This is a genomic window from Pseudomonas sp. SCA2728.1_7 (assembly GCF_018138145.1).
GTDB lineage: Bacteria > Pseudomonadota > Gammaproteobacteria > Pseudomonadales > Pseudomonadaceae > Aquipseudomonas > Aquipseudomonas koreensis_A.
In genome coordinates this window covers 2,683,587-2,794,409 of the sequence record NZ_CP073104.1, presented here as the reverse complement: position 1 = coordinate 2,794,409, position 110,823 = coordinate 2,683,587, and the positions used below count along the sequence as shown (strand labels likewise).

At 59.1% G+C, this 110,823-nt stretch carries 123 protein-coding genes and 2 tRNA genes (2 of these 125 running past the window's edge); 81 read left to right on the top strand and 44 right to left on the bottom strand.

The genetic code is table 11. The features are described 5' to 3' along the window. The 7 genes from fghA to rpoS all read left to right on the top strand — a co-directional run. Window positions 1-532: the 3' portion of an S-formylglutathione hydrolase gene (gene fghA / locus KBP52_RS12580; protein ID WP_176091695.1), read on the top strand. The gene continues 320 nt to the left of window position 1, outside the view; 532 of the gene's 852 nt are visible here — the last part of the coding sequence; its start codon lies off the left edge, out of view; its stop codon occupies window positions 530-532. Between the two features lie 45 nt (window positions 533-577). Beyond that, window positions 578-1,051, top strand: a complete 474-nt coding sequence (gene ispF, locus KBP52_RS12575) for a 2-C-methyl-D-erythritol 2,4-cyclodiphosphate synthase (RefSeq protein WP_034149878.1) — start codon at window positions 578-580, stop codon at window positions 1,049-1,051. Then, complete coding sequence (gene truD / locus KBP52_RS12570) at window positions 1,048-2,106, top strand: tRNA pseudouridine(13) synthase TruD (RefSeq protein WP_212622869.1); 1,059 nt, start codon at window positions 1,048-1,050, stop codon at window positions 2,104-2,106. Before ispF ends, truD begins: the two co-directional genes overlap by 4 nt. Beyond that, window positions 2,094-2,843, top strand: a complete 750-nt coding sequence (gene surE / locus KBP52_RS12565) for a 5'/3'-nucleotidase SurE (protein ID WP_212622868.1) — start codon at window positions 2,094-2,096, stop codon at window positions 2,841-2,843. Before truD ends, surE begins: the two co-directional genes overlap by 13 nt. Before the next feature lie 41 nt (window positions 2,844-2,884). Further along, entirely contained in the window at window positions 2,885-3,520 is a 636-nt protein-coding gene (locus tag KBP52_RS12560) for a protein-L-isoaspartate(D-aspartate) O-methyltransferase (RefSeq protein WP_171057346.1), read from the top strand. 212 nt (window positions 3,521-3,732) lie between these two features. After that, a complete protein-coding gene (locus KBP52_RS12555) occupies window positions 3,733-4,614 on the top strand; it encodes a peptidoglycan DD-metalloendopeptidase family protein (protein WP_116028752.1) in 882 nt (293 codons plus the stop codon). 106 nt (window positions 4,615-4,720) lie between these two features. Continuing rightward, window positions 4,721-5,731, top strand: a complete 1,011-nt coding sequence (rpoS, locus tag KBP52_RS12550) for an RNA polymerase sigma factor RpoS (protein WP_038357938.1) — start codon at window positions 4,721-4,723, stop codon at window positions 5,729-5,731. 527 nt (window positions 5,732-6,258) lie between these two features. Here rpoS and fdxA read toward each other — a convergent pair. Next, on the bottom strand, window positions 6,259-6,582 hold the full coding sequence (fdxA, locus tag KBP52_RS12545) for a ferredoxin FdxA (protein ID WP_008077096.1): 324 nt from the start codon (window positions 6,580-6,582) through the stop codon (window positions 6,259-6,261). Window positions 6,583-6,745: 163 nt separating this feature from the next. Beyond that, window positions 6,746-9,316, bottom strand: coding sequence for a DNA mismatch repair protein MutS (gene mutS, locus KBP52_RS12540; protein ID WP_176091696.1), 2,571 nt, complete (start codon window positions 9,314-9,316; stop codon window positions 6,746-6,748). Between the two features lie 251 nt (window positions 9,317-9,567). On the opposite strand from mutS, the gene KBP52_RS12535 reads away from it, so the two are divergent. The 49 genes from KBP52_RS12535 to recX all read left to right on the top strand — a co-directional run bounded on the left by KBP52_RS12535 (window position 9,568) and on the right by recX (window position 46,703). Then, complete coding sequence (locus KBP52_RS12535) at window positions 9,568-10,326, top strand: DNA-binding protein (RefSeq protein WP_212622867.1); 759 nt, start codon at window positions 9,568-9,570, stop codon at window positions 10,324-10,326. Beyond that, on the top strand, window positions 10,293-10,784 hold the full coding sequence (locus KBP52_RS12530) for a hypothetical protein (RefSeq protein WP_123594879.1): 492 nt from the start codon (window positions 10,293-10,295) through the stop codon (window positions 10,782-10,784). Before KBP52_RS12535 ends, KBP52_RS12530 begins: the two co-directional genes overlap by 34 nt. Before the next feature lie 197 nt (window positions 10,785-10,981). Beyond that, on the top strand, window positions 10,982-11,338 hold the full coding sequence (locus tag KBP52_RS12525) for a hypothetical protein (protein WP_212622866.1): 357 nt from the start codon (window positions 10,982-10,984) through the stop codon (window positions 11,336-11,338). Next, window positions 11,338-11,718 (top strand): DUF1090 family protein, encoded by a 381-nt coding sequence (locus KBP52_RS12520; RefSeq protein ID WP_212622865.1) that lies wholly within the window; start codon window positions 11,338-11,340, stop codon window positions 11,716-11,718. The genes KBP52_RS12525 and KBP52_RS12520 overlap by 1 nt, the downstream gene beginning before the upstream one ends. A 90-nt stretch (window positions 11,719-11,808) precedes the next feature. Further along, window positions 11,809-11,991 (top strand): hypothetical protein, encoded by a 183-nt coding sequence (locus KBP52_RS12515; protein WP_077571335.1) that lies wholly within the window; start codon window positions 11,809-11,811, stop codon window positions 11,989-11,991. 138 nt (window positions 11,992-12,129) lie between these two features. After that, window positions 12,130-12,864, top strand: a complete 735-nt coding sequence (locus tag KBP52_RS12510; protein ID WP_007908821.1) for an XRE family transcriptional regulator — start codon at window positions 12,130-12,132, stop codon at window positions 12,862-12,864. A 524-nt stretch (window positions 12,865-13,388) separates the two neighbouring features. Further along, window positions 13,389-13,817, top strand: a complete 429-nt coding sequence (locus KBP52_RS12505; protein WP_137217528.1) for a tail fiber assembly protein — start codon at window positions 13,389-13,391, stop codon at window positions 13,815-13,817. A gap of 132 nt (window positions 13,818-13,949) precedes the next feature. Then, window positions 13,950-14,288, top strand: a complete 339-nt coding sequence (locus KBP52_RS12500) for a phage holin family protein (RefSeq protein WP_077571337.1) — start codon at window positions 13,950-13,952, stop codon at window positions 14,286-14,288. A 70-nt stretch (window positions 14,289-14,358) separates the two neighbouring features. Then, entirely contained in the window at window positions 14,359-14,880 is a 522-nt protein-coding gene (locus KBP52_RS12495; RefSeq protein ID WP_137217529.1) for a hypothetical protein, read from the top strand. Window positions 14,881-14,882: 2 nt separating this feature from the next. Next, complete coding sequence (locus tag KBP52_RS12490; RefSeq protein ID WP_077571339.1) at window positions 14,883-15,491, top strand: phage baseplate assembly protein V; 609 nt, start codon at window positions 14,883-14,885, stop codon at window positions 15,489-15,491. 14 nt (window positions 15,492-15,505) lie between these two features. After that, the gene (locus tag KBP52_RS12485) at window positions 15,506-15,838 is read left to right on the top strand and encodes a phage baseplate protein (RefSeq protein ID WP_007908814.1); all 333 of its coding nucleotides are present in this window, start codon (window positions 15,506-15,508) and stop codon (window positions 15,836-15,838) included. Further along, the gene (locus KBP52_RS12480) at window positions 15,835-16,830 is read left to right on the top strand and encodes a baseplate J/gp47 family protein (protein ID WP_212622864.1); all 996 of its coding nucleotides are present in this window, start codon (window positions 15,835-15,837) and stop codon (window positions 16,828-16,830) included. Before KBP52_RS12485 ends, KBP52_RS12480 begins: the two co-directional genes overlap by 4 nt. After that, a complete protein-coding gene (locus tag KBP52_RS12475) occupies window positions 16,827-17,462 on the top strand; it encodes a phage tail protein I (RefSeq protein WP_137217532.1) in 636 nt (211 codons plus the stop codon). The genes KBP52_RS12480 and KBP52_RS12475 overlap by 4 nt, the downstream gene beginning before the upstream one ends. Next, entirely contained in the window at window positions 17,463-19,418 is a 1,956-nt protein-coding gene (locus KBP52_RS30535; RefSeq protein ID WP_249122272.1) for a phage tail protein, read from the top strand. A 15-nt stretch (window positions 19,419-19,433) separates the two neighbouring features. Further along, window positions 19,434-19,958 (top strand): DUF4376 domain-containing protein, encoded by a 525-nt coding sequence (locus KBP52_RS12465; RefSeq protein WP_240049773.1) that lies wholly within the window; start codon window positions 19,434-19,436, stop codon window positions 19,956-19,958. Between the two features lie 118 nt (window positions 19,959-20,076). Continuing rightward, on the top strand, window positions 20,077-20,499 hold the full coding sequence (locus KBP52_RS12460; protein WP_077571342.1) for a phage tail protein: 423 nt from the start codon (window positions 20,077-20,079) through the stop codon (window positions 20,497-20,499). An 84-nt stretch (window positions 20,500-20,583) separates the two neighbouring features. Then, a complete protein-coding gene (locus KBP52_RS12455; protein WP_007908808.1) occupies window positions 20,584-20,769 on the top strand; it encodes a hypothetical protein in 186 nt (61 codons plus the stop codon). Window positions 20,770-20,771: 2 nt separating this feature from the next. Further along, window positions 20,772-21,938 (top strand): phage tail protein, encoded by a 1,167-nt coding sequence (locus KBP52_RS12450; protein WP_212622863.1) that lies wholly within the window; start codon window positions 20,772-20,774, stop codon window positions 21,936-21,938. Next, a complete protein-coding gene (locus KBP52_RS12445) occupies window positions 21,938-22,444 on the top strand; it encodes a phage major tail tube protein (RefSeq protein WP_016985055.1) in 507 nt (168 codons plus the stop codon). The genes KBP52_RS12450 and KBP52_RS12445 overlap by 1 nt, the downstream gene beginning before the upstream one ends. 158 nt (window positions 22,445-22,602) lie before the next feature. Further along, on the top strand, window positions 22,603-23,184 hold the full coding sequence (locus KBP52_RS12440; protein WP_212622862.1) for a phage tail assembly protein: 582 nt from the start codon (window positions 22,603-22,605) through the stop codon (window positions 23,182-23,184). A gap of 129 nt (window positions 23,185-23,313) precedes the next feature. Then, a complete protein-coding gene (locus KBP52_RS12435) occupies window positions 23,314-25,575 on the top strand; it encodes a phage tail tape measure protein (protein WP_212622861.1) in 2,262 nt (753 codons plus the stop codon). Further along, a complete protein-coding gene (locus KBP52_RS12430) occupies window positions 25,575-25,958 on the top strand; it encodes a phage tail protein (protein WP_116254554.1) in 384 nt (127 codons plus the stop codon). Before KBP52_RS12435 ends, KBP52_RS12430 begins: the two co-directional genes overlap by 1 nt. After that, window positions 25,951-26,163 (top strand): tail protein X, encoded by a 213-nt coding sequence (locus KBP52_RS12425; protein ID WP_064393145.1) that lies wholly within the window; start codon window positions 25,951-25,953, stop codon window positions 26,161-26,163. The genes KBP52_RS12430 and KBP52_RS12425 overlap by 8 nt, the downstream gene beginning before the upstream one ends. A gap of 9 nt (window positions 26,164-26,172) precedes the next feature. Beyond that, complete coding sequence (locus KBP52_RS12420; RefSeq protein ID WP_123594866.1) at window positions 26,173-27,198, top strand: phage late control D family protein; 1,026 nt, start codon at window positions 26,173-26,175, stop codon at window positions 27,196-27,198. Between the two features lie 150 nt (window positions 27,199-27,348). Beyond that, window positions 27,349-27,933 (top strand): hypothetical protein, encoded by a 585-nt coding sequence (locus tag KBP52_RS12415; RefSeq protein ID WP_212622860.1) that lies wholly within the window; start codon window positions 27,349-27,351, stop codon window positions 27,931-27,933. Further along, window positions 27,930-28,109, top strand: coding sequence for a DUF2635 domain-containing protein (locus KBP52_RS12410; protein ID WP_034154909.1), 180 nt, complete (start codon window positions 27,930-27,932; stop codon window positions 28,107-28,109). The genes KBP52_RS12415 and KBP52_RS12410 overlap by 4 nt, the downstream gene beginning before the upstream one ends. Continuing rightward, on the top strand, window positions 28,109-29,605 hold the full coding sequence (locus tag KBP52_RS12405) for a phage tail sheath subtilisin-like domain-containing protein (RefSeq protein ID WP_212622859.1): 1,497 nt from the start codon (window positions 28,109-28,111) through the stop codon (window positions 29,603-29,605). Before KBP52_RS12410 ends, KBP52_RS12405 begins: the two co-directional genes overlap by 1 nt. A gap of 67 nt (window positions 29,606-29,672) precedes the next feature. Then, the gene (locus KBP52_RS12400) at window positions 29,673-30,020 is read left to right on the top strand and encodes a phage tail tube protein (protein ID WP_007908779.1); all 348 of its coding nucleotides are present in this window, start codon (window positions 29,673-29,675) and stop codon (window positions 30,018-30,020) included. Next, window positions 30,017-30,313 (top strand): phage tail assembly protein, encoded by a 297-nt coding sequence (locus tag KBP52_RS12395; protein ID WP_007908778.1) that lies wholly within the window; start codon window positions 30,017-30,019, stop codon window positions 30,311-30,313. The genes KBP52_RS12400 and KBP52_RS12395 overlap by 4 nt, the downstream gene beginning before the upstream one ends. A gap of 130 nt (window positions 30,314-30,443) precedes the next feature. Next, window positions 30,444-32,216: a phage tail protein gene (locus KBP52_RS12390; protein WP_212622858.1), complete on the top strand. Its 1,773-nt coding sequence runs from the start codon at window positions 30,444-30,446 to the stop codon at window positions 32,214-32,216. Then, the gene (locus KBP52_RS12385; protein WP_212622857.1) at window positions 32,203-33,438 is read left to right on the top strand and encodes a DNA circularization N-terminal domain-containing protein; all 1,236 of its coding nucleotides are present in this window, start codon (window positions 32,203-32,205) and stop codon (window positions 33,436-33,438) included. Before KBP52_RS12390 ends, KBP52_RS12385 begins: the two co-directional genes overlap by 14 nt. A gap of 3 nt (window positions 33,439-33,441) precedes the next feature. Next, window positions 33,442-34,491, top strand: coding sequence for a phage baseplate assembly protein (locus KBP52_RS12380; RefSeq protein ID WP_077571353.1), 1,050 nt, complete (start codon window positions 33,442-33,444; stop codon window positions 34,489-34,491). A 137-nt stretch (window positions 34,492-34,628) separates the two neighbouring features. After that, window positions 34,629-35,138 (top strand): phage baseplate assembly protein V, encoded by a 510-nt coding sequence (locus KBP52_RS12375; protein WP_110720163.1) that lies wholly within the window; start codon window positions 34,629-34,631, stop codon window positions 35,136-35,138. Then, window positions 35,138-35,536, top strand: a complete 399-nt coding sequence (locus KBP52_RS12370) for a phage GP46 family protein (protein WP_077571355.1) — start codon at window positions 35,138-35,140, stop codon at window positions 35,534-35,536. Before KBP52_RS12375 ends, KBP52_RS12370 begins: the two co-directional genes overlap by 1 nt. Beyond that, window positions 35,526-36,572 carry a baseplate J/gp47 family protein gene (locus tag KBP52_RS12365; protein WP_116028772.1) on the top strand — a complete coding sequence of 349 codons (1,047 nt, stop codon included), beginning with the start codon at window positions 35,526-35,528 and terminating at the stop codon, window positions 36,570-36,572. Before KBP52_RS12370 ends, KBP52_RS12365 begins: the two co-directional genes overlap by 11 nt. Further along, window positions 36,560-37,159, top strand: a complete 600-nt coding sequence (locus KBP52_RS12360) for a putative phage tail protein (protein WP_212622856.1) — start codon at window positions 36,560-36,562, stop codon at window positions 37,157-37,159. Before KBP52_RS12365 ends, KBP52_RS12360 begins: the two co-directional genes overlap by 13 nt. Window positions 37,160-37,172: 13 nt before the next feature. Continuing rightward, on the top strand, window positions 37,173-38,324 hold the full coding sequence (locus KBP52_RS12355; protein ID WP_077571358.1) for a phage tail protein: 1,152 nt from the start codon (window positions 37,173-37,175) through the stop codon (window positions 38,322-38,324). After that, window positions 38,321-38,836, top strand: coding sequence for a phage tail protein (locus KBP52_RS12350; protein ID WP_212622855.1), 516 nt, complete (start codon window positions 38,321-38,323; stop codon window positions 38,834-38,836). Before KBP52_RS12355 ends, KBP52_RS12350 begins: the two co-directional genes overlap by 4 nt. 139 nt (window positions 38,837-38,975) lie before the next feature. After that, complete coding sequence (locus tag KBP52_RS12345; RefSeq protein WP_212622854.1) at window positions 38,976-40,013, top strand: phage tail protein; 1,038 nt, start codon at window positions 38,976-38,978, stop codon at window positions 40,011-40,013. Between the two features lie 44 nt (window positions 40,014-40,057). Further along, window positions 40,058-40,642 carry a tail fiber assembly protein gene (locus KBP52_RS12340; protein WP_212622853.1) on the top strand — a complete coding sequence of 195 codons (585 nt, stop codon included), beginning with the start codon at window positions 40,058-40,060 and terminating at the stop codon, window positions 40,640-40,642. Window positions 40,643-40,815: 173 nt separating this feature from the next. After that, on the top strand, window positions 40,816-41,556 hold the full coding sequence (locus KBP52_RS12335) for a hypothetical protein (protein WP_212622852.1): 741 nt from the start codon (window positions 40,816-40,818) through the stop codon (window positions 41,554-41,556). 2 nt (window positions 41,557-41,558) lie between these two features. Further along, window positions 41,559-41,990 (top strand): phage tail assembly chaperone, encoded by a 432-nt coding sequence (locus KBP52_RS12330; RefSeq protein WP_212622851.1) that lies wholly within the window; start codon window positions 41,559-41,561, stop codon window positions 41,988-41,990. A gap of 9 nt (window positions 41,991-41,999) precedes the next feature. Next, window positions 42,000-43,160, top strand: coding sequence for a hypothetical protein (locus KBP52_RS12325; RefSeq protein WP_212622850.1), 1,161 nt, complete (start codon window positions 42,000-42,002; stop codon window positions 43,158-43,160). Further along, entirely contained in the window at window positions 43,160-43,414 is a 255-nt protein-coding gene (locus tag KBP52_RS12320) for a hypothetical protein (RefSeq protein WP_108225240.1), read from the top strand. Before KBP52_RS12325 ends, KBP52_RS12320 begins: the two co-directional genes overlap by 1 nt. A 36-nt stretch (window positions 43,415-43,450) precedes the next feature. Continuing rightward, complete coding sequence (locus KBP52_RS12315; RefSeq protein WP_212622849.1) at window positions 43,451-44,017, top strand: glycoside hydrolase family 19 protein; 567 nt, start codon at window positions 43,451-43,453, stop codon at window positions 44,015-44,017. After that, entirely contained in the window at window positions 43,996-44,514 is a 519-nt protein-coding gene (locus tag KBP52_RS12310; protein WP_212622848.1) for a lysis system i-spanin subunit Rz, read from the top strand. Before KBP52_RS12315 ends, KBP52_RS12310 begins: the two co-directional genes overlap by 22 nt. 67 nt (window positions 44,515-44,581) lie before the next feature. After that, window positions 44,582-45,082, top strand: a complete 501-nt coding sequence (locus KBP52_RS12305; protein WP_212622847.1) for a CinA family protein — start codon at window positions 44,582-44,584, stop codon at window positions 45,080-45,082. A gap of 83 nt (window positions 45,083-45,165) precedes the next feature. Continuing rightward, the gene (recA, locus tag KBP52_RS12300) at window positions 45,166-46,224 is read left to right on the top strand and encodes a recombinase RecA (RefSeq protein WP_077571370.1); all 1,059 of its coding nucleotides are present in this window, start codon (window positions 45,166-45,168) and stop codon (window positions 46,222-46,224) included. 8 nt (window positions 46,225-46,232) lie between these two features. After that, window positions 46,233-46,703, top strand: a complete 471-nt coding sequence (gene recX, locus KBP52_RS12295) for a recombination regulator RecX (protein WP_116028780.1) — start codon at window positions 46,233-46,235, stop codon at window positions 46,701-46,703. Window positions 46,704-46,758: 55 nt separating this feature from the next. Here the strand turns inward: recX and KBP52_RS12290 are convergent, their stop codons facing one another. Next, on the bottom strand, window positions 46,759-47,877 hold the full coding sequence (locus KBP52_RS12290; protein ID WP_116028781.1) for a TIGR00730 family Rossman fold protein: 1,119 nt from the start codon (window positions 47,875-47,877) through the stop codon (window positions 46,759-46,761). Window positions 47,878-48,227: 350 nt separating this feature from the next. Between KBP52_RS12290 and KBP52_RS12285 the strand changes: the two genes are divergently transcribed. Then, window positions 48,228-48,422 carry a hypothetical protein gene (locus KBP52_RS12285; protein WP_077571372.1) on the top strand — a complete coding sequence of 65 codons (195 nt, stop codon included), beginning with the start codon at window positions 48,228-48,230 and terminating at the stop codon, window positions 48,420-48,422. Here KBP52_RS12285 and KBP52_RS12280 read toward each other — a convergent pair whose 3' ends face one another. Further along, the gene (locus tag KBP52_RS12280; protein WP_008077172.1) at window positions 48,423-48,848 is read right to left on the bottom strand and encodes a PA3611 family quorum-sensing-regulated virulence factor; all 426 of its coding nucleotides are present in this window, start codon (window positions 48,846-48,848) and stop codon (window positions 48,423-48,425) included. It lies immediately after the preceding gene. Between the two features lie 189 nt (window positions 48,849-49,037). On the opposite strand from KBP52_RS12280, the gene KBP52_RS12275 reads away from it, so the two are divergent. Then, entirely contained in the window at window positions 49,038-49,784 is a 747-nt protein-coding gene (locus KBP52_RS12275) for a tRNA-uridine aminocarboxypropyltransferase (RefSeq protein WP_212622846.1), read from the top strand. A gap of 72 nt (window positions 49,785-49,856) precedes the next feature. On the opposite strand, the gene KBP52_RS12270 is transcribed toward KBP52_RS12275, so the two are convergent. Continuing rightward, window positions 49,857-50,015, bottom strand: coding sequence for a hypothetical protein (locus KBP52_RS12270; protein WP_155740694.1), 159 nt, complete (start codon window positions 50,013-50,015; stop codon window positions 49,857-49,859). Here KBP52_RS12270 and erdR point away from each other — a divergent pair. Then, the gene (gene erdR, locus KBP52_RS12265) at window positions 50,008-50,658 is read left to right on the top strand and encodes a response regulator transcription factor ErdR (RefSeq protein WP_016985724.1); all 651 of its coding nucleotides are present in this window, start codon (window positions 50,008-50,010) and stop codon (window positions 50,656-50,658) included. The two genes, KBP52_RS12270 and erdR, sit on opposite strands and share 8 nt — an antisense overlap. Window positions 50,659-50,732: 74 nt before the next feature. Next, entirely contained in the window at window positions 50,733-51,095 is a 363-nt protein-coding gene (locus KBP52_RS12260) for a diacylglycerol kinase (RefSeq protein WP_042557932.1), read from the top strand. Here KBP52_RS12260 and KBP52_RS12255 read toward each other — a convergent pair. After that, window positions 51,092-52,018 (bottom strand): LysR family transcriptional regulator, encoded by a 927-nt coding sequence (locus tag KBP52_RS12255; RefSeq protein ID WP_064393117.1) that lies wholly within the window; start codon window positions 52,016-52,018, stop codon window positions 51,092-51,094. The genes KBP52_RS12260 and KBP52_RS12255 overlap by 4 nt on opposite strands. 133 nt (window positions 52,019-52,151) lie before the next feature. On the opposite strand from KBP52_RS12255, the gene fpr reads away from it, so the two are divergent. Continuing rightward, window positions 52,152-52,931 (top strand): ferredoxin-NADP reductase, encoded by a 780-nt coding sequence (gene fpr / locus KBP52_RS12250; protein ID WP_007908723.1) that lies wholly within the window; start codon window positions 52,152-52,154, stop codon window positions 52,929-52,931. Between the two features lie 159 nt (window positions 52,932-53,090). Here fpr and tsaA read toward each other — a convergent pair whose 3' ends face one another. The 6 genes from tsaA to rimO form a co-directional block, all read right to left on the bottom strand. After that, window positions 53,091-53,798 (bottom strand): tRNA (N6-threonylcarbamoyladenosine(37)-N6)-methyltransferase TrmO, encoded by a 708-nt coding sequence (gene tsaA, locus KBP52_RS12245; RefSeq protein WP_212622845.1) that lies wholly within the window; start codon window positions 53,796-53,798, stop codon window positions 53,091-53,093. A gap of 158 nt (window positions 53,799-53,956) precedes the next feature. Next, the gene (locus KBP52_RS12240) at window positions 53,957-54,727 is read right to left on the bottom strand and encodes an SDR family oxidoreductase (protein ID WP_212622844.1); all 771 of its coding nucleotides are present in this window, start codon (window positions 54,725-54,727) and stop codon (window positions 53,957-53,959) included. A gap of 168 nt (window positions 54,728-54,895) precedes the next feature. Then, window positions 54,896-55,363 (bottom strand): DUF1456 family protein, encoded by a 468-nt coding sequence (locus KBP52_RS12235; RefSeq protein WP_034154940.1) that lies wholly within the window; start codon window positions 55,361-55,363, stop codon window positions 54,896-54,898. Between the two features lie 72 nt (window positions 55,364-55,435). Beyond that, window positions 55,436-56,146, bottom strand: a complete 711-nt coding sequence (locus tag KBP52_RS12230; RefSeq protein ID WP_212622843.1) for an rRNA pseudouridine synthase — start codon at window positions 56,144-56,146, stop codon at window positions 55,436-55,438. A gap of 186 nt (window positions 56,147-56,332) precedes the next feature. Further along, on the bottom strand, window positions 56,333-56,806 hold the full coding sequence (locus KBP52_RS12225; protein ID WP_116028784.1) for a GNAT family N-acetyltransferase: 474 nt from the start codon (window positions 56,804-56,806) through the stop codon (window positions 56,333-56,335). Between the two features lie 461 nt (window positions 56,807-57,267). After that, a complete protein-coding gene (rimO, locus tag KBP52_RS12220) occupies window positions 57,268-58,605 on the bottom strand; it encodes a 30S ribosomal protein S12 methylthiotransferase RimO (protein WP_212622842.1) in 1,338 nt (445 codons plus the stop codon). A gap of 289 nt (window positions 58,606-58,894) precedes the next feature. Here rimO and KBP52_RS12215 point away from each other — a divergent pair, with 289 nt between their 5' ends. Beyond that, window positions 58,895-60,796, top strand: a complete 1,902-nt coding sequence (locus KBP52_RS12215; protein WP_095112451.1) for a potassium transporter Kup — start codon at window positions 58,895-58,897, stop codon at window positions 60,794-60,796. Window positions 60,797-60,993: 197 nt separating this feature from the next. On the opposite strand, the gene KBP52_RS12210 is transcribed toward KBP52_RS12215, so the two are convergent. Continuing rightward, window positions 60,994-61,320, bottom strand: coding sequence for a DUF3077 domain-containing protein (locus KBP52_RS12210; protein ID WP_212622841.1), 327 nt, complete (start codon window positions 61,318-61,320; stop codon window positions 60,994-60,996). Window positions 61,321-61,706: 386 nt separating this feature from the next. On the opposite strand from KBP52_RS12210, the gene KBP52_RS12205 reads away from it, so the two are divergent. From KBP52_RS12205 to KBP52_RS12190, 4 genes are read left to right on the top strand one after another with little or no spacing between them, the layout of a single operon-like run. Beyond that, window positions 61,707-61,910 (top strand): hypothetical protein, encoded by a 204-nt coding sequence (locus tag KBP52_RS12205; protein ID WP_080750712.1) that lies wholly within the window; start codon window positions 61,707-61,709, stop codon window positions 61,908-61,910. A gap of 50 nt (window positions 61,911-61,960) precedes the next feature. Beyond that, window positions 61,961-62,728 carry a MarR family transcriptional regulator gene (locus KBP52_RS12200; protein WP_212622840.1) on the top strand — a complete coding sequence of 256 codons (768 nt, stop codon included), beginning with the start codon at window positions 61,961-61,963 and terminating at the stop codon, window positions 62,726-62,728. Window position 62,729: 1 nt separating this feature from the next. Then, entirely contained in the window at window positions 62,730-63,428 is a 699-nt protein-coding gene (locus KBP52_RS12195; protein ID WP_212622839.1) for a hypothetical protein, read from the top strand. Beyond that, window positions 63,425-64,108 carry a serine/threonine protein phosphatase gene (locus tag KBP52_RS12190; RefSeq protein ID WP_212622838.1) on the top strand — a complete coding sequence of 228 codons (684 nt, stop codon included), beginning with the start codon at window positions 63,425-63,427 and terminating at the stop codon, window positions 64,106-64,108. The genes KBP52_RS12195 and KBP52_RS12190 overlap by 4 nt, the downstream gene beginning before the upstream one ends. A 198-nt stretch (window positions 64,109-64,306) precedes the next feature. Here KBP52_RS12190 and KBP52_RS12185 read toward each other — a convergent pair whose 3' ends face one another. The 4 genes from KBP52_RS12185 to KBP52_RS12170 all read right to left on the bottom strand — a co-directional run bounded on the left by KBP52_RS12185 (window position 64,307) and on the right by KBP52_RS12170 (window position 68,896). Then, entirely contained in the window at window positions 64,307-65,602 is a 1,296-nt protein-coding gene (locus KBP52_RS12185; RefSeq protein ID WP_123594846.1) for an AcvB/VirJ family lysyl-phosphatidylglycerol hydrolase, read from the bottom strand. Next, entirely contained in the window at window positions 65,602-68,241 is a 2,640-nt protein-coding gene (mprF, locus tag KBP52_RS12180) for a bifunctional lysylphosphatidylglycerol flippase/synthetase MprF (RefSeq protein ID WP_077571382.1), read from the bottom strand. The genes KBP52_RS12185 and mprF overlap by 1 nt, the downstream gene beginning before the upstream one ends. Before the next feature lie 279 nt (window positions 68,242-68,520). After that, window positions 68,521-68,597: transfer RNA gene (locus tag KBP52_RS12175), tRNA-Met, on the bottom strand. A 222-nt stretch (window positions 68,598-68,819) separates the two neighbouring features. After that, window positions 68,820-68,896 (bottom strand) — tRNA-Met (locus KBP52_RS12170). A gap of 280 nt (window positions 68,897-69,176) precedes the next feature. Between KBP52_RS12170 and dinB the strand changes: the two genes are divergently transcribed. After that, window positions 69,177-70,238: a DNA polymerase IV gene (gene dinB / locus KBP52_RS12165; protein WP_064120804.1), complete on the top strand. Its 1,062-nt coding sequence runs from the start codon at window positions 69,177-69,179 to the stop codon at window positions 70,236-70,238. 93 nt (window positions 70,239-70,331) lie between these two features. Here the strand turns inward: dinB and KBP52_RS12160 are convergent, their stop codons facing one another. From KBP52_RS12160 to KBP52_RS12145, 4 genes are all read right to left on the bottom strand, one after another. Further along, a complete protein-coding gene (locus KBP52_RS12160; protein WP_077571384.1) occupies window positions 70,332-71,285 on the bottom strand; it encodes a hypothetical protein in 954 nt (317 codons plus the stop codon). A gap of 17 nt (window positions 71,286-71,302) precedes the next feature. Beyond that, window positions 71,303-73,018 carry a proline--tRNA ligase gene (locus KBP52_RS12155; RefSeq protein WP_034154951.1) on the bottom strand — a complete coding sequence of 572 codons (1,716 nt, stop codon included), beginning with the start codon at window positions 73,016-73,018 and terminating at the stop codon, window positions 71,303-71,305. Between the two features lie 129 nt (window positions 73,019-73,147). Next, window positions 73,148-74,707, bottom strand: coding sequence for an AmpG family muropeptide MFS transporter (locus KBP52_RS12150; RefSeq protein ID WP_077571386.1), 1,560 nt, complete (start codon window positions 74,705-74,707; stop codon window positions 73,148-73,150). A gap of 43 nt (window positions 74,708-74,750) precedes the next feature. Further along, window positions 74,751-75,104, bottom strand: a complete 354-nt coding sequence (locus KBP52_RS12145) for an MGMT family protein (protein ID WP_016985281.1) — start codon at window positions 75,102-75,104, stop codon at window positions 74,751-74,753. 164 nt (window positions 75,105-75,268) lie between these two features. Between KBP52_RS12145 and KBP52_RS12140 the strand changes: the two genes are divergently transcribed. Beyond that, a complete protein-coding gene (locus tag KBP52_RS12140; protein ID WP_212622837.1) occupies window positions 75,269-76,276 on the top strand; it encodes a DUF481 domain-containing protein in 1,008 nt (335 codons plus the stop codon). 116 nt (window positions 76,277-76,392) lie between these two features. On the opposite strand, the gene KBP52_RS12135 is transcribed toward KBP52_RS12140, so the two are convergent. Then, on the bottom strand, window positions 76,393-76,602 hold the full coding sequence (locus tag KBP52_RS12135; protein WP_002554837.1) for a cold-shock protein: 210 nt from the start codon (window positions 76,600-76,602) through the stop codon (window positions 76,393-76,395). Window positions 76,603-76,957: 355 nt separating this feature from the next. Here KBP52_RS12135 and dcd point away from each other — a divergent pair, with 355 nt between their 5' ends. Together dcd and KBP52_RS12125 are read left to right on the top strand one after the other, a co-directional pair. Next, window positions 76,958-77,524, top strand: a complete 567-nt coding sequence (gene dcd, locus KBP52_RS12130; protein WP_007918616.1) for a dCTP deaminase — start codon at window positions 76,958-76,960, stop codon at window positions 77,522-77,524. A 107-nt stretch (window positions 77,525-77,631) separates the two neighbouring features. Next, on the top strand, window positions 77,632-77,841 hold the full coding sequence (locus tag KBP52_RS12125) for a hypothetical protein (RefSeq protein WP_007918615.1): 210 nt from the start codon (window positions 77,632-77,634) through the stop codon (window positions 77,839-77,841). Window positions 77,842-77,887: 46 nt separating this feature from the next. Here KBP52_RS12125 and pdeM read toward each other — a convergent pair whose 3' ends face one another. From pdeM to KBP52_RS12070, 11 genes are all read right to left on the bottom strand, one after another. After that, the gene (pdeM, locus tag KBP52_RS12120; RefSeq protein WP_077571388.1) at window positions 77,888-78,544 is read right to left on the bottom strand and encodes a ligase-associated DNA damage response endonuclease PdeM; all 657 of its coding nucleotides are present in this window, start codon (window positions 78,542-78,544) and stop codon (window positions 77,888-77,890) included. Then, window positions 78,541-81,030, bottom strand: a complete 2,490-nt coding sequence (locus tag KBP52_RS12115; protein WP_212622836.1) for a ligase-associated DNA damage response DEXH box helicase — start codon at window positions 81,028-81,030, stop codon at window positions 78,541-78,543. The genes pdeM and KBP52_RS12115 overlap by 4 nt, the downstream gene beginning before the upstream one ends. Before the next feature lie 191 nt (window positions 81,031-81,221). Continuing rightward, entirely contained in the window at window positions 81,222-81,986 is a 765-nt protein-coding gene (locus tag KBP52_RS12110) for an ATP-binding cassette domain-containing protein (protein ID WP_034154958.1), read from the bottom strand. Window positions 81,987-81,999: 13 nt separating this feature from the next. Next, on the bottom strand, window positions 82,000-83,118 hold the full coding sequence (locus KBP52_RS12105) for a succinylglutamate desuccinylase/aspartoacylase family protein (RefSeq protein ID WP_077571390.1): 1,119 nt from the start codon (window positions 83,116-83,118) through the stop codon (window positions 82,000-82,002). Between the two features lie 13 nt (window positions 83,119-83,131). Next, window positions 83,132-83,842 carry an ABC transporter permease gene (locus KBP52_RS12100; protein ID WP_034154960.1) on the bottom strand — a complete coding sequence of 237 codons (711 nt, stop codon included), beginning with the start codon at window positions 83,840-83,842 and terminating at the stop codon, window positions 83,132-83,134. Continuing rightward, on the bottom strand, window positions 83,839-84,567 hold the full coding sequence (locus KBP52_RS12095; RefSeq protein ID WP_212622835.1) for an ABC transporter permease: 729 nt from the start codon (window positions 84,565-84,567) through the stop codon (window positions 83,839-83,841). The genes KBP52_RS12100 and KBP52_RS12095 overlap by 4 nt, the downstream gene beginning before the upstream one ends. 56 nt (window positions 84,568-84,623) lie before the next feature. Further along, complete coding sequence (locus KBP52_RS12090) at window positions 84,624-85,406, bottom strand: transporter substrate-binding domain-containing protein (protein WP_008083900.1); 783 nt, start codon at window positions 85,404-85,406, stop codon at window positions 84,624-84,626. 351 nt (window positions 85,407-85,757) lie between these two features. Further along, the gene (locus KBP52_RS12085; protein WP_212622834.1) at window positions 85,758-87,446 is read right to left on the bottom strand and encodes an ATP-dependent DNA ligase; all 1,689 of its coding nucleotides are present in this window, start codon (window positions 87,444-87,446) and stop codon (window positions 85,758-85,760) included. Next, the gene (locus KBP52_RS12080; RefSeq protein WP_212622833.1) at window positions 87,443-88,477 is read right to left on the bottom strand and encodes a ligase-associated DNA damage response exonuclease; all 1,035 of its coding nucleotides are present in this window, start codon (window positions 88,475-88,477) and stop codon (window positions 87,443-87,445) included. Before KBP52_RS12080 ends, KBP52_RS12085 begins: the two co-directional genes overlap by 4 nt. Before the next feature lie 1,092 nt (window positions 88,478-89,569). After that, window positions 89,570-92,020: a penicillin acylase family protein gene (locus KBP52_RS12075; RefSeq protein WP_212622832.1), complete on the bottom strand. Its 2,451-nt coding sequence runs from the start codon at window positions 92,018-92,020 to the stop codon at window positions 89,570-89,572. 191 nt (window positions 92,021-92,211) lie between these two features. Continuing rightward, window positions 92,212-92,856: a glutathione binding-like protein gene (locus tag KBP52_RS12070; protein WP_212622831.1), complete on the bottom strand. Its 645-nt coding sequence runs from the start codon at window positions 92,854-92,856 to the stop codon at window positions 92,212-92,214. Window positions 92,857-93,002: 146 nt separating this feature from the next. On the opposite strand from KBP52_RS12070, the gene KBP52_RS12065 reads away from it, so the two are divergent. After that, window positions 93,003-93,560, top strand: coding sequence for a cysteine hydrolase family protein (locus KBP52_RS12065; RefSeq protein ID WP_212623127.1), 558 nt, complete (start codon window positions 93,003-93,005; stop codon window positions 93,558-93,560). A gap of 522 nt (window positions 93,561-94,082) precedes the next feature. Here KBP52_RS12065 and KBP52_RS12060 read toward each other — a convergent pair. From KBP52_RS12060 to KBP52_RS12045, 4 genes are all read right to left on the bottom strand, one after another. Continuing rightward, window positions 94,083-94,286, bottom strand: coding sequence for an SEC-C metal-binding domain-containing protein (locus KBP52_RS12060; protein ID WP_034154967.1), 204 nt, complete (start codon window positions 94,284-94,286; stop codon window positions 94,083-94,085). Next, entirely contained in the window at window positions 94,283-94,777 is a 495-nt protein-coding gene (locus KBP52_RS12055) for an LEA type 2 family protein (RefSeq protein WP_212622830.1), read from the bottom strand. The genes KBP52_RS12060 and KBP52_RS12055 overlap by 4 nt, the downstream gene beginning before the upstream one ends. Before the next feature lie 115 nt (window positions 94,778-94,892). Next, window positions 94,893-95,369, bottom strand: coding sequence for a YchJ family protein (locus KBP52_RS12050; RefSeq protein ID WP_116028800.1), 477 nt, complete (start codon window positions 95,367-95,369; stop codon window positions 94,893-94,895). A gap of 4 nt (window positions 95,370-95,373) precedes the next feature. Further along, the gene (locus tag KBP52_RS12045) at window positions 95,374-95,871 is read right to left on the bottom strand and encodes a DUF6231 family protein (protein WP_160056369.1); all 498 of its coding nucleotides are present in this window, start codon (window positions 95,869-95,871) and stop codon (window positions 95,374-95,376) included. 199 nt (window positions 95,872-96,070) lie between these two features. Between KBP52_RS12045 and KBP52_RS12040 the strand changes: the two genes are divergently transcribed. From KBP52_RS12040 to KBP52_RS12025, 4 genes are all read left to right on the top strand, one after another. Beyond that, window positions 96,071-96,766 carry an OmpA family protein gene (locus KBP52_RS12040; RefSeq protein ID WP_007918596.1) on the top strand — a complete coding sequence of 232 codons (696 nt, stop codon included), beginning with the start codon at window positions 96,071-96,073 and terminating at the stop codon, window positions 96,764-96,766. A gap of 91 nt (window positions 96,767-96,857) precedes the next feature. Next, a complete protein-coding gene (locus tag KBP52_RS12035) occupies window positions 96,858-97,580 on the top strand; it encodes an OmpA family protein (protein ID WP_212622829.1) in 723 nt (240 codons plus the stop codon). Window positions 97,581-97,742: 162 nt separating this feature from the next. Beyond that, window positions 97,743-98,024 (top strand): DUF1145 domain-containing protein, encoded by a 282-nt coding sequence (locus tag KBP52_RS12030; RefSeq protein WP_077571401.1) that lies wholly within the window; start codon window positions 97,743-97,745, stop codon window positions 98,022-98,024. After that, window positions 98,017-98,775, top strand: a complete 759-nt coding sequence (locus KBP52_RS12025; RefSeq protein WP_077571402.1) for a collagen-like triple helix repeat-containing protein — start codon at window positions 98,017-98,019, stop codon at window positions 98,773-98,775. Before KBP52_RS12030 ends, KBP52_RS12025 begins: the two co-directional genes overlap by 8 nt. Before the next feature lie 234 nt (window positions 98,776-99,009). Here KBP52_RS12025 and KBP52_RS12020 read toward each other — a convergent pair whose 3' ends face one another. Then, on the bottom strand, window positions 99,010-99,474 hold the full coding sequence (locus tag KBP52_RS12020; protein WP_212622828.1) for a DUF2269 family protein: 465 nt from the start codon (window positions 99,472-99,474) through the stop codon (window positions 99,010-99,012). Between the two features lie 99 nt (window positions 99,475-99,573). Between KBP52_RS12020 and dinG the strand changes: the two genes are divergently transcribed. The 5 genes from dinG (at window position 99,574) to pdxH (ending at window position 107,558) form a co-directional block, all read left to right on the top strand. Beyond that, on the top strand, window positions 99,574-101,718 hold the full coding sequence (dinG, locus tag KBP52_RS12015; RefSeq protein WP_034154974.1) for an ATP-dependent DNA helicase DinG: 2,145 nt from the start codon (window positions 99,574-99,576) through the stop codon (window positions 101,716-101,718). 95 nt (window positions 101,719-101,813) lie between these two features. Further along, window positions 101,814-104,294: a beta-galactosidase gene (locus KBP52_RS12010; RefSeq protein ID WP_212622827.1), complete on the top strand. Its 2,481-nt coding sequence runs from the start codon at window positions 101,814-101,816 to the stop codon at window positions 104,292-104,294. 232 nt (window positions 104,295-104,526) lie between these two features. Next, entirely contained in the window at window positions 104,527-105,672 is a 1,146-nt protein-coding gene (locus KBP52_RS12005) for a serine hydrolase domain-containing protein (protein ID WP_212622826.1), read from the top strand. A 113-nt stretch (window positions 105,673-105,785) separates the two neighbouring features. Further along, window positions 105,786-106,886, top strand: a complete 1,101-nt coding sequence (locus KBP52_RS12000; protein WP_123594831.1) for an OmpA family protein — start codon at window positions 105,786-105,788, stop codon at window positions 106,884-106,886. Window positions 106,887-106,910: 24 nt separating this feature from the next. Continuing rightward, on the top strand, window positions 106,911-107,558 hold the full coding sequence (gene pdxH / locus KBP52_RS11995; RefSeq protein ID WP_212622825.1) for a pyridoxamine 5'-phosphate oxidase: 648 nt from the start codon (window positions 106,911-106,913) through the stop codon (window positions 107,556-107,558). 5 nt (window positions 107,559-107,563) lie between these two features. Here pdxH and KBP52_RS11990 read toward each other — a convergent pair whose 3' ends face one another. Next, window positions 107,564-107,800, bottom strand: coding sequence for a hypothetical protein (locus tag KBP52_RS11990; protein ID WP_077571408.1), 237 nt, complete (start codon window positions 107,798-107,800; stop codon window positions 107,564-107,566). A 179-nt stretch (window positions 107,801-107,979) separates the two neighbouring features. Between KBP52_RS11990 and KBP52_RS11985 the strand changes: the two genes are divergently transcribed. Continuing rightward, the gene (locus tag KBP52_RS11985) at window positions 107,980-108,444 is read left to right on the top strand and encodes a glycine zipper 2TM domain-containing protein (RefSeq protein ID WP_016771369.1); all 465 of its coding nucleotides are present in this window, start codon (window positions 107,980-107,982) and stop codon (window positions 108,442-108,444) included. A gap of 62 nt (window positions 108,445-108,506) precedes the next feature. Here the strand turns inward: KBP52_RS11985 and KBP52_RS11980 are convergent, their stop codons facing one another. The 5 genes from KBP52_RS11980 to nhaA all read right to left on the bottom strand — a co-directional run. Further along, the gene (locus tag KBP52_RS11980; protein ID WP_249122271.1) at window positions 108,507-108,764 is read right to left on the bottom strand and encodes a hypothetical protein; all 258 of its coding nucleotides are present in this window, start codon (window positions 108,762-108,764) and stop codon (window positions 108,507-108,509) included. After that, window positions 108,761-108,991, bottom strand: coding sequence for a hypothetical protein (locus KBP52_RS11975; protein WP_212622824.1), 231 nt, complete (start codon window positions 108,989-108,991; stop codon window positions 108,761-108,763). The genes KBP52_RS11980 and KBP52_RS11975 overlap by 4 nt, the downstream gene beginning before the upstream one ends. Beyond that, window positions 108,988-110,175 (bottom strand): colicin E3/pyocin S6 family cytotoxin, encoded by a 1,188-nt coding sequence (locus tag KBP52_RS11970; protein ID WP_212622823.1) that lies wholly within the window; start codon window positions 110,173-110,175, stop codon window positions 108,988-108,990. Before KBP52_RS11970 ends, KBP52_RS11975 begins: the two co-directional genes overlap by 4 nt. A gap of 208 nt (window positions 110,176-110,383) precedes the next feature. Then, a complete protein-coding gene (locus tag KBP52_RS11965; protein WP_064119791.1) occupies window positions 110,384-110,653 on the bottom strand; it encodes a hypothetical protein in 270 nt (89 codons plus the stop codon). Between the two features lie 81 nt (window positions 110,654-110,734). Beyond that, window positions 110,735-110,823, bottom strand: partial view of a Na+/H+ antiporter NhaA gene (nhaA, locus tag KBP52_RS11960; protein WP_212622822.1) — the final stretch only. 1,099 nt of this gene lie beyond the right edge of the window; only the last 89 of its 1,188 coding nucleotides appear in the window; the start codon falls outside the window, past its right edge; it ends in the stop codon at window positions 110,735-110,737.

Here is a 110,823-nt window from a genome sequence, read left to right as displayed (position 1 = left end):
CGGGTTTTATCTGAATGCCACGCAGGAACCTTGGTCGCGCCACTATCGGATGCATGACTATGTCGTGCAGGAATTGCCTTCACTGGTTGAAGCGCATTTCCCTGCTTCGGATAAACGCAGCATCAGCGGCCACTCCATGGGCGGTCACGGTGCGTTGGTCTGCGCACTGCGAAACCCAGGTCGCTATCAATCGGTGTCGGCGTTCTCGCCGATCAACAACCCGATGGATTGCCCATGGGGGCAAAAGGCGTTCTCCCGTTACTTGGGCGAAGACCGTTCGAAGTGGAAAGAGTGGGATGCCTGCGCACTGATCGCCGAAGCGCATGAAAAACTGCCGCTGCTGGTCGATCAAGGCGATCGCGATGACTTCCTCGCTACCCAGCTCAAACCCGAAGCCTTGCAACAAGCGGTAAAACAAGCGGGCCATCCGCTGACGTTGCGCCTGCAACCGGGCTACGACCACAGCTATTTCTTCATCTCAAGCTTTATAGACGACCACTTGCAGCATCATGCACGCGCCCTCAAGGGTTAATGCAGGTAGAATCACGCCCTGACAAAAATCGGGGCGTTTTTTTTTATGCGTATTGGCCACGGCTATGATGTGCACCGTTTCGCTGAAGGCGATTTCATTACTCTGGGCGGCGTGCGCATTGCACACAGCTTCGGGCTGCTCGCTCATTCCGACGGTGACGTCCTGCTGCACGCCTTGAGCGATGCCTTGCTCGGCGCTGCGGCGCTGGGTGATATCGGCAAACACTTCCCGGACACCGACCCGCAATTCAAGGGTGCCGACAGCCGTGCGCTGCTGCGGCACGTGGTCGCGCTGATCCATGCCAAAGGCTGGAAAGTCGGCAACGTCGACAACACCATCGTTGCCCAGGCACCGAAAATGGCCCCGCATATCGAATCGATGCGCGCGCTGATCGCGGCGGATCTTCAAGTTGAGTTGGATCAAGTGAACGTGAAAGCTACCACCACCGAAAAGCTTGGCTTTGTCGGTCGCGAAGAAGGCATTGCCGTGCACTCCGTTGCCTTGTTGCTGCGCGCATGAATGAACTGCAATTGCTCGGCCCGCGCGCCTATGGCGAACCCCTCGGCAGTGCGGTACTGAAAGCCATCGCTGAAGATTTTCAGGTCGATGAAGTCCTCGATATCCCGTTCAGCGGCGACGGTGAACACCTGTGGATCTGGGTCGAGAAACGCGGCCTCAACACTGAAGAAGCTGCGCGGCGTATCGCCAAGGCTGCCGGCGTGCCGTTGCGCACGGTGAGCTATGCCGGCCTCAAGGATCGTCAGGCGCTGACCCGCCAGTGGTTCAGCGTGCAATTGCCGGGCAAGGCCGATCCGGACCTGTCGGCGGCGGAAAACAACACGCTGAAGATTCTCAAGACCACTCGCCATAAACGCAAGCTGCAACGCGGCGCGCATTCGGCCAATGGTTTCACCTTGCGCCTGACTCAGTTCACTGGCGACAAAGACGCGATTGAACAGCGTCTGCAACTGATCGCCAAGCAAGGCATCCCCAATTATTTCGGCGCCCAGCGTTTCGGCCATGACGGCGGCAACGTCGTTGATGCGCGTGCGTGGGCCGCGCGCAAAGCGTTGCCTGAGCAACGTAATGTGCGTTCGCGCCTGCTCTCGACCGCGCGCAGTTTTCTGTTCAATCAGGTGCTCGCTGCACGGGTCGCCGATGGCACCTGGCAAAAAGCCCAGGTCGGCGATCTGCTGGCCTTTACCGACAGCCGCAGTTTTTTCCCGGCCGGTGAGGCCGAGTGCAGCGACCCGCGTCTGGCGATTCTTGACCTGCATCCGACCGGCCCGCAGTGGGGCGAAGGTGACTCGCCGACTGCAGGCGTTGTCCATGAACTGGAGCAGGGGATTGCCGCCGATGAAGCGGATCTGCGCGATTGGTTGATCAACGCCGGTATGAGTCACGAACGTCGCATCCTGCGGCTGCCCATTGGCGGGTTGACGTGGCATTATCCCCAGCCTGACATTCTGCAACTGGAATTCGTCCTCCCGGCCGGATGCTTCGCCACTGTATTGGTGCGCGAACTCGTTGATCTGGTGCCGGTGGGGCAGACGGACAGCCCATGCGTATTCTGATTTCTAACGACGATGGGGTAACCGCACCCGGTCTTGCCGCGCTTTATGCTGCGCTGGCGGATTACACCGAGTGCGTGGTTATCGCCCCGGAGCAGGACAAAAGTGGCGCCAGCAGTTCGCTGACGCTCGACCGTCCGCTGCACCCGCAATACCTGGCCAACGGCTTTATCAGCCTTAATGGCACACCGACCGACTGCGTGCACCTGGGCCTGAACGGCTTGCTGGAGCGCGAGGCGGACATGGTGGTTTCCGGCATCAACCTCGGCGCCAACCTTGGCGACGATGTGCTGTATTCCGGGACAGTGGCGGCCGCTCTCGAGGGACGTTTTCTCGAGCGTCCCTCGTTCGCTTTTTCGCTGGTCTCGCGGCAGGTGGATAATCTGCCGACGGCGGCGTACTTTGCGCGCAAACTGGTCGAGGCCCATGCCGGGCTCGATCTGCCGCCGCGCACGGTGCTCAACGTGAACATCCCCAACCTGCCCATCGACCATATCCGTGGCATCCAGCTGACCCGACTGGGCCATCGCGCCCGCGCGGCGGCGCCGATGAAAGTGGTCGATCCGCGTGGCAAGGTCGGTTACTGGATTGCCGCTGCCGGCGATGCCGAAGATGGCGGTCCGGGTACGGACTTTCACGCGGTGATGCAGGGCTACGTTTCCATCACGCCGTTGCAACTCGATCGCACCTTTAACGATGCGTTCAGAAGCCTCGACGGCTGGCTTGAGGGACTGCGCTGATGGCCCGTGAACACGAAGACCGGCTGCGCAGCGGCATCGGCATGACCTCGCAGCGTACCCGCGAGCGTCTTATCCAGCGCCTGTACGAAGAAGGCGTGTCCAACGCCAAGGTGCTGGAAGTGATTCGGCGTACACCGCGTCACCTGTTCGTCGACGAGGCACTGGCACACCGCGCTTACGAAGACACCGCGCTGCCGATCGGCAATAACCAGACCATTTCCCAACCTTATATGGTGGCGCGCATGAGCGAGCTGCTGTTGGAGGCGGGGCCGCTGGATAAAGTGCTGGAGATCGGCACCGGGTCCGGTTACCAGACTGCGGTGTTGTCGCAACTGGTCGAGCGAGTGTTCTCGGTCGAGCGCATCAAGGTGCTGCAGGACCGTGCCAAGGAACGTCTGGTCGAACTGAATCTGCGCAACGTGGTGTTCCGTTGGGGCGATGGCTGGGAAGGCTGGCCGGCGCTGGCGCCGTATAACGGCATCATCGTGACCGCCGTGGCCACGGATGTACCGCAAGCCTTGCTCGATCAATTGGCTCCGGGCGGGCGCATGGTGATTCCCGTGGGCTCGGGAGAAGTGCAGCAATTGTTGCTGATCGTGCGTGAGGAAAACGGTTTTTCCCGACACGTTCTGGGGGCTGTTCGTTTCGTGCCGTTGCTCAATGGGCCGCTGGCCTGAGCATTTGTTTGCGTGTGCTGAATTCCTTTCGTTCGCCTGTGTCTTACTTCGGCGACGATGGTTTAAACGCAGCAGATTGTCAGCTGGCAAACGTGTGCGCGAAGCGATTTCGCTTCATTAAAGGTAAAGCCGATCCGGCCCGTTATACTTGCGACACCTCATGCCGACATCCGGCATTTCACATTTTTCAGCCACCACAAAGGGAGCGGCGGGTGAGTCTCACAGTCATTGCGCAGCGTATGGGTAACACGAGCTTTCAGCGCCTGGTGACTGGCCTTGTCTTGAGCACCTTGCTGGTCGGTTGCTCCAGCACCAAATCGAGCAATGTGCGGGTGGTCGATCGCAACAATGCGGTGGCCCAGCGTCCTACCGTGACGACCGGACAGTATGTAGTCCGTCCGGGCGATACGATGTTTTCGATCGCGTTTCGCTACGGCTGGGACTACAAAGCCCTCGCGGCCCGGAACAATATTCCTACGCCGTACACGATCCATCCGGGTCAGACGATTCGCTTCGATGGCCGCACCGGTTCTACGCCGACGGCGGTGGTGAGCAACAGCAGTTCTTCGCCTTCTTCGTCGAGCAAAACTACGGTAATCCGGCGCCAGGCAAATGGCACGACGACCACCACAACCACCGGTTCTACGGGTGGTTCTGCTGGCGTTGCACCGTCCGTCGCCAACAAGCAAGCACCCGCTCCACTGCCTCCGGCAGGCCCGGCCCCGACCGGCTGGGGATGGCCATCTAATGGCATTCTGATTGGAAAATTCTCTTCAAACGGTAGTTTGAATAAAGGAATTGATATCGCCGGGGATTTGGGACAGCCTGTTTTAGCTGCGTCTGATGGGACGGTGGTATACGCCGGGAGTGGCTTAAGGGGCTACGGCGAATTAGTCATCATCAAACACAGCGAAACCTACGTCAGTGCCTACGGACATAACCGCAGGCTGTTGGTTCGGGAGGGACAGCAGGTCAAGGTCGGACAGACAATTGCCGAAATGGGGTCAACGGGTACAGACCGGGTGAAACTGCATTTTGAGATTCGCCGCCAAGGTAAACCTGTAGATCCGCTGCAGTTCCTGCCAAGACGTTGATTTGTAAGCCAGCCTGTTCCGTCACGTAGAGGGGACAGGCTCCAGCGCTGCCAAGGATAAAGGCGCCGCTTGAGCTTGGGGTCGAACTCACCAAAGGACTATAACAATGGCTCTCAGTAAAGAAGTGCCGGAGTTTGACATCGACGATGAGGTTCTCCTTATGGAGACCGGCATCGATTCGGAATCTTCGATGTCGAATGATGAAGGGGCTGCTCCACCTTCCGTTCGTTCCAAATCCAAACACTCCGCTTCACTTAAACAACATAAGTACATCGACTACACGCGGGCACTTGATGCCACGCAGTTGTATCTCAACGAAATCGGCTTTTCCCCATTGCTCTCCCCGGAGGAAGAAGTTCATTTTGCGCGCTTGTCGCAAAGTGGCGATCCGGCCGGGCGCAAGCGCATGATTGAAAGTAACCTGCGGCTGGTGGTGAAAATCGCCCGGCGTTACGTCAATCGGGGGCTGTCGCTGCTGGATCTGATCGAAGAGGGCAACCTCGGGCTGATCCGCGCGGTGGAAAAGTTCGATCCCGAACGCGGCTTCCGCTTCTCGACCTACGCGACATGGTGGATTCGTCAGACCATCGAGCGCGCGATCATGAATCAGACCCGGACCATCCGGTTGCCGATTCATGTGGTCAAGGAACTCAATGTGTACCTGCGGGCTGCACGGGAGCTGACGCAAAAGCTCGACCACGAACCTTCACCCGAAGAAATTGCCAACCTGCTGGAAAAACCGGTGGGCGAGGTCAAGCGCATGCTGGGCCTGAACGAACGGGTTTCTTCGGTCGACGTCTCGCTGGGTCCGGATTCGGATAAAACCCTGCTGGACACCCTCACTGATGATCGTCCAACCGATCCTTGTGAATTGCTGCAGGATGACGACCTGTCGCAGAGCATCGATCAATGGCTGTCGGAGTTGACCGACAAGCAGCGCGAGGTGGTTGTACGCCGCTTCGGTCTGCGCGGCCACGAGAGCAGCACGCTGGAAGATGTAGGCCTGGAGATCGGCCTGACCCGGGAACGGGTGCGGCAGATCCAGGTGGAAGGCCTCAAGCGCCTTCGTGAAATCCTCGAGAAGAATGGCCTGTCGAGCGAGTCGCTGTTCCAGTAAGCGCCTCACACGCTCGCCCGCAAGAAGCCCCGACTGGTTCGGGGTTTTTTGTTGGCCTCGATTTAATGCTCATCTCGCAAGCCTTTTTCATTGTCAGACGTACGGTTGGCATTTCCATCGTTTGTAGTCTCGCGGTGTAAGCCTTGGCTTACTCTTTCGTAAGTGTTCACTATCTTTACAAGACGGCAGACGTCGATCGCTCTCCATGTCGCTGCATAACATATTGATTTGTATATTTATTTTTTAGTATGAAGTGCTTATTACAGCGCTTTCCCAGACTCAGGGCCGATTGCTCTCGCCGGGGAATTCTCTAGTATCTGGGTTGTGTCAACGGACAGACACGCCCTTCAAGGAAGAGGGGAACGGACATCGCAGGAAGCGATTCATCAGGACGATGAAAAGGAATACAGGGAATAGGGAAAAAATGTGGGCGGGTCATACCGCCCCTTTTTTTTGCCCGTAGAAAAGTAAAAGACAGAAAAGCAAAAAGGCCCGCAAGGGGCCTTTTCATTCGAGCGCGCGACAGATCAGCGTTCGAGATCTTTGATCTTGCCTTTGACGCCATCCCACTCTTCAGCATCTGGCAGCGATTCTTTCTTCTCGGTGATGTTCGGCCAGATTTCAGCCAGATCAACGTTCAGTTGAATGAACTCCTGCATCTCTTCCGGAACTTCGTCCTCGGAGAAGATGGCTACAGCCGGACATTCCGGTTCGCACAGGGCGCAGTCGATGCACTCATCCGGGTGAATCACCAGGAAGTTCGGGCCTTCGTAAAAGCAGTCCACCGGACACACTTCTACGCAGTCGGTGTACTTGCACTTGATGCAGTTGTCGGTGACGACGAAGGTCATTTCTAATTTTCTCCTCAGGCGGCGGCAGCGTTGCCCCTTCACGGTTGGGGTCGCCAGGTTCGGGAGCGATACCTGCTGGCCAGGCTATTAGCCAGCAGCATCCCAAACCGCGCGAGATTCTAACAGCTTGAAGCCGTTTGCGTTATATCCGCTTCTTCAGTGCTTATATCCGGTTCTTCAATGCATAGAGCATTTCGAGTGCACGGCGCGGGGTCAGGTCATCCAGATCCAGTTTAGCCAGCTCATCGAGTACCGGATGCGGCAGGCTGGCGAACATGTCGCTTTGCTGTGGCGTCGCCGGTTTGCCCTTGGCGACCGGTTTCGGCGCTTCATGCGGCAAAGCGGTTTCTTCCAGTCGGCTCAAGTGCTCGCGGGCACGCACGATCACTTCGCTCGGCACACCGGCCAATTGCGCCACTGCCAGGCCATAGCTTTGGCTGGCAGGGCCAGGCAGCACGTGGTGCAGGAACACGATGCGTTCGTTGTGCTCGGTGGCGTTGAGGTGGACGTTGGCCACCAGTGGCTCGGCTTCCGGCAACACAGTCAGTTCGAAGTAGTGCGTAGCGAACAGCGTATAGGCGCGCAAATGAGCCAGACGCTCGGCCGCCGCCCATGCCAGCGACAGACCGTCGAAGGTGCTGGTGCCGCGACCGACTTCGTCCATCAACACCAGGCTGCGCTCGGTGGCGTTGTGCAGGATGTTCGCGGTTTCGCTCATTTCGACCATGAAGGTCGAACGACCACCGGCCAGGTCATCACTGGAGCCGATGCGGGTGAAGATGCGGTCGACCAGCGACAGTTCGCAACTGGCCGCCGGTACGAAGCTGCCGATATGCGCCAGCAGCACGATCAATGCGGTTTGACGCATGTAGGTGGATTTACCGCCCATGTTCGGGCCGGTGATCACCAACATGCGCGTGTTGTCGTCCAGGCTCAGGTCGTTGGCCACGAACGGCGTGGTCAGCACCTGCTCGACCACCGGGTGACGACCCTGGGTGATGCGCATGCACGGCTCGCTGACGAAGCGCGGGCAGTTCAGGTCGAGGTTCAGCGCACGCTCGGCGAGGTTGCTCAACACGTCCAGTTCCGCCAGCGCGCCGGCGGTGTCCTGCAACGGTGGCAACTGGCTGATCAGATCTTCCAGCAGCGCTTCGTAGAGCATCTTCTCGCGGGCTAGAGCACGGCTCTTGGCCGATAGCGCCTTGTCTTCGAACTCTTTCAGTTCAGGCGTGATGAAACGCTCGGCACCTTTCAGCGTCTGGCGACGGATGTAATCCGCCGGGGCGGATTCGGCCTGCTTGCTCGGCAACTCGATGAAGTAGCCGTGAATGCGGTTGTAGCCGACTTTCAGGTGGCTCAGGCCGGTACGGGCCTTCTCGCGTGCTTCCAGGTCGATAAGGAATTGGCCGGCGTTTTCGCTCAGCGATTGCAGCTCGTCGAGCTCGCTGTCGTAACCGGTTTTCAACACGCCGCCGTCACGGATCACCGCCGGCGGGTTGTCGATGATGGCTTTATCCAGCAACGCCGCCAGTTCCGGGTAGGTGCTGGTGATGGTCGCCAGACCTTGCAGGTGCGGCGCTTCCAGATCGGTCATTGCCACTTGCAGTTCAGGCAGTGCGCCAAGGGCGTCACGCAGGCGCGCCAAGTCACGAGGACGCGCGTTGCGCAGGCCGATCCGCGCAAGAATCCGCTCGATGTCGCCGATTTCCTTGAGCTGCGGCTGCAGCTTTTCGAAGCGGTAGCGATCGAGCAGGCAAGTGATCGAAGTCTGGCGCGCCAGCAATACCGTCAGATCGCGCAACGGGCGATTCAGCCAGCGAGTCAGCAAACGGCTGCCCATGGCGGTCTGGCAGCGATCGACCACCGATTGCAGGGTGTTGTCGCGACCACCGGCCAGGTTGGTGTCGAGTTCAAGGTTGCGACGGCTCGCACCGTCCAGCACCACGGTGTCATCCAGACGTTCGTGGCGCAGGCTGCGCAGGTGGGGCAGGGCGGTGCGCTGGGTTTCCTTGGCGTAGGCCAACAGGCAACCGGCAGCGCCGATGGCCAGGGTGAGGTTCTCGCAGCCAAAGCCCTTCAGGTCTTGGGTAGAGAACTGCTGGCAAAGGCTTTTCAGTGCTGAATCACGCTCGAAATCCCACGGTGCGCGACGACTGACGCCACGGCGTTTTTCCGCTGGCAGATCCCTTGGCCAGTCATCCGGGATCAGCAATTCAACCGGATTGATCCGCTCCAGTTCCGCCAGCAGGTTCTCCCAGCCTTTGATTTCCGACACGCTGAAACTGCCGCTGGTGATGTCCAGCACGGCAAGGCCGAACAGACGCTCGTCACCCAGCAGTGCAGCGATCAGGTTGTCGCGGCGCTCGTCGAGCAGCGCCTCGTCACTGACCGTCCCCGGCGTGAGGATCCGCACGACCTGACGCTCCACCGGGCCTTTGCTGGTCGCTGGGTCGCCGACTTGCTCGCAGATCACCACCGATTCGCCAAGCTTCACCAGTTTCGCCAGATAGCCTTCCGCTGCGTGGTAAGGAATGCCACACATCGGAATCGCCTGCCCCGCCGACTGTCCGCGCGCGGTCAGGGTGATGTCGAGCAACTTGGCCGCCTTCTTCGCGTCTTCGTAGAAGATCTCGTAGAAGTCGCCCATGCGGTAGAACATCAGCTGATCTGGATGCTGATTCTTCAGTCGCCAGTACTGCTGCATCATTGGGGTGTGGGAGGACAGGTCTGAAATAGCTTTATTCATCAGGGGTTTAGCTTTACCGGAAAAAGTGACAAGGCAAAAACGGGGTCGTTTGCATCTACGAAATGGCGAGTGTTTGCCAGCGATGCGGCCCGTGGGTTGATTCAGTGGGGCTGAGTATGAAGTTTTTTTGAGGTGGATGCAGCAACGCGCGGCCGCTCGGGTTGGCATTGTGTCCTATAGTGCCGAAAAGCTATCGAATGATCGGAATTCGAGGATTGCAGATCAGTTGAGGGCGCAGCTTGGAACAGTCAGAGGGCATCGGTTCAGGAGCATCAGCGAGCGATTGTTACTACGATGCGGAAAAAATGACCCTCAGCCGGGCGCGGCAGGCAGCGGTGCTGGGCAGCAATGAAAGTGACCTGCTGCTGGCGCTGATAGCCGGCGTGACCGACAAGGAACAGCTTATCTCCCGAGTCTGGGGGGAACGCGGCCTGGTGATTTCCGACAGCAGTTATTACAAGACCCTGCACATGCTCCGCGCGCATTTCGCTGAGGTTGGTTTGCCGCGGGACAGTCTCAAGACTTTGCCACGCCGTGGCGTGGTGCTGTTGTGTGAAATCCGGTTGCTCAGCGCGCAGACTCAAGCCTCTGAGTCGCCGCCAGCGCTGGTAAATGATGCTGAACCCTTCATCGTCGACGCTCCTACGGTGAAAAAGCCATTCAGTCATTACTGGCGCTTCCTTTTGCCGGCAATCCTGGTGCCGGCAATTGCTCTTCCGGTCTTTTACGCTTATCTGGTGTTTAAAAAACCAGCCGATCTGGAAGAGTGGAAGCTCATCTGGCAAGAGGGCGAGGCGAAGTTGTATGTAGAAGAAAGTGAAAGGATGTCCAAAGAGGATATTGTCCAAGCGCTCAGTGAGTTCGAACCACCTATTGTATTGTCCGATATTAACTACTATGTGCGAAAACCGCTCTCCCAGTTACTGGTCAAGTGCATCAAGCCGGAAAGCAAGGGGGAGGCCATATGCGTGAACTACCAACTCGTTGGAAAAAAATAATCGTAGTGATTGCCGCGTTGTCTGTATTCATCTTCGGTGCTCTGGTCATAAAGCATTTTTATTTGATCAATCGCGATATTCCACGCGCACCCTGTTTTGCATCCATAGACTTTGTCCATACGCAGGATCACAAAGTTCGTTGGCATGGCGTTGGAGAAATGACCATCGACCCAACGGAAGGCGCTCTCTATGTGCACTACGTCGTTAAAACACCTGAAGGCAAAGTCTATACCTATGATCGCAAGTTCGAGATTGCCTTAACCCATCTGGATACTTCCAGGTTTCTGTTCAAGACGCGTTCGATTGTAAAGTTTGATGCGGACACCGCCGGCGATGAACTTCCGTTCATGGAAAGAGGTTTTCAAGGCGGTATGGTGACGTTCAATTACTTCTCCGATACCGAGTACTACTACAACATCAATAACCTGATCAACGGCGTCTGCCACGTCCCGCGTTAGCGAGACCCCCGGGCTGTAAGGCCTCGGGCGACTAAGTAAGATTGAGTAAGACGCCAGTAAGGCCTCGACGCTCCTGCATTGTTAATGTGATTCGAGTCAAGCCAACAGCGCCTGCGACTGCCGGAGAGTCAACGCAGGCGGCTGTTTGCTTGCCTTGAATAACATGATGATGTTTAGGCTGTTGAGGAACGTTATAAATGCTCTGGTTTTGCGTGCGCAGTGCTAATGGGGCCAAGTCTCCCGCCTGGAAGCGATCAATTGCAATAAACCGGGAAGGTATTGTGTTTGTGCCGGCGGTTATTGCCGGAAAAGAAAAGGATGTGAGTATTTCCACATTGTTTGATCGCACTCCTGTTTTGCTGTGTTTCGATCATGTTTACGTACCAGTGGCGTGGATGGTCGAACACTTCCCGATGTGTAGAGTTCGTTGTTGCGAAATGCTGAAGGCAGCACTTCTTGGTATAAGAGAAACGTTAGGTAGTTGCGAAGCATGGTCTCGTGTGAGCTACTTTCATAGGCGCGCTGGAGAAAACAACTATCTGGGGTTTGTCTGATGAGATCAAGTCTGTTGTGGAATCTGTCCCTGCTGATTGGCAGCGTTTTGATCATCGATAGTTCAAGGGCTGACTCGCGGGAAAGTTGCGCGCAGCGCCGCGCTGAACTTGTGTTGCAAATTGAGCGCGCCGATAAGACGGACAATGTATATCGCAAGTCCGGTCTGGAGCGGGCGCTGGCCAATGTCGAGCGTTATTGCCAAGAACCCTCCGCGCAAGATGACCGTTCTAGCTCCATCCAAAAGGCCGAAGCCGAAGTGCGACGCAGACAGAACTATCTGGAGGCCGCGCGTCAGTACGGCGATGTGAAAGTCATCAAGAAACAGGAAGCCAGGCTCGAACGAGCTCAGACAAAACTGCAAAAGCTCATGGATGAGTAAAGGGTCAACCACGGCGAACACGCCGCAGCAGGTTTTCTTTTTTCAACTCTGTAATTCAACAGGCTCATCAGTGACACCGGGGAACCGAATATGAAAAATATCCTTATCTTTGCTTCAGTCATTACTTCTGCTGTGCTGATCTCTGGCTGCACCGCCACTGACTGGGTGCACGCTGCCGGGGGAATCATGGGCGCCAAGGACGATTACGACAGAAAGGCCAGAACCGATCGACTTAAAAAAGCCAATGCTGCCGCGCGTCGCGTCAAAGGCTGACCGCACGTTGGAACCGGGCCGTTATTCGATGCAAAATGATGGCTTTGCAATATCATTTTGCATCTGGTTTCATATTTATGCGTTAATTATGCAAATCAGCATTTGTCTTAACGAATAACTTCAAGCACTATGCGCGTTATGCAAAAACGCAACGTAGCCTCCGTCTTAAGAGCACTGCTCGACCAGCACGGGATCTCCCCCACGGAGCTCCACCGTCGCACCGGCGTGCCCCAATCCACACTCTCGCGGATTCTCAGCGGGAAGATCGTCGATCCCTCGGATAAACACATCTCGAAGATCGCCGAGTACTTCGCCGTGAGCACCGATCAGTTGCGCGGGCGCGCGGATGTCGCGCCATCGGCCGGTGCCGCGCGTGATGATGTACACGCGGAACTCAAGGACATAATGCTGTGGGACGACGATACGCCTGTCGATGATGACGAAGTATCGGTGCCGTTCCTTCGCGAGGTTGAATTGGCTGCTGGATCAGGAAGATTCGTCATCGAAGAGAGCGAGCGCTCTAGCCTGCGCTTCGGCAAGCGTAGCCTGCGCCATAACGGTGTGCAGTTCGACCAGGCCAAATGCGTGACAGTACGTGGCAACAGTATGTTGCCAGTGTTGCGTGATGGCGCCACTGTCGGCGTCAACGCGGGCAAGTGCGGCATCGGCGACATCATCGATGGCGACCTGTACGCGATCAATCACAACGGCCAGTTACGCGTGAAGCAGCTTTACCGCTTGCCCACCGGCATTCGTCTGCGCAGCTTCAATCGCGATGAACACCCGGACGAGGACTACAGCTTCCAGGAAATCCAGGAAGAGCAGATCGTCATCCTCGGTCACGTCTTCTGGTGGGGCATGTACGCCCGCTAACCAGACCTTCTCCAGATAAACCCGTCCTTTGGCGGGTTTTTTTTCGCCTTGATGAAACCGCCAAACCCTTGAACTGCGGGGCTTCCATGCACCTACGCATTTCTAATGCATAAATAAATGCATTTGCGCATTGACTGGATATGCATACATGCATATTATTGCCACCAAGCCGCTCGACAAAGCGGCTGGCAAGAAAGCTCTTTAGTTCCACAAGAACAGGCAGCGATGAACCGGCCTCAACGGTTCAGAGGGTTGGCAACTGACCCGGGTGTGCAGCGTAAAGCACCAGAAGCAGTTATCCGGCGGGCAGGGACCGCGGTCGGAAAAACAATTTGAATGGACTCGTACCGCGCCAGTAGCGCCGAACAGTCAGCTTCCTTCTTGAACACAGGATTTGAAGGAAGGCGAAGGAGCGCATTACTGAAAAGCCCGGCGGACTGCCGGGCTTTTTGGAATGCCTGCCTGGCTTCGATCTGCTCGAGCCGCCAACCGCCAGGTGTTGTAAATCTAAAAAGGAGAACTGCATGAATCGATACGTTTTTATCGCACTGTACAACCTGAAGGTTTATCAAATTCTGGATACCGATGAAACGATGCCAGTAAACCCTCCAGATACTGTGTTGGGAGAATGGGTGGATGTCACGGGTAACACGACAGTCCAGGTCGGATGGAGTGCTTTCAGGGTCGGTGATCATTGGGAGTTTGCCGCGCCTACCTATGACCAGCTAGTACGTGAAGGCCGAGAGATTGCGACCCTGTTGCTGGCAGACACGCAAAAATGGCTGCTGCTCAATCCATTTGATTACAAGGTGGATCTGGGCGTCGCAACGCCTGCTGAAGAAGCAGCGTTACTGGCTTTCAAGCAATACGTTGTCGCCGTGAGCGAATACAAAAATCAACCTGATTTCCCGTACACCATCACTTGGCCAACGATCCCTTTCCCTTTCGTTTAAATCAGCTGTGCGGTTTTCCGGGCCGCATTACTGAAAAGCCCGGAGACTGCCGGGCTTTTTGGAATGCCTACCTGAAGAGACATCGCTTGAACCGAACACACATCACTCATCAATCATCTACGGAGGCGTGACATGACAAACGAGCAACAAGCGTTGGCAGACATGCCGATCTGGCTGGTCATCCTCCTTGCCGTTGTCGGCGGGGTGTCCGGCGAAATGTGGCGCGCCGACAAGGAGGGCGCACGTGGCTGGCCGCTGCTGCGCCGTCTGGCCCTGCGCTCCGGCGCCTGCATGATCTGCGGCGTGTCGGCGATCATGCTGCTGTATGCCGCTGGCATGTCGATCTGGGCCGCTGGCGCCTTCGGCTGCCTCACCGCAATGGCCGGAGCCGACGTGGCTATCGGTCTGTATGAACGCTGGGCCGCCAAGCGCATTGGCGTCTGCGAAGTACCACCTCGCGACCAACCTTGAACCTGGTATTTCTCCGTGCCGCCATGTTGGCGGCAGGGCTGCGCGTGGACGAATGAAAAGGAGGTCATGTATGCCCACACCGATCCAGCAGCCGTCGCAACTGTTCACCGCCATTGCGACGACGCTGCGCAACACCGCCGGATTCAACCTCAATGTCGGTAGTCATGACGATTTCGCTGCACCGGGCGATCAGGCCTGGGTGTTGATCGACTTCGATCGAAACGGGGCGGGAGTGCGTGCCGCTGACGGGCGAATTGCGCATGTCATGACGTTGTCCCTGCAAGTCATCCCGGCCCTTTCCGCCAGCGCATTTGCAGCATGCGATCTGATTGCTGTGCTGAAAAACCTGATCACCGACAACCGCTGGGACCTGCCCGCCGATCAATGCGATCTGCCGATCAACATTGATGGTTTGCCGTCGCTGCTGGTCCGTGCCGACCAGCCATACAAGACCTGGACACTGACGTTCGATCAGACCCTCTACCTCGGCCCGACCTTGCTTGACGACCCGCTGGGCACGCCGAAATTCGCTCGCACTTGGGAAGTCAGCAACATTGACGATCCCGACCAGTACACCGCGCTGGAGGCCTGACCATGTTCGACGCATTACTGCGCATGCAGCTGGGGCCGATCATCGAACGTCTGGCCGAAATGGAAGCGGAAATCGACGACCTGCACCGCCGCGCCGAAAGCTTTTGCCGCATCGGCATTTGCCAGACCGTCGACGCCGCGAGCAACACCTGTCAGGTCAGCCACGGCGGATTGCTCACGCCAGCGATCAAGTTTTTCAACCCCAGCGCCGGCGCGCAAAGCGAATCGCGGATTCCGACGGTGGGTGAGCAGTGTCTGCTGTTCAACTACGGCAGCGGCGAAAGCGGCGCACAGAGTGTGGCGTTGTTCGGCTTGAACAGTGACCGCTTTCCACCAGCCTCCGCGGTGCCGACGCTGACCCGTCGAGTGCATAAGGACGGCAGCGAAAGCGGCTACGACGATGCCAGCCACACTCTGCACTGGCAAAACGGCCCGGCAGCCTTCAGCGGTTCACGCGAATCGCTGGAGCTGAGCATCGGCCCGGCCCGGTTAGCGATGACACCACAAATCATCACCCTGCAACTCGGTGCCGTCGGCCTGACCATCGACACTTCTGGCGTGCACTTCAGCGGCCCATTGGTCGATCACCAGGGCCGCGTCATCAGCCCCTGATTCAAGAGCTTTCCATGATCGGAATCGATAGAGACAGCGGGGCCACGGTCGACGACTGGCTGCAATTTGTGCAGCGCGCGACACGGGCCCTGACTACGCCGCTCGGCACCCGGCAAAAAAGGCCCCTGTATGGCTCGTTGATCCCCTCGCTGCTGGGGCAGAACCTCGGTGACGACGTCCTGCTTCTGGCGCAGAGCCACGCGGCGCAAGCGTTCTACAACGCGCAGAACGGGATCAGCGATTTTCAGCCACAAGTGATCGTCGCCAGCCGCCAGGGCGCCGGTCTGCTGCTGCGCTTCGCCGGCACCTGGAAAAACCGTCAACAGACATTCGAGGTCGTGACATGAGCATGTTGATCCCCGGCCAGAACCAATTGGCCGAACCCGCGCTGATCACCGTTGAAGCCTTCGAAGACTTGCTCGCCGAGTTCAAGACTTTCGTCGTCGAATACGTCGGGGCGCGTTCGCCGGACAGTGCCGCAAAACTCAAGACCAGCCTGGACAACGAAAGCGAATTGCTGACCCTGGCGCTTGAGGCTTTCTGCGTGCGCCTGCAAACCCACGAGCGCAAATACAACGCTCGCATCAAACAGATGCTGGCGTGGTGGGCGACGGGCAGCAACCTTGATGCACGGCTGGCGGACATGGGCCTGGAGCGGCAGTTACTGGATGCGGGCGACCCGGCAGCATTTCCGCCGGTGCCGGCGATTTATGAAAGCGACGACGACGCCCGCTTGCGTTATTACCTGGCGCCACACGCTCCGGCGGCGGGCTCGCGCATGCAGTATCGCCGCGAAGTTTTCACCCTTGGCGAGCGTCCGACGGTGCAAGTCGAATCCACCGATGCCGGTGTGGTGAATGTCACCTACACCTTCAACCCCGATGGTCTCGCCGCGCAGGTCAAGGATGGCAACGGTCGACGCACTGCGCCGGGCGAAGTGCAAGTCACTGTGCTGTCCCGCGACGGCGATGGCACGCCTTCCCAGGCATTGCTTGAAGGCGTTCGTCAGCACTTTGCACGACCGGATGTACGACCGGAAACTGACCTCGTCACCGTCAAGGCCGCCGACATTCAGCGCTACAAGATCCGCGTGGTCGCGAAGATCAATTCCGGCCCTGATTCGGGCCTGACCAAAGTCGCCGCACAACAACAATTGCAGGCCTACGCCGACAGTTGCCATCGCCTCGAAGGCCGGGTCGATCCGAGCTGGATCGACTACACGCTGCACAGCGCCGGCGCCGTGCAACTACAGATTCTCGAACCGCTGGCGCCAATCGTGACCACGGCGTTTCAAGCGCCGTACTGCACGGCGGTCGAGGTTGAGGTGCTGACGCTATGAGTGAAAAAACTCAGCGCCCGACGTTGTTGCCTGCGAACAGCTCGGCACTCGAACGTGGACTGGATCTGGGTTTCGGCGCACTGCTTGATCGCATCGCGCCGCCGTTTCCGGAACTGATGAACCCGAGCGAAACACCGATCGCCTTTCTGCCGTATCTGGCAGCGGATCGCGGTGTTGCCGAGTGGAGCACCGCCGCGCCGGAGGCAGAAAAGCGCCTGACCGTCGAACTGGCCTGGCCCACTGCGCGCCAGGCCGGCACTCGCAAGGCGTTGGAAAACGCTGCCAAGGGTTTGCAGTTAAGACCCGAGATCCGCGCCTGGTACGAACAGACACCGCCCGGTGCGCCGTACAGCTTTTCCGTACGCGCCTTCAGCGACCAACCCTACAGCGAAGAAATCGACGCCCGTCTCGACCGGCGCCTGGCTGATGCCAAGAGCGAGCGCGATGTGCTGACGGTCTCCGTTGGCTTGAGCGCTTTCGGCAATCACGTCATCGCCGCCGCGACGTTTTGCGGCGAACTGACCACGGTTTATCCGGTGTTCATCGAAGGGCTGGAAACCTCGGGAGAGGCGTTCATGGCCGCCGGCATGTACACCGTCGAAACATCCACTATTTATCCTCAGGGGGCCTGAATGGCTGACTATTACACCCTGCTCACCAACGCAGGGATTGCCTACGAAACGGCGTGCAAGGCCGCGGGCACGCCGATCAAGTTGACGCAGATTTCCGTCGGTGACGGCGGCGAGGGCGGGGTCTACAACCCGGCCGCAACCGCCACCGCGCTGAAACGCGAAGTCTGGCGCGGGCCGCTCAATGCGCTGTTCCAGGACGAGAAGAATCCGAGCTGGCTGCTCGCCGAAGTGACCATTCCGCCGGATGTCGGTGGCTGGTATGTGCGTGAAGCGGGGCTTTGGACTGATACCGGGATTCTTTACGCCATCATCAAATATCCGGAGTCGTTCAAACCGGTGCTGGCGACGTCGGGTTCGGGTAAAGAGTTCTATATTCGCTCGATTTTCGAGACCAGTAATGCGTCGCTGGTGACGTTGTTGATTGATGACACGGTGGTTAAGGCGACGCGTGCGTGGGTCACGGGGTACGTGGCGGATGAACTTGCGAAGCTGGATGCCAAACAATCGGTACGTGTTGCGACGACGACCAACATTATTCTGACCGCTGCGCAAACTATTGATGGTGTCGCGGTGATTGCCGGTGACAGGGTGTTGGTGAAGAACCAGACCTTGGCAAAAGACAACGGTATCTACGTAGTTGCTAACGACGTCTGGATTCGTGCAAAAGATGCTGACAGCAACTTGAAAGTGACTTCTGGCCTGACGGTTTCCGTCGAGCAGGGCACAACCCAGTCCGACACGATCTGGCAATTGGTCACTGATGGAGCGATTGCGCTCGGCACCACGGCGCTGATGTTCCAGAACATTACCGTTGGCTTTGCCCCACTGAAATCACCGGCACTCCTAGACAGTCCGACAGCGCCCACTCCGGTGCAATTCAACAATAGCAAATTGTTGGCAACCACCGAGTTTGTGCAGCGGGCGTTGGGTAGTTATGCGGATCTGGTGACTTATCCGGGCAGCATTGATTTGGCGGTGAGCGATGTCGGGAAGCTGGTTTCACCTGGTGGATCCGCTTCAACAATCACACTTCCCGACGCTGGTGCCGTTCCTCAAGGATCGATCGTTACTGTTCTGGCTGGCCTGAATGGAGCTACGTTCAAAGCCAAGGCCGGACAGACGTTGATTGCTATCAATGGCGCTATTGGCCCCTTTACTCAGCCGCAATCGACTGTTTCGGCGTTTCGGCGTTTGAGTAATGGCACGGGCTGGACGATGGAGGGCGGCGACGGAGCATTGAAGTATTCTCCGATCATGTCCGGCCCGCATTGGGTAACCGCACCACAATTTGAGAATGGCAAGACGTTCGCCACCACAGAGTTCGTCCAGCGCGCGTTGGGGAATTTCAGCGGCCAGACAAACATCGATACTCTTCCAGCTTCACTGACTCCGGCAATGGCCGGGCGCAGGATTGTCGTCACCGGGCCGGGAGCTCTGACACTGCCTTCACGGCTCGCCAGCCCGGTCGGGTCCAAGTTCTACATCATCAATATCGGAACAGGTGACGTCACTGTAAATCGTCAAGGTAACGACAGTATTTCTGCCCTTGGCAAGGCGCTCAATAGCATCACGATCCAGAGTGGCTCTAACGCTGTTGTAACGTGCGGCGACAACTATTACGTCGTCGAAGAAGGCGTTTCTTCGCTGAAGTACTCCAATGAATTTTCGGCGTCGTTGTCACCGAACGGCTACCAGCAGCTCCCGAGTGGATTGATTATTCAATGGGGCACCACCACTACCACGGCAACCGCAGACCTGGCTGTCCTGTTCCCGATGACATTTCCGACGAGGTTGGTATCCCTCAATGGGACCGCTTATATCGGTGGCGGCGGTACTAGAGATACAAATGTCATGCTTCGGACTGATGGGCCGGGTAAGGCAGGTTTTAGTGCGGGTGCTTTCCTTTCCGGAACGCGAGTGGCAGAAGCGTTCTATTGGGTCGCTATTGGCTGGTAAGCCTGAGGATTTATTGTGAGCGTAAAACTGGTTGTATTTGATGAACAGCAAAACCTCTCGGGTCGTTACGACTCCGCAATACATGGAAAAAATGTTCCTGGAGGTGCAGTTGAGATCAGCGATGAGCTCTTCCTGAGAACGATCAACGAGACAGACGGTGTGTGGCGGTTGGTCGACGGCGAAGTGGTCAAGTCGCCTTTTCCGAAGATTGAGCCGAATTATCCAGCACTGTTTGCTGCTGAACGTTTTCGACACGAAACGTCAGCGATATTCGTTGAAGCTTTGAATATCGAAACAACCCGCGACAGTCAGGCTCTGATCGCCAGCACCGGCCTCTCAGCCATATTTGATCCTGATTACCGCTGCAACTTCAAGACCCTCGACGGCTTCGTCGAGATCGGCGCCGAACAAATCATTGCCATCGCCAAGGCTGTCCGGGCACACGTTCAGGCCTGCTTTGATCGCGAACTTGATCTGCTCCAGGCTTTTGAGGCTGGAACCTATAAAGATGAAATGCTCGCTGTAGGTTGGCCGGCCTAGGCACTGCCCGCACTGATCACTGCGCTTCAATAAACGCCCCACACCGTGGGGCGTTTCCATATCTGGCCACCCAGGCGGTTGGTTTTAGAGTCGTTACTTATCACACAAGGAAGAACCTATGTTTTACGCACCCTCCACCGGCGGTTTTTACGATCCAGCCATCCATGCAGAAATTCCAGGCGATGCAGTTGAAATCTCGCGTGAGTACTGGCTTGAGTTAGTGAACGGGCGGTCTACCGGCAAGATTATCGTCATGAATGATGACAACTACCCGGTGCTGGTTGATCCGCCGGGGCCAACGCCTGCGGAACTTGAGAGCATTGAGCGCTACTGGCGCAAACAGCAGATCGCACTCACTGATCCCGTGGTCAACCGGCACCGTGACGAGGTGGACCGTTGGCCAACCCAGCTGACCCCGGCGCAATACATCGAGTTGCAGAACTATCGCCACGTGCTGCGCATCTGGCCGGTCGGCGGTGAGTTGCCCTTGAGCGAACACCGCCCGGCTGCGCCGGAGTGGCTCGCTAGCCTGCCCGAATAAAAACGCCCCGCACCGTCGGGGCGTTTTCTTGTCCGCCCAAGCCCCTCCCCAAGAGGGGCTTTCCCGTTTATGGAGAAACGAAAAATGGCAACCCGCCAAACCTACACCGTGCTCGTCCCATTCCCCACCGGCGGTGGGCACTGGTCGAGCATCGGTCAAGACCTCGATCTGCTCGACGTCGAGGCCAGTGCCTTGCACTTCGCCGGTCGACTGGAACTGAAAACCCCTACCACCCAGGCCAAAAAGGCCGCTGCCAAGAAGGCTGACTGAATATGGCTGAGGTTCTGAACTTCGAGCACAACGGCATTACCGTCAATGCCACCGAATCCCCCGAGGCCATGGGTGGACTGGGTGACAACGTCATCGGTCTGGTCGGCACCGCGCCGAAAGCCGATCCGCTGATTCCGCGCAACGCGCCGTTCCGCATCAACAGCTTCACCACCCATGCACTGCTCGATCCGACCGGTTTGGAAGAGGGCACCCTGTATCACGCGGTTTACCAGATCCTCAAAGTGGTCAAGGTGCCGGTCTACGTGGTCATCGTCGAAGCGGGCGCGACTCCGGCCGACACCGTCAACAATGTGATCGGCGGTGTTGATCCACTGACCGGCCGCAAGCTCGGTCTGGCCGCGCTGGGCAGTGTCCCGGAAGACCTGACCATCATCGGCGCGCCGGGCTTCACCGGCACCAAAGCGGTGGCCAGCGAGTTCGCCTCGTTTGGCAAGCGCATCAAGGCCCGTGTGGTGCTGGACGGCAAGGACGCTTCGGTCGCCGATCAGGTGCTGTACAGCCAGGAGCTGGGCGGCGCCGACCTCGGTTTCGACCGTTGCCTGGTGGTGCACAACATGCCTGCGGTGTACTCGAAAGCGGCGAAGAAAAACGTCTTCCTGTCGCCTTCCAGCCTGGCGATTGCCGCGCTGGCCAAGGTCAAGCAGTGGGAGAGCCCGGGCAACCAGGTGACCTACGCCGAGGACGTTTCGCGAGTCGTTGAATACAACATCCTCGACACCTCCACCGAAGGCGATCTGCTCAACCGCTACGGCGTCAGCTACTACGCCCGCACCGTGCTCGGCGGTTTCTCGCTGCTGGGTAACCGCTCGATCACCGGCAAGTTCATCAGCTACGTCGGCCTCGAAGATGCGATCAGCCGCAAGCTGGTCAAGGCCGGCCAGAAGGCCATGGCCAAGAACCTCACCAAATCCTTCATGGACCAAGAGGTCAAGCGCATCAACGACTGGCTGCAAACCCTGGTCGCCGACGAAACCATTCCCGGCGGCAGCGTCTACCTGCACCCGGAACTGAACAGCGTCGAGAAGTACAAGAACGGTACCTGGTACGTGGTCATCGACTACGGCCGCTACGCGCCGAACGAACACATGGTTTATCAACTCAACGCCCGCGATGAAATCATCGAGCAGTTCCTGGAGGACGTTCTCTAATGTTTACCAACCGCGTAAGACAGGCCATCGCGGCCACCCTGCAAGGTCTGCCGCTGTCGGCGACCGTTGAAGAATTCACTCCGCCGAAGATCGAATTCGATGTGGAAGAAATGCGTGGCGGGCGCTTCATCGTCGAGGAAATGGCCAAGGGCGGCAAAGCGCTTAACGCCAAGCTGACCCTGCAAGGTCTCGGCGCCGAAGTCATGCTGGCACTGGGTGTGAAGCTGGGCGACGACATCCTGCTGAACGTGCGTGAAGCCGGTCAGGACCAGGACGGCAATACCTGGTTCACCTACCACACCGTTGGCGGCAAGCTGAAGTCCCTCGAAGAAACCGCGGTGAAAATGGGTGAAAAACCCAAGACCAATCTCGAGCTGTCCTGTCGCACCTACAACCGCCTGGAAAACGGCGTACCGGTGATCGACATCGACGTGCGCACCCAGAAATTCGTGCTCAACGGCGTCGACATCCTCGGTGATGCCCGGCGTGCGGTGCTGATGCCGTAACCCTCGGCACAACACAAAACCCTGTAGGAGTGAGCCTGCTCGCGGTGAGGTCAGCACATGCAACATCAATGTGCTTGAAAGACCGCTATCGCGAGCAGGCTCACTCCTACAAGGGAATAGCGATACCCCCTAAAAAAGAATCACCAAGGAATTCATACATGTCGTGGATGCCACCCCAGCATGACCTGCTATCGCCGATCACCGGCGACGACGGTTCGCAGATCGAAACAATCCAGCTCAAACCGCTGTTCTACGCCGAGCAAAAAGAAGCGCTGGAACGCGCCGGCGATGACGAAGACGATCAGTTCTTCGAATTGGCGCTGCTCGCCACTGGCCTGTCGGTCAAGGAACTCGACCAGCTCAAGCGCCCGGACTACGTGAGCATCGCCCAGTACGTGCACGAGATGTCGACACGCCCGGCGTCGTACTTTCTGGAGCAGGTCAAAGACGCGCAAAAGTCCGACGATCCCGACGAAGTGCAACTGCTGCAACCGCTCGCCGTGACCGGCCGCACCGTGACTTCGCTGAGCCTGGAAATGCCCGTGCTGCGCGCGACCAAAGTGATGAAGAAACTGAAAACGGCCAAGGAACGCGCCGAGTTCATCACTGCCCACTGCACCGGTCTGATGATTCCCGATCTGGCCCTGATGAGCGTCCCGGACTGGACGCAATTGCAGGTGCGCATCGACGATTTTTTAAACCAGCCGGCGGCCTACTTTCGGAACGCGACATCGAAGTAATCCTCGATATCGTCCCGCTCATTTACCCGGTAAGTGAAGCGGAAATTCTCGAATGGGACGCCGAAAAGGCGTTGCGCCGCTACGACATAGCGATCACTCGCCTTGGCGTGAAACAGGAGTAGAGCGGCAATGGCAGAGAACAGATATGCGCTCACATACGCCGGTGAGAGAGGCAATACAACGGGCGGATTAACACTGCCCGACAACCTCGGAAAACCGCTGCAGGATTTGAACCTGACACTGGCCTTGGCAAGCGTGGATATTCGTTTGCTGACTCAGGAGCAGGTCAAGCTGCGCGAGCTACTGGTCAGCCAGCAGTCGTTGTTCAAGGCTGGCGCCGCCGCCCCCGCCACGAGCGAACCAAAGTCAAAACTCAACGCCGAGATCGAGCAGCGTCCGCCGCCGATACTGATGCAGCCGGCGATGGTCAACGAGACTGCGCTGGTTGAACTCAATCAGTTGCTCAAGATGAGCAACGACCAACTGCAAACGCATTCACAGAGCACGCTGGAACTCGCCAGCGAGAAACAGGTGGCGGCCAGTGGGGCAACCAACGCTGACCTATTGCAAGTTCAAGTCGCCGGAGCACGATCCGGTATTGCCGATGGAGCCAAGGGTGACCAACGGGCGAACGAGCTGAAGTGGTTCTCCCGTGATGCCGCGATCAACGCATCGGCCTTCAGGATGGACGTCAAAACGGCTGGCGAGATGTTGGCGGCCTGGCGTTCGTCGCTGAAGCTCGATCGCTATCAGAGCCAGGATCTGGCCGATGCGACGAGCTATCTCGGAAACAGTGGCCTGGATGCCAAGGCCGCCGACATCGGTTCGGTCGTGCAACGCTCCGGCGAGACCGCAATCACTGCCGGCATGACCCCGGAACAGGTGGCCGCGTTGGCGGCTGCACTGCTTAACAGTGGCGCGGACAAGGAGGGCGCCAGCGCCGCGTTGAAGGGCATTACTTCGGTGCTGGCGAAGGGCGCAGATGCATCGACGGAGCAACGTACGGCTCTGAGCCAGTTAGGGTTGAATCCCGAATCGTTGGCAGGAGAGATGCGCAAGGACGCTCCCGCTGCCATCAACTCGGTGCTTGCTGCACTCAATAAACAACCGCTGCAAGAACGGGCAGCACTGACGAAGACGCTGTTTGGCGAAAACGACGTCAGAGTTCTTGAGCTGCTGAAGAAACCAGAGGATGTAAAAAACGCATTCTCCCAAGTGGCCGACAAGCGCCAATACGCGACGTCGGAACTTGGCGCCGATTCGGGTGCCGCCGCGAAATCCGCCGAGGCGTTTGGCAATACGTCGCAAGGGCGTTGGAATGCGCTCGATGCGAGTCTGACCCGGCTGACCACGGCATTCGGCACCGCACTGGCGCCGTTGGCCGATGGTGCCGCAGTGGTGCTCACCGTGCTGGCCAAAGGCGTGAGTACTGCGGCGGAGGCTTTCCCGGCGCTTACTGCAGGGTTGGTTCTGCTTGGTGCCGCTGCTCTTCCTTTTGTGGGAGGGGCGCTGAAAACCGGCGTTACTTCAGTCCTCGACACCGTTTCTGCGAAGCTGTTGCGTCTGGCGACGACGCGACTTCCCCCCGATATTGCTGATGCCATCGTCGGTGACGATGTCTCTGATGGCGGGCGAAAAAACAAACGATCGGGTCGTCGATCGGGTCGACGCCCGCAGGCCAGAACAGCGTTGCGCACGACAGTTCCGCGCGCCAGTGGGGGCAGTCGTTTGGGGGGGCTCACGGCTAAGGTCGCGCCTCTGTTCGATGACATCAAAATGGGTTTCAAACTGTTCGCCGATGGCCTGGGCAACAGCGAGATGACATCCCGAATCAAAGGGCCAGTTGCCAAGCTTATGCCCTTGGTCGAAAGCGTCGGCGCCAAGGTCATGCCCAAAATCGCCCAAGCGCTGCCGGCGGTAAAACTGGGCGCGCCACTGGCCATTGCGCACGCGGCCTATACCGGACTGAAAGGTTGGCGCGAAGGCGATGACCAAGCGGTCAAAGGTGCCGCCGGCGAGCTGGCCGGCACTGCCATTGGCGCCACGATCGGTACGTTCATTGCGCCCGGTATTGGGACATTCATCGGTGGGACTGTGGGCGCAATGCTCGGTTCTTACGTCGGTGAACAATGGGGCAAGCCTGCCGAGGACAAACTCGCGCCTCCCTCGCAAGTGGCCAAGGACCTGAGCAACGCTCAGACGCAAAACCAGCAGATCACCTATGCGCCGTCGATTCAGATCAGCGGCAGCGAAATAGCCAGCTCGGAAAAGGTGGGCGCAGTGATCTCGCAAGTCATGCAAAACCATTTCAATGGTCAGTTCATGACCTCAATGAGTACCAACCCCCTCGCCACCCGCCGTGACGCAGCCCTGACCGATGGAGCCGCCTGATGAAACAACAAATGGCATTAGGCAGTTTCATCTTCGGCCTCTCGCGCCAATTTGCGTACCACTCGCTGTTGCGCAAGTCCGATGGCGGCTGGACGGAAATACAGATTCTCACCAGCAAACCGAAATCCAGCCAGACCGGACAGAAACCGGAAACCCTGACCATCACCGGTAAGTCGATGTACGCCGTGGCCATGGATCGGCTGGATGAACTGCGCGCCTTGCAGGCGCTGCGAATACCGCTGCCGTTGATCGACGGGATTGGTCGCAACTGGGGTCTATGGCGGATCAACAACGTTCAGGAAACCCAGACCCAGATCATCGATGACGGCACGGCGATGGTCGTCGATTGGGTTATCGAATTGGCGGAGTTCAATAATGCGTAAGGTTCGAAGCGTGGCCGGTGATTCGGTGAATCTGCTGCTCTACCGCGAAACCGGGCGCAGCGACGATGCCGCTGAGGAAGCCCTGTGGAAACTCAATCCGACCCTGGCCGAACACGGCCCGGTTCTGCCCGCTGGCATCTGGGTCGTGCTGCCTGAACTCGACAGCAAACCCGCCGCGATCAAAGCGCTCACGGCCTGGGATTAAGGAGGTTGTATGGCACTGGGTTTTACCCCGGTCGTGCAGATTTATGGCGCAAACGCGGATTTGCTCAACCAGCGGCTGATCAGTTGGGAACACATTGATGCCGCCGGTATCGAGTCGGATCAACTGACCCTGACCATTGATCTGGAAGGCCTCGAAGGGCTGCCGAACCTCGGTGGGAAAATCGGCCTGCTGGTGGGTTATCTGGAAATGGAAGAGATGGTCGACAAGGGCCAGTTCAAAGTCACTCGCCTGACGCCGACGCTGTTTCCGTTTCGCCTGACCCTGGTGGCCACTGCCGCGCCGTTCAGCAAGGATGACGAGACCGGCTTCAAGCAGCGCCGCACTGCCAGTCATGGACCGACGACGCTCGGTCAATTGTTTAGCCAACTGGTGTCGCAGCACGGATTTTCATCGCGTGTCGCTGCGGACGTGTCGATGATCAAGATCGCCCACGTCGACCAGTCCAATGAAACTGACATGGGCTTTCTGACGCGGTTGGCAAAGAAGTACAACCTGGTCGCCAAACCTTATGGCGATGCGTATGTGCTGGCGCGGCCCGGGCAGATCAAATCCATCTCGGGGCAGAAACTGCAGGATGTGACGTTGTCGGTCACCCACGACAATCGTCCCGGCGATCACGCCTTCATCAGCGCCACGCTGGAAGAGGCCGCCCGCGAACAGGCCAAGGGCTGCAAGACCTGTTTTGTCGATGCTGTTACAGGCGTTTTGCACTGGGTCGAAACGGGACTTGCGCCGTTCAAGACCATCCGCCAGAAGCAACCCAACGAAGCGGATGCCATCGCCGTCGGCGAGGGCGAAGTGCGCAAAATGCTCCGGCAAAAGTTCAAGGTGAAGATCACCTGCCCGGGCGATCCGCGACTGGCCGCTGAAGGCCTGGTGCTGCTCGATGACACCTGGCCGGACTTCATGCGCGGACGCTGGTCGATCGACAAGGTCACCGCCAGCGGTAATCGCGAGAACAGCTATCGCTGCCTGATCGATGCCAGCGGCCTCGATCCAAAGGCTGAAGACTGATCTCTCAACACCACCAATCCCTTGTAGGAGTGAGCCTGCTCGCGATTGCGGTGTGTCAGTCACCATCGATTCTGACTGTAAGTCCGCTATCGCGAGCAGGCTCACTCCTACATGAGTCCTGCGGTAACTCCCACTATTTGGAACACCCCCATGAAGATCACCCCGATCCTCACGCAGCTGCGTGGGCAATGCCCGAGCCTGGCCAATCACATTTCGGTGGGTGTCGATCTGGCGCTGCTACAAGGCAACCCGGATCTGCCAACACCCTCGGCCTACGTGCTGCCAATTGCCGATCTGGCCAGCAACAGCACCACCCAAAACCTCACCACCCAACCAATCCGCGACCGCTTCGAAATCGTCCTGGTGCTTGACGCTACCGACGCTACAAAAGCGCTGGATCTGTTGCACGACCTGCGTGCCGAGTTGTGGCGCGCGCTGGTTGGTTTCAAACCTGATTCCACCTACAGCGCCATCGTTTACGACGGCGGCGAAATGGTCTCGATCAACAGCAGCCGCGTGTTCTACCGGCTGCGCTTTTTTGCCGAGTTCCAGCTTGGCCGCAATCTGCCGAGTCAGCCTGCGGAGAGTTGGCACGAACGCGAACTGGACGGTTTGTCGTCCTTTACCGGGGCCACCGTGCGGGTCGATGCGATCGACCCGGCCGACCCCAACCTGAAACGCCCGGGCCCCGATGGGCGCGTGGAAATGACTTTCTCTGGAGACGTAACCCCATGAGCAATCGCATCACCGTACTGCCGGCCGCCGGCCGCGTCGTACCTGACCCGGAGGCCGGCGATCTGCTGCCGCTGGAAGGCCGTGAAGTGCTGGACAGCGCCTGGTGGCGCCGACGTCTGGCCGACGGCGATATCACCCTCAAAACCGCACCAGCCAAACAAAAGGGAGCCAAATAATGGCGATCGGATTCAGCAACATCCCCGCGGACATTCGTGTACCGCTGTTCTATGCCGAAATGGACAACTCGGCCGCCAATAGCGCGAGTTCGACCCTGCGTCGTTTGATCGTCGCTCAGGTCAACGACAACATTGCCCCGACCGAAGTCGGCAAACTGGTGTTGGTCTCCAGCGTTGCGCTGGCCAAGAGCATCGGTGGTCAGGGCTCGATGCTCGCCTCGATGTACGAGACCTTCCGCAAGGCTGACCCGATCGGTGAGATCTGGTGCCTGCCGCTGCACAACACCGAAGGCGCGATCGCCAAAGGCGTGCTGACCCTGACCGGCACCGCGACCCAGGCTGGCGTGCTCAATCTGTATGTCGGCGGCGTGCGTGTGCAAGCCACTGTGGTCAACGGTGCCACAGCTGCACAGGCGGCCACCGCCCTGGCGCAGAAAATCAACGCCACCGCCGACCTGCCGGTGAGCGCTGCTGCTGCCGAAGGTGTGGTCACCCTGAGCGCCAAATGGACTGGCGACAGCGGTAACGACATCAGCCTGCAATTCAATCACCTGGGCAAGAGCAACGGCGAAGACACCCCGGCCGGCCTGACCACTGCCATCACTGCCATGACTGGCGGCGCCGGTGTGCCGGATCAAGTGGAAGCCATCGCCGCACTGGGCGACGAGCCGTTCGAATTCATCGCACTGCCATGGTCCGATCTGTCGACGCTCAACACCTGGCAAGCGGTCATGGATGACAGCAGCGGTCGCTGGTCGTGGGCCAAACAGCTGTTTGGTCACGTCTACAGCGCCAAACGCGGCACCGTCGGTACGCTGGTCGCTGCAGGTCAGGCACGCAATGACCAGCACATGACCATTCAGGCGCTGGAGCCGGGCGTTCCGCAACCATTCTGGGTACAAGCCGCGGCACTGGCTGCGCGCACCGCGGTGTTCATTTCCGCCGACGCCAGTCGTCCAACCCAGAGCGGCAGCCTGCCGGGTGTCGATCCGGCGCCGGCCAGCGAGCGCTTCACGCTGACCGAGCGTCAGTCGCTGCTCAACTACGGCATCGCCACCGCGTACTACGAGGGCGGTTACGTGCGCATCCAGCGTTCGATCACCACCTACCAGAAGAACGCTTTTGGTCAGGCCGACAACTCCTACCTGGACAGCGAAACCATGCACCAGTCGGCGTTCATCGTGCGTCGTCTGCAGAGTGTGATTACCAGCAAATACGGTCGGCACAAACTGGCCTCCGACGGCACCCGTTTCGGCGCCGGCCAACCGATCGTGACGCCGGCGACCATTCGCGGCGAGCTGATCGCGCAGTACGCCAAGCTCGAACTGGAAGGCCACGTCGAGAACGCCGAGCTGTTCGCCGAGCACCTGATCGTCGAGCGCGACGTGCAGGACCCGAGCCGCGTGAACGTGCTGTTCCCGCCGGATTACATCAACGGTCTGCGCGTGTTCGCGCTGCTCAACCAATTCCGTCTGCAGTACGACGACGCGGCTTGATCCGCGCGTTTGACGGCACGTTTTCAGCCCACCTCGCGTGGGCTTTTTTATGCAAGGGAGTAACACCATGGGTCAACTGATTGCAGGTACCTGCTACGTCAAAGTCGACGGCGCACAACTGACCATCAATGGCGGCTGCGAAGCCCCGCTGATGGCGGTCAAACGCGAAACCGTCGTACCTGGCTTCTACAAGGAAACCGACATCGCGCCGTCGTTCAAAGTGACCGCGCTGCACACCGCCGACTTCCCGCTGAAGAAGCTGATCGAAGGCACCGACATCACCGTCACCTGCGAATTCAGCAACGGCAAAGTCTACGTGCTGGCCGGTGCCTACCTGGTCGAAGAGCCAGTCTCCAAAGGCGATGACGCCACCATCGAACTGAAATTCGAAGGCATAAAGGGGACCTGGCAATGAGCGGCGCCGTGAAGCTTCAGGTTGCGATCGAAGCTCACGGCGAGCCCCTGACCGAACTCGTCCTGCGCCGTCCGACGGTGCAGGAAGTGCGAGCGATCAAGGCGCTGCCGTACAAGATCGACAAGAGCGAAGAAGTCAGCCTCGACATGGACGTGGCGGCCAAATACATCGCCGTGTGCGCCGGCATTCCGCCGTCGTCGGTCAACCAGTTGGATCTGGCTGACCTCAATGCGCTGAGCTGGGCCGTTGCGAGTTTTTTCATGAGTGCGGCGTCGGCGCCATCACCGACCTGATTGCCGTCGCCTATGACCTGGCCTGGTTCTGGAAGGTTGACCCCGAACAGATGATGGCCAGGCCACTGGATGTGCTCCGCGAATCGCTGGAGCACGCGCAACGGATCAATGCGATGCAGCAGGTGCAGTGATGGCAGACGAAGAAACGAAAGTAAAAACTCCGGTGCTGATCACGGGCATCGATGAACTGTCGCCCAAACTCGGCGCCCTGCGAGTCAAGGTCGAGAGCTTCAAGAACAACCTCGAACAGACCGGCCTCGGCAAACTGGACATCAGTGGTCTGTTCAAGGGCGGCAGCGTGATTACGCCGTTTGTGGATGGCATCAAATCGGCCGCAGCGTTTCAGGGCAAATTGGCCGAAGTGGGCGACGCGGCAAAAGCCGTCGATTTACCCGCCACGCCGAAAGTCGCTGCGCAAAACATGAACGTGTTCAGTGCGTCGATGGAAAAGGTTTCCGCAGCCGTGGACGCCGCACTGGTGCCGGCGGTGGGGGCACTGGTGGTCGGGCTGGAACCGATGCTGACTCAGGTCGGCAGCCTGCTCGCCGACAACCCGAAACTGGTCGAAGGCCTGGCGGCGGGGGCGATTGCCTTCTCTGCCATGCAAACCGCCGTCACCGGTATGACCCAGGTCATGGACGTGATGAGCATGGTGCTCAAGACCAATCCGATCATGTTGATCGCGATGGGCATCGCGGTGGCGGCCGGTTTGATTTATGCCAACTGGACGCCGATCAGTGCCTTTTTCAAGGGCATGTGGGAGGGCGTGAAAAACATCGGTGTGAGTGCGATGGCAACGTTGCGCTCGATCCTCGATTGGCGACCGCTGGATGCACTGGCGGCACTGTGGTCACCGATCGCGGGATTTTTCGCCGGGATCTGGGACAAGGTCAAAGCGGTCACCGTGCCGGTTGTCGATTTCTTCAAGTCGGTGTTCTCGTGGACGCCCGCCGGCATGATCCTGGAAAACTGGGCGCCGCTGACCGGTCTGTTTTCGGCGATCTGGGACTTGCTCAAGGCCTTGAGTGTGCCGGTGATGGCGTTCCTCAAAGGACTGTTCGACTGGACACCGCTGGGGATGATCATCAACAACTGGGGCGCGATCACCGGGTTCTTCGCCTCGATCTGGACGGCGCTGCAACCGGCGGCACAAGCCATCAAGGACTTCTTCGGCACGTTGTTCGACTATTCCCCACTGGGCATGATCGTCAACAACTGGGGCAGTATCGTGGCCTTCTTCGAACCGGTCTGGGCCGCATTGCAAACCTCGGCGCAGCAGATCAAAAGCTTCTTCCAGAGCCTGTTCGAATGGTCGCCGCTGGAACAGATCGCGATGTACTGGCAACCGATCAGCGAAGTGTTTTCGGCGCTGTGGGGCGTGGTGCAAGCGTTGGCCGCACCGGTACTGGAGTTTTTGCACAACATGTTCGAATGGACGCCGTTGGGGCAGATCATCAAGAACTGGGGGCCGATCACCGAGTGGTTCGGCGAGTTGTGGCAAAAGCTGCAAACCGTCATTGCGCCGATCAAGGAGCTGTTCGACGGCGGTTTTGCCGGACTGATCGCCAAGGTCACCGGCAAGGTTGAAACGTTCACCGAAGCGCAACGCCAGACCAATGCCGAAGGCAAAGGCGAACTGGCACCCGCGTTCTTTGGGGCAACGCCACAAGCAGCCAACGGTGCACTGCAAAGTGGTTCGTTGCCACAGAGTTCTGGCGCACTGATTCAACAAAGCGCAATCAACAACCGCACGCAACTCGAAGGCGGCCTGACCGTGCGCTTCGAAAATGCGCCGGCCGGGCTGCGCACCGATCAACCGCAAAGCAATCAACCGGGCCTGGCGCTGTCTTCGCGCATCGGCTATCGCTCGTTGTCGGCAGGAGGTTCCAATGAACTGGCGTGACCGTTTGTTGCCGGCATCCTTTCGTGGTGTCGGCTTCTGGATCGATCAGGCGAAAACCCCGGTCGGTCGCAAAGGTCAGTTGCACGAATACCCGCAACGCGACCTGCCGTATTTCGAGGATCTGGGCCAGCAGGCCAGGATTCACGACATCACGGCATTCATCATCGGCGCCGATTGCCTGGAGCAGCGCGACAAACTGCTCAAGGCATTGGAGGCGGGCAATGGTGAACTGGTGCACCCGTGGCTCGGGCGCCTGCAAGTCAAGGTCGGTGAATGCGACATGACCCATACCCGCCAGGACGGCGGGCTGGTGACCTTTACCCTGAAGTTTTATCCCGATCAGCCGTTGCCGTTTCCGACCGCTACCGTCAGCACACAGAAAGTGCTGCTGGCCAAGGCCGACACGCTGTTGGGGTCTGCGGTGGCGCGCTTCGAGCAGGCGATGACGCTGATCAAGGCCGCGCGGATCGGCATTGCCAATCTGCGTAACAGCCTGACCGGCGTTTATGAGGTGATCAAAGAACAGCTCAAGCCGCTGATCGAGCAGTACCGGCAGATCACCGAACTGGTCAAAGCGGTCAAGGAGTTGCCCAAGGAAGTGGCGGCGGAGTTCAAAGGCCTGCTCGGCGATATCAAGGAACTCAAGGAGTTTGCGAAGGAGGGCTACCGTGGCGTGATTGCCGACGTGTCGCAACAACTCGAAGCGATCCGCAAGGCGGATGCGCCAAAGATCACCACCGGCAAGGACACCAACGCCGCAGCGCAAGCCATGGCCGATCTGGTGCAGGACACGATGCTGGTCAAAGTGGCGCAGTGGGTGGCGTCGATGCCAGTGGCGACCCCCGCAGTGAAACTGTCGTCGACACCTTCGGTGGCGCAGCAGGCGGATCAACCCGTGACCCGTCCGGAAGTACCGGTGACCGACGAAATGAAAGCACTGCAGAAGGCGGTCGGGGTGGCCATTGATCCGATGCTGGACAAGGCCGATCCCAAGCACCACCAGGCAATCAACGATGTCAAGGAAGCGCTGCTGGCGCATCTCAAGGCAGTGGCGTCATCCGGTGTGCGCCAGGTCACCAAATCGTTCCAGGAAAGCTTGCCGGCGCTGGTTGTGGCCTACAAGCAATTTGCCGATGCCACACGGGTGACCCAAGTGACTCAGAGCAATGCGATGAACCATCCGGGTTTTTCACCCAACGACGTGAAAGTGTCCAGGGAGTGAGCCATGAACGAGATGGATAACCGCGTCACGTTGACCGTCAACAACATGGAATACGGCGGCTGGAAAAGCGTGGAAATCACCGCTGATCTGGAGCGCCAGTTCCGCACGTTCAAACTTGACATCACCTGGCAGTGGCCGGGGCAGGCGGTGGACCAGCGGATCAAGCCGGGTGACCCCTGCGAAGTGAAAATCGGCCAGGACCTGGTGCTCACCGGCTACGTGTTCAAGGCGCCGATCAGCTATGACGGACGCCAGATCAGCCTGAGCATCGAGGGCAGTTCCAAGACCCAGGATCTGGTCGATTGCGCCGCCAGAAACCAGCCGAATCAATGGCAGGAGCAACCGCTGCTGAGCATCGTGCAGGCGCTGGCGATGGAGTACGGGCTGATGGTGGTCAATGAAATTCCCGAGACTGCGCGGCTGACCAAGCACACCATCGTGCCGGGTGAAACCGTGTTCCAGTCGATCGACCGTTTGCTCTCGTTGCTGCGGGTGTTTTCCACCGATGACGAGCAGGGCCGGCTGGTGTTGGCCAAACCCGGCAGCGGTGGGCGGGCCAGTGATGCGCTGGAGCTGGGCAAGAATATCCTGTCGGCCAACGCCCCCATGGATCAGAGCCAGGTGTTCTCCGAATACCGGGTGATCGGCCAGCAGAAAGGTTCGGACAAGAAGAGCGGGGCGGCGGTCAGCGAGGTTGAATCCAGTGCGACCGATCTGAGCTTCAAACGTCGACGCACCACCATCATCAACGAGGGCACCGCGCTGACGTTCGAACTGGCCCAGCAACGCGCCCAGTGGGAGTGCGCCACCCGTATGGGGCGGGCGCAGACCACCACGTATCGGGTGCAGGGCTGGCGCCAGGCCAACGGTGATCTTTGGCGGCACAACACGCTGGTCAAAGTCACGGATCCGGTGCTTGGGTTTGATGGCGACATGCTGATCTCCAAGGTCACTTATTCGTTGTCGGCACAAGGCTCGGTGACCACGCTGCAAGTGGCGCCGCCGCATACCTTCGACGCCAATCCAATGCCACCGAAAAAATCCCCGGCCTGACACCGAACCCTGTAGGAGTGAGCCTGCTCGCGATAGCGTCGGCAGCCTCAACATCACAGTGCCTGACCCACCGCCATCGCGAGCAGGCTCACTCCTACAGTTGATCGCGTCGTGGCCGCCTCTTTGAAGGACACCCCATGAGCCTACTGACACGCCTGCTGGCGCGCGGCACTGTCGTGCTCGCCAACTCGGCATCCAAGCTGCAATCGCTGCAAATGCGCCTCACCGCCGGCGAAGTGAACGACGACATGGAGCATTTCGAACCCTACGGCTTCACCAGCCACCCACTGGCCGGTGCCGAAGGGGTCGTCACCTTCATCGGCGGCGACCGTTCCCACGCCATTGCTCTGGTCATCGCTGACCGCCGCTATCGCCTGCAAGCGCTGGCCGCTGGTGAAGTGGCGATCTACACCGACGAGGGCGACAAGATTCATTTCAAGCGCGGGCGGATCATCGACATCGAAACCGCCACGCTGAACATCCGCGCCAGCAGCGCGGTGAACTTCGATACGCCGGTGATCAACCAGACCGGCAAGATCGTTTCCACCGGCGATCAACTTGCCGGTGGCATCAGCCAGATCAAACACGTGCACGTCGGTGTGCAGGCCGGCAGCGGCCAGACCGGCGCGCCGGCAGGAGGCAAGTGATGCTGATCAGCCAAAACCTCCACGCTGCACTGACGCGCTCCGTACTGATCAGCCTGTTCACCTGGCGCCGCGCCGCCGATGACGACGCCCTCGACGACGACGAACGTTTCGGCTGGTGGGGCGACACGTTTCCCACCGTTGCCGACGACCGCATCGGCTCACGGCTATGGCTACTGCGCCGGGTGAAATTGACCCGACAAACGCAGATGGACGCCGAGTTCTATGCCCGCGAAGCCTTGCAATGGCTGATCGACGACGGCCATTGCAGCGCCATCGACATCATCAGCGAACGCCTCGACGCCCAGCGTCTGAACCTGCGCACGGTCCTGACCCTGGCCGACGGCGAACGTCTGGACATCAACCCCGATAACAGTTGGCAGGTGATCTATGCCGTTTGAAACCCCTTCGCTGCCGGTGCTGATCAAGCGCACCCAAAGCGACCTGGCCGGCGATTCGCTGCGCCAGTCCGATGCGCAAGTGCTGGCCCGCACCCTCGGTGGCGCGGCTTATGGTCTGTACGGTTATCTCGACTGGATTGCCGAGCAGATCCTGCCCGACAAGGCTGATGAGTCGACGCTTGAGCGTATCGCCGCACTGCGTTTGAACCAACCGCGCAAACCCGCGCAAGTCGCCACCGGCAGCGTCAGCTTTACCGCGACCGCCGGCGCTGTGCTCGACGTCGACACGTTGCTGCAATCGAACGACGGTCGCACCTACAAAGTCACTGCCGCGCGCACCACGGCCAATGGCAGCAACAGCACCACCATCGCCGCGCTGGATGCCGGCAGCCTCGGCAATGCCGACGCCGGGCTGGCGCTGACACCAGTGCAGCCGATTGCCGGTGTGGTCGGCAACAGCTTTATCGTGCTGGCGCCGGGACTCAGCGGCGGCGTGGCACGGGAAAGTCTGGAGTCGCTGCGCTCGCGGGTGATTCGTTCCTACCGCGTGATTCCCCATGGCGGTTCGGCCAGCGACTACGAGACCTGGGCACTGGAAGTGCCGGGCGTGACCCGCGCCTGGTGTCGTGGCGGCCTGCTCGGGCCGGGCACGGTGACGGTGTTCATCATGCGTGATGAAGACCCGCAACCGGTGCCGAACGATGAGCAATTGGCGGAAGTTCAGGACTACATCGAACCGCTGCGTCCAGTGACGGCGGAAGTGCACGTGCAGCGGCCGATTCAAGTGCCGGTGGTGTATCGCTTCAAGAGCGTCAATCCGGACACCACCGCTGTGCGCGCCGCCGTTGAGGCGCAGTTGCGCGACCTGCACAACCGCGAAGCCGATCTGGGTGTGCCGTTGCTGATCAGTCATATCCGCGAAGCCATCAGCAGCGCTGGTGGTGAGTACGATCACACGCTGACCGCGCCGGCTGCTGACGTGCCTGCCGGGCAAAGCGAACTGCTGACCTTCGGAGGTTGCGTATGGGGGGCATAAGAACCGCCGCGCAATATCAGGCGCAATTGCGCGCCTTGCTGCCCAGCGGCCCGGCGTGGGACCCGGAGCGCGTGCCGGAACTGGAAGAAGTGCTGCAAGGCGTCGCCGTCGAACTGGCGCGCCTCGATGCCCGCGCCGCCGACCTGCTCAATGAGATGGACCCGGCCGGCGTCAGCGAACTGGTGCCGGACTGGGAGCGGGTGATGAACCTGCCCGACCCGTGCCTGGGCGCCACACCGCTGTTCGACGACCGCCGCCTCGCCGTACGCCGGCGCTTGCTCGCGGTCGGCAGCCAGGCGGTCGGTTACTACATCGACATCGCCAAAAGCCAGGGTTACCCCAACGCCACCATCACCGAACTCGAAGCCCCGCGCATGGGCCGTGCGCGTTTCGGCTCGGCGCACTGGGGCACGTGGGAAGCGCAGTTCATGTGGACGCTCAACACCGGCGGGCGCTTGTTGCTCGGTCGGCGTTTCGGCGCGAGCTACTGGGGCGAGCGCTTTGGCGTGAACCCGGGCTCGGCGCTGGAATGCCTGATCCATCGCAGTGCCCCGGCGCATACCAAGGTGCACATCAATTATGACTAGGGAGGAATAAGCCATGGATTATCCGAACAGTGTGCCCAGCGCCGGTTTGGTGAATGGGAAGTTTGTCGATGAGAACCCAATGACCGGAACCCCGGGATCGTTGATTCCGGCGGATTGGGGGAATGGGGTTACGCAGGAAATTCTCAACGTGATCAATGCCGGGGGGCTGACCCCGGACGAGAAGAAATACGATCAGTTGTTGCAGGCGATTCAAAGCGTTTCGGCCAAGGGCTGGAATCTGGATTCGGCGTTGCCGATTGGCGCCTTGCCCACCGCTACCGTGGCTACGGCAGACGGGCGATTGCCGATCACGCCGACCGCGTTTGCTACCAGTGGCGGGCGCTTGTCGATTCTGCCCGGTGTGCTGGTCAGCTTGGGTCAGGAAGTGCTGGCAGGTCAGTTGGGTCGTCCGCGTACCTTTACGACCCAAGCCTGGAGCAGTGCCGATCTATTGCCGAATTCCGGCTACTTTTTGCGCGCACAAGTGGTTGCTGGCGTGCTGACCTTCTATACGCAGCGCGGCACGATCTACGACGCTACACCGGAAGGCTTGAAGGGCACGATCAATGGGGGGGCGGGAGGCGGTTTCCAGTCGACACCTCTGGATCTCTGTCTGGCGTGGGTGGTGACTGCCGGACCCGGGTCGGTACCGATTGTCAGGTCGATCTACAACCGGAGCCGGTTGACGTGGACACAGACAGTCAACGGCAATGGTGTGGTTTACCTTCCACTCGATCCACATGCGCGGGCGGCGCGGCTGGTGGTGGGCAATCCGACGCCGCATCCGACGGCTATCAGTGCAGTCGGGTTTGCACCCGCAGGATGGCTCGGCGGCAATTACTGTTTTTTGAACCCGACGATTGGAACATCCAGTAACTGGGACGGCTGGGCAACCGCCAATGCACCTGTATTGATTTTTTCCAGCAACGTGGTGAGCGACACGACTGTTTCGTCCCTCACTGCCAGCTTTGACCATGCTGAATTGCGCTCGCTTTGGCAAAGCTACCAGACTGAACACACTTGGGGCGCCAGCAACGCCTCAAGCGATGAGTTGCTGTTCAGCATGGGGCTCAAAAGTCACGGTTTGTCTGACTATGCATCGGGTATCGCTGTCAATTTCACCGCGGCGGTCAATATCAGTTTTTCCTGGGAGTTGATCCGATGATCATCATTCAAGAACTGCATCAGTTCGACGACGGCTTGCGCCCGGCACAACCTTCTGTTGCTCATGATTGGGACGGTGAAAAGTGGCAACTGAATCCCGTCAGAGTCGCCGAGCTGGAACAGCAGGAAGCCGAACGCCTGTGCAGCAAAGTCGACGCCGCCGCTGACGGCGCCCGTACCGCTCTGGCTGGTGACCCGCTCAAAGCCATGGAGTACGCCCAGGCCGCCGCCGATGCTCAGGCGTATCGGGACGCCGGTTACCCGAAAAAAGAAGTGCCACTGTCGGTCGCAGCCTGGGTTGCCAAAGGTCGCAGCGCTAAACAGGCCGCCGAGCAGATTCTGAGCAAGGCCGATCAACTGACCGACCATCTACTGGCGCTGCGTACGCTGCGCCTGAAGGCCAAAGCGCAAATTCGCACTCAGGCTGCCAAAGGCAACACGGATCTGGCGCGCAGCGCTGGTGACGAAGCTTTGGTCGCCATTCGCGAATTGGCCAGCGGCCTTTCCAGCTAAACCGAAAATTCTGCGTACTGCGTCAGCCAAGCCCACTTCGTTGTGGGCTTTTTATTTTCAGAAAACGGACCGTGGACAGGCACGCAGAAGACGCTGTGCCGACGCCGGTCATTTGTCATTTCAAAGGAACGAACAACCTATGGATTATCCAAAAAGCGTCCCCAGCGTCGGCCTGGTCGATGGCCGCTTCGTCGATGAAAACCCGGTGGCGGGAACACCGGGGTCTTTGATTCCGGCGGTGTGGGGCAATGCTGTCACAGAGGAAGTACTCAACGTTGTTGTTGGTGCAGGATTGACGCCTGCTGAAGGTGACAACCGGCAGTTGCTCAAAGCCTTGCAAGTGCTGTTGGCATTGGCCAGCCCAATGGCAACGTCCGTGACCAATGTATCGACCTCCAAAGCGTTGGCGGAAAATGAACTCGGGCTGGTGCTCGTCAATGCGAGCAGTGGTGCGACCACCATCAGCCTGCCGCCGGCGGACCTTACGTTAGGGGTTCGCGACGTCATAGTTCGTCGGGTCGACAACTCGACATCGCGCTTGGCAGTGCGCGCTTCGGGCACCGACAAAATCAGATTTCACACTCATCTTGTCGCAGCCGGATATCCCTTCTTTGTGCTGATGGGTTCGGGTGACTGGTGGCATCTGCGCAGTGATGGCGCAGGCAACTGGTGGCCGATCGGACGCTTCGATGGCACGCCGTTGGGCCGCACTGTCTTCGAGACTACGGCACTGCTCAATCCCGGAGGATACGGTCCGCTTAACGGGGCGGTATTCAGTCGCAGCGACTGGCCGTGGTTGTGGGATCACGCGCAGCAGTCCGGCGCCCTGACCACTGAAGCCGCGAGGGTAGGGGCCGAGGGTGGCTGGACCAGCGGAGATGGCACGTTGACCTTTCGCGGGCCGGAGGGTCGAGGTGAGTTCATCAGAGTGTGCGATGAGGGGCGTGGGGTTGATGCCGGTCGCTCGGTTGGTAGTTGGCAGGTCGACATGTTCCGCGCTCATCGACACGAACTCAAAAGCGACATGCTGGGCGTTCCACTGGTATCGGCGCCGAACGCGGCGCCTGATGCCTTGTTTAATCAGGCCAACATCAGTCTCGGATTTACCGAAAATACCGGCGGTGTCGAAACCCGTCCGCGCAACATGGCCTATCCAGGCCGGATAAAGCTCATCTAACGCGAGTTTTTCGTTTTCTGAGCACCATCAAATGGGAATGAACAATGCCCTATTACTACGTATTAAATGAAGGGACGCAAGAAATTACCGGACCGATCGAATTGCCGATCACACCCGGAATAGGCGTTCAAATACCCGGCAATGCAATCGAGTTGACTGAATTGCTGCCCACCATTGAGCCCGGTTATGTTTGGGTGTGGCGCAATGGGCAAGTATTGCAACTGATCGACTTGCGCAACCGGCTGGTTTATCGCAAAGACAATGGCAACTCGCTTTACTGGAGCGAGCTTGGGCCTATCCCTGACTATCTGACCGTCAAGCCGCGTCCCGACACTCTCTACTTCTGGAAAGATGATGACTGGGTGCCGGATGTCGACGCCCAACGTGCGGCATTGGTGACGCAGGCGGGCTTAGAGCGCGATAACCGCCTGCGCGAAGTGGTCATTCGTGTCGCACCACTGCAATACGCTTACGAACTGGGCGAGGCGAGCAGTGATCAACTGGCCACGCTGCAAACATGGAAACGCTACGCGCTTACTCTGGCCCGGATCGAGCTGCAACCGGATTATCCCTTGGTCATTGAATGGCCCGCGACGCCTGCCGAACGGGTTGTTTCACCAATCTCATAAGCACAACTCAATTGATTAAAGCCTCGTAGACGGCCTGGTGCTGTCGGTATTCGGCTGCCTGTCAGAAGCTTGAAGGCTATGGCGTGGAGGGGCTGGAACGATGCGAGTTTGTTGACAGCAGATTGACGGCCTTCAGGGCCAGAGTGGCTTGTTTAAAAAACAGGAGAAATTAAATGGATTACCCAAATAGTGTGCCCAGTGCCGGTCTTGTAAACGGTCGGTTTGTCGATGAAGAGCCGCTGAGTGGTAGGCCGGGATCGTTGATTCCGGCGAGTTGGGGAAATAGCGTTACGCAGGAAATTCTTGAAGTTATCAGAACCTCGGGAGCAGTCGCGGACGAAGCTGATAACACTCAGTTAAGAGCAGCAATTAATACGCTGATCTCGAAGAAATACAGTGAAAGCTTGGCCAGTCAAGAAGACGCGGAGTCTGGTGCCAGTACCACCAAGTTAATGACACCGTTGCGCGTAGTCCAATCCATTGCGAAGAAAATCCAACAGGCGACAGAGTCCATCGTAGGCATAGCGAGAGTTGCTTCTCAGGCAGAGGTCAATGCTGGCGTCAGCGACGCGTCTATTGTGACTCCGAAAAAACTTAGACTTGGATTCAAGGTGAATCTGGGCATTTCAGGCTACATCGTTTTTCCTTCTTGGATGGGAGGGTTGATCATCCAGTGGATTAACGGCAGCGCCAGTCAGTCAGGCAACAACAATTGTGGTGACCTGAATTTATGGCCACTCGCATTTCCCAATGCGATGTTTCTCGCGGTCGCCACCCATGAAGGTGGTTCAACGGCAACCTTCTTGACGTGGAACGATACTTCAACAGTAAGTAGGAGAGTGGGCATCAATGTGCGCTGTCCTGATTATTCCAACTCTTCCATTTCCGCCCGAATCATAGGAATAGGGTACTGACTATGTATTATTTTTCGCCGGCAACTTCTGGTTTTTATCATTCGGATGTACACGGAGTGAGTATTCCTTCCGACGCGTTTGCACTCAGCGAAGGTGAGTACTGCGGGCTGGTATCGAATGCTCCGAAAGGTACGGTTCTGTCGTTGAATAGTGAAGGACGACCGGAGCGGTTTTTTTTGGCGGAACCGTCCAGTGACGCACAAGAACGAATGTGGCGCGACAAGGCGTTGGAGCTGACTCAGTGGCTAGTCCTTCGCGATGCCGAAGAACTGGAAATGGGCGAGGGCACAACCTTGCGCGCTGAAGAGTTCAAACAACTGCTGGCGTATCGACAGGCGCTGCGCGACTGGCCAAACGATCCGGACTTCCCCCATGAACATGCTCGCCCGGTCGAACCCGATTGGCTCGACGGCGTGCTGCGCTCAAACAAATGAGGAATCAATGTGGATTACCCAAAAAGCGTTCCCAGTGTCGGGCTGGTCAACGGCAAGTTCGTCAATGAAGACGTCATAGCAGGATTGCCCGGATCCCTGATCCCGGCGACCTGGGGTAACAGCGTCACTGATGAATTGTTGAACGTCGTCAAATCCGCCGGCCTTGAGCCGAGCGAAGCCGATGCAACCCAGTTGTTGCAAGCGGTGAAAAAGCTCAGTCAGGCAGGTGAAGACAAACATGCCACTGACATCGGCGCGGCCAATCTCTACATGGCCAATTATGTGCCTGCCGTCACCGCATTGAAGGACGGCTTGGCGCTGCGCTTTACTGCCGGTAATGCCAATACCGGGGCGAGTACGTTTGCGCCGAACGGGTTGATGCCCAAGCCACTGGTCAGTCTTGCAGCGAGTGCGTTGCGCCCTGCCGAGATTGTCGGCGGTAGTGTGTGTTCGGTGGTGTACAGCGCAGCACTGGATAGTTGGGTGCTGGTGTATGCGAGTGGTGGCAGTGCTGCAAGTGGCCGGCTCCTGGGGATCAAGACGTTTACCGCGTCCGGCAGCTATGTGCCGTCAGTGGGAATGAAGAATGTATTGGTCACCATCGTCGGCGGAGGTGGTGGCAGCTCGGGAATCGGTGCGACGAACTCTACCCAGGTTTCCCTTACAGGCGGTGGCGCTTCCGGTAGCTACGCACAAGCCTGGTTATCATCTGCCGCGATCGGGCAGAGCCAAATCATTACCGTGGGGGCTGGGGGCGCGGCGGGGGTTGTCGGCACAGGCGGAGGAAGTGGCGGTACAAGTTCGCTGGGTTCATTGGTTACTGCCACCGGTGGTGGCGGGTCTCCCTGGAGTTCTCCACTCACGCTTCCTGGATTCGGCTTGTATGTGGGTGGTTTTCCCAGCCAAACCTCAAGTGGCGGCAACATTGTCAATTCGGCAGGTGCAGCCGGCAACCCAGGGATGTGCCTCACCGGATCAACACTTGCCGGGCACGGCGCAAACTCACCGCTTGGCAGTGGTGGGTATGCGAGCAGCGTCGCATTGAGTGTGGCTGCCCCCGGTTCCGGTTATGGTTCAGGCGCGGGCGGGATCGCTAACACAACCAATCAGCCGGGTAGACCGGGCGCAGCAGGCGCTCCCGGTGCCGTGATCATCTACGAGTACGCCTGATGAAAACCTACGCACGCATCACCCAGAACACCGTGGTCGAACTCTTCTCCACCGACGGAAATATGGCCGAGATGTTTCATCCGGATCTGCTCTGGGTCGACATCACTGAAATCACTCCGGTACCGCAAATCGACTGGACCGCCCACTTCGGTACCCTCGGTTGGGTGTTCGACGTGCCCGAAGAACTTGCACCGGACAGCACCCTGAAAACTCTGGCAAAAAAATGGCTGACGGGCATTGGCCGTCAACCGTGATTCAATCGAGGCAATATCCAGGGAGGATCAAGCATTATGCAATTAACTGAAAACAACCTTATCGACATCATGCCCAACGCCCGCAGCCAAGCGGGCGTTTTTGTTTCTGCACTCAACAGTGCCATGGCGCGCCGTCATATCGATTCGCCGAAACGTATCGCGGCGTTCCTTGCGCAAGTTGGCCACGAGTCGGGCCAATTGCGCTACGTGCGCGAACTGGGCAACAACCAATACCTGAGCAAGTACGACACCGGTACGTTGGCCTTGCGTCTGGGCAACACGCCGGAGGCTGACGGCGACGGGCAAAAATACCGAGGGCGGGGGTTGATCCAGATTACCGGCCGTTCGAATTACCACCAGTGCAGCCTTGGCCTGTTCGGCGATGAGCGCCTGCTGTCCCTGCCCGAATTGCTCGAACAGCCGCAATGGGCTGCCGAATCCGCGGCATGGTTCTGGGAACAGAAAGGTTTGAACGCACTGGCCGACCGCGACGAGTTCAACACCATCACCCGGCGCATCAACGGCGGGTTGAACGGGTTGCAGGATCGCCTGGAAATCTGGGCGCGGGCGAGGGCGGTGCTATGCCAATCCCCTGGCGAATGATCGGCGTCCTGTTGCTGGCTGCGGGTGCTTTTGCCGCGGCCTGGCAGTTTCAGGAGTGGCGCTACGGCCGGCAATTGGCCGAGCAGGCTCGGTTAAACGCCGAAGTCTTCAATCAACAGAATTTTGCTGCCGCCTCAGCGCAACAGGCCGAGCAGGATAAACGTCTGGCGCTGGAGCAACGACTCGCCGCCAGTGAACAAACCCACTACCGAGCGCTGAGCGATGCCCAACGTGATCAGGATCGCCTGCGCGATCGTCTTGCTACTGCTGATGTGCGCCTGTCAGTCCTTCTCGACGCCGGCGACGTTGCCTCAGGCTGCAACGTGCCAGCCACCGCCGGCGCCGGCAGCGTGGATCATGCAACCGTACGCGCCCGACTTGACCCGGCGCATGCTCAACGAATTGTCGCCATCACCGATACCGGCGACCGTGGACTGATTGCCTTGCAGGCTTGTCAGGCGTATGTCAGAGCGCTGGCGCCCGAACATTTTGAATGAGTCTGTGTATTGAAAGCGCAACCGGGTCGTGTACGGTGGAGGCATTCCACACGATCCGGAGCACGCCGTGAAAGAGATCACTCAACTGGCCGCCGACCTTGGCCGACGTCTGCAACTGCTCAATGCCCACGTCACCACCGCCGAGTCGTGTACCGGTGGCGGGATTGCCGAAGCCATCACACGGATTCCCGGCAGTTCGGCGTGGTTCGAGGCGGGCTACGTCACGTACTCCAATCGACAGAAAACCCAGCAATTGAATGTGCCGACCGAGTTGTTCGAAACGGTGGGCGCGGTCAGTCGCGAGGTGGTTGAAGCGATGGTGCGTGGTGCCCAGGACAAAAGCCTGGCGCGATTTGCCGTGGCTGTCAGCGGGATTGCCGGGCCGGACGGCGGCTCGCCGAACAAACCGGTCGGCACGGTGTGGCTGGCGTGGGGCGTTGGCGAGGTAGTGACCAGTGAGGTTCAGCACTTCCCCGGCAACCGCGATGACGTCCGCCGACAAACGGTGAAGGCCGCGCTAGAGGGGCTCCTGCGACTAGCGGCACGAGAAATCGAAAATCAGGGGTAGGCGATCCGCGAACGCTGTGGAATAATACTGGCTACTTATACAGGTGTTGGCCGTCAGGCCTTATTGATTACGTGAGGACTTTAATGGACGACAACAAGAAGAAAGCCTTGGCTGCGGCCCTGGGTCAGATCGAACGTCAATTCGGCAAGGGTGCCGTGATGCGTATGGGCGATCAAGACCGTCAGGCGATCCCGGCTATCTCGACTGGCTCTCTGGGTCTGGACATCGCGCTCGGCATTGGCGGTCTGCCAAAAGGCCGTATCGTTGAAATCTACGGTCCTGAATCCTCCGGTAAAACCACACTGACCTTGTCCGTGATCGCCCAGGCTCAAAAAGCCGGCGCGACCTGCGCATTCGTCGACGCCGAACACGCCCTCGACCCAGAGTATGCTGGCAAACTGGGCGTCAACGTCGACGACCTGCTGGTTTCCCAGCCGGACACCGGCGAACAGGCACTGGAAATCACCGACATGCTGGTGCGTTCCAACGCGGTTGACGTGATCATCGTCGACTCCGTGGCTGCACTGGTACCGAAGGCTGAAATCGAAGGCGAAATGGGTGACATGCACGTGGGCCTGCAAGCCCGTCTGATGTCCCAGGCGCTGCGTAAAATCACCGGTAACATCAAGAACGCCAACTGTTTGGTGATCTTCATCAACCAGATCCGCATGAAGATCGGCGTGATGTTCGGTAGCCCGGAAACCACCACCGGTGGTAACGCACTGAAGTTCTACGCTTCGGTTCGTCTCGACATCCGCCGTACCGGCGCGGTGAAAGAAGGCGACGAAGTGGTCGGTAGCGAAACCCGCGTCAAGGTTGTGAAGAACAAGGTCGCTTCGCCGTTCCGTCAGGCCGAGTTCCAGATTCTTTACGGCAAGGGCATCTACCTCAACGGCGAGATGATCGACCTGGGTGTGCTGCACGGTTTCGTCGAGAAGTCCGGCGCCTGGTATGCCTACGAAGGCACCAAGATCGGTCAGGGCAAGGCCAACTCGGCCAAGTTCCTGGCGGACAACCCGGAAATCGCCGCGAAGCTCGAGAAGCAACTGCGTGACAAACTGCTGACTCCAGCAGCGATCGGTGACTCCAAGGCTTCTGCAGTCAAAGAGACTGAAGACGACCTGGCCGACGCTGATATCTGATTGCAGCGATGACCACCGCCGTACTCGATACCCTCGTCGCGGTGCGGCGAACCGCCATGGACCTGCTCGCACGCCGCGAGCATGGTCGAGTCGAACTGACGCGCAAACTGCGTCAGCGCGGCGCTGAGGCGGAGATGATCGAAACAGCCCTCGACCGTTTAACGGAAGAGGGGCTGCTTTCCGAAGCCCGTTACCTTGAAAGCTTTGTTTCCTACCGTGCCCGTTCCGGCTACGGCCCTCTGCGGATTCGCGAAGAGCTGAGCCAGCGCGGTTTGCAGCGCGCCGATATCGAACTCGCCCTGCGCGAAAGCGGTATCAGTTGGCAGGAGCAACTTCAGGAAACGTGGCGTAGGAAATTCTCCGGGCATTTACCGATTGATGTAAAAGAACGGGCCAAGCAAGGCCGGTTTCTGGCCTATCGGGGGTTTTCGCTGGAGATGATCAACCGCTTGTTCAGCGGTAGAGGGATGGACGATTAAATCGATTCAATAAAAACGGCCCGCTATGAAAATAGCGGGCCGTTTTTTTTTGCCCTCAAATTACCTTGGAGGGTTCGCGCGAACGTTGTGCTGTTTGCGGTTTTGACTGAGCCCAGTTTTCCGGCAGGTTGATGTAGTCGATCAACTCCCTCAGGCGCCCGTGAGTGCGCGCGTTGAAGGCGAAGGCCAGCCGCGCCAGATGGCTGAACTGTGCTTCATCGTGTTCCTCACCGTTGTAGTCGTGCTGATGAAACTGGTCACTCAGGCACAGATCGGCGAATGCTTCCTGCATGTGCTCCAGCGCCTGATCGCTGAGCTTGTGATGCATGCGAATCACGAACTGACGCTTGAGCCAGCGACTGGAGTGGAAGTTGCTGTAGAACTGGTTGATCTGATCTACCGCCTCTTCGACGGTGTAAACCAGTCGCATCAGTTTCATGTCGGTAGGCAGGATGTAGTGGTTGGCCTCCAGTTGCTGGCGGATGAAGTCCATCGCGCCTTGCCAGAACGTTCCGCCGGGTGCATCCAGCAGCACTACCGGCACCAATGGGCTTTTGCCGGTCTGGATCAACGTCAGTACTTCCAAAGCTTCATCCAGCGTGCCGAAACCGCCCGGGCATAAAACCAGCGCGTCAGCTTCTTTGACGAAAAACAGTTTTCGCGTGAAGAAGAAGTGGAACGGCAGCAGATTGCCGGTGCCGTCTACCGTCGGGTTGGCATGTTGTTCGAAGGGCAGGGTGATGTTGAACCCGAGGCTGTGATCGCGGCCGGCACCTTCATGGGCTGCGGCCATGATGCCGCCCCCGGCACCGGTAATGACCATCATCCCCGAGCGGGTCAACGCCGCGCCGAGTTCTCGGGCCATGGCGTATAGAGGATGTTCGACCGGGGTGCGCGCCGAGCCGAACACGGTGACTTTGCGTCTGCCCTTGAATTGCTCCAGTACCCGAAAGGCCTGCTCCAGTTCGCGCAGGGCTTGCAAGGTGATCTTGGCATTCCAGCGGTTGTGATCTTCCTGGGCCATGCGCAGCACGGTCAGGATCATGTCGCGATAGATGGGAATGTTCGGGCTGTTGGGGGAAACACGGTTGAGTTGTTCTTCGACCTTACTGATGAGGTCGGGACCGCTTTCCTGAAAATGACGGCTCAAGAGGTCATTCGGTTGGTAAGGCATTCAACGTCTCCTTCTGCACAGAGCGGATGGCCCTGACGAGCGGCGTCAGTGCCGCGCTGCAAAAAACACACGATCGGCAGTTCCTTTCCTGCCGTTGAAAAATGATCGGGAATACTCTGAATCTAGACCCTTGCGCGCATTTGCGCTGACTTGATCATTGCGCCGCAACGTTTTGCCTGGCAACCGTTTATTGATTTTCCGCCGGTTCCTTCACCGCTCGTCCGAACGTGCGCCGAACGGCAAAGCCTCTGATTAACTAACTTACAGGCGCCGTACGACAACTTTGCGTCATGAGCGTACGCAAGGTGCATGCTATTCAAGGATTTGCGGGTGGCAAGGAGGCGGGACACATGGCCAGAGTGATTCTGGAGATCGATACGCAGCTGTATCGGATGTTGAAAGCGGCAGCCGAGACCAATCAACTCAGTCTCGAAGAGGAGTGCTGCCGGCGCTTGGCCGGCGGCGAGCGCCGTTCGCACTATTTACAGGCCTTGCTGGCCGAATTGCGCGCCGAGGATGAACAGCGGCGCGCCAATTCGCGATGATTACTTCTTCTTCGCCGGACCGGCTTTCGGGCAATCCGATTCCTGGTAGCTGGCGGAGCCGATCGCTTTGTTGGTTTTCACTTCCGTGAAGTCGTAACGCATGATCGCGCCCTTGGCCATCAGCTTGCGAAACGACGGGTTGTTGCACACCGAAGCGCCCAACTGGAAATACACGGCTTTAGGGTCCGCGCGCATCTTGTCGGCGTGGCTCTTCTGCACGCTCAGGTGGTTGATCAACTGCGTGCCTTCAACGGTGAAGCCCTGATCAAGAATGTCTTCACTGATGGCGCGTGGCGTGCCGACGCTGCTCTGGGCGGCGACGTTGCGCAGCTCGCGGTTCAGATTCTGCTCACTCAGGGAGGCAGCCTGAGCGGTGAAGGACGACGCCAGCAGAATGGCAGCGGTGGGAACGATAAGGCGCAGCATGAAACTCTCCTGGTTCAGTGACTGGTGGTTCGACCAGCCACGTGACTGTGCGTTCAGTGGCGGCGAATTATAGGGGAGCCGGTCGGGAGGGTACAGGCTTGTGCCCGTCGCTCTGGTAAACTGCCGGCCTTTATTGCCCTGCCGAGTGTTGTTCGTGTCGAGTTTTCCTGCTTTTCGGCGTTATCCGCGATGAACCATGCCCCCAACGCCGTTGCTCGTCTGCGCGACCAGCGCGAAGATGAAGGCATCAAGCCGATTCAGGCCCGAGGTTTTCGCTCTGAGCGTTGCCGCGACTGCCGGGTGATCATCAGCCATTGCCTGTGCGCCTGGCGCCCGAGTGTCGAAACGCGTTCGGGCGTGTGCCTGATCATGACCGGCAAGGAAGTGTTCAAGCCGAGCAACACCGGTTGGCTGATTGCCGACGTCGTGCGCGATAACCACGCGTTCATCTGGTCGCGCACCGAGCCCGATCCACAGATGCTGGCGCTGCTCAACGACCCGCAATGGCAACCGTATCTGGTGTTTCCCGGCGAATACGTCGAGCCGTCACGGGTGACCAATACGGTCGCTCCCGTTAACAGCAAGCGCCCGCTGTTCATTCTGCTCGATGCCACGTGGACCGAAGCGCGGAAGATTTTCCGCAAGAGCCCGTATTTCGATCGTTTGCCGATCTTGAGTCTGCTGCCCGACAAACTTTCGCGCTATCGCCTGCGCCGTTCGACCCGCAGCGAGCACCTGTGCACTGCCGAAGTCGCGGCGCTGTGCCTGGAACTGGCCGGCGACTCTGACGCCGCCTCTGCGCTGGACGCCTATTTTGACGTGTTCAGCCAGCATTACCTCGGCGCCAAACAGCAGGTCGACATGAATGAGTCCACCCCCGCTCACGCCGAGTTACTGCCCTATATACGAAAGCCGCAGCCGGAGTTGGCCCAATAGTGGCCCATACTGTACAAGCCAGCGGCCGTGCTGCTTGACCACCCCGTCTTCGCTGGGCATGCTTGGCGCCGATTAGGGTGCGGCCAAGGTTTGAAACGCCGTGTTTGCTGTTGATTGGCGTTGAACGTGCCCCTGTGGATATCGCTTGAAAGCGGCATCTTGAGTTGCTTTGGCCAGACCGGAATGCACCGGGTCTGCCATCAAAAACAGGATCATTTGAAAAATGGCCACATACGACATCCTGATTGCCGATGATCACCCTCTGTTTCGTAGCGCCCTGCATCAAGCGGTGACCCTGGGCCTTGGCCCGGATGTACGACTGGTGGAAGTGGCGAGCATCGCCGAACTGGAAGCCCGCCTGACCGAAAAGGCTGACTGGGATCTGGTCCTGCTGGACCTGAACATGCCCGGCGCTTTCGGGTTTTCCGGGTTGGTCATGCTACGCGGCCAATATCCGCAGATTCCGGTGGTGATGGTTTCGGCGCAGGAAGAAGCTTCGGTGATGGTCAAATCCCGTGAGTTCGGCGCCAGTGGCTTTATTCCCAAGTCCAGCGACCTCAGCGTGATTCAGCAAGCGGTGCGCAAAGTGCTCGATGGCGATGTCTTCTGGCCGCCGCAAGCGTTTGAAGCCGTCGCCGTTTCCGACGAAGCCAAAGCCGCCAGCGATGGTCTGGCCAGCCTGACGCCGCAGCAGTTCCGCGTGTTGACCATGGTCTGCGAAGGCCTGCTGAACAAGCAGATTGCTTATGAGTTGAGTGTGTCGGAAGCGACCATCAAGGCCCACGTTACGGCGATCTTTCGCAAGCTGAATGTGCGCACTCGCACGCAAGCGGCTTTACTGCTGCAACAACTTGAGTCAATTCCGAGCCAATAATGGCTGGCGTCTTCACGCTTTTTTGACTTTTGTTGCTCTAGCTTTCCCACTCCTTTTTGGTTGGTTTCTACTTTATGTCACCTTTCAAGGGCCAGACCGGCCTGAAACGTATCCTCAACGCCTCCGGTTATTCGCTGGACGGCCTGCGCGCAGCCTTCACCGGCGAAGCAGCCTTCCGCCAATTGGTACTGCTCAATGTGGTGCTGGTTCCGCTGACGTTCTTCCTCAATGTCAGCCGCGTTGAACAAGCGCTGTTGATCGCGGTGTGCCTGTTGGCGCTGATCGTCGAGTTGCTGAACTCGGCGGTGGAAGCAGCCATCGACCGCATCTCGCTGGAACTGCACCCGCTGTCGAAGAACGCCAAGGACATGGGCAGCGCCGCGCAATTCGTGGCACTGAGCATGATCGCGCTGGTGTGGGCAGTGATTCTGCTTTAAGCGATTGTCGGCAAAACGATCTCGTCGCTGCGCTGCACCCCGGCGGTGAAAGCGCGGCACAGCTCGAGAAACTCGCGCATGGCGGAAGTCTGATATTTCTGTTTGTGCCAGATGAAGTAGAACTGTCGCGCCAGATCCAGATCCGGCGTTTCCACCGGCACCAGACTGCCGCGGCGGAACGCATCGCGCAGCGCCAGCCGCGAGATGCAGCCAATCCCCAGCCCCGATTCCACCGCGCGTTTGATCGCTTCGGTGTGCTCCAGCTCCAGACGGATATTCAGCGAACTGCGATGGTGACGCATGGCCTGATCGAAGGTCAGACGCGTGCCGGAACCCTGTTCGCGGAGAATCCACGCTTCGTGAGTCAGCTCTTCCATGCTTGCACTGCCGCGTTGGGCCAGCGGATGCTGCGGCGCGCAGAACACCACCAGCTCATCCTCGACCCAGCTCTGCACTTCGATGTCCGGGTGGCTGCAATCGCCTTCGATTAGACCCAGATCAATTTCGTAGTGGGCGACTTGTTGCACGATATTGGCAGTGTTCTGCACGTGCAGCTTCACCTGGCTTTCCGGGTGGCGCTGCATGAAGCTGCCGATCAGCAAAGTCGCCAGATAATTGCCGATGGTCAGCGTCGCGCCCACCGACAGTGAGCCGAAACCGGATTTGCCGTTGAGCAGGTCTTCGATTTCCTTGGCCTGATCGAGCAGGGCCACCGCCTGCGGCAACAGCTGTTTGCCGAGGGCGTTGAGGCTCAGCCGTTTGCCGGCGCGATCGAACAGCTGGCAGCTGGATTGGCGCTCGAGCTCGGTGATCGAGGTGCTGGCGGCCGACTGCGAGAGGTTGAGCAGACCCGCAGCACGGGATACGCTTTCCTGCTGGGCGACGGCAACGAAGACTTGCAGTTGACGGAGAGTAAATCGCATATCGATATAACCGATAACCCTTATCTTAATAATCCAGTTAACAGATATTGTCGTCGCTATTAGAATGCGATGCAATTGCGCACCGTCGCCTTCAAAAGCCAGCGCAGACCCAATCTCCAGGAGTCAAACGTACATGAGCAACATGAACCACGAGCGTGTCCTCAGTGTTCATCACTGGAACGACACTCTGTTCAGCTTCAAGTGCACCCGCGATCCGGGCCTGCGCTTCGAGAACGGTCAGTTCGTGATGATCGGCCTGCAACAGCCCAACGGCCGCCCGCTTATGCGCGCTTACTCGATCGCCAGCCCGAACTGGGAAGAGCATCTGGAGTTCTTCAGCATCAAGGTGCAGGACGGCCCGCTGACCTCGCAGCTGCAGCATTTGAAGGAAGGCGACGAGATCATCATCTCGAAGAAGCCTACCGGCACCCTGGTGCTCGACGACCTGAACCCGGGCAAGCACTTGTACCTGCTGAGCACCGGCACTGGTCTGGCGCCGTTCATGAGCGTGATTCAGGACCCGGAAACCTACGAGCGCTTTGAAAAAGTGATCCTGGTTCACGGCGTGCGCTACGTCAACGAAGTCGCCTACCGCGAATTCATCACCGAGCACCTGCCGCAGAACGAGTTCTTCGGCGAAGCGCTGCGTGACAAGCTGATCTACTACCCGACCGTGACTCGCGAGCCTTTCGAGAATCAGGGCCGTCTGACCGATCTGATGCGCAGCGGCAAGCTGTTCAGCGACATCGGCCTGCCACCGATCAATCCGCAGGACGACCGCGCGATGATCTGCGGCAGCCCGAGCATGCTCGACGAGACCAGCGAAGTGCTTGATAGCTTCGGTCTGAAGATCTCGGCGCGGATGCGCGAGCCGGGTGATTACCTGATCGAGCGTGCGTTCGTGGAGAAGTAAGCCCCAAAACTGTAGGAGTGAGCCTGCTCGCGATAGCGATGGATCAGTCAAGATGGATGTCGACTGACACAGCCCTATCGCGAGCAGGCTCACTCCTACAGAAAAGCAAAAAGCCCGCGTTGCCTGAGAAGGCAGCGCGGGCTTTTTCGTTTTCGGGGGTTACGCCTCGGCAGGGATTACTTCGAGCACCCGGATCTGCTCTGGTGTCGGGTAATGCCAGCGCACATCCAGATCCCAGAACTGCGCACCGTATTCACGTTCCGGCGCCGGGGTTTGATAGGCCGGACGCGGATCCTGGGCCAGACACTGTTCAATCAGCTCAACCAGCGGCTCGTCGAGGCGCTGAGCGTGTGTGTGCGCTTGTTGCAGCGCCGAGTCCGTCCACTGCACGTCAATCAGCTGCGGCGCAGCGCTGGCGATGCTGTTGGAGGCTTCGGGAATGATGTCCGCGTAAGGCACGTAGGGTTTGATGTCGAGAACCGGTGTGCCGTCGAGCAAGTCGATCCCGGAGATAAACAACCGGTTGGCTTCGACCTTGTCCAGTTTCACCACCGATTGGCCGATGCCGTTGGGACGGTGAGTCGCGCGGGTTGCGAACACACCCATGGACTTGTTGCCGCCTAAACGTGGCGGGCGCACTTTCAAGCGAGGTTTGTCTTCCAGTGCCTGATGAAACAGAAACAGCAGCCAGACATGACTGACCTGTTCCAGACCCTGCACCGCGTCGCCCTGATCAAACGGCGTCACCAGTTCCAGCACACCACGGGCGGCGGGGGCCAGTTGTGGCTGGCGGGGGATGGCGAATTTCTCCTTGAAGCAGGAGCGCACGAAGCCGATGGGGGAGACGCTGTAAGTCATGGTTTGCATTCGAAGCGGGGCAGGGTGGGCATGATAACCCGACAGGCCTCAAGTCTGGTGCTGGTAGGCCTGGCCTCTTCGCGAGCAGGCTCGCTCCCACAGGGGTTGTGTGCATGACACAGATCCAATGTGGGAGCGAGCCTGCTCGCGAAGGCCGCACCGCCGATCTACAAACTGAATCCACCATCCAGCGGAATAATATTCCCCGTCATATAAGCCCCAGCCGTACTCGCCAGACTGATCGCCAACGCCGCCATCTCCTCTTCACGCCCCCAACGCTTCATCGGAATCAACGCCGTATCCTCAGCCAACGCCTGCTGATCATTGCCAATATGCTGCGTCATCTTGCTCGGGAACCTTCCCGGTGCAATCACATTGACATTGATGTGCTGGCTCACCAGCTCCCGCGCAAGAATCCGCGACAATTGATGCAAGGCGGCCTTACTCGGCCCGTAGGCATACGCCTGCTCGCCAAACGAAGAAATCCCCGCCACCGAACCGATATTGATAATCCGCGCCGGATTCGCCGCCGAGCCGGCCTTGCGCAACAGCGGCAGAAACTGCTGGATGCAACTGAACACCGACGTCACGTTGAGCTGCATGACCTTCTCCCAGCCCTTCACTGGATAGCTTTCCAGCGGCGCACCCCAGGTGGTGCCGGCGTTGTTCACCAGAATATCCAGATGCGTGATCTGCTCGCCCAGGCGCGCAGCCAGTTCCTGCACACCTTCTTCGGTCGCCAGATTCGCCGCCACACCGTGACACTTGCCCAAGGCGCTGAGTTCTTCAGCGGTTTGATGGCAGGCCTCGGCATCGCGTGAGCAGACATAGACGCGCGCGCCAGCCTCGACAAAGGCCTTGGCGATCATTCTGCCGATACCACGGGTGCCGCCGGTCACCAGAGCGGTGCGGCCTTGCAGGGAAAAGTACGGGTGCATGGCGAGTCCTGAGGATTAGGGATCAGTACACCCTAGTCGTCAGCCGCGAAAAGCGGAGCCACTATTTTCGAAAGGAATGGGGGGCCATGCGGCCAGCTTCGAGTGGCAAGCTGCAAGCTACAAGTTAACGCGGTGTGGCAACTTGCAGCTTGTAGCTTGTAGCTGCTTTTAAGCTCTCACGCGCAGCGTGAGACCCTTGAGGAAGTTGCGCAGCAACTGGTCGCCACACGGGCGGTAGTTGGTGTGGCCGACCTTGCGGAACAGCGCGCTCAGCTCAGGCTTGGACACCGGGAACTCGGCGGCCTTGAGGATCGCGTGCATGTCGTCTTCTTTCAATTCGAAGGCCACACGCAGTTTTTTCAGGATGATGTTGTTGGTCACCGGCACTTCGATCGGCTGTGGCGGACGGCTTTCGTCCTTGCCACGCTTGAAGATCACCAGACCATCGAGGAAGTGCGCGATGACTTCGTCCGGGCAGCGCACGAAACCTTCTTCGTCTTCTTCCTTCTTGTCGAGCCAGGTCACTACGTCGGCGAGCGCTACTTCCATGCCGCCGAGCTTGATGATTTCGACAACCTTCTTGTCGCTGATGTCGAGCATGTAGCGCACGCTGCGCAATACGTCGTTATGAATCATGTGAGTAATCCTGATAAGCGTTGTGGGCAGCACGCGGGCGCGCTGCCGAAATGTGTGGCGGCAGTGGAAGTCTTAGAACTTCTCTTTGCCGGACAGGTAGCGCCATTGGCCGACCGGGACCTTGCCGATCGAGACGCCGCCGATGCGGATGCGGCGGATGCCGATGACCTTCAGGCCGACCGCTTCGCAGAACTGGGTGATGATCCCCGGCTGCGGGTTCTTCATGGCGAAGCGCAGACGGTTTTCGTTCTGCCAGCTGGCCTTGACCGGCGGCAGCTCTTTGCCTTTGTGCGTCAGGCCATGTTGCAAGCGATTGAGGCCGTGGGCGACCATGTCACCTTCGACTTCGACCACGTATTCCTGCTCGATCTTCGCGGCGTCGGCGGTGAGCTTGCGCAGGATCTTCCAATCCTGAGTGAACACCAGCAGGCCGCTGGCCTTCGCTTGCAAGTCGGCGCTGGCGGTCAGGCGCAGGAAGTGCCCGCGCAACGGGCGCTTGCTGAAGCGGTGTTCTTCGCTGAGGGTTTCGGCGCTCAGCGATTGCATGGCGGTTTCAACGTCCATGCCGGCAGGGGCGTTGAGCAGGATGGTCACCGGCTCCGGCGCGGTGGCCTTGGCGTCCTTGTCGAGCTCGACCTTCTGGTCGCCGACCTTGAATTGCGGCTCGTCAATCACTTCGCCGTCCACGGTGACCCAGCCGCCCTCAATGAACAGCTCGGCCTCCCGGCGGGAGCAACCGACCAGTTCGATGAGGCGTTTGGAGAGGCGAATCGGGTCAGTCATGACAGGGCCGTAACAAAAAAGGGGTGGGCATTGTACCTGTGTGGCGCCGGTTAAGCCCGGTTCCATTTCGGTAATGCTTTTTGTAGGAGTGAGCCTGCTCGCGATAGCCATCTGACATTCGACATTGATGGTGGCTGATCTGGCGCTATCGCGAGCAGGCTCACTCCTACATGGGGTTGGGTTGTGTCAGCCGTTGCTTGAGCGTTGCTGATTTTGTCGCAGACGCATGTGCAGCAACGGATACGGCTGGCCCATGCCATCGACCTCCGAGCGGCCGATGACCTCGAAACCCTGCTTGAAGTAAAACCCCAAGGCCTGCGGGTTCTGTTCGTTGACGTCGAGTTCATCGGCATTCAAATGCTGCAGGGCGTAGTTCAGCAGTTTCTTGCCCAAGCCCTGACCCCGATAATCCGGATCGATGAACAGCATCTCGATCTTGCCCGCCGCGACACCGGCAAACCCGGTGATGCGCTGGTCGGCGTCCTTGGTGCAGATCAACATCACCGCATCCAGATAACGCGTGAGCACCAGATTACGCAGCAGCTCGATATAGCTGTCCGGCAGAAAATCATGGGTGGCGCGAACCGAGGCCTCCCAGACCCGGGTCAGTTCCTGATAATCGCTGAGTTTCGGCGTATGGATGACCGAATGGTGACGCATGCCCGTCTGCCTCTTGTCCGTTTCAAGGGAGTCCGTCCCCCGCTAAACGATAGCCGTAAAAAAGCCCCGCATCTTGTAAAAAGAGCGGGGCTTTGTGTATTTGTTGCGGTGTCTGGCTGGATACTTCTGTCGCCAGCAAGATCTCTCCCCCTCACCCCAACCCTCTCCCCCAAGGGGGCGAGGGGGAAGGGAGCTGATCTTCGTGCTGTTCAAAACCTGAGCACGACGCGAACTTTCAGGTCGGTGCAGCACGCAAGAACAAGTCAAGTCCCCGCTCCCTCTGGGAAGGGGCGAGGGGGAAGGGAGCTGATCTTCATGCTGTTCAAACCTGAGTTCGACCGGATAGCTCAGGTCGATGTACCTCGAAAGAACAACACGGTCAGCTCCCTCTCCCTCCGGGAGAGGGCTGGGGTGAGGGGCTTCAGATCAGATCAGATCAGATCAGATCAGATCAGATCAGATCAGATCTGCTCAGCCCATAGATCGTATTCATCAGCGTCAGTAACCTTGCACCAGACCTTGTCACCCGGCTTCAGATTGCTGCCGTTATCAATAAACACGTTGCCATCGATTTCCGGGGCGTCGAAGAAGCAGCGGCCAACCGCGCCTTGCTCGTCAACTTCGTCGACCAGCACTTCAATCTCACGGCCGATGCGCATTTGCAGGCGTGCCGAGCTGATCACCTGCTGGTGCGCCATGAAGCGATCCCAACGATCCTGCTTGACGTCGTCCGGTACGATCTCCAGATCCAGATCGTTGGCCGGAGCGCCTTCCACCGGCGAGTACTGGAAGCAGCCGACGCGGTCGAGCTGGGCTTCGGTCAGCCAGTTCAGCAGATACTGGAAGTCTTCTTCGGTTTCGCCCGGGAAGCCAACGATGAAGGTCGAACGGATGATCAGATCCGGGCAGATTTCGCGCCAGTTCTTGATCCGCGCCAGGGTCTTGTCTTCGAAGGCCGGGCGTTTCATCGACTTCAACACTTTCGGGCTGGCGTGCTGGAACGGGATGTCCAGGTACGGCAGGATCTTGCCGGCGGCCATCAACGGGATCAGTTCGTCAACGTGCGGGTACGGGTAGACGTAGTGCAGACGAACCCAGACGCCGAGGGTGCTCAGCGCTTCACACAGTTCGGTCATGCGGGTTTTCACCGGCGCGCCGTTCCAGAAACCGGTGCGGTATTTCACGTCAACGCCGTAAGCGCTGGTGTCTTGCGAAATGACCAGCAACTCTTTAACGCCGGATTTGACCAGACGCTGGGCTTCGTCGAGCACATCACCGACCGGACGGCTGACCAGTTTGCCGCGCATCGACGGGATGATGCAGAACGAGCAGCTGTGGTTGCAGCCTTCGGAAATCTTCAGGTAGGCGTAGTGGCGCGGGGTCAGCTTGATGCCTTGCGGCGGCACCAGGTCGATCAGCGGGTTGTGATCCTTACGCGGTGGCACCACTTCGTGCACGGCGTTGACCACTTGCTCGTACTGCTGCGGACCGGTCACGGCCAGCACGCTCGGGTGCACGTTGCGGATGTTGCCTTCTTCCACGCCCATGCAGCCGGTGACGATCACCTTGCCGTTTTCCTTGATCGCTTCGCCGATCACTTCCAAAGACTCAGCCTTGGCCGAATCGATGAAACCGCAGGTGTTGACGACTACAACGTCGGCGTCCTGATAGGTAGACACCACGTCATAGCCTTCCATGCGCAGCTGGGTCAGGATGCGCTCGGAGTCGACCAGTGCTTTCGGGCAACCCAGAGATACAAAGCCAACCTTTGGATTGGCCGGCGCAGGAGTGGTGGACATGTCTAACCTCGGTATTTTGTGACATCGCTTTCTTGATGCGAAAGCCGACGGATGGGCGCTTAGGGCGCGCCTCTGATCAAAAAGTGCGCAATTCTAGCGGCGGGCAACGCACTTGACCAGCTTTATGCAGGGAAATACGACGAGTGCTGCGCTATGCTTCGCGCCGTTGAGCTTTACCAATTTTTTACAGTCAACAAAACGTCTGTAACAACAGGTAAAACAGCGCATGCTGCACCACAAAGCATAGTGCTTCATTCAAGAAGCCGGTTCTGAGAAGTAGGAGTGTTGGATGGGTCAGGCAAGTAGTCATGCGGCAGGCGCCGAGGGTTCGGCCTCCAAGCCGCTGAGCATGCTGGTCGCGGCGGTCGGGGTAGTTTACGGCGACATCGGCACGAGCCCGTTGTACACCCTCAAAGAAGTGTTTTCCGGCGCTTACGGCGTATCGGTCAATCACGATGGCGTGCTGGGTATTCTGTCGTTGATCTTCTGGTCGCTGATCTGGGTCGTGTCGATCAAATACATGATGTTCGTGCTACGCGCCGACAACCAGGGCGAGGGCGGCATCATGGCGCTCACCGCGCTGGCGCGTCGTGCGGCAGGGCATCGCAAGAAATTGCGCTCGTTGCTGGTGGTTTGCGGACTGATCGGCGCGGCGCTGTTTTATGGCGACAGCATGATCACCCCGGCGATTTCCGTACTGTCGGCGATTGAAGGTCTGGGACTGGCATTCGATGGTATCGACCATTGGGTGGTGCCGCTGTCGCTGGTGGTGCTGGTGGCGCTGTTTCTGATTCAGAAACACGGTACGGCGCGGATTGGCATTTTGTTCGGGCCAATCATGGTCACCTGGTTCCTCGTCCTCGGCGCCCTCGGTGTGTATGGCATCAGCCACGCGCCAGAAGTGCTGCATGCGATGAACCCGATATGGGCGGTGAATTTCTTCGTCGTTCATCCGGGCATGGGCGTGGCGATCCTCGGCGCCGTGGTGCTGGCGCTGACCGGTGCCGAAGCGCTGTACGCCGACATGGGCCATTTCGGTCGTAAGCCGATTGCCCGCGCCTGGTTCATCCTGGTGTTGCCGGCGCTGGTGCTCAACTACTTCGGTCAGGGCGCCTTGCTGCTGGAAAACCCGGAAGCAGCGCGTAACCCGTTCTATCTGCTGGCGCCGAGCTGGGCGCTGATTCCGCTGGTCGGTCTGTCGACCCTGGCCACGGTGATCGCCTCGCAAGCGGTGATTTCCGGTGCATTCTCCCTGACCCGTCAGGCGATTCAGCTCGGATACATCCCGCGCATGTACATCCAGCACACCTCCAGCGACGAGCAGGGCCAGATCTATATTGGCGCGGTGAACTGGGCACTGATGGTCGGTGTTGTCTTGCTGGTGCTCGGTTTCGAATCCTCCGGCGCACTGGCCTCGGCCTACGGTGTGGCGGTGACCGGCACCATGCTGATGACCACCATTCTGGTGTCGGCAGTGATGCTGCTGCTGTGGAAATGGCCGCCGATCCTCGCGGTGCCGGTGCTGATCGGCTTCCTGCTGGTGGACGGCCTGTACTTCGCCGCCAACGTGCCGAAGATCGTGCAGGGCGGTGCCTTCCCGGTGATCGCCGGTATCGCGCTGTTCGTGCTGATGACCACCTGGAAGCGCGGCAAGCAATTGCTCGTCGATCGCCTCGACGAAGGAGCGCTGCCGCTGCCGATCTTTATCAGCAGCATTCGCGTGCAACCGCCGCATCGTGTGCAGGGCACCGCCGTGTTCCTCACCGCGCGCTCCGACGCCGTACCGCATGCGTTGTTGCACAACCTGCTGCATAACCAGGTGTTGCATGAGCAGGTGGTGCTGCTGACGGTGGTCTACGAAGACATCCCGCGCGTACCGCCATCGCGGCGCTTTGAAGTCGAAGCGCACGGAGAAGGCTTCTTCCGGGTGATCCTGCACTTCGGCTTCACCGATGAACCGGACGTGCCGCAGGCGCTGAAGCTGTGTCATCTGGATGATCTGGACTTCAGCCCGATGCGCACGACCTACTTCCTCAGCCGTGAAACGGTGATTGCTTCGAAGCTGGAAGGCATGGCGCGTTGGCGTGAGGCGTTGTTTGCGTTCATGTTGAAGAATGCCAATGGCAATTTGCGCTTCTTCAATCTGCCGCTGAACCGGGTGATTGAGCTCGGCACGCAGGTAGAAATGTAAGCCCCGCCGCAACTCAAAAGCCCCCGTCAGCTTCAAGGCTGTCGGGGGCTTTTTTGTGCCTGCACATAAACCTCAAACCCACGCAAATCCCCCTGTGGGAGCGAGCTTGCTCGCGAAGGCTGAGTGACAGGAGAAGCATTCTTCGGCTGACCCACCGCATTCGCGAGCAAGCTCGCTCCCACAAGGGTTCTGTGGTGTTAGTGGCTTTCAGGCAATTCTTCTTCGGATTCGGTCTTTGTGCGAGCGGGTCGCGGCATCAACGCCTGAATCACATCATCAATCAAAGCTTTGCCCATCACCGTCAGGTAATGCGCAGCCCAGGCATGGCGGTCGGTGTCTCTGATGAAGGCAGCATCCTCGGCGAACGATTTGGCGAGGGATAGCAGGTCGGAGGATTGGGACAAGGCATCGAGAATCGGGATGCCGGCGCGGACATTGAAGAACGCTTGATCCGCGTTGTAGAGGAAAGGGGTGAAGCCGATGGTTGTAAGGTCTGAAGGCGTTGACGGACTTTCTTTGCTCATTGTTTTACTCCCTAAAACGAGGAGCTGCCTCATTCGTTACCACACGAATGGGTGGCAGCTGTACGCAGGGTGGTAAACCGGGAGAGCAAAGAAACCGGCAGACCCGAAGGCCTCCCACGTACAGCTGCCATGACAGTGAATTACAGGCGTAAAAGAACGGCTGATGTCGCGATGGAGGCACTGTTGCACTCTGCCTAACCGGGTTACCACACCCGATCGCTGAATGGGTCAGCGACGTCCGGAGAGTATCCCGTCAAAAAACAGCGCAATAGAGCGACAAAGCGCCCGAACACGAGTTTCGGAGTTTGCCTACAAGGTCCGTGGGCGTCATCTGATATTGCGAGACTGGAAGTAAACGATACTAAACGTCTGACACGAACCGACGTGTGCAAAGCATTCAGGTACGTATGACAGCATCAGCGCAACAAGAAGCACAGGATGAACCGAAGGATCTTCGGCTCGAAAAGAAGGCCAGTGAACGATTGCTCATCTTTGATCTGGCCCAAGCAATCAGCCATGAAGATATGCGGGCAAGGTATGCAGCGATTAGTGATCGACCCAAGGGCTTGACGACCCGACCTCGTCAGTGAGACAAGTGTCCACGTTTTATGGAATGTGGACACTTGAGGTTTTGAGCTAAATGAAGAGTCAAGACATTTTACTTTTGTTCAAAATGGCCAGTCTCCACGCTCAGGAAGAGAACCTCTTGGGGGAGATGGAGGCCGAATCAAATTCGGACAGGGTCGAAGAGCTGCTCAGGCCCTATGTCGTCAGCCGAATGACCGCAGGGGAGGGTGTGGGGAAGCCATTGGTTACCTATTCCACTGATGGGGAAGACACAGTCTTCCAGCGCCGCGAATTCGATTCGCCTTTCGCTGATGGGCCAGGCTGGGAGGGATGGGCGGAACCAGCATCTGATCCACCGCTGACAAGTTGGAGCGATCGCTACTCTCTGCGTGCGCTGTCTGCCTCTCTCGGACTGAGCAAAAGCGAAGTCTCAAATGCTCTCGCCCGGTGCCGGGAATCTGGATTGCTCATTCATGATTACGACACCGGGCTTGCCAAAGTGCACCGCCGGGAACTGCTGAAAATTACCGAGCACGCGCTGAAGTACTTCTTCCCGGTCAAGCCTGGCGCGATGGTTCGTGGCATACCCACAGGTTTTGCAGCGCCTGCGCTGTCCAAAAGTATCAAGAGTGCGGGTGGTTTGATTCCGGTCTGGCCGGATGCGCAGGGAACCGAGCGAGGCCAGGCGATCGAGCCGCTTTACAAAACAGTGCCAGCAGCGGTGAAAAAAGACCGGATTCTTTACCACTATCTAGCGCTCGCTGATGCAATCCGTCTGGGTGGTCCGCGTGAGTGTGGTGTGGCAATCGGTATTCTGAAGGCAGGGATGGGGCTGAAATAACATGTCGTCAAACGCGGATCACAACTACGAGCTCATTGAGTTCGTGGCTGAAGGCTTGGGCGAGGCGTTTCTCGCCGAAGTTGCTTTTGTTGGCGGTTGTACAACCGCCATGCTGGTTACAGATACAGCCGTGCTGGACGACATTCGTTTCACTGATGACGTTGATCTAGTGATCGAGTTGGCCGGTATCAGCGCCTGGAACCATCTCACCGAACGGCTGGCGGCCAAGGGGTTCAAGATCACCGGTGAGGACGAGGTCAATTGTCGTTTTCGCTTCAATGACGTCGTCGTGGATGTCATGCCTTCCGACCCAGCAGTGCTCGGCTATGCCAACCGCTGGTTCGTCGAGGGGCTGGCGAGGGCGGATAAATTCACCCTGCCGAGCGGCACTGTCATCCAGATATTCCAGCCCACGTATTTTCTCGCGACAAAATTGGAAGCTTTCGCCGGTCGGGGAAATGGCGATCCTTATCACAAGGATGTCGAGGATATGATCATCTTGATCGATGGTCGGCCTGAGCTGTTGGAGGAGGTGCGCCAGGCTGACAAGGACCTCAAGGCGTTCATCACAGAGGGAGTCCACAAGCTGATGGCGCTCGATGGGGTTGGCTACGTGATCGAAAGTTCAGGCTCGGTGCAGGCGAATCCGGGCAGAGGGCAGATTATTCACAGGCGTATGAAAGCGCTGGCCAGCGCATGAGATACCTCTCCCGATCAATCACTGGGCAAGCCGGCAGGGCAAACAATGACTATGCCGGAGCGACCTGTGAGGGTGACGGTGGGTTTTTTGTTGTCGCGGATGGCACTTCCAGGCGCGGCAGTGGACAGCTGGCTGAAAGCTTTGTAAGCGGCATGTTGGCGGCTCATTCCACACAGATGGAGCAGGGGAGCTATCCTGCAGAGCCCGCAGCTGTTGAGAGCCTATTGGATTCAATACTGGCGGATTTTCATGCGTCGTTGCCTGCTGATCAGACGGGAGCCATCTGTTACCTGATTGGCTTGGTCGCTCATGGCCGACTCACCGTTGCATATGAAGGTGACTGTTCATGCGGGATTGTGACGCCGGCGGGAGCCATCGAGTGGATTACGCCACCTCACTGCAAGGCCAATTGGCGGCGCGACCGTTCGCACTGTGAGTTGGCGCAAGATCCAGCTCGAAATTCAGTAACGCGATGCTTGAAGATCAATCGGGTCCCGAACCCTGAATTTGTTTGTTGTGCTCTGGACACTGTTGAACGCTTGGTATTTGTCACGGATGGCTTTTGGGCTGACTTGACGCAAGCCCAGCAAAGCAGTTTGTTGGCGGCGCCGGATAGCGACATTAGCGTTGGCGACGATGATGTCACATGGATAGATGTTCAGATTGGCCAGCGGGATTGACGGGCTGTCTGAATCCAGCCCAATACCCCTGTGGGAGCGAGCCTGCTCGCGATAGCGGTGTGTCAGTGGCAACTAGGTGGCTGACACTCCGCTATCGCGAGCAGGCTCACTCCTACAGGGGAACGGGTTCATCGTCCGAGATTTAAAAAGCCCCCGCAACTGCGAAGTTGCGGGGGCTTTTTGTGGGGGCGGCTCAGATCACTCTTCGGCGACCGAGTCCTTGCTCTGGCGCTTCTCGATCAAATCCACCAAACGCTTGGCCAGCGCCGGGTAGTTCTCGTCGAAGTGGTGGCCGCCAGGCAGTTTCACCGCTTCACCGACTGCGGTTTTGTCCGTGCAGCCACTCTCATCCGTCTCTTCTTCACCATAGATGCACACGACCTTGGCCGGTGGCAGCTTGGCCATTTCCGGGCCGGTGGCGGCTTCTTTGCCGGCGTTACCCAGCCAGCCTTCGACTTCGATTTCGAAGCTGCCGGTGCGGGCGAAGGCCAGCAGGATGATCGCGTCGACGCGTTGCTGCTCGGTGTCCGGCAAGCGGTTGTAGATCGCTGGCAGAACGTCAGCACCGAACGAGTAGCCGGTGAGGATGAAGCGTTTGGTGCCCCATTTCTGCCGGTAGTGCTGCATCAGTTCGGTCAGGTCCAGTGCGCTTTGTTCCGGACTCTTGTGCTGCCAGTAGTAGCGCAGGGTGTCGATGCCGACCACCGGGTAACCGATCTTGGCCATTTCACCGGCCACGTCGCGGTCGAGGTCGCGCCAGCCGCCGTCACCGGAGAGGAACAAGGTCACGGTGTCTTTGGCTTGGCCGGCCGGCACTTCAACCACCGGGATCGCCAGACCGCCGTTGGCCTTGTCGCCGCCGACGAGGATTTTGCGCAGCTCGTTGTTCAGCACTTGCGGCAGGTTGATGTCGTAGTCGCTGATGCTGGTTTCGGCGTTCGGTTGATCGCGCACGAAACCTGCGCTGGCGTCGTCCGGGTTGTCGTTCCACGCTGCCAGCCAGTGGCCGTGGGCGGCGGATTTTGGCAGCAGGTGGGTGCAGCCACCTTTTTCCAGAGCGAGGTCGACGGAAATGGCCTGGGCCTTGTCGTCTTTCTGTTCCGACAACCAGCGCCAGGCCAGCACAGCGCCCGGGCCGATACCGCTGACCAGGGTGGCGGGGCCATTCAGTTCACGCAGACCCGATTGCAGGGCGCGGCTTTGCAGCAGGCAGTCCTTGGGCAGAATCACCTGAACAATCTGCGCCGAAGCGCTGCGGCTCAGGGTGGTCAGTTGTTTTTCAGAGAGTTTCTGGTCGTCGTTGACTGCTACCAGCACCTGCGCCTTGGGCTTGGTACCCGGGATGACTCGTGTCATGGCGGCGCCATCGGTCGGGGTCAGCTGTTCTACGGTCGGTTCCGGTGCCGGACGTTTGAGGTACCAGAAACCGCCGCCGGCAATCACGGCCAGCACGATCAGTGCGGCCAGGATGTACTTCAGGGAGCGTTGAATCATCAGCGTTTCACCAATCCAGTCAAGCCGCCCGCGATCAGGGCAGCAGTGTCGGCCAGCGCCACCAACGGATCGAGTCCGGCGGGCACGGCCATATAACGGGGTTCCCAGTCAGGCTGGAACTTGTCTTTGAAGCGGCGCAAGCCTTGGAAGTTGTACAGCTGCTCACCACGGCGGAAAACCATCGAGCCCAGACGCTGGGTCAGCGGTGCACCACGGCGGGGTTGCAACCCCGACAACGGCACCATGCCCAGGCTGAAGCGCGCATATCCGTGACTCTTATAGTGTTGAATCAGGCCGACCATCATGAATTCCATGGTCAGCTTCGGCGCATCCGGGTGCGCGCGCATCAGGTCGAGACTGGCCAGGTCATGGCTATAAGTTTCGAGCAGGTTGGCGAACGCCACCGGGCGACCTTCGAAGCGAATCACCGCGATGCGGAAATGCTTCAGGTAATCGTCGCTGAAGCGGCCGAGGGAGAAGCCTTTCTCACGCACGTTCTTGCCAGTCAGCCACGCGTCGGAAATCACTTTCAGCTCATCCATCGGCGCCTGGCCGGGCTCATGGATCTCCAGCGACAAGCCATCGCGGGTGCCACGGTTCCAGGTGTAACGCAGGTCCTTCATCTCTTTGCCCTTGGCTTCCAGGTCAAAGCGCAGCAGATCGACCCGGGCTTCTTCGCCGAGTTTGATCGCGGTCAGGCCGATGTCCATGTAGTACGGCAGGTTCTCCGCGCGCACTTGGTAGAACACCGGGCGAGCGTGGTGAATGTCACAGAGGTCGCGGAACTGCCAGATCATCTCGGCGCGTTGCTGGCCGGGGCCGATCGGGTCGTACAGCGCCACCAGGCTGCGGCCACGGCGCGCGTACATCAGGAACGCTTCGTCGTTCTGGTGAAACAGCAGCGCCTTGTCACCGGTCAGCGCCAGGCCACCGTCGGGTTGCGACGAGGCCATCAGGATCTTTGCTGCGCGATCGAGTTCGTCAGGCGTTGGCAGGTGAATGACCGGGCGTGCGGTGCGCAGCAGCCAGGTCAGCGCGATCACCAGCAACAGCACAGCAGCGCCGAGCAGCGAACGCAGGCCACGCGGTGCGTCAGCATCAAGAGTGAACTGCCACCACAGCTGATGGCTGTAAGGCACGTCTTGATAGGCGAACAGCAGCAGCCACGTCGATGCACCGAGGACGCACAGACTGGCCACCAGATACAGCGGCGAGAACGGCAGTTCGGTCAGACGACTCGGGCGATAGAACGAGCGACGGAACACTCCGAGCAGCGCAGCCGTCAGGGTCATCAGCGTCGCTTCTTCCCAGTCGAAGCCCTTAAGCAGCGAGAGCAGGGCGCCGACCAACAGCAGAATGGTGGTGAGCATCCACGCGGCGGACAGGCGACGACGCAGGCCCTGGGCGAGCATCAGGCACAGTACGCCGATCAGGCTGGCGCCGAAGTGCGAAGCGTCGACCAGACGATGCGGGATCAGAAAGCCGATGTGCTCCAGACGTGTGTCGATCTCGGGAGTGGCGCCGGAAAACAGCAGCACCACACCGGACAAGAACACCAGCACCGCCAGAATCGGCGCGGCCAGACCAGACGCCGCGCGCATGGTCTGAGTCTGAAACAGGCGCTGACCTTCATTGATCAGCAGGAATACGCAGGCGACCAGCAGCGGCAACACCACGTAGATCAGGCGATACAGCAGCAGCGCCGCGGCCAGTGGTGCGGCACCGAGCTTGTCGGCGAAAGCGGCCAGCAGAATCGCTTCGAACACACCGACGCCGCCGGGTACGTGGCTGAGTACGCCGGCAGCCAATGCCAGCAGGTACACCAACAGGAACGCACCAAACGGTGGCGCTTCCGGCAGCAACAGATACAGAACGGTGGCGGCAGCCGCAACGTCGAGGGCGGTAATGATCAGTTGCAGGAAAGTCAGGCGACGCCCCGGCAAGCGCAACGTGCGGCGGCCAACCCTGACCAGCAGGTTGTCGCGCAACGGTTGTTCCGGCAGGCGCCGACGGTAGATGCCGATAGCCAGTACTGCGCCAAGCGCCAGCACGACAGCGGCAACGGTGCCGAGCAGGCCTTCGGATAATCCCAGCGCCTGCGAGGCAGCAGGCAGGTCGCTCAGCGTTGCCAGTGCAGCCAGCGGCGGCAAGGCGCAGCCCAGCGACAAACTGGCGAACAAGGTCATGTGCGCGACTTCCGACGCCCCCAGACCCAGTCGTGCATATAAACGGTAGCGAACCGAGCCACCGGACAGCAGCGACAGACCGATCGCATTGCCAATCGCAAACGCGGTGAAGCCGCCCAGCGCCAATGTGCGCGGTGGCAGGGTCACGCCGGCATAGCGGCTGGCCGACCATTCGTAGCCCAAGAGAATAATGAAACCGACCACGGTCGCGCCGAACGCACCGAGCAGGGCGGGTTTCGGCACGTCGAGAATCGAGTCGTGCAGTGCATCGAGATCGAGTTCGGCGAGCAGATGACGACAGGCAATCAGCGCAATGGCGAACAGCAGCAAAGTCACCGCCAGACCAATCGGTTGCCGGTATTTGCTCAACCGATCCAGCAAGCGCAAACGCTCGGGTTTGATCGGATGTTCCGCTGTGACGGTGTCTTGTGGATCAGACGAGTTGGCGCGCATCAATCACCTCTTGGATTGTGCGCGACAGGATGGAGGTATCCAGCCAAGTTACCAATCCCTGTAGAAAAAAATAATCACAAAATACTACGCCTCTCACCGGGTATCGGCGAGGGCAGTTCCTGGATTGCAGACGTCTTGCCTGCGACTCAAGCATAGTCGCAAGTCAGTACCTCTGAAGATCCCAAGCGGTTCACTGCACAGTGACAGATCATTGTTGCGAAAGGACTTTTTCAACAGATACAAAAAAGGCCACTCTTTCGAGTAGCCTTTTTTGATGTTTGGTTGCGGGAGCCGGATTTGAACCGACGACCTTCGGGTTATGAGCCCGACGAGCTACCAGACTGCTCCATCCCGCGTCTGTGTGGCGGCATTCTACAGACGAACGACGGGGTGTCAACCGCTAATCCCGGAAAGGGTCAAATAAGTGTGAAATAGCGTCAAACGGTCGCAGGGGGGAAGTTAAGTTTCGGAAATGCAAAGAATTCCTGTTTGGCGATCGCTTCTTTATAAGAAGAGGAAATCGACAAAACAGACGCGCACAAAAAAGGCCACTCTTTCGAGTAGCCTTTTTTGATGTTTGGTTGCGGGAGCCGGATTTGAACCGACGACCTTCGGGTTATGAGCCCGACGAGCTACCAGACTGCTCCATCCCGCGTCTGTGTGTCGGCATTCTACAGAGGAACGCCGGGGTGTCAACCCGCAATCTGGATAAAATCTGTTGAGGTTCAATCGGTTAGCGTCTTTTCTCGGGTGTTTTTTGCGCTGCAGGGCAGGTGGAGCAAGGCTTTCAGCTCTATTGGAGGCCTCTCGTCGATTGATAAAATAAATTCAACAGACATTTCCTACCGCCTGGAAAGAAGATTCATACCACTGGTGCTATATACAGGTGTCAGTGAGATACTGCCGGTCCGGCTTGCCACATTCCCTTTTCTGACATGACTCAGCGAAAAATCATCCACATTGACTGCGATTGCTTTTACGCCGCCATAGAGATGCGCGATGACCCGCGCCTGGCCGGCAAGCCGTTGGCGGTGGGCGGTTCGGCGGACCGGCGTGGGGTGATCGCCACCTGCAACTATGAAGCGCGCGCGTATGGCGTGCGTTCGGCGATGGCCTCGGGGCATGCCTTGAAGCTGTGTCCGGACCTGACCATCGTCAAGCCGCGAATGGATGCGTATCGCGAGGCTTCGAAAGAGATTCATACGATTTTTGCCGATTACACCGACCTGATCGAGCCGTTGTCGCTGGATGAGGCCTATCTGGACGTCTCGGACAGCGCGCATTTTGGCGGCAGCGCTACACGGATCGCCCAGGACATCCGCCGACGCGTTTCCAATCAATTGCACATCACCGTTTCCGCTGGCGTAGCGCCGAACAAGTTTCTGGCGAAGATCGCCAGCGACTGGAAAAAGCCCAACGGGTTGTTTGTGATCACGCCGGATCAGGTCGAGGACTTCGTCAGCGGTTTGCCGGTGAGCAAGTTGCACGGCGTCGGCAAGGTCACCGCCGACAAGCTCGGCAAGCTCGGCATCGTCGATTGCTCACAATTGCGCGAGTGGGACAAATTGGCCCTGGTGCGTGAATTCGGCAGCTTTGGCGAGCGACTGTGGAGCCTCGCCCGTGGGATCGATGACCGGTTGGTGCACAACGACAGTCGGCGTCAGTCAATCAGTGTGGAAAATACTTACGACGTCGATCTGCCGGACCTGCGCAGCTGCCTCGACAAACTGCCAGAGCTGCTGGAAACCCTGAAAACCCGTATGGCGCGGATCGACAGCAGCTATCGGCCGGGCAAGCCGTTCGTCAAAGTGAAGTTTCATGACTTTACCCAGACGACGCTGGAGCAGGCCGGGGCAGGGCGGGATCTGGGCAGTTATCAGTTGATGCTGACACAGGCGTTCAATCGCGGCGGGAAACCGGTGCGGTTGTTGGGGGTTGGGGTAAGGCTGGAGGACTTGCGCGGCGGGTTTGAGCAGATGGAGTTGTTCGAGCGGTAGATTTGCGGTGTCTGTCAGGGCCTCTTCGCGAGCAGGCTCGCTCCTACATTGAAATGCGTTCCAATGTAGGAGTGAGCCTGCTCGCGATTGGCTTTAATTCGGTCCTGGATCCGCCACCAATCGTCCGGCATCCTTGGTCAACGACTTGAGAAACTCAGTCTGTAACTCAGGATCGTTGCGCGTCAGTTCGATCAGGCTTTGTTCCAGTTCGCTGGCTTCTTCTTCCAGACCCAGTTCTGACAGACGTTTGACCCGATGCACCCACTGGCTCACTTCGTCGTCTTCCAGATCGTCGTAGATCAGCCCGTGCGCTTCCAGCAATTTGCCACGCAGATGACTGCTGATCATCAGCGATGAGTCCGAGTGCACGTCATCCTTGGCGTCTTCGACACTGATCTGCAATTTGCCGACATGATTGAGATCATTTTCGGCAAACGGGCTGTCGAGCAGGTTCAGACGCAGCACACCGTTACGATCGGTGGTCATGTCAAAGGTCTGCTTGCCAGCCTTGACCTGCACCGGGCGCTCGCTCCATGGCAGGCTCGAATACTCCGTGCGCTTGTCGCGCTGGACTTCATCGATACCGGCGAGGTTCTGTTGCGCGCGACCGTTGGACTGCACGTTCATGAACGGGTTGAGCCCGGCAAAACCGTAGCTCAGCCAGTCTTTGGTCACGCTGTCCGGCAAATTGCCGAGGGCAAACACGTTGACCACGTTCGCGCCGACGCCACCGACTACGGCCACCGCGCCCAGCGGAATCTCGTAGACCTCCCGCCAAGGCTGATAGGGCGTGTAGCGATCGTAGCGACGCGTCACTTCGAACTCGGTGACTTCGAAAGTCTTCTGTTCGTTGATCTTCACGCGTCGCTGCGGCAGCTCTAGCTCCTTAGGCTCACCGACATCAATCTGCAGGCTATGGTCGAGCAACTTTCGCTCGACCCGCTCTTCGTGCTCGCTGCGTTGTGACATGTGATTGGCACAGCCGCTGACCAGCAGGGCACCGCACAGGGCGGTGCCTCCGAGGCCTAAGGTGTTTCGCTTGAACATGACGTCTCTATCTGGTTTCAGCGGCGGATACGGGCCTGCAGGAAGGACAATACGTCGGCCACCGGCAATGCTTGCGCTTCGCCTTCGGTACGGCTCTTGTATTCCAGGTTGCCTTCGGCGAGGCCGCGGTCGCTGACCACGATCCGGTGAGGAATGCCGATCAGCTCCATGTCCGCGAACTTGATGCCCGGGCTGGTTTTCTTGTCGCGATCGTCCAGCAGCACTTCGAAGCCGGCCGCCGTCAGTTCGGCGTACAGCTTGTCGGTGGCTTCGCGGACCTGCTCGGTTTCATAGCGCAGCGGTACCAGAGCGATCTGGAACGGCGCCAGGGTGTCGCTCCAGATGATGCCGTTTTCGTCGTTGTTCTGCTCGATGGCCGCAGCCACCACGCGGGACACGCCGATGCCGTAGCAACCCATTTCCAGGGTGACTGGCTTGCCGTTCTCGCCCAGCACTTCGCACTTCATCGCCTTGCTGTACTTGTTGCCCAACTGGAAGATGTGCCCGACTTCGATGCCGCGCTTGATTTCCAGCGTGCCTTTGCCGTCCGGGCTTGGGTCACCGGCGACCACGTTACGCAGGTCAGCCACGGTCGGAACGGGCAGGTCACGCTCCCAGTTCACGCCGAAGTAGTGCTTGTCGTCGATGTTCGCGCCGATACCGAAGTCGCTCATCAGCTCGACCGAGCGGTCGATGATGATTGGCAGCGGCAGGTTCAGCGGGCCGAGCGAACCGGCGCCGGCGCCGATGGCGTCACGCAGTTCGGCGTCGGTGGCCATGACCAGCGGGCTGGCCACGCCTGGTTGCTGGGCAGCCTTGATTTCGTTGAGTTCGTGGTCGCCACGAATCACCAGCGCGATCAGCTTGCCTTCTTCTTCGGCGCGCACGATCAGGGTCTTGATGGTCTTTTCAATCGGCAGATTGAATTTCTCCACCAGCGCCGCGATGGTTTTGGTGTCTGGTGTATCGACCAGGCGCAGCTCTTCGGTCGCAGCAGCGCGCGAAGTTTCGCGTGGCACGGCTTCGGCTTTTTCGATGTTCGCTGCGTAGTCGGAACCGTTGCTGAAGACGATGTCGTCTTCGCCGGACTCGGCCAGTACGTGGAATTCGTGCGAACCAGCGCCACCGATCGAACCGTTGTCGGCTTCCACCGGACGGAATTTCAGACCCAGGCGCGTGAAGATGTTGCAGTACGCTTCATGCATACGGTCGTAGGTGATCTGCAACGACGCCTGATCAGCGTGGAAGGAGTACGAGTCCTTCATGATGAATTCGCGGCCGCGCATCAAACCGAAGCGTGGGCGGATTTCGTCACGGAACTTGGTCTGGATCTGGTACAGGTTGATCGGCAGCTGTTTGTAGCTGCTCAACTCGTTGCGCATCAGATCAGTGATCACTTCTTCATGGGTCGGGCCCGCACAGAAGTCGCGACCGTGGCGGTCTTTGATGCGCAGCAGCTCAGGGCCGTATTCTTCCCAGCGCCCCGATTCCTGCCACAGCTCGGCCGGTTGGGTGCTCGGCATCAACACTTCCAGAGAGCCGGCAGCGTTCATTTCTTCACGAACGATGGCTTCAACCTTGCGCATGACTCGCAGGCCCATGGGCAGCCAGGTGTACAGGCCCGAGGCGAGTTTGCGGATCATGCCGGCGCGCAGCATCAGCTGGTGGCTGATCACGACCGCGTCGGAAGGCGTTTCTTTCTGTGTGGCGAGCAAAAATTGACTGGTGCGCATGGTTGGCCGTTGTCGGTTGCTATGACTGGAAATGACTCCGCAGTGTACCGGCGAGTTTTGCCGACGTACAGGCGTGAGGTCAGTGGGGAGGCACGACGGCGGGATTCCTCCCGCCGTTGCCGAAACGTCTTACGATTCTTCTGCGACCGGCGTCGGCACAGGCTCGGGCGTTGGCGTCGGGCCTTCGCGGCGGCTTTCCTGAAACCAGTGCAGGGCGATCAACACCAGCGTCGGCACGCCGAGCAGGGCGGTGATCAGGAAGAAGCTGTGATAGCCAAACTTCTCGACCAAGACCCCGGAATAGCCGCCCATCAGGCGCGGCAACAGCAGCATGATCGAGCTGAGCAAAGCGTATTGGGTGGCTGAGAACTTCAGGTTGGTCAGGCTCGACAGGTAAGCAACGAATGCCGACGTCGCCAGGCCCGAGCTGAAGTTGTCGAGGGAAATGGTCACCACCAGCATCTGCAGGTTCGGGCCCATGTCAGCGAGCATCACGAACAGCAGGTTGGTGGCTGCGGAAGCGACGCCGCCAATGAACAAAATCGGCAGAATGCCAAAACGCACGATCAGCAGGCCGCCCATACCGGCGCCAACCAGCGTCATGATCAAGCCGAAAATCTTGCTGACGCTGGCAATCTGATCCTTGGTGAAACCCTGGTCGATGTAGAACACGTTGGCCATGACGCCCATTACCGTGTCCGACATCCGATAGGTGGCGATCAGACCCAGTAACAGAAACGCCTGCCAGCGATAACGCAGGATGAAGTCATTGACCGGGGTCAGCACCGGTGCGAGGCCGCGACGGCCCATGGTCGACAGACACAGACCGGTCAGCAGCGTATAGAGAATCGCGCGCAGGAAGGCACGATCTTCGAGCAGCAGGTCGAGCGGGCTCATGCCGCCGAACAGCACGCTGGCGAAATCAGTGTTGTAGAGCTGGGTGAACATCGCCGGTACCGAGACCAGCAAGACAATCAGCACAAACACCGACATCAGTTGATGCATAAAGGTGTAGCGCCCGGCCTGCAACTGTGTACGCAGTGGCACTGGCGGCTCGCGCATGAACAGCGTGGTCAGCAGCGCGGGAATCATCAGAGCGCCGAACAGTGCGTAAGTGCCGGCCCAGGCCGAGTGCTGATAGTTGAAGCCCGTGGAGCCAAAGCCCTCAGCGAAAAACAAGGCACCGGCAGTCGCCAGCAGTGCAGCCACGCGATAACCCGACATGTAACTGGCGGCGAGGGCGGCCTGGCGATTGTCTTCGGCGATTTCCAGGCGATAGGCATCCACCGCGATATCTTGAGTGGCGGAGGCGAAAGCGACGACGACTGCAATGGCGATCAGCCAGGACAGATGTTTCTGCGGATCGCAGAAACCCATGCCGATCAGGCCGAGAATCACCAAGGCTTGCGAGAGCACCAGCCACGAACGGCGACGGCCGAGTTTGCCCAGCAACGGCAGACGCCATTGGTCGAGCAAAGGTGACCAGACCCATTTGAACGCATAGGCCAGGCCGATCAGGCTGGCGTAGCCGATGGTTTCACGGGCGACACCGGCTTCACGCAGCCAGACGGAAAGCGTTGAGAACACCAGCATGTACGGCAGGCCGGCGGCGAAACCGAGCAACAACAGCACGAGCGTCGAAGGACTGGCATAAGCGGCTAGCGCGGCGCGCCAGGTTTTACGGGGCATGGGCTGAAGTCTGCCTCAAGATTGCGGAAACAAAGCGCGCACTCTAACCGCTGTGCTCTACCGGACGCCAGCCATGGCGCTGAATATCCACACGATTGTTCAGGACGGTGATGCCTTCCATGCGCAATCGGGCCCGTTGTTCATCGCCCGATGGGCTGCCCACCGGCAGGCTGATCCGACCGCCGGCGCCCAGCACGCGGTGCCAAGGCAGCTTGGTATCGCCGGGTAACTGACTCAAGGTGCGGCCGACCCAACGGGCGGCGCGCCCCAACCCGGCCAGCTCGGCTAACTGACCATAGCTGACGACTTTGCCTTCGGGCACTTGGGCGAGCGTTGAGTAGAGCGCCGTGCGTCGGATTTGCGCATCGTTTTCAACGCTGTCGAGCGGGTCTTTCACGTACGCGGTTCCTGAGCATGATCAGTTTGATGGCTTGCAGAGTAATCGGTGATCGCGCAGTTGAGAAATGAACTCATCAGAAATAGTCCGGTCAGTCCTTGTCAGGGTCTTATTCCTACGGATAATGCCGACCTTTTTCGCAAACTTGAGCCTTAGATTCGCTTATGTTGTCCAGATCCTTGCTGTGCCTTGCTGTTTTCAGTGCGTCTACGCCCCTGCTTGCCGACACTGTCTGGTTGAAGAACGGTGACAAGTTGAGCGGCACCATCACCGTGTTCGATGGCGGCAAGCTGTTGATCCAGACCAAGTACGCCGGTGCGGTCACCATTGACTGGAAAGAGGTCAAGACTCTGGACAGTGATCAGCACTTGCTGGTCAAGCAGGATGCCTACAGCGGTGAAGTGTCCAAGTCGCTGACCGCCGCCGAAGATGGCAAAGTCACCCTGGCCAACGGTGAAGCGCCGAAAACCGTCGAGCTGGCGAGCATTCAGCAGATTCTCAAGCCGAAACCGGTGGTCGAGGATCTGGTGTGGAAGGGCAATGTCGACCTGGCGTTGGACTATCAGCGCGCCGAGAAGGATACCGATGACTACGATGTCGGTTTCAAGACCTCGGCGCGTCATGGGCGCTGGCGCCACACCGCCGAAGGTGAATACAACCGCGAAGTGCAGGACGACGAAACCACCACTGACAACTGGCGCGCTGAATACGCACTCGACCGCTTCCTGACGGATCAATGGTTCTGGCAGGGTCGCTTGAACTACAAGCGTGATCACATCGAAGAGCTGGCGCGCCAGCGCGTGGTCGGTACCGGTCCTGGCTATCAGTTCTGGGATGACGAGTTGGGTGCGTTCTCGCTGGGCTCGCTGCTTAACCGCACCGATTACGAGTATCGCGATGGCAGCAAGGACAACTTCTATTCCGTTGCGATGAAGTGGGATTACAACCGATACCTGATTGGCAAGAAGGTCGAATTCTTCACCAACGGTGAAGTAGGCAAGCCGCTGTCGGGTGTTGCCGATTACGCGCTGGATGCTGAGTTGGGGCTGCGTTACAAAGTCACCGACTGGGCGTCGCTCAACCTCAAGGCCGAGCGCGACATCATCAGCGGAACCAACGATGCGGATCTGAACAAGACCCGCTACACCGCAGGATTTGGCGTGGCCTGGTAAACCCTTCATAAAAAACGCAGCCTTCGGGCTGCGTTTTTTTTGTGCCTGTACAAAACAGGCGCCCACAAAAAAGCCCCGCTTTTAAGGGCGGGGCTCTTTTCTAAAGAAGCTACAAGTTAGATAACTTGTACTTCTTCAGCTTGCATGCCTTTCTGACCGCGGGTAGCGATGAAAGAAACCTGTTGGCCTTCTTTCAGGCTTTTGAAGCCGTCGGATTGGATAGCTTTGAAGTGAACGAACAGGTCGTCACCGGATTGTGGAGTGATGAAGCCGAAGCCTTTTTCATCGTTGAACCACTTAACGGTACCGGTTTGGCGATTAGACATGGTGTAACTCCTTGAACAAAGATAACTGCGACTCAGGAAGAACCCTGGCCGAGACTGAGTGCAAAGAGCAGGAAAAATTCTTGTAGATGGTTGGATCGAAATTCAACATATCGTGTAGAGATTCTCAGTGACACAAGCAACACAGTGACGCCACCTTAACCCAGTTTCCGAGAAGTGCCAATGCTTCTTGCGAAGGTTTCTCTGTTTTCGGGATCGGCGGTGTGACGGTTCGTCGCCAAACCCAGTATTTCATAGGTGTTCGGCGAGAATTGCAGCCCGCACTTTGAACCCGGCGGCGCGCCCGGTAAGATGCCGGACAGAATTTTTCCACCTCGCTATTCAGGACACCCCCGCCATGAGCATCAAATCGGACAAGTGGATTCGCCGCATGGCGCAGGAACACGGCATGATCGAACCGTTCGTCGAGCGCCAGATGCGCGGCAGCGACGACAGCCGTGTGATCTCCTACGGTGTATCGAGCTATGGCTACGATGTACGTTGCACCAATCACTTCAAGGTGTTCACCAACATCAACTCGTCCATCGTCGATCCGAAAAACTTCGATCCGGGCAGCTTTGTCGACGTCCACAGCGACGTCTGCATCATCCCGCCGAACTCTTTCGCCCTGGCCAGCACCGTCGAATACTTCCGCATTCCACGCAATGTGTTGACCATCTGCCTGGGTAAAAGCACCTATGCGCGTTGCGGCATCATCGTTAACGTCACGCCGCTCGAGCCTGAGTGGGAAGGCCACGTGACGCTGGAGTTCTCCAACACCACCAACCTGCCGGCGAAAATCTACGCCAACGAAGGCGTGGCGCAGATGCTCTTCCTTGAGTCCGACGAGGAGTGTGAAGTGTCCTACAAGGATCGTGGCGGCAAGTACCAGGGCCAGCGCGGCGTGACCTTGCCGCGGACCTGATCGGTCCATCCGACAGATCGCGGGAATTCTTTGGCGGGCAGACACTCTATGGGGTGTACTGCCCGTTTTTGCTTTCGGCAAAACGGGCCTTCGCCGAGGAGTGCCCTATGAAGATCGATCCGCAAATCACTGCCGAACTGGCAAGGCTCGAGCCCAATCAGATTGGCGTATTGGCCTGGTCCTTGTTGGCGCATCCGCCACTGAGCATGGCCGGCGGAATTCCCGGTCAACCCGATCCCGATACCCCTAACGAACAACCGACCGAGCCGGGTGAACCGACGCTTCCGGACGAGCCGCCACCGGCACCGGTTGCCTGATCTGCATTGAAAACGAATGGCCAGTCAGATGAGGTCTGCAAAGACTTCAACTGACTGGCCATATTTCGTTGTCGCCGATGACAAAAATCCTGCAGCTTTCATCCTTCTCGACCGGATAGCCCCCAGTAAAGGCGCCAAATGCCGGCAGCAGGCTCATGCGTTCGCCGAGCCTGAAACACGCCAGGCGCAAACTCTGTCGACCCTTGCCATGTAACCGATAGACCGGGTGCACATGACCCGCCAGCACGTGTCTTTCAGGATGCGGGTCCGGTTCATGCTGCAAGGCGAATGGCCCAAGTAGCAGCGGTTCCGGCACCACCCTGATATTCAGCGATTCGGGCGGATCGCCGGCGCGTTTGTCGTGATTGCCGCGGATCAGCGTCATCGGCAACTCCGCGTGACGCGCACGCCAATGCGCCAGCGCGCCCAGCGTGCCCGGGGCATGAGAGCCGGGCCCGTGGAGGAAATCCCCGAGAAAGATCAATAAGCGGCAGGGCAGCTTTGCCAGCAGCCGGTCAATCACGGCGATGTTGCTCGCCGTGGTGCCATGTGGAACCGGTTGACCAAGACTGCGATAAGCCGCCGCTTTGCCGAAATGCACATCGGCAATCAACAAGACCTGCTGCGCGGGCCAGTACAAGGCTTTCTCCGGCAAGAGCCAAAGCTCTTCACCAGCCAGACGCACCGGGTAGGCCGCATTCATCGGGATTTATCCTTGTCGGCGCTATTCTCCAGATCACCGACCATTCGCCTGATCCGGTCAGCGAGTTTTTCCGAACTCATGCTTTCGCGCATGCGTTCCACCAGCAGCGGAAACCCTAGCGGTGTAGGACGTTTGAGCTGATGCACGTCCAGTTTCATCCCCTTGATCCGCTCCAATGTCTGTTCCAGGCGACGAATATCCAGTTCTTCCCGTAGGACTTCTTCCCCGGCCTGCGCCAGCAACAGATTGTCGGCGTCGTATTGTTTGAACACTTCGAAAAACAGTCCGCTGGACGCCTGCACCTGTCGGGTACTTTTCGGTGCGCCGGGGTAGCCGGCGAAGACCAGCCCGGCAATCCGCGCGATCTCGCGAAAGCGCCGCAGGGCCAGTTCACCGGCGTTCAGGCTGGCCAGAACGTCCGCTAACAAATCATCAGCATTGAAGAGACCGGTATTCAAATACTCGGCCCAGTCGATTGGCGTAGCGCTGAGCAATTCCAGGCCGTAATCGTTCACCGCGATGGAAAACGTCACGGGCTGCCGTTGACTGACGCGCCATGCCAGCAGGCTCGCCAGGCCCAGATGCACTTGGCGCCCGGCAAACGGGTAGAGAAAAAGGTGCCAGCCTTCGCGGGACTTCAATACTTCGGCCAACAGGTTTTCTGTGGTGGGCAAACCCGACCAGCGCATCTGGGTTTCCAGCAACGGTCGCAACGCCTGCATTTCCGGGCCGACAAACTCGCCTTGCGCCGCCGCACTGAAGCGCCTGACCACGGCTTCGGCCAATTCGTTGGAAAGTGGCATCCGCCCTCCATTCCAGCGCGGCACTGCGGCTTTTTTTGCGGTGCTGCGTTTGACGTAGGCGGTCATGTTTTCCACTCGCACCAACTCCAGCAAACGCCCGGCGAACAGAAAACCATCACCCGGTTTAAGCCGCGCAATAAAGCCTTCCTCGACACTGCCCAGCTGTTTACCTCCGCCGCCCTTGCTCCAGAATTTCAGCTGGATGCTGGCATCGCTGACGATCGTGCCGATGCTCATGCGATGACGCCGCGCCAACCGTGCATCGGGCACACGCCAGACGCCGTGCTCGTCCGGCTCGACTCGGCGGTAATCCGGATAGGCTGTCAGAGACATCCCGCCGTGGCGTACGAAAGCCAGCGCCCACGCCCAATCGGCGACTGTCAGGTCGCGATAAGCCCAGGCGCCGCGGACTTCTTCGTACAACTCTTCAGGAATAAACCCACCACCGAGGGCCATGCTGACCAAATGTTGCACCAGCACATCAAGCGGTTTGTGCGGCGACAGGCGCGGTTCTATGCGCCGTTGCTCGACGGCATCGCGGGCAGCGGCTGCTTCGATCAACTCAAGGCTGTGAGTTGGCACCAGCGTTACTCGTGACGTGCGCCCCGGTGCATGGCCGGAGCGCCCGGCACGTTGCATCAAACGCGCGACGCCTTTGGCCGAGCCGATTTGCAGCACGCGCTCGACCGGCAGGAAATCCACGCCCAAGTCCAGGCTTGAGGTGCAGACCACGGCTTTCAAATGGCCGTCCTTCAGGGCTTGCTCGACCCAGTCGCGAGTCTCGCGAGACAGTGAACTGTGATGCAGCGCAATCAACCCAGCCCAGTCCGGCCGCGCCTCCAGCAGCGCCTGATACCAGATTTCCGATTGCGCCCGAGTATTGGTGAACACCAAGCTGCTTGCGCAGGCATCCAGTTCAGCAACGACCTGCGGCAACATCTTCAGACCGATGTGTCCGGCCCACGGAAAACGCTCAATCGCCGGTGGGAGGAGGGTATCGACCTTCAGCGATTTTTCGCTTTGTCCCTGAATGCTGATGCCGCCACCCTGTGGGATCAGCACCTGTTCGGCGTGAGATTGATTACCGAGGGTGGCGGACACGCCCCAGACGATCAGCTCAGGTTGCCAATGCCGCAGGCGGGCGAGGGCCAGTTGCAGTTGCACGCCGCGCTTGTTGCCCAGCAGTTCGTGCCATTCATCGACGACGATCATGCGCAGACTCGACAGCGCGACTTGTGCATCGGCGCGGGCCAGTAACAGCGTCAGGCTTTCCGGGGTGGTGATCAACGTAGTCGGCAGGCGCCGGCTCTGCCGGGCGCGCTCGCTGCTGCTGGTGTCGCCGGTGCGCAGGCCGATGCTCCATGGGATCTGCAAATCATCGACCGGCGCCTGCAAGGCGCGTGCGGTGTCGGCAGCGAGGGCACGCATGGGGGTGATCCACAGGACTGTCAGCGGTTCGGCGGGGGCTTTGCGTTTGCGCGGGGCTTCGACAGGAGGCTGCGAGCGCGCGAAGCGATTAAGTGCCGCGAACCACACGGCATAGGTTTTACCGGCACCGGTGCTGGCATGGAGCAGGCCGGATTCGCCGTTTTTGACCGCCGCCCACACCTGTTTCTGAAAGGCGAACGGCTTCCAGTCGCGGGCGCTGAACCAGATTTTTGCCAGGTCGGGGGATTTCGCCATGCGGGCTGCGCGCGCTCTGGAGGTGTTCTTCCAGAGACCGCACGGCGGGCGGACAAGTTTGATTTTTGTAGACGATGGAAAACGAATGTGTGCGAGCCTGCTCGCGAATGCGGTGTGTCAGCCTACAATTTCTTAACTGACACACCGCTTTCGCGAGCAGGCTCACTCCCACAGGGGGATTGTGTACGGCGTTATTTCAGGTTGCCGCTGAGGAATTGCTTCAGGCGTTCGCTTTTCGGGTTGCCCAGCACATCCTCGGGCGCGCCTTCTTCTTCCACCAAGCCTTGATGCAGGAACAACACCTGGCTGGAGACTTTACGGGCGAAACTCATCTCATGGGTCACCATGATCATGGTCCGGCCTTCCTCGGCCAAACCTTGAATCACCTTCAACACTTCCCCCACCAACTCGGGGTCCAGCGCTGAGGTCGGTTCATCAAACAACATCACCTCCGGCTCCATCGCCAACGCCCGGGCAATCGCCACGCGCTGTTGCTGCCCGCCGGAGAGAAACGCCGGATATTGATCCGCCACTCGCGCCGGCAAGCCGACCTTGTCCAGATAACGCCGCGCACGATCATCGGCTTCCTGTTTGCTGCAACCCAACACACGGCGCGGGGCCATGGTGATGTTTTCCAGCACGGTCATGTGGCTCCACAGGTTGAAATGCTGGAACACCATTGCCAACCGCGTGCGCAAACGTTGCAGTTCATCGGCGTCAGCGACGTGCATGCCGTGGCGGTCGGTGACCATGCGGATCGCCTGGCCATCGAGGCTCATGGCGCCGTCGTTGGGTTGTTCGAGAAAATTGATGCAGCGCAAAAAGGTGCTTTTGCCCGAGCCACTGGCGCCGATCAGGCTGATCACGTCGCCGGTCTTGGCCTTGAGCGACACGCCTTTGAGCACCTGATGGTCGCCATAGCTTTTGTGCAGGCCTTCAACGGTCAGTTTGTACATGGGACAGACATCCTCAAGGCGAAAGTAGGTAGCCGCTGCGATAGGCTTCAGCACCCGCAACATGGGCGATGACCATGCCGGCCGTGGCCATGCGGCGCAGCGAGCGGGCGTACATCACGCCGGCGCTGGTGCAATGAATAGGGGTGATGCGGTCGTTGATCGGGTCGATGATTTCGGCGATCTGCTGCCCGGCTTGCAGGACTTGCCCGGCCGTGGCGGTGTACACCAGCAAGCCGCCGACCGGGGTGGTCACCGGTTCCACACCGGCCAGCGGCGTGGCGGGGAACGGCAACGGTGGCTGCGGTTTGGTTTCGCCGACGATCGCATCGGACTGGATCAGGTAGTCGATCAGCGCCTGGCAGTCGCGGCTGGCCAGCGGATGGGTGACGTCACCCTGGCCGCGCAATTCGACGGTCACCGAGAAACTGCCGAGCGGAATCTCGAAATGTTCGCCGAAGCGCTCCTTCAATTGCCACCACAGCAAAGTGAAGCATTCGTCGAACGACTGGCCGCCGGAATCGGTGGCCAGCAGGCTCGCCTGCGCTTCGATGTAGCGCGCCAGCGGTTCGACCTGCGGCCACGCTTCGGGCGTGGTGTAGAGGTGCACCACCGATTCGAAATCGCAGTGCAAGTCCAGCACCATGTCGGCGTCGCAGGCCAGCCGTTGCAGGATCAGACGCTGGGATTGCAGTTGCGTGCTGGCGGTCTGGCGGGCGAGGGCGTTGCGCAGATGTGTGCGGATCAGTTCGAGGTTGTGCTGCGGATCGTCATTCAGCTTGCCCTCGATGGCGTTGCCGATCTCTTCGCTGAGATCGACGAACCAGCGATTGAAGTTCTGCCCGCTCTCCAGTTCGTAGCGGCCCAGCGGCACGTCCATCAGCACTTGTTCGAGGCCGACCGGGTTGGCCACTGGCACCAGCACGATTTCGCTGCGCAGGCGCCCGGCGGCTTCCAGCTCGGCCAGACGCTGCTTGAGGTGCCAGGCGACGAGCATGCCGGGCAGTTCATCCGCATGCAGCGAAGACTGGATGTAGACCTTGCCCTTGGCCTGCTCCGGGCCGAAGTGGAAGCTGTGGATCTGTCGTGCGGTCCCCGGCAGCGGGGCCAGCAAGTCATGGATCAGGTGGCGCATTTGCAGGGTTGTCCTAGTGAGTCGGGCCGAGGAAGGCCAGCCATCGGCGTTCGGCAAGGCGGAACAGGCCGACCAGCGCAAAGGTAATGGTCAGGTAGATCAGCGCGGCGATGCCGAACGACTGAAAGGTCAGGAAGGTCGCCGAGTTGGCGTCCCGCGCAACTTTCAGAATGTCGGGGATGGTCGCGGTGAAAGCCACGGTGGTCGAGTGCAGCATCAGGATCACTTCGTTGCTGTAATACGGCAACGATCGGCGCAGGGCCGAGGGCATGATCACGTAGGCATACAGCTTCCAGCCGGTCAGCCCGTAAGCCTTGGCCGCTTCGACTTCGCCGTGGTTCATGCTGCGAATCGCCCCGGCGAAAATCTCCGTGGTGTAGGCGCAGGTGTTGAGGGCGAAGGCGAGGATTGTGCAGTTCATCGCATCGCGAAAGAAACTGTCGAGCAATGGCTGCGCACGCACGGCGGCGAGGCTGTAAATCCCGGTGTAGCAAATCAGCAACTGGATATACAGCGGCGTGCCCCGGAACAGGTAGGTGTAGAACTGCACCGGCCAGCGAATGTAGAAGTGTGGCGAGACGCGGGCGATCGACAGCGGAATCGACACCAGAAAACCGATGAAGATCGAGGCGCTGAGCAACCACATCGTCATTGCCAGCCCGGTGATGTTCTGGCCGTCGGTATAAAGGAAGGCGCGCCAGTATTCCTGCAGAAGTTCGATCATCGTACGGCCTCCCGGGAACCGGCGGCATAACGACGTTCAAGCCAGCGCAGGATGAAATTCGAGGCACTGGTGATCAGCAGATAGATCAACGCGGCGAGAACCAGGAAGTAGAACAGTTGATAAGTGCTTTTACCGGCGTCCTGCGCGGCTTTGACCAGGTCGGCGAGGCCGATGATCGACACCAGCGCGGTGGCCTTGAGCATCACCATCCAGTTGTTACCAATGCCCGGCAGGGCGAAGCGCATCATTTGCGGAAACACCACGTAGCGAAAGCGCTGGCCGCGTTTGAGGCCATACGCGGTGGCGGCTTCAACCTGACCGCGCGGCACGGCGAGGATCGCCCCACGGAAAGTTTCGGTGAAATACGCGCCATAAATAAAGCCCAGCGTCAGCACCCCGGCGCTGAACGGGTCGATTTCGATGTATTCCCATTCCATGTAGTCGGTCAGGGAAGTCAGCCAGGTTTGCAGGCTGTAGAAAATCAGCAGCATCAGCACCAGATCCGGCACCCCGCGAATCAGCGTGGTGTAGAGCTGGGCGGGCAGGCGCACCAGTTTGATTTTTGACAGTTTGGCACTGGCGCCGAGCAGGCCGAGCAACACGGCCACCAGCAGCGACAACGCCGATAATTTGATGGTCATCCAGGTGCCTTCCAACAGCAACGGGCCAAAACCCTTGAGGCTGAAGGCTGCGAGCCCCAGATTTTGTAAGAGGTTTTCGAACATAAATCAGCAACCTGAGCGGATGGAAAAGGCGCCCATCGAGGATGGGCGCCGGGGCATTATTTGCCGCTGTACAGATTCAGATCGCCAAAGTGTTTCTTTTGAATCTCGGCGTATTTGCCGTCATCGTGTAACGCTTTGATACCTTTATCTAAAAGCGCCTTCAGCTCAGTGTTACCTTTCTTAATACCGACAGCGGTTTTGGCTGGCAGCAATTCGTTGTCGACCGGCTTGCTGACGTCATAGTCGGCGCCCTGTGGCGACTTCAAAAAGCCCAGTTCGGCTTGCAGCATGTCCTGAATACCGGCGTCGAGACGGCCGGAAGTCAGGTCGGAATACACCTGATCCTGGTTCTGATAGGCCTGGGTTTTCACGCCGGCCTTGTCCAGCACGGCTTTGGCGTAGGCTTCTTGAATGGTGCCTTGTTCGTAGCCGACGGTTTTGCCCTTCAGTGACGCAACGTCTGCGGTGATGCCGGAGCCTTTTTTCGACACGTAAGCGGTCGGGCCGGAGAACAGTTCGCTGGAGAAGTCGATGACTTTTTCGCGGGCCGGGGTCACGGTCATCGACGAGATCACACCGTCGAATTTGTTGGCCTTGAGGCCCGGAATCATGCCGTCGAAGTCACTTTCGACCCACTTGCACTTGACCTTCAGTTCGGCGCAGATCGCGTTGCCCAGGTCGATGTCGAAGCCCACCAGGCTGCCGTCGGCCGCTTTCGACTCAAACGGTGCGTACGAAGGGTCAACGCCAAAGCGCAGCTCTTTATATTCCTTGGCCAGCGCGGAGCCAGCGGCCATGCACAACGCCAGTGCAGAAAGGGTCAGCAATGCTTTTTTCATTATTCAATCCCTAAGAACCAATATGAGCGCTTGTGGCGCAGAATTATTGTTACTGGAACGCGTACGACCTATAGAAAGTAGCAATTTCCGAACCAGAGTCCCGAACAAGTGTTTTAAAAGGTGAGGAGAGCTACAAGATCAATGGATGAGTGCACGAAAACGGGCGCGGCAGAAAGCGTGCACTGATATGTGGCTTATCGGGGACAGGCAAGCAGATCGTTGATCGTTCCCACGCTCTGCGTGGTAATGCAGCCCGGGACGCTCCGCGTCCCCTCCAAGGCCGAACGCGGAGCGTCCGTTGAGGCATTCCCACGCGGAGCGTAGGAACGATCAATGTCCCGGGAAACGGGGTCAGGCGAGAAGATCCTGCAATGTGGCTAGGCTGTCCGCTTCATCCACGGTTTTATCCTGACGCCAGCGCAACATCCGGGGAAACCGCACGGCAATCCCGCTCTTATGCCGCCGCGACAGGGCGATGCCTTCGAAACCCAGCTCAAACACCAGACTCGGCTTCACACTGCTCACCGGGCCGAATTTCTCCACCGTGGTCTTGCGCACGATGCTGTCGACCTGACGCATCTCCGCATCGGTCAGCCCGGAATAGGCCTTGGCAAACGGCACCAGCGCGCGTTGGCTGGACTCGGGCGGGCCGTCCCACACGGCAAAGGTGTAATCGCTGTACAAACTGGCCCGCCGGCCATGGCCGCGCTGCGCATAAATCAACACGGCATCGACACTGAACGGATCGACTTTCCACTTCCACCAGACGCCCATGTCCTTGGTTCGCCCCACGCCATACAACGCGTCGCGCGCCTTGAGCATCATTCCCTCGACACCCAGTCGCCGCGAAGACTCGCGTTGGCGGGCGAGGTCGAACCAATCAGTGCCGGTCAGCACCGGTGAGGCCAGCAGCACCGGACTGTTACAGCGGGCGATGACCTCTTCCAGTTGCGCACGGCGTTTGGCCTGCGGCTGATTGCGCCAGTCTTCGCCCTGCCATTCGAGCAAGTCGTAGGCAAGCACCACCACCGGCACGTCTTCGAGGATTTTCTTGTCGAGGGTCTTGCGGCCGATACGTTGTTGCAGCAGGGCGAAGGACTGCACGGCCGGTGGTTCGGTCGATTGCGGATCAAAGGCGTCTTCGGTGCGCGGGTGCGTGCTTTTCCACACGACGATTTCGCCGTCGATCACCGTGCCGTCGGGCAAGCCGTGTACCAGCACATCCAATTCGGGAAAACGCTCGGTGACCAGTTCCTCGCCCCGCGACCAAATCCATAGCCGCCCCTCGCGCTTGACCACTTGCGCGCGAATGCCATCCCATTTCCATTCAATCTGCCAATCGCTGACCGGGCCGATCAGCGTTTCGAATTCTTCCACCGGTTGCGACAAGGCATGGGCGAGGAAGAACGGGTAGGGCTGACCGCCGCGCTGGGCATGTTCATCGCTGGATTCAGGAGCGATCAGTTTCAAGTAACTGGCGGCGCTCGGCCGGTTGGACAGATCGGTGTAACCGACCAGACGCTGCGCCACGCGCTTGCTGTCCAGTCCGGCCATTGAGGCCAAGGCGCGGGTGACCAGCAATTTCGAGACGCCAACGCGGAAACTCCCGGTGATCAATTTGATGCAGAGCATCAGGCTCGATCGATCCAGTTGCGCCCACAGGGCGGGCAGTTGGCGGCTGAGGTATTCCGGTGTTTCACCGCGTAGCGGCAGCAGTTTGTCTTCGATCCACTCGGCGAGGCCGGCGTCGGAACTGTGCGGGTTTTCCGCGAGTACCAGCGAAATGGTTTCCGCGAGGTCGCCGACTGCTTGATAACTTTCTTCGAACAACCACGGTTCCAGGCCGGAAATCTCGACAGCCAGTTCGCGCAGGATTCGCACCGGCACCAGTTGCCGGGGCCGGCCACCGGACAGAAAGTACACGGCCCACGCGGCGTCATGGGGTTCGGCCTGGGCGAAGTAGGTCTGCATCGCCGCCAGTTTGGCGTTGCTTGACGTGGTCGCGTCGAGTTCGGCGTACAACTCGGCGAATGCTCTCATGCTGGCATCTCGGCGATGGTCGGTTCGGCAGCGATGTTTTCTTCTTCGTCATCGCCGTATTCAGTGTTGAAACCCTGGGCGTCCAGACCCTGTTCGCGCAGATGCCGCACGAGCACGCCAATCGAGCCGTGGGTGACCATCACCCGTTCCGCGCCGGTCTGCTCGATGGCCCAGAGCAGGCCGGGCCAGTCGGCGTGATCGGAGAGCACGAAACCGCGATCAACGCCGCGCCGCCGGCGGGTGCCGCGCAAACGCATCCAGCCGCTGGCAAACGCATCGCTGAACTCGCCGAAGCGGCGCATCCAGCTGCTGCCTCCCGCCGAGGGTGGGGCGATGACCAGGGCCTGGCGCATGATCGGGTCGCTTTTTTTCACGTCGCCGGCGTAGATCGTCGGCGGCAGGTACACGCCCGCCTCGCGATAGACCCGGTTGAGCGGCTCGACCGCGCCGTGACTGAGGATCGGACCGAGGCTTGCGTCGATGCCGTGGAGAATCCGCTGGGCCTTGCCGAACGAGTAGCAGAACAACACGCTGGCCTTGCCGGCGGCGATGTTGGCGGCCCACCACTGGTTGATCTCGCTGAATACCTGCGCCTGTGGCTGCCAGCGATAAATCGGCAGGCCGAAGGTCGATTCGGTGATGAAGGTGTGGCAGCGCACCGGTTCGAACGGGGCGCAGGTGCCGTCGGGTTCGATTTTGTAGTCACCCGATGCGACCCAGACTTCGCCGCCGTATTCCAGACGTACTTGTGCCGAGCCGAGCACATGCCCGGCGGGGTGAAAACTCAAAGTGACGCCGTGGTGCGTCAGGCGCTGGCCGTAGGCGAGGGTTTGCAGGTTGATGTCCTGACCGAGTCGCGCGCGCAGAATCCCTTCGCTGGCGCTGTTGGCGAGGTAGTGCTGGTTGCCGGTACGGGCATGATCGCCGTGGGCATGGGTAATGACCGAGCGCTCGACAGGGCGCCACGGATCAATGTAGAAATCCCCGGCAGGGCAATAAAGACCTTCGGGACGGGCGATAACAAGGTCCATGTCGTTACCAGGAATGGGGGGGCTTGTTAGCTATGAGGTTGGCGCGTGTCCGGAAGTTCTATCGACTTTGAAGAGCAACCCTCACCCCAGCCCTCTCCCAGAGGGAGAGGGGGCCGACCGAGGTGTCTGGCGAGTGACATCGACCTGAAAGACCGAGTCGATTATGGATTTGGCAGAGCACGAACCGACTTAACTCAGGATTTGGCAGAGCACGAACCGACTTAACTCAGGATTCGGCACAGCACGAACCAAGTTAACTCCGGATTCGGTGCAACACCTTCAGGTCGGCGTAGATCTGCAGCATCCCCCAATCAGTCCCCTCTCCCTCGGGGAGAGGGCTAGGGTGAGGGGCTTTTGATTTACAAGGCCGACCGAGATGCCCGACGAGTTAAACCGAGCAAATTCCGGATTCGGCAGTGCCCGTTCAGGTCGGCGTATGACTCAAGCAACCCCCAATCAGTCCCCTCTCCCTCCGGGAGTGGGCTAGGGTGAGGGGCTTTTGATTTACAAGGCCGACCGAGATGCCCGACGAGTTGAACCGAGCAAATTCCGGATTCGGCAGTGCCCGTTCAGGTCGGCGTAGATCTGCAGCAACCCCCAATCAGTCCCCTCTCCCTCCGGGAGAGGGCTAGGGTGAGGGGCTTTTGATTTACAAGGCCGACCGAGATGCCCGACGAGTTAAACCGAGCAAATTCCGGATTCGGCAGTGCCCGTTCAGGTCGGAGAAGACCTGCAGCAACCCCCAATCAGTCCCCTCTCCCTCGGGGAGAGGGCTAGGGTGAGGGGCTTTTGATTTACAAGGCTGACCGAGATGCCCGACGAGTTAAACCGAGCAAATTCCGGATTCGGCAGTGCCCGTTCAGGTCGGAGAAGACCTGCAGCAACCCCCAATCAGTCCCCTCTCCCTCGGGGAGAGGGCTAGGGTGAGGGGCTTTTGATTTACAAGGCTGACCGAGATGCCCGACGAGTTAAACCGAGCAAATTCCGGATTCGGCAGTGCCCGTTCAGGTCGGCGTATGACTCAAGCAACCCTCAATCAGTCCCCTCTCCCTCCGGGAGAGGGCTAGGGTGAGGGGCTTTTGACCTTTTGCCTTATTTGCCAGGAGTAAGGGTCAAACGAGTTTTGCCGTAAACCCGGTCAAAGTTCTGCGGCTGCATCGGCAGACCGATGTATTGCCCCTTCAGCCACGCATCGATGCCATTGAGGTAATTCGGGCTGACCGGATTCCCCGATTGCCCCGTACCGTTCTGCCCCATCAACGGTTCAGTCTGGCCGAAGTCGACAATGAAACGCATCGACGGCGCACGCGTGGTGGTGAAGTCCTGCCCCCAAGCGAACGCCGAAGTGTTCAACGTCGTGTGATCGCCACCGGCCGCCAGCGGCCCCCGCACGGTCTGGCCATTGCTGTTCTTCCAGGCATAGCTGTGCAATTTGCCCCACTGCCAGGCGCGGTGGTCGCCGCCCAACTGACTCTCGCCAGTGCTGATCGCCGCGGCGAAGCTGCGCGCGAGAATCAGCGCTTTGTCTTCTTTCTGCGGCGTACGAATGTCATCCCAGAACGGACTGTCCTCGCGCCCCAACAGATGGTCAGCCTGCGCCGCGTAGGACAAATCACCATTGGCGATAAACGCTTTCCACGCCGGGCTCGATTCCGGGCCGAGTTCGTCGAGGAAGATCTGCTTCATGCTTTCCTGCAGGAACAGTTCGTAGATCGCAGCGTCCGCCGAGGTCGGGCTGAGTTTGCCGTCGAACGCCATCAACCGTGTAAACGCTTCGCGGGCCTTGCTGCGATCCGCTTCCGGCAGGGCATCGATCGCCTGTTTCAGCGGTTGTTTCATGCCCGGCTCTTCGAAGACCTTCTTCAACTTGGCGGCAAACGTGGTGGTCTGGTCGTATTGCATGGCGATCACGCTACGGCTGTCGTGCTTGCCGCTGCCAGCCAGTTCCGCCAGACGTTCGCCACGCTCCGGCGCCGCCCACGAGTTCGACAATTGCATGCCGTAACCGTGAGGAATCACGCGCTGGTTGGCGGTGCCGAGCCAGCCTTGCGCCGGGTCCTGATCGTACGGATGCAGCATCGGGTCGGCGTAACCGTCCCAGTCATAGCGACCCTCCCAGCCTGGCGACGGCAGCAGGCCTTCGCCTTCACGTCGATTCGGGAAACGCCCGGTGACCTGCCAGCCAATATTGCTTGCATCGGCGAACACCAGATTCAGTGCGATAGCGCGAATTTCACGGCTGGCATCCGAGGCTCGTTCAACAGTTTGCGCACGGGTCAGATCAAAAAACGCATCCAACGATTTGTCATCGGTGAAGCTCGGCGTCTGCAAGGCCAGGCCGAAACCGTTGCCTTGCGCCGCAGCCTGGGCACTGTTGAGCAGCGCGCCGTGGCGGGTTTCGTACACCGCTTCCCGAATCGGTCGCTGGCCTTTGACGAAGTAGGTTTCGTTGCGCACGCCCAGCGGCTGCCATTTGCCGTTGACCTCGTAGGTCAAACTGCTGCCCTGACGACGGATTTTTTCCAGAAACAGGTCCTGGTTGTCGCCGAGCACGCTGGTCATGCTCCACGCCACTTTGCCGTTGAAACCACCGAGTACCAGCGGCAAACCGGCAACGGTGACGCCAGCGGCCTGATATTTCGGTGCGCGGATCTGCACGAAGCTCCACAGCGACGGTGCGGCGAGCGGGCCATGGGCGTCGCTGGCCAGCAGGCTCTTGCCGCTGCGGCTGCGTTGTGGGGCGATTGCCCAGTTGTTCGAAGACGTGGTGCCGAGCAGGTTCAGCGCCGACAGTTGCTGGCTGGCGCTGCTCAGCTCGGTCAGCCCCGGAATTTGCCCGTTGAGCTTGAGGCCTTGCAGCTTGTCGGCCTCGGCCAGTGGCAGGTTTTCGTCCGGCGCCGACGGCGTTAGCCAAGCAAGTTTGTCGGTGGTCACGGTTTGTGCGAGCACCAGCGAGGAAATCTCTTCCGGCAGGTTGGCCGACTGGCTGAAATTCAGCAGGGCGAAAATCAGCGCCGAATCTTCCGGTTTCCAGTACTCAGGCTTGTAGCCGCTGGAGGCGAGATCGCCCGGCAGTTTGTCGGCGTAGCGGAACAGATAGGCGTTGACGCCCCGCGCATAGACTTCGAAGAAGCGCTTGAGGCGTGGCGACGAGGCTTTGTACAGCTCACCGGCGCTTTTCTTTAGATTGACCGCGCGCATGTAGCGGTCGGCATCGAGCATCGATGCGCCGGACATTTCCGCCAGACGGCCCTGAGCGAGCAGGCGCAGGGTGACCATCTGGTTGATGCGGTCGCTGGCATGGACGTAGCCGAGGCTGAACAGCGCGTCGTGGAAAGTATTACTTTCGATCAACGGCATGCCCATGGCATTGCGTCGCACCGACACGTTCTGCGCCAGGCCCTTGAGCGGCTGCACGCCGGAGGTCGGCGGGAGGGTGTCCTGAGCGTTCCAGGTCTGGCAACCGGACAGGCCCAAAACACCGGCCACTGCTGCGGCAACGCCGAACCGGGGAAGAAAATGAGTAAGGGCTGGCGAGGCCATGGCAAAGCTCCTGCGGGGGGTAGCGTCAGTAAAGGCGCTACGTTAGTGAGCAGGAGGTGGCCGCGCAAGCGGGGGCAGGGGTTATTTGTGTATTTCTGTCGAATGGAAAAGATCGCAGCCTGCGGCAACTCCTGCATAGGCATGCATTCCCATGTAGGAGCTGCCGCAGGCTGCGATCTTTTGCCGTTAAATCAGGATTTGGGTGGATTGATTTTCTGCACCAACGCGTAGGCCTTCACTGTCGCCGGGCGATCCTTGATGTGGTTGAACCAGCGCTGCATATGCGGGAAGTCTTCGAGATTCTGGCTCTGCCATTTGTGCGAGACGATCCACGGATAGATCGCCATGTCGGCAATGCTGTATTCGCTGCCCGCAACGAATTCGTTCTCGGCCAGCTGCTTGTTCAACACGCCGTACAACCTTGCGGTTTCGTCGATGTAGCGCTTGATCGCGTAAGGGATTTTCTCCGGGGCGAACTGGCTGAAGTGGTGATTTTGCCCGGCCATCGGCCCCAGGCCACCCATTTGCCAGAACAGCCATTGCAACGCCGTTTGCCGACCGCGCAGGTCTTTGGGCAGAAACTTCCCGGTCTTCTCCGCCAGATACAGCAGGATTGCCCCGGATTCGAACAGCGACAGCGGCTCACCGCCATCGGCAGGCGTGTGGTCGACGATGGCCGGGATGCGATTGTTCGGGGCGATTTTCAGAAAGTGCGGCTGGAACTGCTCGCCTTGGCTGATGTTGATCGGGTGCACGTTGTACGGCAGGCCGGCTTCTTCGAGGAACAGGGAGATCTTGTGGCCGTTGGGGGTGGTCCAGTAATACAGGTCGATCATGGAAAACTCCAAAGCTGAAATGGACTTGCGTGCGGACAGCAAACGCCGGCGTCAGGTCGTCCCGTGTGCGTTCGATAGCTTGCTTAAGGGGAAGAGGTGATGCTGAACTGCGCAGAATTCAATGACCCCGCATGAGAAAAAACGCCATGGAGCTTCAGGCCAACGCTGCACTGATCATCATCGACCAGCAAAAAGGCATCCTCGAGCCGCGTTTGGGGCGGCGCAATAATCCTCAGGCGCAAGAACGAATCCTTGAGTTGCTGGGGCTGTGGCGGCATAGCGCGAGGCCGGTGGTTCATGTGCAGCACCTGTCGCGGGAGCCGGATTCGGTGTTTTGGCCTGAGCAGGACGGGGTGGAATTTCAAGAGAGGTTTTTGCCGCAGGACGGTGAATGGCTGATTCAGAAGCAGGTGCCGGATGCGTTTTGTGCCACCGGGTTGGAGGCGCGGTTGCGGGAGGCGGGCATCTGCCAGTTGATCATCGTCGGTGTGGCGACCAACAACTCGGTGGAGTCGACAGCGCGCACGGCGGGGAATCTGGGGTTTGATGCGTGGGTGGCCGAGGATGCGTGCTTCACCTTCGACAAGGCCGATTATTTCGGCACATTGCGCACGGCGGAAGAGGTGCACGGGATGTCGCTGGGGAATTTGCACGGGGAGTATGCGGCGGTGGTCAGCTGTGCACAGATTTTGGCAGCAGGCTGAAAAGGACTCAGTGAATGTGCCGGCCCCTTCGCGAGCAGGCTCGCTCCCACAGGGGATTGCATTGCAACTGAAGAAACCCGCTCACCTGTAGGAGTGAGCCTGCTCGCGATAGCGGTTTTTCATGCGACAACGATGTTGCATGTGCCGGCCCCTTCGCGAGCAGGCTCGCTCCCACAGGGGATTGCATTGCAACTGAAGAAACCCGCTCACCTGTAGGAGTGAGCCTGCTCGCGATAGCGGTTTTTCAGGCGACAACGATGTTGCATGTGCCGGCCTCATCGCGAGCAGGCTCACTCCCACAGGGGATTGTATTGCAACTGAAGAAACCCGCTCACCTGTAGGAGTGAGCCTGCTCGCGATAGCGGTCTGTCAGTTGCCAAGGATGTTGAATGTGCCGGCCTCATCGCGAGCAGGCTCACTCCTACAGGTATTGCATTCCAACTGAAGGAACTCGATTGACTGTGGGAGCGAGCCTGCTCGCGAAGGCGGTGGGTCAGGCGAAGAAGTGCTTCGCCTCGGGCATCACGCGCCGTGGCACTTCTTGAATTTCTTGCCGTTGCCGCATGGGCAAGGGTCGTTGCGGCCGACGTCTTTCAGGGCGTTGCGCACCGGTTCCTGGTGGGCGTGGCCGCAGTTCGGGCCGTGAACATGGCCGTGGTCATGCTCGTGATGATGGTCATGATCGTGGTTGCAGTCAGGGCCATGGACATGAGGTTGCTGGGTCATCGGTGTTGCTCCGGAATTAAATCGGCGGGGATTATCACGCCATTGCGCTCAAGGTGCACGTAGTGGGCGATGAATAAACCGGTTTCCATTTCACCCTGTAGTCGATAGGGAATCTGCTGGTTCGGATTTTTCAACATTTTCACCACGTCTTTTACCTTCGGCCAGAGGTTGGTGCGGATCGGCACTTTGAAATAGGCGCTGCGCTTGGGCCCGACGGTGAACCAGTGTTCATGCTCGCCTTCGGCCAGCAGCATATCGGCCAGATGAATGCGATATTCCAGCCCGCGCACGGTCAGGTCGCTATCGTTGGGGTTATCGACGCGAAAGTGCAGGATGAATTTCTGTTCGAGCAGTTTGGCGCGCACCACTTCGACTTTCACCAGATGCACGGCGGGGTCGACGCTGTCATCGCTGAACCACGACGCGCAGCCGCCGAGGTTGAGGATCAGCATCAAAAACAGAAAATGTAGTGTGCGCCAGCGACCGAGCATGGTTTTACTCCCTTTGCGGGCAGTCTAGCCGCTAAAAGATCGCAGCCTTCGGCAGCTCCTACAGGGGAAACGCAAATCCTGTGTAGGAGCTGCCGCAGGCTGCGACCTTTTGATCTTAAGCGCCGAAATACCCCGCACAGCACTTCTTGAATTTCTGCCCGCTGGCGCACGGGCAGCTGTCATTGCGCCCCAATTTCAATTGCACCGTCGGATCAATGAAGTACCAGCGCCCGGCATTCTGCACAAACGATGAGCGTTCGCGGTGGCTGTGTTCGCCTTGGCTGTCGTGCCAGCGCGCAGTAAAGGTGACGAAGGCGTGTTCCGGCTGACCGCCGAAGACTTCCGAGCTTTCGACATCGAGGCCGAGCCAGGTGCTCTGCGCGCTCCAGTTGCTGATCGACTGGCGATCCAGCCCTGCTTGCTGAGCGGGCAGGGTGGTCGCCACCAGATAATCGATCAGGCCCAGTACATAGGCGCTGTAGCGCGAACGCATCAGGGCCTCAGCGCACGGCGCCGGATGGCCTTCGTGATAATGGCCGCAGCAGGCATCCAGCAGATTGCCGCTGCCGCACGGGCAAATGGCTGTACTCATTGCATTACCACCAGTATTTCCCGAAGTTTTCCGGATTGGCCCAGAACCGTGAGTTGAGCCAGTCGGGGACTTGTTTGTAGTCAAGCAGATCGTAGGTGAACAGGGTCAGCACTTGATCGTCGCGTTGAAAGCGCTCGCTGGCTTGCAGCGCCAGTGAATAGAAGTCGGTTTCCTGCCAGCCGCTCGCCGACAGGTCCGCCAGCACGGCGATGCGACTGGCGTTGAGATTGCGAATCCCACCCAACAGGTTAAGGCCATCGCGCTTGGGCAAATGTTCCAGGCAATCGACCACCAGCGCCAGGTCGAAACGCTGTGCCGCCAGTTCGGCAGGCAGTGCGCCCGGCGCGGCATGGGCCACGACGGTGTCTGGATGTGCCTCTTTAAAGGCGCTCAGGGCCGGAAACTCACTAGCGCCAATCAGCAGCAGACGCGCCGGGGCGTAGCGATCCAGCAAAGCGGCCAACGCCTGTTGCGGCGTGCGGGAAGAAATGGCGACGTTCATCAAAGCTCCTCAATCAGACCGCCAAGACTAGCCTGCCTGACGTTGGCGGCAAAGAGCCCTGTTCCGCCCGTTTGCGGCAAATGTGCCGAAGTCCTGTGAACACGCTCGCAAACAGCGGTGGCCTATTGCTGGCGGAGATTAAAACTCCGGTCTTTACTCCCTGAATCGGTTCTAAGCCGATCCCTCAGGAGAAAACCAGATGAGCATAGTTCGGACAGCATTACCTTTGATTCTGCTAACCAGTGTGTTGACTGGTTGCGCAGGTTTGCAGAAAACCGACTGGCCGACCTGTGCGGCGGTCGGTGGTGTCGTCGGTGCCGGCCTCGGCGCAACCGAAAGTTCGGCATGGGCCGGTTACGGTGCGTTGCTGGTTGGTGGCACGGCAGCGGCCTATTGCTGGGTTCACGGTGATGGCGACGAAGACGGCGATGGTGTGCCGGACAGTCGCGACAAGTGCCCGGGCACGCCTAAAGGCGTACAGGTCGATGCTGACGGTTGCCCTCCACCAGCGCCTGCACCCGTGGTCGAAGAAGCTGTAGTGGTCAAGGAAGAAACCATTGTTATCCGTGATGTGCACTTCCAGTTCGACAAAGCCACGCTGACCGGCCCTGACAAGCAAGTGCTCGACAAGGTCGCCACCCGCCTGAAACAGGAATCCTCGACGGCGCAACTGACCGTAACTGGTCACACCGACAGCGTGGGCAGCGATGCCTACAACAAGAAACTGTCGGATCGTCGCGCGCACTCGGTGGTGGATTACCTGATCCAGCAAGGTGTGCCTCGCGCCAGCTTCGTTTCGGTGTCCGGTCTGGGTGAAAGCCAGCCTGTTGCCGACAACAAAACCGCTGACGGCCGCGCGCAAAACCGTCGTACCGAAATCAAAATCCAGCGTTGAGCCCCTCTCGCATCCGCGGCTTGTGCAGTCGCGGATGCGGGTCTTTACTCCTGTGTAACCGGTATGGGCCGGTGACACAGGAGCTTTCACAATGACTGTTTTCTCAAGGTCCGTCTTGCCGGTGCTGCTGCTAGGCAGTTTGCTCACCGGTTGCGCCACCCACAGCGATGGCACTGCACCCCTCAATCAACGTACGTGGCCGATCTGCAGCCTTATCGGCGGGCTGGTCGGTGGCGGTCTCGGCGCCATTGAAAGTGGCGGCTGGGCCGGCGGCGGCGCGGCGCTGGGGATCCTCACCGGCGGACTGATCTGTTATGCCCAGGACGGCGATGAAGACGGCGATGGTGTGTTCGACCGCCGTGACCGTTGCCCGGACACCCCGGAAAATACCCCGGTCGATCACCGTGGTTGCCCGTTGCCGCAGTACCCGGTCACGGAAAAAGTGCCGGAGCCTGCACCGCAAACTGAAGTCATCACCCTCAGCGATGCCGGCAACGTGCTGTTCGATTTCGACAAGTCCGACCTGACCCCGGCTGCCAAAGCCCAGCTCGATACGCTGATGGACAAACTGCGCAATGCTGACGTGGTGAGCATCAAGGTCATCGGTCACACCGACAGCAAAGGGTCGGATGCCTACAACCAGGCATTGTCGGAACGGCGTGCGAGCAGTGTCGCCGCTTATCTGCTGAGCCAGGGCCTGGCGCCGAACAAACTCACCAGTGAAGGTCGCGGTGAAAGCGAGCCGGTTGCCGATAACGCCAGCGATGAAGGGCGCGCGCAGAACCGTCGTGTGGAGTTGCACATCAATCGTTAGGACGCGTCTGTAGGGCGCAGGCTAGAGCTGCCGGGCGACGATCAGCGTCGTTTCGGCAGCCATTTGGCAGACGATCGAAGTTTTTTCATTTATCCCTCTGGCTTATCCCCCGCAGAAGCCGTTACTGTGCGCCCAAAGAATAATTCGCAACACGGGGGGCGTATGAAAGTGTTCTGGGGGCTGGGGCGGTTGTTGACCCTGCTGTTCTGCTGCGTGGTGCTGGCCAATCAACTGGTGCCTTTCGTACATCCGCTGCATCTGCTGGTCAATCTGGCCGGCGGTCTGCTGTTGCTGATCCATGTGTTCGAAGTGCTGCTGTGCAATCGCAGCCTCAAGGGGCGTGAGCACCCTTGGCGTGACCGTGGTCGCATCCTGTTGTTTGGCGTTTTCCACCTGCAAACCATCCCGGCCCCGGCCGCTCCGGAGGCTTCTTCCCATGCGTAAACTCTGCTTGCTCGCTGCATTCATCAGCCCATTGGCCTGTGCTCAAGTGGTCAGCGTCGAAACCAATTCGCTGATGCGTTTGCCCAACACGGCCAGCACGTTGCAACTGGAAAAACTGGAAGTGGCCGATTACGGCACGCTGTTGATTCCTGCCAACGTGACCGAATTGAGCGTCGGTGAACTGCGCCTTGGCCATGAAGCGCGCATTGCAATCGTTCCGGGTGAACAGGCGCTGGACATGAAGGTCGCGCGCGCCGAGCTGAGCGATGGCAGCAAGATCACCGCACGCGGTGCGCCGGGCACTTATGAAAAAGCCGCCCGCGCCGGACGTAATCTGAATCTGCAATTCAAGGCGTTGAAGGCGCCGCAACTGTTGGTCGACGCCCGTGGCGGCACCGGTGCGCCGGGTTTTGTCGGCCTCGATGGCGGGAATGGTGAAGACCCAGGCTGTACTTATGGCTCGGCCGGGCATGGTTTTGATGGCAGTAACGGCAGTGACGGCCAACCTGGCGCACCGGGTGCGCTGGTGCGCCTTGAAGTGCCGCGCGAGTTTCCGGTCGAGCTGATCAAGGTCAATGTCGCTGGCGGTCCTGGAGGCCCGGCGGGCGTTGGCGGTAAAGCAGGGAAGGGCGGCAAGTCCAAGGGCTGCCTGGTGTATCGCGCCGATGGCGGCAAGAACGGCAAGGCCGGGGCGGATGGACAGCCTGGGCCTGTGGGGGCGGCGGGGGCTGTGACTGTGCAGCGCCTGTAAAAGCAGACCCTCATCGGAACGCCGCCCGCCCAGCCCTCCCGAAACGTCGGACCGCCCGTAGGGAGAGGGGGCCGACCGAGATGTCGTGAGTTAAACGTCGACCTGAAAGATCGGGTCGATTATGGATTCAAGGCCGATCTCTCAAGTCGGCGTATCCCTCAAATATCCCCCATTCAGTCCCCTCTCCCTCCGGGAGAGGGCTAGGGTGAGGGGCTTTTGATCTTTACCCCATATTCAGAACATCGGCCTCGCCGCCGCAATCGCCACCAACACCAACCCGATAATCAGATTAAGCCCCACCACCCGGCGAATCCGCCCCAACACCGCCGCACCCGCCGGCCAGTCCTTCGCGTCCACTGCTTTATGCAACTCCGGCAGCATCAGCCCCTGAATCCGGATAAACAGCGCCGTCATCACCACATACAAGCCCATCATCACCTGCACATACTTCGGCGCGGTCTCAAAACCGACCTGTTGCAAATGCAGCATGCCCACGCCGCTGATCGGCAACAGAATTACCGCAACCCATACCCAGCGAAAAAAACCTTGAAACACTTCCACCCACAAGGTTAGGCGGGCAGGGCCGTCGAGGGCCTTCACAGCCGCGGGGCGCAGGACCATCCAGGCGAAAAACATACCGCCGACCCAGACCAGGGCGGACAGCACATGCAGGGGGTAAACGAGGCTAAAAGGTGTCATTGGGGCACTCCGTTCTGCGCGGGATTAATTAGCGGGGTATGATAGCCGCCATCCGAAACCACTGAAAATTTATCCAGCGTTTTTTGCGCCCGACAATTCATGATCAGCACTGAACTCAAAACCACGATCCAGGGCGCCTACTCGCGTTTTCTAGAGGCCAAGAGCCTCAAGCCGCGTTATGGCCAGCGCCTGATGATCGCTGAAATCGCCAAAGTCCTCGGGGATATCGACACCGACGACGAAGGCCGGCGCAGTGGCGACCCCGCGATTGTCGCGGTGGAAGCCGGCACCGGTACCGGCAAGACAGTGGCCTACAGCATGGCGGCGATCCCCACGGCCAAAGCCGCCGGCAAACGTCTGGTCATCGCCACCGCGACCGTGGCCCTGCAAGAGCAGATCGTCTACAAGGATTTGCCCGACCTGATGCGCAACAGCGGGCTGAATTTCACCTTCGCCCTGGCCAAGGGCCGTGGTCGCTACATGTGCCTGTCCAAGCTCGACATGTTGCTGCAGGAAGGTCACGCGCAAACCGCCACCGCCCAGCTGTTCGAAGAAGAAGGCTTCAAGATAGAGGTCGATGAGGCCAGTCAGAAGCTGTTCACCAGCATGATCGAAAAGCTTGCCGGCAATAAATGGGACGGCGACCGCGACAGCTGGCCGAATGCGCTGGAAGACGCCGATTGGGCGCGTCTGACCACCGATCACAGTCAATGCACCAACCGTCATTGCCCGAACTTCGGTCAGTGCGCCTTCTACAAGGCCCGCGAAGGCATGGGCAAGGTCGACGTGATCGTCACCAACCACGATATGGTCCTGGCTGATCTGGCGCTGGGCGGCGGTGCGGTGCTTCCCGATCCGCGCGATACCATTTACGTGTTCGACGAAGGTCACCACCTGCCGGACAAGGCCATCGGCCACTTCGCTCACTACACGCGCCTGCGCTCCACCGCCGACTGGCTGGAAACCACGGCGAAGAACCTGACCAAATTGCTGGCCCAGCATCCGCTGCCGGGCGATCTTGGCAAACTGATCGAACAAGTGCCGGAGCTGGCGCGGGAAATCAAGGCCCAGCAGCAGTTCATGTTCAGCGCCTGCGAGCAGGTCGCTGATTTCAAACCCGGCGAAGACGTCGAAGGCCGTGAGCGTCCGCGCCATCGTTTCGTCGCCGGGGTGATTCCCGAGCACATGCGCGAAATGGGCATCGAGCTGAAGAAAGGCTTTTCGCGCCTCAACGATCTGTTCACGCGCCTGACCGACCTGCTCAAGGAAGGCATGGACGGCGAGGTCAACATCGGCATCGCCAGCAATCAGGCCGAAGAATGGTATCCGCTGTTCGGCAGCCTGTTGTCCCGCGCTTCGGGCAACTGGGAGCTGTGGACGGCGTTCACCGCCGAAGACCCGGAAGACAGTCCGCCGATGGCGCGCTGGCTGACCCTGGCCGAAAGCGGCTCGCTGTTCGACATCGAGGTTAACGCCAGCCCGATTCTGGCGGCGGAAACCTTGCGCCGCAGCTTGTGGAACGTGGCTTACGGCTGCCTGGTGACCTCGGCAACCCTGACCGCGCTGGGCACCTTCGACCGCTTCCGCATGCGCGCCGGTCTGCCGAAGAAAGCCGTCACCGCGGTGGTGCCGAGCCCGTTCCATCACGCTGATGCCGGTGTGTTGCGGGTGCCGGATCTGAAGGCCGATCCACGCGATGCCGCCGCCCACACGGCAGCGATCATCCGTGAGCTGCCGGATCTGGTTGAGGGCTCGCGCGGCACGCTGGTGCTGTTCTCTTCGCGCAAACAGATGCAGGACGTGTTCGACGGCCTCGACCGCGACTGGCGCAAGCAAGTGTTCATTCAAGGCAATCTGTCGAAACAGGAAACCCTGAACAAGCACAAGGCGCGGGTCGATGGCGGTGATTCCAGTGTGCTGTTCGGTCTCGCCAGTTTTGCCGAAGGCGTCGACTTGCCGGGTGCCTACTGCGAGCACGTGGTGATTGCCAAGATCCCGTTCTCGGTGCCGGATGATCCGGTCGAAGCGGCGCTGTCGGAGTGGATCGAGGCCCGTGGCGGCAATCCGTTCATGGAAATCTCTGTGCCCGATGCCTCGCTGAAGCTGGTTCAGGCTTGCGGGCGTCTGCTGCGTACCGAAGAAGACCGCGGCACCATCACTTTGCTCGATCGGCGCCTGGTCACCCAGCGCTATGGCAAGGCGATCCTCAATGCGTTGCCTCCTTTCCGTCGTGAAATATCCTGAGACAACGGTGGGCAGTTTTGCCCGCCGTGTTGTCTATCTCTCTGCTATTGCTTTTCCATTGGCCATTGTTGGTCGTTAGGGAGAACTCCGTTCTTATGATCCGCCGTTCGTTGCCCGCCGTATTTGCCTTGATCTTCGCCACGCCGCTGTTCGCGGCGCCTGCGGGTCAGCAGACCCTGTTCAACTTTGTCCGTCCTGCCGACGTGGTGAAAATCGCCACCGAAAACGCTGATCTGCCGCAGGCCAACGCCGAGCAAACGCCTGAGGGCGAAGTGCTGCGCCGGGTGACGTTCAATCCGGTGGCGCGCCCGACCTTGCGGCTCACGCCGCAGACCGGCGCGTGGGACTGGTCGCAGTCGGGCATGATGACCCTGCGATTGCAGAGCGCAATGGACTGGGCGGTGACGGTCTACGTGCAAATCCAGAGCAACGACGGTCGCACACTGGTCAGCCGCGTCGACCTGCCGGCAGGCCCGGCGCAGACGTTGCTGGTACCGCTGGTGGCGTCCGCACCGCTTGGTCAAGGTATGAAGGCCGGGCCGCCGATGCCGATGACAGTCGATGGTCAGCGGATCCTGTTGGCCAGCAGCAGCGGCGAGATCGATCGCAGCCAAGTGGTTTCGGTGAGCCTGTCGATGGATCAGCCGAAAGTTGCCCAGAGCCTGCTGCTCGAACGCTTTGGCGTGCAGGACGGCGATTCGGTCACCCAGGCGGTGTACGGCAATCTGGTCGACGCTTACGGGCAATCGACCCGCAGCAAGTGGCCGGAAAAAATCAGTAATGACGAACAACTGAAATCCGCCGCCGCCAAGGAACAGCAACAGCTGAAAACCTGGCTGGCCGAGCGTGAGAAGTCCTCGCTGGACAAGTTCGGTGGCTGGAACAAAGGCCCGGCCTTCAAAGCCAGCGGTTTCTTCCGCACCGAAAAGCGTGATGGCCGCTGGTATCTGGTCACGCCTGAAGGTCATCCGTTTTATTCTTTAGGCGTGAACACCGTCAGCCCCCAGGTCAACCAGACCTACGTGGCCGGTCGTGAGTACATGTTTGAATCCCTGCCTAAGTCTGATGAACCCTTGGCCAGACACTTTGGCGAAGGCGACAACCGTGGTGGCAACGGTGTCGATCAGGGCCGGGGTTACGGCAACGGGCGCTGGTACGACTTCTACGGCGCCAACCTGCAGCGCGTGTACGGTGAACCGTGCAAAGCCGACAGTGAGAGCAAGTCCGGAGTCGCCGAAGCGGCCAAGTCTGCCGCCGCTGAAACGGCCGCAGTGAAAGCCGCAGAGCCTGTCTCTGTACCTGCGGAACCGAAGTCCGGTGTCGCTGAAGCAGCCAAGACTGAAACCGTACAAGCAACGACAGAAAAAGCTGCCGAACCGTGCAAGGCCACCATCGATGAGCAGCAGTGGGCCAGCCACACGCTCGATCGCCTGCAAGCCTGGGGTTTCAACACGGTCGGTAACTGGAGTGCCGATTCGCTAAGTGATGCCGAGCGCGTGCCGTACACTTTGCCGCTGTCGATCGTCGGTGACTACACCAGCATCAGCACCGGCAGCGACTGGTGGGGCGGTATGCCGGATCCATTCGATCCGCGTTTCGCCATGGCCACCGAGCGCGCTGTGGCTATCGCCGCGCGCGATCACCGCGATGATCCGTGGCTGATCGGGTACTACGCCGACAACGAACTGGCGTGGGCTGGTCCCGGTGATGATCCGAAATCCCGTTATGCGCTGGCTTACGGCACGTTGAAGATGACCACCGACGTGCCGGCCAAGCGTGCGTTCCTCAAGCAATTGCGCGACAAGTACCGCAATCAGGCGGGGCTGTCGAAGGCGTGGGGCATCGATCTGCCAGCGTGGGAGTTGATGGAGGATCCGGGTTTCGTGCCACCGCTGCCGAACCCGGAACATCCGGAAATCGAGGCTGACTTCAAATATTTCCAGAAGGTTTTCGCCGACACCTACTTCAAAACCATTTCCGACTCGCTGAAATGGCATGCGCCGAACCAGTTGCTGCTTGGCGGCCGTTTCGCCATCAGTACTCCGGAAGCCGTGGCGTCCTGCGCGCAGTATTGCGATGTGCTGAGCTTCAACATGTACACGCTGAAACCACAGGAAGGCTATGACTTTGCCGCGCTGGGCGCTTTGGACAAACCGGTAATGATCACTGAATTCAACTTTGGCTCAACGGATCGTGGCCCGTTCTGGGGCGGCGTCACGCAAGTGACCAGAGAAGAAGATCGCGGCCCGGCGTATGCCAACTTCCTCAAGCAGGCCTTGAGTGAGCCATCAATTGTCGGCGTGCATTGGTTCCAGTATCTGGATCAACCGGTGACCGGGCGTCTGCTCGATGGCGAGAATGGTCACTTTGGTCTGGTGGGCGTGACGGATTTGCCATATCAGGGTTTTGTCGAATCGGTGCGCAAGAGCAATTTGCAGGCGATTGATCAGCTTGGCAAAGAGGCCGAGAAAGCGGCCGCCGCAGCGGGGCATGAGGCTGAAGGCGGGCGCAAAGGCGAGGCCGGTAAAGGGCCGGGGGCAGGGCATGCCGGTGGGCATTCGGGGAATGGTCACTGAGTCCTGAGGCACCGCGTCATCGTTCTTCGTCGGAACGCCGCCCGGAGCAGGCTCCCACAGGAGATCTTTAGTGATACAGAGATCCAGTGTGGGAGCGAGCCTGCTCGCGAAGGCGTCAGCCGCCTCAGCGAAATTTCTGAAATAACCGTCCGGCCCGCAGCTGTTCCCAAATCCCTCAAGGGCTGGAACAATGCGGGCCACTTTGTAGAGCGTTTTCGCGGGGGAGTTGCGGGTGCAGATTCAGGGACATTACGAGCTTCAATTCGAAGCGGTGCGCGAAGCCTTTGCCGCACTGTTCGACGATCCCCAGGAACGCGGCGCAGCCCTGTGCATCAAGGTCGGTGGAGAAACCGTCCTCGATCTCTGGTCCGGTACTGCCGACAAGGATGGCGCCGAAGCCTGGCACAGCGACACCATCGCCAACCTGTTCTCCTGCACCAAAACCTTTACCGCCGTCACCGCCCTGCAACTGGTCGGTGAAGGCAAGCTGCAACTGGATGTTCCGGTCGCCCGCTACTGGCCGGAATTCGCCGCTGCTGGCAAAGAATCCATCACCCTGCGTCAATTGCTCTGTCATCAGGCCGGTCTGCCGGCGCTGCGTGAATTGCTCGCGCCGGAAGCACTGTATGACTGGCAAACCATGGTCGATGCCCTTGCGGCCGAGGCGCCATGGTGGACGCCGGGCACAGGCCATGGTTATGCCGCAATCACCTATGGCTGGCTGATCGGCGAGTTACTGCGTCGCGCTGACGGTCGTGGGCCGGGCGAATCCATCGTCGCGCGTGTGGCCAAGCCGTTGGGTCTGGATTTCCACGTCGGTCTGGCTGACGAAGAATTCCACCGCGTGGCGCACATCGCGCGCGGCAAGGGCAACGCCGGCGATGCCGCCGCGCAACGCCTGCTGCAAGTGACCATGCGCGAGCCCACCGCGATGACCACCCGCGCTTTTACCAACCCACCTTCAGTGCTCACCAGCACCAACAAACCGGAATGGCGGCGCATGCAGCAACCGGCGGCCAATGGCCACGGCAATGCGCGCAGTCTGGCCGGTTTCTACGCGGGCCTGCTCGACGGCAGTCTGCTCGAAAGCGACATGCTTGAAGAGCTGACCCGCGAACACAGCCTCGGCGAAGACAAGACTTTGCTGACCCGGACTCGTTTTGGCCTCGGCTGCATGCTTGATCAGCCGGACGTGCCCAACGCCACTTATGGCCTCGGCCCCAAGGCGTTTGGTCATCCGGGCGCGGGCGGTTCCATCGGTTTCGCTGATCCTGAGCATGATGTCGCCTTCGGTTTTGTGACAAATACCCTTGGGCCGTACGTTTTGATGGATCCGCGTGCGCAGAAGCTCGCGCGGGTACTTGCCACTTGTCTGTAAAGTTGCATCCGAGGTCCCAGGGTCGGAACCTCAAGCGGTTTTTCGTTTCAAAACGGCTGTTTATCCGGGCGAAAGTGCTCTGATTTTTCATTACTTCATTTTGTGGATTTTCAATGTCATCTAAAAAGACCCTCGCCCTGGCCCTGTGTGTAGCGATCACCGGTTGTGCACAGACCCCAAAAAACGATGCGGACGGCGGCAGTTGGTGGCCGTTCGGCTCTTCCGACAAAGTGGCGGCCAAGGAGCCGGCTCCGGCGCCTTTGAAGCCAGCGGCGACTGCACCGGTTGCCAAAACCGAAAGCAGCAACCCTTGGTACTGGCCGTTCGGTTCCGATGATGAAGCCGCCAAGGCTGACATGAAGGCAGAAGTAGCGCCTGAAGCCAAGAAACCGGTCGCCGTGGCCAAGGCTGATGCCGACACCGGCAGCAAATGGTGGTGGCCGTTCGGCGGCAAGGATCAACCCACCACCAAAGCCGTGCCGATGCCGGATCCGAAAGTCACCCAGGCCTGGCTCGACGACTACGAGCCGCGTCTGCGTGAAGCGGTCAAGGACAGCAATCTGCAACTCGAACGCCGTGAAAACGTGCTGGTCGTGACTGCACCGGTCGAAGGCTCGTTCAACCCGGATCGTCCAGCCATGCTGCTGCCGGTCACCCTCGGCCCGTTCACCCGTGTGGCGAAAATCCTTGAAGCCGACCCGAAAACTGCCGTGCTGGTCCTTGGCCATAGCGATTCCAGTGGTGCCGCGCCTGCCAATATCAAACTGAGCCAGGAGCGTGCCCAGGCCATCGCCGCAATCTTCCGTCTCAGTGGCTTGCAGCGTGATCGCCTGATGCTGCGTGGCATGGGTTCCGAAGCGCCGCGTGCGGCCAACGACAGTGTTGAAGGTCGTGCCCTGAACCGTCGTGTCGAACTGCTGGTGACGCCGCAAAACACCATGGTTGCCCTGCTGAGCAAGTACAACATGCCGGCGCCGAAGCCAGTGACCATGGTCGCCGCGCAAGACGTCAAGCCTGCCGCCAAGCCGGTCACCCCGGCCCCTGCCGCGAAAAAAGCCGCTGTTCCGGCAACCAAAAAGGCTCCGGTGAAAAAAGCGGCTGCCAAGGCACCGGCCAAAAAAGCCCCGGCCAAGGCCCCAGCGAAAAAGACTGCTCCCGCCAAAGCCGCCGCGACCGACAAGAAAGTCGCCGCGACCGATGCCGACAAGAAGTGATCCGCTAACGAAAAGGAATGCGCCATGACCCAGGCTCTGGCAGATATGCGTCGTGATTACACCCGGGATGGCCTGACCGAGGCGCAAGCCCCGGCCGAGCCGTTTGTGTTGTTCCACCAGTGGTTCGCCGACGCGGTGAAAACCGAACAGGCGCCGGTGGAAGCCAACGCCATGACCCTGGCCACGGTCGACAAGGATGGGCGACCGCACTGTCGCATTCTGCTGCTCAAGGGCCTGGACGAGCAGGGTTTCACCTTCTTCACCAACTACGACAGCGCCAAGGGTCAGCATCTGGTGGCCAACCCGTTCGCCGCCATGACTTTCTTCTGGCCAACCCTGGAGCGCCAGGTGCGCATCGAAGGGCGGGTGGTGAAGGTCACGCCCGCGGAGTCGGATGCGTATTATCAGGTGCGGCCACTGGGCAGCCGCCTCGGCGCCTGGGCATCACCGCAGAGCCGGGTGATCAACGGGCGCGCTGAACTGGAAGATTTGCTCAAGGCCACCGAGCAGCGTTTCTCCGATACTCAGCCCGACTGCCCGCAACACTGGGGCGGTTACCGCTTGCTACCGGAGCGCATCGAATTCTGGCAGGGCCGTCCGAGCCGTCTGCACGATCGCCTCAACTACCGTGTGCAGGGCGCCGACTGGATTCTTGAACGTCTGGCACCCTGAGCAGTCTACCGAGCGGGATAGCCTGCCGCAGCGGCCTCCAGCCACTTCGGCAGATCCCGGCGCTTGATCTTCAGCGCCTGAGCGCGAGCCAGCTGTTCCAGCATGAAGGCACGTTTGCCTTCATGCTTGCCGGCCAATGACAGCGCCAGGTCGCGATCCATCCAGCGTTTGATCCGCACGTACAACCATCCGTGGAAGTACAAACCGGCGACAGTGGTGACGACGATGATGAAGTAATCCATGAAAATCCTTGGTGTCCGTGGCGCAGAATCGGTAATTTGGCGCTACTGTAGGCCTACATCAGGGGGAGCGTGCAGGTGTCTGTACTGCGCCTGAATGAAAGCCAATTTATCCGGGCGGTGTCGTGACAGGCGTCAAGCCACGGAGTTTAATGACTATATGTTTCTTTGGAGTTGATGCTATGCGTAAGTCTGTTCTGCTGGTTGCTTCCTTTTCCACGATGGCGATGTTGCTCACCGGCTGCCAATCGAGCCTGACCGGTGACTCCTACTCCCGTGACGAAGCGCGTCGCGTGCAGACGATTCGCATGGGCACCATCGAATCCCTGCGTCCGGTGAAAATCGAAGGCACCAAAACCCCGATCGGCGGCGCTGCAGGCGCAGTGGTCGGCGGCGTCGGCGGTAGCGCCATTGGCGGCGGCAAGGGCAGCATCGTTGCTGCAGTCATCGGTGCGGTGGCGGGTGGTCTGCTCGGCTCGGCGACCGAAGAAGGTCTGACCCGTACTCAAGGTGTGGAAATCACCGTGCGTGAAGACGATGGCAGCATGCGTGCCTATGTGCAGCAGGTTCAGGAGAACGAAGTGTTCCGCGTTGGCGAGCGCGTGCGCATCTCCACCGTTGGCGGGACCAGCCGCGTTTCGCACTAAGCGGAATTCAGGGTAAAGAAAACCCCGATCAGGTGACTGGTCGGGGTTTTTTTTTAGGATATTTACTCGCTTCCATGACAACCCATTTGAAAATTGTATTTAGAGTCGTAGAAAGCTCGACCGATTAAAGCTTCAAATTGCTTTATCTGCTCTTGGTCGAGGTCATAGCCAAAGATTTCGTCTTCGGGATTGACCCAATGCATGATTACTCTGAGCCGCTCAATGTTTCCATCGGGAACGGGGATCTCGAAAACTAACCGAGCTGTGCGTTTATTAAATGCCTCGACGGTGTGATTCAGCTTGAAGTTGCCATAAGTCATTCGATGCACACCAACTGAACTATATGAGTTGCGTCCAAGAGCTTTTCTCCAGTCCAGTCCTCCAAAACTTTGATCTGCTCTTCGTCTAAATCCGAGCCATCGAACTCATCTTCAGGTTGTTGCCAGTTCATCAGCGCCCTCAATGCTTCCTCGTGATGCGCCGCGATCTCTACGGTCAGGAGCAAATCCTCAGTCTTTCGATCGAATACCTCTATTACATGCTTCATTTTTCTACTCTCCTTGTTGAATCGGCAGGCTTTGTTTGTTCCCCTGTTTTCGGGTCGTATTCTCCAAGATGTTTTCCTTGCTTGGTGTACATCTCAACCTTGCCATGCTGAGAGTCCCATTCGTAAATTTTCCCCGATGCATCTTTCCAACGTCTTCGCTTTTTTCCTCCACCGCGAACGGAGGTTTTCAGTGGTGCCGGTTTCACGTCTGGAAAGGCCGGCAGCGAAACAGGGGCGGGGTGGTATTTGAAATCTTTAGGAACGTTTAAGACTATATATACCGGCCGAACCAACGAGCCAGGTGGAAAAACCAGAATAAAATCCCTGTACTCCGGCGGATAAACCGGATTAACCAGAATCCCGTCCGCCGCTTTCGTCGGCGGATACACCCAGATATGCGGCGCTTGCGGTGCAGCCTCCAGCGCGGGGATGCCAAGGATGTCGGAGCCATCCACAGCCGGCGTCCAGATCAGTTCTACGCCTTCGCCTAAGTCAGCAATGAGCCGGCTGTCACGCAACTTGAACTGCACGACATCAACCATTTCCCAATCGCGATTCTTGCCGGTGTAGAAGCCGTAGCCCTTCAGGCTGCCGTCGGCCTGCTGTTCGACCCTCAGCCGAACACGGGTTCGCGCCTGTTCAAGTCCACGCAACTGCTCGTCGGTATACAGCGCACTGTCGCCAAGATTCGATGGCATGAACAACGCAACCAAACCAACTAAAGGCGCAACAGCCGCACTAGATATAGCAGCGGGCAGTGCTTCAAACACCGATCCCGCCAGAGCCAGGCTGCCAAATCCAGCTGGAATAGCGGTTGCGCCGATTTTCTTGAGCGGAACTGCGCCGCTTTCATCGGCCTCACGCGCGCCCAGCAGAATCAGATCGCCGTAATCCTTCAGGCTGTCGGTCGGCACCATCCCCGAAGGGCTGGAGTAGTCGATAATCGCATCCGGCAATTTGCAGGACTTGGCGAATACGCAGCCAGCACGTACGGGATCGGCTTTTTTGACCGCCACCTCACGACTGCGCTCGAACGCCTCCTGCCGCGCCAGCATGGCGTCGTAAGCATTTTGTCTGGCGTCGCGCTCGGCCAGTTCAGTGGCCGTCATGTAGCGGTAGGTGACGTGATGCCCGTCGCCTTGCGGTGGGTTTTGAACCCTAGGAATGTCCTTGTTGCCAGCCACTGATCGTCCTTTCGTTCATCCATCGACAGACCCTCGCAAAGGGCTGCGCAACGTTAACGAAGCAGGAAAATGGTGGCTGTAGGACGCGTCTCTAACGACGTGGGGATTAGTCGCTGTGTATCAATTCCAAGCAAACGTGGGGGGATTTTTTGATTGAAGTCTTTTTCCTGAGTCGTTCGGCCTGCGACTATCCATATTCTCGGTGTGCTCAACAAGTAACCTGTTTTAAGGATTTGTTGATGTGCAGGCGAGTTCCGCGTTTCAGGTTTCCGTAGTCACCGAGTGCGCGCATAGCAACAGAGCTCTCGGCTGTCACTTCAAACAGGTGACCACCTTTAGCCACGAGGACTGCAGCGCCATTGGCGAGCGCAATCTTATAAGCGTTGCTGAATGCCTTCCGAGCGATCTCAGGAATCCGCGATTCCTGAACGGAAATCTGATCGTCCGTCATTGGGTGTTTTTCTGCTTTACGTGACATAGGTGACTCCGGAAACGGTGCTGAGAAGGTTCAGAGCCAAGCCCATCTATAGAGAAGGGCTTTGATTTTCTAGGAAGCGTTTCAGACGTTTTGCAGAGTGCTCCGGCGACTCGCCGCCGCCGTCACCGCATAACCAATCAACGCCGCCAGAATCGACCCGGTCAAAATGC

Coding starts and splice junctions, on each gene's coding strand:
- KBP52_RS12450 (WP_212622863.1), top strand. CDS start 20,772: ATGGCTGAGGTTCTGAACTTCGAGCACAACGGCATTACCGTCAATGCC.
- fpr (WP_007908723.1), top strand. CDS start 52,152: ATGAGCAACATGAACCACGAGCGTGTCCTCAGTGTTCATCACTGGAAC.
- KBP52_RS12410 (WP_034154909.1), top strand. CDS start 27,930: ATGAGCAATCGCATCACCGTACTGCCGGCCGCCGGCCGCGTCGTACCT.
- KBP52_RS12430 (WP_116254554.1), top strand. CDS start 25,575: ATGAAACAACAAATGGCATTAGGCAGTTTCATCTTCGGCCTCTCGCGC.
- KBP52_RS12360 (WP_212622856.1), top strand. CDS start 36,560: ATGGGGGGCATAAGAACCGCCGCGCAATATCAGGCGCAATTGCGCGCC.
- recA (WP_077571370.1), top strand. CDS start 45,166: ATGGACGACAACAAGAAGAAAGCCTTGGCTGCGGCCCTGGGTCAGATC.
- KBP52_RS12240 (WP_212622844.1), bottom strand. CDS start 54,727: ATGCACCCGTACTTTTCCCTGCAAGGCCGCACCGCTCTGGTGACCGGC.
- KBP52_RS12160 (WP_077571384.1), bottom strand. CDS start 71,285: ATGTTCAAGCGAAACACCTTAGGCCTCGGAGGCACCGCCCTGTGCGGT.
- KBP52_RS12090 (WP_008083900.1), bottom strand. CDS start 85,406: ATGAAAAAAGCATTGCTGACCCTTTCTGCACTGGCGTTGTGCATGGCC.
- dinG (WP_034154974.1), top strand. CDS start 99,574: ATGATCAGCACTGAACTCAAAACCACGATCCAGGGCGCCTACTCGCGT.
- KBP52_RS12040 (WP_007918596.1), top strand. CDS start 96,071: ATGAGCATAGTTCGGACAGCATTACCTTTGATTCTGCTAACCAGTGTG.
- KBP52_RS12045 (WP_160056369.1), bottom strand. CDS start 95,871: ATGAACGTCGCCATTTCTTCCCGCACGCCGCAACAGGCGTTGGCCGCT.
- KBP52_RS12490 (WP_077571339.1), top strand. CDS start 14,883: ATGTTCGACGCATTACTGCGCATGCAGCTGGGGCCGATCATCGAACGT.
- KBP52_RS12055 (WP_212622830.1), bottom strand. CDS start 94,777: ATGCTCGGTCGCTGGCGCACACTACATTTTCTGTTTTTGATGCTGATC.
- KBP52_RS12350 (WP_212622855.1), top strand. CDS start 38,321: ATGATCATCATTCAAGAACTGCATCAGTTCGACGACGGCTTGCGCCCG.
- KBP52_RS12345 (WP_212622854.1), top strand. CDS start 38,976: ATGGATTATCCAAAAAGCGTCCCCAGCGTCGGCCTGGTCGATGGCCGC.
- truD (WP_212622869.1), top strand. CDS start 1,048: ATGAATGAACTGCAATTGCTCGGCCCGCGCGCCTATGGCGAACCCCTC.
- KBP52_RS12100 (WP_034154960.1), bottom strand. CDS start 83,842: ATGATCGAACTTCTGCAGGAATACTGGCGCGCCTTCCTTTATACCGAC.
- fdxA (WP_008077096.1), bottom strand. CDS start 6,582: ATGACCTTCGTCGTCACCGACAACTGCATCAAGTGCAAGTACACCGAC.
- KBP52_RS11985 (WP_016771369.1), top strand. CDS start 107,980: ATGCGTAAGTCTGTTCTGCTGGTTGCTTCCTTTTCCACGATGGCGATG.
- KBP52_RS12060 (WP_034154967.1), bottom strand. CDS start 94,286: ATGACCCAGCAACCTCATGTCCATGGCCCTGACTGCAACCACGATCAT.
- KBP52_RS12400 (WP_007908779.1), top strand. CDS start 29,673: ATGGGTCAACTGATTGCAGGTACCTGCTACGTCAAAGTCGACGGCGCA.
- KBP52_RS12445 (WP_016985055.1), top strand. CDS start 21,938: ATGTTTACCAACCGCGTAAGACAGGCCATCGCGGCCACCCTGCAAGGT.
- KBP52_RS12375 (WP_110720163.1), top strand. CDS start 34,629: ATGAGCCTACTGACACGCCTGCTGGCGCGCGGCACTGTCGTGCTCGCC.
- KBP52_RS12415 (WP_212622860.1), top strand. CDS start 27,349: ATGAAGATCACCCCGATCCTCACGCAGCTGCGTGGGCAATGCCCGAGC.
- rpoS (WP_038357938.1), top strand. CDS start 4,721: ATGGCTCTCAGTAAAGAAGTGCCGGAGTTTGACATCGACGATGAGGTT.
- KBP52_RS12340 (WP_212622853.1), top strand. CDS start 40,058: ATGCCCTATTACTACGTATTAAATGAAGGGACGCAAGAAATTACCGGA.
- KBP52_RS12330 (WP_212622851.1), top strand. CDS start 41,559: ATGTATTATTTTTCGCCGGCAACTTCTGGTTTTTATCATTCGGATGTA.
- KBP52_RS30535 (WP_249122272.1), top strand. CDS start 17,463: ATGGCTGACTATTACACCCTGCTCACCAACGCAGGGATTGCCTACGAA.
- KBP52_RS12075 (WP_212622832.1), bottom strand. CDS start 92,020: ATGGCCTCGCCAGCCCTTACTCATTTTCTTCCCCGGTTCGGCGTTGCC.
- KBP52_RS12035 (WP_212622829.1), top strand. CDS start 96,858: ATGACTGTTTTCTCAAGGTCCGTCTTGCCGGTGCTGCTGCTAGGCAGT.
- tsaA (WP_212622845.1), bottom strand. CDS start 53,798: ATGCAAACCATGACTTACAGCGTCTCCCCCATCGGCTTCGTGCGCTCC.
- KBP52_RS12425 (WP_064393145.1), top strand. CDS start 25,951: ATGCGTAAGGTTCGAAGCGTGGCCGGTGATTCGGTGAATCTGCTGCTC.
- KBP52_RS12530 (WP_123594879.1), top strand. CDS start 10,293: ATGCGTGAACTACCAACTCGTTGGAAAAAAATAATCGTAGTGATTGCC.
- KBP52_RS12320 (WP_108225240.1), top strand. CDS start 43,160: ATGAAAACCTACGCACGCATCACCCAGAACACCGTGGTCGAACTCTTC.
- KBP52_RS12495 (WP_137217529.1), top strand. CDS start 14,359: ATGCCCACACCGATCCAGCAGCCGTCGCAACTGTTCACCGCCATTGCG.
- recX (WP_116028780.1), top strand. CDS start 46,233: ATGACCACCGCCGTACTCGATACCCTCGTCGCGGTGCGGCGAACCGCC.
- KBP52_RS12355 (WP_077571358.1), top strand. CDS start 37,173: ATGGATTATCCGAACAGTGTGCCCAGCGCCGGTTTGGTGAATGGGAAG.
- KBP52_RS12395 (WP_007908778.1), top strand. CDS start 30,017: ATGAGCGGCGCCGTGAAGCTTCAGGTTGCGATCGAAGCTCACGGCGAG.
- KBP52_RS12310 (WP_212622848.1), top strand. CDS start 43,996: ATGCCAATCCCCTGGCGAATGATCGGCGTCCTGTTGCTGGCTGCGGGT.
- KBP52_RS12460 (WP_077571342.1), top strand. CDS start 20,077: ATGTTTTACGCACCCTCCACCGGCGGTTTTTACGATCCAGCCATCCAT.
- KBP52_RS12065 (WP_212623127.1), top strand. CDS start 93,003: ATGGAGCTTCAGGCCAACGCTGCACTGATCATCATCGACCAGCAAAAA.
- mprF (WP_077571382.1), bottom strand. CDS start 68,241: ATGCGCGCCAACTCGTCTGATCCACAAGACACCGTCACAGCGGAACAT.
- KBP52_RS12480 (WP_212622864.1), top strand. CDS start 15,835: ATGAGCATGTTGATCCCCGGCCAGAACCAATTGGCCGAACCCGCGCTG.
- KBP52_RS12335 (WP_212622852.1), top strand. CDS start 40,816: ATGGATTACCCAAATAGTGTGCCCAGTGCCGGTCTTGTAAACGGTCGG.
- KBP52_RS12050 (WP_116028800.1), bottom strand. CDS start 95,369: ATGAGTACAGCCATTTGCCCGTGCGGCAGCGGCAATCTGCTGGATGCC.
- KBP52_RS12390 (WP_212622858.1), top strand. CDS start 30,444: ATGGCAGACGAAGAAACGAAAGTAAAAACTCCGGTGCTGATCACGGGC.
- KBP52_RS12210 (WP_212622841.1), bottom strand. CDS start 61,320: ATGAGCAAAGAAAGTCCGTCAACGCCTTCAGACCTTACAACCATCGGC.
- KBP52_RS12085 (WP_212622834.1), bottom strand. CDS start 87,446: ATGAGAGCATTCGCCGAGTTGTACGCCGAACTCGACGCGACCACGTCA.
- KBP52_RS12285 (WP_077571372.1), top strand. CDS start 48,228: ATGGCCAGAGTGATTCTGGAGATCGATACGCAGCTGTATCGGATGTTG.
- KBP52_RS12235 (WP_034154940.1), bottom strand. CDS start 55,363: ATGATTCATAACGACGTATTGCGCAGCGTGCGCTACATGCTCGACATC.
- KBP52_RS12110 (WP_034154958.1), bottom strand. CDS start 81,986: ATGTACAAACTGACCGTTGAAGGCCTGCACAAAAGCTATGGCGACCAT.
- pdxH (WP_212622825.1), top strand. CDS start 106,911: ATGACCCAGGCTCTGGCAGATATGCGTCGTGATTACACCCGGGATGGC.
- KBP52_RS12420 (WP_123594866.1), top strand. CDS start 26,173: ATGGCACTGGGTTTTACCCCGGTCGTGCAGATTTATGGCGCAAACGCG.
- KBP52_RS12520 (WP_212622865.1), top strand. CDS start 11,338: ATGAGATCAAGTCTGTTGTGGAATCTGTCCCTGCTGATTGGCAGCGTT.
- KBP52_RS12025 (WP_077571402.1), top strand. CDS start 98,017: ATGCGTAAACTCTGCTTGCTCGCTGCATTCATCAGCCCATTGGCCTGT.
- dcd (WP_007918616.1), top strand. CDS start 76,958: ATGAGCATCAAATCGGACAAGTGGATTCGCCGCATGGCGCAGGAACAC.
- KBP52_RS12455 (WP_007908808.1), top strand. CDS start 20,584: ATGGCAACCCGCCAAACCTACACCGTGCTCGTCCCATTCCCCACCGGC.
- KBP52_RS12225 (WP_116028784.1), bottom strand. CDS start 56,806: ATGCGTCACCATTCGGTCATCCATACGCCGAAACTCAGCGATTATCAG.
- KBP52_RS12105 (WP_077571390.1), bottom strand. CDS start 83,118: ATGCGCCACCTGATCCATGACTTGCTGGCCCCGCTGCCGGGGACCGCA.
- KBP52_RS12315 (WP_212622849.1), top strand. CDS start 43,451: ATGCAATTAACTGAAAACAACCTTATCGACATCATGCCCAACGCCCGC.
- KBP52_RS12125 (WP_007918615.1), top strand. CDS start 77,632: ATGAAGATCGATCCGCAAATCACTGCCGAACTGGCAAGGCTCGAGCCC.
- KBP52_RS12475 (WP_137217532.1), top strand. CDS start 16,827: ATGAGTGAAAAAACTCAGCGCCCGACGTTGTTGCCTGCGAACAGCTCG.
- KBP52_RS12260 (WP_042557932.1), top strand. CDS start 50,733: ATGTCACCTTTCAAGGGCCAGACCGGCCTGAAACGTATCCTCAACGCC.
- KBP52_RS12440 (WP_212622862.1), top strand. CDS start 22,603: ATGTCGTGGATGCCACCCCAGCATGACCTGCTATCGCCGATCACCGGC.
- KBP52_RS12010 (WP_212622827.1), top strand. CDS start 101,814: ATGATCCGCCGTTCGTTGCCCGCCGTATTTGCCTTGATCTTCGCCACG.
- erdR (WP_016985724.1), top strand. CDS start 50,008: ATGGCCACATACGACATCCTGATTGCCGATGATCACCCTCTGTTTCGT.
- KBP52_RS12095 (WP_212622835.1), bottom strand. CDS start 84,567: ATGTTCGAAAACCTCTTACAAAATCTGGGGCTCGCAGCCTTCAGCCTC.
- KBP52_RS12230 (WP_212622843.1), bottom strand. CDS start 56,146: ATGACTGACCCGATTCGCCTCTCCAAACGCCTCATCGAACTGGTCGGT.
- KBP52_RS12290 (WP_116028781.1), bottom strand. CDS start 47,877: ATGCCTTACCAACCGAATGACCTCTTGAGCCGTCATTTTCAGGAAAGC.
- KBP52_RS12215 (WP_095112451.1), top strand. CDS start 58,895: ATGGGTCAGGCAAGTAGTCATGCGGCAGGCGCCGAGGGTTCGGCCTCC.
- KBP52_RS12190 (WP_212622838.1), top strand. CDS start 63,425: ATGAGATACCTCTCCCGATCAATCACTGGGCAAGCCGGCAGGGCAAAC.
- KBP52_RS12020 (WP_212622828.1), bottom strand. CDS start 99,474: ATGACACCTTTTAGCCTCGTTTACCCCCTGCATGTGCTGTCCGCCCTG.
- KBP52_RS12560 (WP_171057346.1), top strand. CDS start 2,885: ATGACCTCGCAGCGTACCCGCGAGCGTCTTATCCAGCGCCTGTACGAA.
- ispF (WP_034149878.1), top strand. CDS start 578: ATGCGTATTGGCCACGGCTATGATGTGCACCGTTTCGCTGAAGGCGAT.
- KBP52_RS12280 (WP_008077172.1), bottom strand. CDS start 48,848: ATGCTGCGCCTTATCGTTCCCACCGCTGCCATTCTGCTGGCGTCGTCC.
- KBP52_RS12405 (WP_212622859.1), top strand. CDS start 28,109: ATGGCGATCGGATTCAGCAACATCCCCGCGGACATTCGTGTACCGCTG.
- KBP52_RS12370 (WP_077571355.1), top strand. CDS start 35,138: ATGCTGATCAGCCAAAACCTCCACGCTGCACTGACGCGCTCCGTACTG.
- KBP52_RS11965 (WP_064119791.1), bottom strand. CDS start 110,653: ATGTCACGTAAAGCAGAAAAACACCCAATGACGGACGATCAGATTTCC.
- KBP52_RS11975 (WP_212622824.1), bottom strand. CDS start 108,991: ATGAAGCATGTAATAGAGGTATTCGATCGAAAGACTGAGGATTTGCTC.
- rimO (WP_212622842.1), bottom strand. CDS start 58,605: ATGTCCACCACTCCTGCGCCGGCCAATCCAAAGGTTGGCTTTGTATCT.
- KBP52_RS11980 (WP_249122271.1), bottom strand. CDS start 108,764: ATGACTTATGGCAACTTCAAGCTGAATCACACCGTCGAGGCATTTAAT.
- KBP52_RS12275 (WP_212622846.1), top strand. CDS start 49,038: ATGAACCATGCCCCCAACGCCGTTGCTCGTCTGCGCGACCAGCGCGAA.
- KBP52_RS12150 (WP_077571386.1), bottom strand. CDS start 74,707: ATGCCCCGTAAAACCTGGCGCGCCGCGCTAGCCGCTTATGCCAGTCCT.
- KBP52_RS12505 (WP_137217528.1), top strand. CDS start 13,389: ATGAATCGATACGTTTTTATCGCACTGTACAACCTGAAGGTTTATCAA.
- KBP52_RS12500 (WP_077571337.1), top strand. CDS start 13,950: ATGACAAACGAGCAACAAGCGTTGGCAGACATGCCGATCTGGCTGGTC.
- KBP52_RS12080 (WP_212622833.1), bottom strand. CDS start 88,477: ATGGACCTTGTTATCGCCCGTCCCGAAGGTCTTTATTGCCCTGCCGGG.
- KBP52_RS12255 (WP_064393117.1), bottom strand. CDS start 52,018: ATGCGATTTACTCTCCGTCAACTGCAAGTCTTCGTTGCCGTCGCCCAG.
- KBP52_RS12115 (WP_212622836.1), bottom strand. CDS start 81,030: ATGGCGAAATCCCCCGACCTGGCAAAAATCTGGTTCAGCGCCCGCGAC.
- KBP52_RS12385 (WP_212622857.1), top strand. CDS start 32,203: ATGAACTGGCGTGACCGTTTGTTGCCGGCATCCTTTCGTGGTGTCGGC.
- pdeM (WP_077571388.1), bottom strand. CDS start 78,544: ATGAATGCGGCCTACCCGGTGCGTCTGGCTGGTGAAGAGCTTTGGCTC.
- KBP52_RS12000 (WP_123594831.1), top strand. CDS start 105,786: ATGTCATCTAAAAAGACCCTCGCCCTGGCCCTGTGTGTAGCGATCACC.
- KBP52_RS12195 (WP_212622839.1), top strand. CDS start 62,730: ATGTCGTCAAACGCGGATCACAACTACGAGCTCATTGAGTTCGTGGCT.
- KBP52_RS12185 (WP_123594846.1), bottom strand. CDS start 65,602: ATGATTCAACGCTCCCTGAAGTACATCCTGGCCGCACTGATCGTGCTG.
- KBP52_RS12510 (WP_007908821.1), top strand. CDS start 12,130: ATGCAAAAACGCAACGTAGCCTCCGTCTTAAGAGCACTGCTCGACCAG.
- KBP52_RS12380 (WP_077571353.1), top strand. CDS start 33,442: ATGAACGAGATGGATAACCGCGTCACGTTGACCGTCAACAACATGGAA.
- surE (WP_212622868.1), top strand. CDS start 2,094: ATGCGTATTCTGATTTCTAACGACGATGGGGTAACCGCACCCGGTCTT.
- KBP52_RS12435 (WP_212622861.1), top strand. CDS start 23,314: ATGGCAGAGAACAGATATGCGCTCACATACGCCGGTGAGAGAGGCAAT.
- KBP52_RS12365 (WP_116028772.1), top strand. CDS start 35,526: ATGCCGTTTGAAACCCCTTCGCTGCCGGTGCTGATCAAGCGCACCCAA.
- KBP52_RS11990 (WP_077571408.1), bottom strand. CDS start 107,800: ATGGATTACTTCATCATCGTCGTCACCACTGTCGCCGGTTTGTACTTC.
- KBP52_RS12525 (WP_212622866.1), top strand. CDS start 10,982: ATGCTCTGGTTTTGCGTGCGCAGTGCTAATGGGGCCAAGTCTCCCGCC.
- KBP52_RS12070 (WP_212622831.1), bottom strand. CDS start 92,856: ATGATCGACCTGTATTACTGGACCACCCCCAACGGCCACAAGATCTCC.
- KBP52_RS12485 (WP_007908814.1), top strand. CDS start 15,506: ATGATCGGAATCGATAGAGACAGCGGGGCCACGGTCGACGACTGGCTG.
- KBP52_RS12140 (WP_212622837.1), top strand. CDS start 75,269: ATGTTGTCCAGATCCTTGCTGTGCCTTGCTGTTTTCAGTGCGTCTACG.
- KBP52_RS12515 (WP_077571335.1), top strand. CDS start 11,809: ATGAAAAATATCCTTATCTTTGCTTCAGTCATTACTTCTGCTGTGCTG.
- KBP52_RS12030 (WP_077571401.1), top strand. CDS start 97,743: ATGAAAGTGTTCTGGGGGCTGGGGCGGTTGTTGACCCTGCTGTTCTGC.
- KBP52_RS12200 (WP_212622840.1), top strand. CDS start 61,961: ATGAAGAGTCAAGACATTTTACTTTTGTTCAAAATGGCCAGTCTCCAC.
- KBP52_RS12135 (WP_002554837.1), bottom strand. CDS start 76,602: ATGTCTAATCGCCAAACCGGTACCGTTAAGTGGTTCAACGATGAAAAA.
- dinB (WP_064120804.1), top strand. CDS start 69,177: ATGACTCAGCGAAAAATCATCCACATTGACTGCGATTGCTTTTACGCC.
- KBP52_RS12155 (WP_034154951.1), bottom strand. CDS start 73,018: ATGCGCACCAGTCAATTTTTGCTCGCCACACAGAAAGAAACGCCTTCC.